At 70.9% G+C, this 115,343-nt stretch carries 83 protein-coding genes and 2 pseudogenes (2 of these 85 running past the window's edge); 37 read left to right on the forward strand and 48 right to left on the reverse strand.

Annotation, left to right across the window (positions count from 1 at the left end; all coding sequences use genetic code 11):
- The 6 genes and pseudogenes from ACFFJB_RS00695 to ACFFJB_RS00720 form a co-directional block, all read right to left on the reverse strand.
- Positions 1 to 216: pseudogene (locus tag ACFFJB_RS00695) on the reverse strand (integrase core domain-containing protein); its annotated part reaches 258 nt to the left of the window's first position; the annotation flags it as partial.
- A gap of 37 nt (positions 217 to 253) precedes the next feature.
- Complete coding sequence (gene tnpC / locus ACFFJB_RS00700) at positions 254 to 1,882, reverse strand: IS66 family transposase (RefSeq protein ID WP_376828577.1); 1,629 nt, start codon at positions 1,880 to 1,882, stop codon at positions 254 to 256.
- A gap of 78 nt (positions 1,883 to 1,960) precedes the next feature.
- Positions 1,961 to 2,302, reverse strand: coding sequence for an IS66 family insertion sequence element accessory protein TnpB (gene tnpB / locus ACFFJB_RS00705; RefSeq protein ID WP_376828492.1), 342 nt, complete (start codon positions 2,300 to 2,302; stop codon positions 1,961 to 1,963).
- Positions 2,299 to 2,685, reverse strand: coding sequence for an IS66-like element accessory protein TnpA (tnpA, locus tag ACFFJB_RS00710; RefSeq protein ID WP_376828579.1), 387 nt, complete (start codon positions 2,683 to 2,685; stop codon positions 2,299 to 2,301). Before tnpA ends, tnpB begins: the two co-directional genes overlap by 4 nt.
- A gap of 88 nt (positions 2,686 to 2,773) precedes the next feature.
- A pseudogene (locus ACFFJB_RS00715) lies at positions 2,774 to 3,510 on the reverse strand (IS3 family transposase); the annotation flags it as partial.
- Positions 3,511 to 4,214: 704 nt separating this feature from the next.
- Positions 4,215 to 5,516 (reverse strand): class I SAM-dependent methyltransferase, encoded by a 1,302-nt coding sequence (locus tag ACFFJB_RS00720; RefSeq protein WP_376828696.1) that lies wholly within the window; start codon positions 5,514 to 5,516, stop codon positions 4,215 to 4,217.
- Between the two features lie 377 nt (positions 5,517 to 5,893).
- On the opposite strand from ACFFJB_RS00720, the gene ACFFJB_RS00725 reads away from it, so the two are divergent.
- From ACFFJB_RS00725 to ACFFJB_RS00740, 4 genes are all read left to right on the forward strand, one after another.
- Positions 5,894 to 9,181: a LodA/GoxA family CTQ-dependent oxidase gene (locus ACFFJB_RS00725; RefSeq protein WP_376828698.1), complete on the forward strand. Its 3,288-nt coding sequence runs from the start codon at positions 5,894 to 5,896 to the stop codon at positions 9,179 to 9,181.
- A complete protein-coding gene (locus tag ACFFJB_RS00730) occupies positions 9,178 to 10,302 on the forward strand; it encodes an NAD(P)/FAD-dependent oxidoreductase (RefSeq protein WP_376828700.1) in 1,125 nt (374 codons plus the stop codon). The genes ACFFJB_RS00725 and ACFFJB_RS00730 overlap by 4 nt, the downstream gene beginning before the upstream one ends.
- Positions 10,232 to 11,443: a hypothetical protein gene (locus ACFFJB_RS00735; protein WP_376828702.1), complete on the forward strand. Its 1,212-nt coding sequence runs from the start codon at positions 10,232 to 10,234 to the stop codon at positions 11,441 to 11,443. The genes ACFFJB_RS00730 and ACFFJB_RS00735 overlap by 71 nt, the downstream gene beginning before the upstream one ends.
- Before the next feature lie 114 nt (positions 11,444 to 11,557).
- Complete coding sequence (locus ACFFJB_RS00740; RefSeq protein ID WP_376828704.1) at positions 11,558 to 13,069, forward strand: helicase HerA domain-containing protein; 1,512 nt, start codon at positions 11,558 to 11,560, stop codon at positions 13,067 to 13,069.
- A gap of 127 nt (positions 13,070 to 13,196) precedes the next feature.
- On the opposite strand, the gene ACFFJB_RS00745 is transcribed toward ACFFJB_RS00740, so the two are convergent.
- The 4 genes from ACFFJB_RS00745 to ACFFJB_RS00760 form a co-directional block, all read right to left on the reverse strand.
- Entirely contained in the window at positions 13,197 to 15,341 is a 2,145-nt protein-coding gene (locus tag ACFFJB_RS00745) for an autotransporter family protein (protein ID WP_376828706.1), read from the reverse strand.
- A gap of 51 nt (positions 15,342 to 15,392) precedes the next feature.
- Positions 15,393 to 16,820, reverse strand: a complete 1,428-nt coding sequence (locus ACFFJB_RS00750) for a hypothetical protein (protein WP_376828708.1) — start codon at positions 16,818 to 16,820, stop codon at positions 15,393 to 15,395.
- Between the two features lie 518 nt (positions 16,821 to 17,338).
- Positions 17,339 to 18,535: an IS256 family transposase gene (locus tag ACFFJB_RS00755; protein ID WP_376828581.1), complete on the reverse strand. Its 1,197-nt coding sequence runs from the start codon at positions 18,533 to 18,535 to the stop codon at positions 17,339 to 17,341.
- A 48-nt stretch (positions 18,536 to 18,583) separates the two neighbouring features.
- Positions 18,584 to 19,129: a glutathione S-transferase family protein gene (locus tag ACFFJB_RS00760; protein ID WP_376828710.1), complete on the reverse strand. Its 546-nt coding sequence runs from the start codon at positions 19,127 to 19,129 to the stop codon at positions 18,584 to 18,586.
- A gap of 138 nt (positions 19,130 to 19,267) precedes the next feature.
- Between ACFFJB_RS00760 and ACFFJB_RS00765 the strand changes: the two genes are divergently transcribed.
- Entirely contained in the window at positions 19,268 to 19,951 is a 684-nt protein-coding gene (locus ACFFJB_RS00765) for a TetR/AcrR family transcriptional regulator (RefSeq protein WP_376828712.1), read from the forward strand.
- A gap of 3 nt (positions 19,952 to 19,954) precedes the next feature.
- On the opposite strand, the gene ACFFJB_RS00770 is transcribed toward ACFFJB_RS00765, so the two are convergent.
- The gene (locus ACFFJB_RS00770) at positions 19,955 to 21,844 is read right to left on the reverse strand and encodes a DEAD/DEAH box helicase (protein WP_376828714.1); all 1,890 of its coding nucleotides are present in this window, start codon (positions 21,842 to 21,844) and stop codon (positions 19,955 to 19,957) included.
- Between the two features lie 333 nt (positions 21,845 to 22,177).
- Between ACFFJB_RS00770 and ACFFJB_RS00775 the strand changes: the two genes are divergently transcribed.
- Positions 22,178 to 22,723, forward strand: a complete 546-nt coding sequence (locus ACFFJB_RS00775; RefSeq protein WP_376828716.1) for a lipocalin family protein — start codon at positions 22,178 to 22,180, stop codon at positions 22,721 to 22,723.
- Between the two features lie 179 nt (positions 22,724 to 22,902).
- Here ACFFJB_RS00775 and ACFFJB_RS00780 read toward each other — a convergent pair whose 3' ends face one another.
- Both ACFFJB_RS00780 and ACFFJB_RS00785 read right to left on the reverse strand, forming a co-directional pair.
- Entirely contained in the window at positions 22,903 to 24,441 is a 1,539-nt protein-coding gene (locus ACFFJB_RS00780; protein WP_376828718.1) for a mannose-1-phosphate guanylyltransferase/mannose-6-phosphate isomerase, read from the reverse strand.
- A gap of 27 nt (positions 24,442 to 24,468) precedes the next feature.
- Positions 24,469 to 24,708, reverse strand: coding sequence for a hypothetical protein (locus ACFFJB_RS00785; RefSeq protein WP_376828720.1), 240 nt, complete (start codon positions 24,706 to 24,708; stop codon positions 24,469 to 24,471).
- Between the two features lie 44 nt (positions 24,709 to 24,752).
- On the opposite strand from ACFFJB_RS00785, the gene ACFFJB_RS00790 reads away from it, so the two are divergent.
- The gene (locus ACFFJB_RS00790) at positions 24,753 to 26,192 is read left to right on the forward strand and encodes a PAS domain-containing HWE histidine kinase family protein (RefSeq protein WP_376828722.1); all 1,440 of its coding nucleotides are present in this window, start codon (positions 24,753 to 24,755) and stop codon (positions 26,190 to 26,192) included.
- A 9-nt stretch (positions 26,193 to 26,201) separates the two neighbouring features.
- Here ACFFJB_RS00790 and ACFFJB_RS00795 read toward each other — a convergent pair whose 3' ends face one another.
- The gene (locus ACFFJB_RS00795) at positions 26,202 to 27,290 is read right to left on the reverse strand and encodes an HPP family protein (protein WP_376828724.1); all 1,089 of its coding nucleotides are present in this window, start codon (positions 27,288 to 27,290) and stop codon (positions 26,202 to 26,204) included.
- Positions 27,291 to 27,567: 277 nt separating this feature from the next.
- Between ACFFJB_RS00795 and ACFFJB_RS00800 the strand changes: the two genes are divergently transcribed.
- From ACFFJB_RS00800 to ACFFJB_RS00810, 3 genes are read left to right on the forward strand one after another with little or no spacing between them, the layout of a single operon-like run.
- A complete protein-coding gene (locus tag ACFFJB_RS00800) occupies positions 27,568 to 28,158 on the forward strand; it encodes a TetR family transcriptional regulator (RefSeq protein ID WP_376828726.1) in 591 nt (196 codons plus the stop codon).
- Positions 28,159 to 28,172: 14 nt separating this feature from the next.
- Complete coding sequence (locus ACFFJB_RS00805) at positions 28,173 to 29,429, forward strand: efflux RND transporter periplasmic adaptor subunit (RefSeq protein WP_376828728.1); 1,257 nt, start codon at positions 28,173 to 28,175, stop codon at positions 29,427 to 29,429.
- 9 nt (positions 29,430 to 29,438) lie between these two features.
- Positions 29,439 to 32,582 (forward strand): multidrug efflux RND transporter permease subunit, encoded by a 3,144-nt coding sequence (locus tag ACFFJB_RS00810; RefSeq protein WP_376828729.1) that lies wholly within the window; start codon positions 29,439 to 29,441, stop codon positions 32,580 to 32,582.
- A 437-nt stretch (positions 32,583 to 33,019) separates the two neighbouring features.
- On the opposite strand, the gene ACFFJB_RS00815 is transcribed toward ACFFJB_RS00810, so the two are convergent.
- Together ACFFJB_RS00815 and ACFFJB_RS00820 are read right to left on the reverse strand one after the other, a co-directional pair.
- Positions 33,020 to 34,258 (reverse strand): ABC transporter substrate-binding protein, encoded by a 1,239-nt coding sequence (locus ACFFJB_RS00815; protein ID WP_376828731.1) that lies wholly within the window; start codon positions 34,256 to 34,258, stop codon positions 33,020 to 33,022.
- 299 nt (positions 34,259 to 34,557) lie between these two features.
- Entirely contained in the window at positions 34,558 to 35,097 is a 540-nt protein-coding gene (locus ACFFJB_RS00820) for a hypothetical protein (RefSeq protein ID WP_376828733.1), read from the reverse strand.
- 294 nt (positions 35,098 to 35,391) lie between these two features.
- On the opposite strand from ACFFJB_RS00820, the gene ACFFJB_RS00825 reads away from it, so the two are divergent.
- Together ACFFJB_RS00825 and ACFFJB_RS00830 are read left to right on the forward strand one after the other, a co-directional pair.
- Positions 35,392 to 36,330: a tellurite resistance TerB family protein gene (locus tag ACFFJB_RS00825; RefSeq protein ID WP_376828735.1), complete on the forward strand. Its 939-nt coding sequence runs from the start codon at positions 35,392 to 35,394 to the stop codon at positions 36,328 to 36,330.
- Positions 36,331 to 36,564: 234 nt separating this feature from the next.
- Positions 36,565 to 38,160, forward strand: a complete 1,596-nt coding sequence (locus tag ACFFJB_RS00830) for an OpgD/OpgG family glucan biosynthesis protein (protein WP_376828737.1) — start codon at positions 36,565 to 36,567, stop codon at positions 38,158 to 38,160.
- Positions 38,161 to 38,370: 210 nt separating this feature from the next.
- Here ACFFJB_RS00830 and ACFFJB_RS00835 read toward each other — a convergent pair whose 3' ends face one another.
- Positions 38,371 to 38,502: a hypothetical protein gene (locus ACFFJB_RS00835; RefSeq protein WP_376828739.1), complete on the reverse strand. Its 132-nt coding sequence runs from the start codon at positions 38,500 to 38,502 to the stop codon at positions 38,371 to 38,373.
- A 36-nt stretch (positions 38,503 to 38,538) separates the two neighbouring features.
- Here ACFFJB_RS00835 and ACFFJB_RS00840 point away from each other — a divergent pair, with 36 nt between their 5' ends.
- The 10 genes from ACFFJB_RS00840 to ACFFJB_RS00885 all read left to right on the forward strand — a co-directional run bounded on the left by ACFFJB_RS00840 (position 38,539) and on the right by ACFFJB_RS00885 (position 48,137).
- Positions 38,539 to 38,697 (forward strand): hypothetical protein, encoded by a 159-nt coding sequence (locus tag ACFFJB_RS00840; protein ID WP_376828741.1) that lies wholly within the window; start codon positions 38,539 to 38,541, stop codon positions 38,695 to 38,697.
- On the forward strand, positions 38,694 to 39,446 hold the full coding sequence (gene aztA, locus ACFFJB_RS00845) for a zinc ABC transporter ATP-binding protein AztA (RefSeq protein WP_376828743.1): 753 nt from the start codon (positions 38,694 to 38,696) through the stop codon (positions 39,444 to 39,446). The genes ACFFJB_RS00840 and aztA overlap by 4 nt, the downstream gene beginning before the upstream one ends.
- A 37-nt stretch (positions 39,447 to 39,483) precedes the next feature.
- Positions 39,484 to 40,359 (forward strand): metal ABC transporter permease, encoded by an 876-nt coding sequence (locus ACFFJB_RS00850; protein WP_376828745.1) that lies wholly within the window; start codon positions 39,484 to 39,486, stop codon positions 40,357 to 40,359.
- 145 nt (positions 40,360 to 40,504) lie between these two features.
- Complete coding sequence (locus ACFFJB_RS00855; RefSeq protein ID WP_376828747.1) at positions 40,505 to 41,467, forward strand: CobW family GTP-binding protein; 963 nt, start codon at positions 40,505 to 40,507, stop codon at positions 41,465 to 41,467.
- A gap of 132 nt (positions 41,468 to 41,599) precedes the next feature.
- Positions 41,600 to 42,622, forward strand: a complete 1,023-nt coding sequence (locus ACFFJB_RS00860) for a WD40 repeat domain-containing protein (RefSeq protein ID WP_376828749.1) — start codon at positions 41,600 to 41,602, stop codon at positions 42,620 to 42,622.
- A complete protein-coding gene (locus ACFFJB_RS00865) occupies positions 42,619 to 42,891 on the forward strand; it encodes a hypothetical protein (protein ID WP_376828751.1) in 273 nt (90 codons plus the stop codon). The genes ACFFJB_RS00860 and ACFFJB_RS00865 overlap by 4 nt, the downstream gene beginning before the upstream one ends.
- 53 nt (positions 42,892 to 42,944) lie before the next feature.
- On the forward strand, positions 42,945 to 43,616 hold the full coding sequence (locus ACFFJB_RS00870) for a GNAT family N-acetyltransferase (RefSeq protein WP_376828753.1): 672 nt from the start codon (positions 42,945 to 42,947) through the stop codon (positions 43,614 to 43,616).
- Positions 43,617 to 43,758: 142 nt separating this feature from the next.
- Complete coding sequence (locus tag ACFFJB_RS00875; protein ID WP_376828755.1) at positions 43,759 to 45,105, forward strand: serine hydrolase domain-containing protein; 1,347 nt, start codon at positions 43,759 to 43,761, stop codon at positions 45,103 to 45,105.
- Between the two features lie 174 nt (positions 45,106 to 45,279).
- Positions 45,280 to 46,242, forward strand: a complete 963-nt coding sequence (locus tag ACFFJB_RS00880; protein WP_376828757.1) for an alpha/beta fold hydrolase — start codon at positions 45,280 to 45,282, stop codon at positions 46,240 to 46,242.
- A gap of 125 nt (positions 46,243 to 46,367) precedes the next feature.
- Positions 46,368 to 48,137, forward strand: coding sequence for a glycosyltransferase family 2 protein (locus ACFFJB_RS00885; RefSeq protein WP_376828759.1), 1,770 nt, complete (start codon positions 46,368 to 46,370; stop codon positions 48,135 to 48,137).
- A 27-nt stretch (positions 48,138 to 48,164) separates the two neighbouring features.
- On the opposite strand, the gene ACFFJB_RS00890 is transcribed toward ACFFJB_RS00885, so the two are convergent.
- The 17 genes from ACFFJB_RS00890 to ACFFJB_RS00970 all read right to left on the reverse strand — a co-directional run bounded on the left by ACFFJB_RS00890 (position 48,165) and on the right by ACFFJB_RS00970 (position 76,039).
- Complete coding sequence (locus tag ACFFJB_RS00890) at positions 48,165 to 49,625, reverse strand: MFS transporter (RefSeq protein ID WP_376828761.1); 1,461 nt, start codon at positions 49,623 to 49,625, stop codon at positions 48,165 to 48,167.
- Between the two features lie 491 nt (positions 49,626 to 50,116).
- Positions 50,117 to 51,337, reverse strand: a complete 1,221-nt coding sequence (locus ACFFJB_RS00895) for an autotransporter outer membrane beta-barrel domain-containing protein (RefSeq protein WP_376829106.1) — start codon at positions 51,335 to 51,337, stop codon at positions 50,117 to 50,119.
- A gap of 21 nt (positions 51,338 to 51,358) precedes the next feature.
- On the reverse strand, positions 51,359 to 54,826 hold the full coding sequence (locus tag ACFFJB_RS00900) for an autotransporter-associated beta strand repeat-containing protein (protein WP_376828763.1): 3,468 nt from the start codon (positions 54,824 to 54,826) through the stop codon (positions 51,359 to 51,361).
- A 533-nt stretch (positions 54,827 to 55,359) separates the two neighbouring features.
- Positions 55,360 to 59,937 (reverse strand): autotransporter domain-containing protein, encoded by a 4,578-nt coding sequence (locus tag ACFFJB_RS00905; RefSeq protein ID WP_376828765.1) that lies wholly within the window; start codon positions 59,935 to 59,937, stop codon positions 55,360 to 55,362.
- A complete protein-coding gene (locus ACFFJB_RS00910; RefSeq protein WP_376828767.1) occupies positions 59,820 to 60,380 on the reverse strand; it encodes a hypothetical protein in 561 nt (186 codons plus the stop codon). Before ACFFJB_RS00910 ends, ACFFJB_RS00905 begins: the two co-directional genes overlap by 118 nt.
- Positions 60,381 to 61,045: 665 nt before the next feature.
- Positions 61,046 to 61,864 (reverse strand): ATP-binding cassette domain-containing protein, encoded by an 819-nt coding sequence (locus ACFFJB_RS00915; protein WP_376828769.1) that lies wholly within the window; start codon positions 61,862 to 61,864, stop codon positions 61,046 to 61,048.
- The gene (locus tag ACFFJB_RS00920; protein WP_376828771.1) at positions 61,864 to 62,877 is read right to left on the reverse strand and encodes an ABC transporter ATP-binding protein; all 1,014 of its coding nucleotides are present in this window, start codon (positions 62,875 to 62,877) and stop codon (positions 61,864 to 61,866) included. Before ACFFJB_RS00920 ends, ACFFJB_RS00915 begins: the two co-directional genes overlap by 1 nt.
- Entirely contained in the window at positions 62,874 to 63,710 is an 837-nt protein-coding gene (locus ACFFJB_RS00925) for an ABC transporter permease (protein WP_376828772.1), read from the reverse strand. Before ACFFJB_RS00925 ends, ACFFJB_RS00920 begins: the two co-directional genes overlap by 4 nt.
- 3 nt (positions 63,711 to 63,713) lie before the next feature.
- A complete protein-coding gene (locus tag ACFFJB_RS00930; protein WP_376828774.1) occupies positions 63,714 to 64,736 on the reverse strand; it encodes an ABC transporter permease in 1,023 nt (340 codons plus the stop codon).
- Between the two features lie 159 nt (positions 64,737 to 64,895).
- Entirely contained in the window at positions 64,896 to 66,509 is a 1,614-nt protein-coding gene (locus ACFFJB_RS00935; protein ID WP_376828776.1) for an ABC transporter substrate-binding protein, read from the reverse strand.
- Positions 66,510 to 66,623: 114 nt separating this feature from the next.
- The gene (locus ACFFJB_RS00940) at positions 66,624 to 68,198 is read right to left on the reverse strand and encodes a hydantoinase B/oxoprolinase family protein (RefSeq protein WP_376828778.1); all 1,575 of its coding nucleotides are present in this window, start codon (positions 68,196 to 68,198) and stop codon (positions 66,624 to 66,626) included.
- Entirely contained in the window at positions 68,198 to 70,213 is a 2,016-nt protein-coding gene (locus tag ACFFJB_RS00945) for a hydantoinase/oxoprolinase family protein (RefSeq protein WP_376828780.1), read from the reverse strand. The genes ACFFJB_RS00940 and ACFFJB_RS00945 overlap by 1 nt, the downstream gene beginning before the upstream one ends.
- 338 nt (positions 70,214 to 70,551) lie before the next feature.
- On the reverse strand, positions 70,552 to 71,328 hold the full coding sequence (locus tag ACFFJB_RS00950; protein ID WP_376828782.1) for an IclR family transcriptional regulator: 777 nt from the start codon (positions 71,326 to 71,328) through the stop codon (positions 70,552 to 70,554).
- Between the two features lie 163 nt (positions 71,329 to 71,491).
- The gene (locus ACFFJB_RS00955; RefSeq protein WP_376828783.1) at positions 71,492 to 71,908 is read right to left on the reverse strand and encodes a nuclear transport factor 2 family protein; all 417 of its coding nucleotides are present in this window, start codon (positions 71,906 to 71,908) and stop codon (positions 71,492 to 71,494) included.
- A gap of 202 nt (positions 71,909 to 72,110) precedes the next feature.
- Positions 72,111 to 73,412: an aminotransferase class III-fold pyridoxal phosphate-dependent enzyme gene (locus ACFFJB_RS00960; protein ID WP_376828785.1), complete on the reverse strand. Its 1,302-nt coding sequence runs from the start codon at positions 73,410 to 73,412 to the stop codon at positions 72,111 to 72,113.
- 30 nt (positions 73,413 to 73,442) lie between these two features.
- On the reverse strand, positions 73,443 to 74,813 hold the full coding sequence (locus ACFFJB_RS00965; RefSeq protein ID WP_376828787.1) for an enoyl-CoA hydratase-related protein: 1,371 nt from the start codon (positions 74,811 to 74,813) through the stop codon (positions 73,443 to 73,445).
- A gap of 11 nt (positions 74,814 to 74,824) precedes the next feature.
- Positions 74,825 to 76,039 (reverse strand): acetyl-CoA C-acetyltransferase, encoded by a 1,215-nt coding sequence (locus tag ACFFJB_RS00970; protein WP_376828789.1) that lies wholly within the window; start codon positions 76,037 to 76,039, stop codon positions 74,825 to 74,827.
- A gap of 247 nt (positions 76,040 to 76,286) precedes the next feature.
- Between ACFFJB_RS00970 and ACFFJB_RS00975 the strand changes: the two genes are divergently transcribed.
- The gene (locus ACFFJB_RS00975; RefSeq protein ID WP_376828791.1) at positions 76,287 to 77,945 is read left to right on the forward strand and encodes an AMP-binding protein; all 1,659 of its coding nucleotides are present in this window, start codon (positions 76,287 to 76,289) and stop codon (positions 77,943 to 77,945) included.
- Positions 77,946 to 78,085: 140 nt separating this feature from the next.
- On the opposite strand, the gene ACFFJB_RS00980 is transcribed toward ACFFJB_RS00975, so the two are convergent.
- The 7 genes from ACFFJB_RS00980 to urtA all read right to left on the reverse strand — a co-directional run bounded on the left by ACFFJB_RS00980 (position 78,086) and on the right by urtA (position 85,275).
- Positions 78,086 to 78,448, reverse strand: a complete 363-nt coding sequence (locus ACFFJB_RS00980; RefSeq protein WP_376828793.1) for a zinc ribbon domain-containing protein — start codon at positions 78,446 to 78,448, stop codon at positions 78,086 to 78,088.
- Between the two features lie 257 nt (positions 78,449 to 78,705).
- Positions 78,706 to 79,938 carry a formamidase gene (gene fmdA / locus ACFFJB_RS00985; protein ID WP_376828795.1) on the reverse strand — a complete coding sequence of 411 codons (1,233 nt, stop codon included), beginning with the start codon at positions 79,936 to 79,938 and terminating at the stop codon, positions 78,706 to 78,708.
- Between the two features lie 36 nt (positions 79,939 to 79,974).
- Positions 79,975 to 80,664, reverse strand: coding sequence for an urea ABC transporter ATP-binding subunit UrtE (gene urtE / locus ACFFJB_RS00990; RefSeq protein WP_376828796.1), 690 nt, complete (start codon positions 80,662 to 80,664; stop codon positions 79,975 to 79,977).
- 117 nt (positions 80,665 to 80,781) lie between these two features.
- Positions 80,782 to 81,531, reverse strand: coding sequence for an urea ABC transporter ATP-binding protein UrtD (gene urtD, locus ACFFJB_RS00995; RefSeq protein ID WP_376828798.1), 750 nt, complete (start codon positions 81,529 to 81,531; stop codon positions 80,782 to 80,784).
- A 15-nt stretch (positions 81,532 to 81,546) separates the two neighbouring features.
- On the reverse strand, positions 81,547 to 82,797 hold the full coding sequence (gene urtC, locus ACFFJB_RS01000) for an urea ABC transporter permease subunit UrtC (RefSeq protein WP_376828800.1): 1,251 nt from the start codon (positions 82,795 to 82,797) through the stop codon (positions 81,547 to 81,549).
- An 87-nt stretch (positions 82,798 to 82,884) separates the two neighbouring features.
- The gene (gene urtB / locus ACFFJB_RS01005) at positions 82,885 to 83,811 is read right to left on the reverse strand and encodes an urea ABC transporter permease subunit UrtB (RefSeq protein WP_376828802.1); all 927 of its coding nucleotides are present in this window, start codon (positions 83,809 to 83,811) and stop codon (positions 82,885 to 82,887) included.
- A 198-nt stretch (positions 83,812 to 84,009) separates the two neighbouring features.
- A complete protein-coding gene (gene urtA / locus ACFFJB_RS01010; protein WP_376828804.1) occupies positions 84,010 to 85,275 on the reverse strand; it encodes an urea ABC transporter substrate-binding protein in 1,266 nt (421 codons plus the stop codon).
- Positions 85,276 to 85,730: 455 nt separating this feature from the next.
- Between urtA and ACFFJB_RS01015 the strand changes: the two genes are divergently transcribed.
- The 10 genes from ACFFJB_RS01015 to ACFFJB_RS01060 all read left to right on the forward strand — a co-directional run bounded on the left by ACFFJB_RS01015 (position 85,731) and on the right by ACFFJB_RS01060 (position 99,116).
- The gene (locus tag ACFFJB_RS01015) at positions 85,731 to 89,288 is read left to right on the forward strand and encodes a hybrid sensor histidine kinase/response regulator (RefSeq protein ID WP_376828806.1); all 3,558 of its coding nucleotides are present in this window, start codon (positions 85,731 to 85,733) and stop codon (positions 89,286 to 89,288) included.
- Positions 89,254 to 90,165 carry a response regulator gene (locus ACFFJB_RS01020; RefSeq protein WP_376828808.1) on the forward strand — a complete coding sequence of 304 codons (912 nt, stop codon included), beginning with the start codon at positions 89,254 to 89,256 and terminating at the stop codon, positions 90,163 to 90,165. The genes ACFFJB_RS01015 and ACFFJB_RS01020 overlap by 35 nt, the downstream gene beginning before the upstream one ends.
- Before the next feature lie 598 nt (positions 90,166 to 90,763).
- Positions 90,764 to 92,863, forward strand: a complete 2,100-nt coding sequence (locus ACFFJB_RS01025) for an autotransporter outer membrane beta-barrel domain-containing protein (protein ID WP_376828810.1) — start codon at positions 90,764 to 90,766, stop codon at positions 92,861 to 92,863.
- Positions 92,860 to 94,446 (forward strand): autotransporter family protein, encoded by a 1,587-nt coding sequence (locus ACFFJB_RS01030; protein ID WP_376828812.1) that lies wholly within the window; start codon positions 92,860 to 92,862, stop codon positions 94,444 to 94,446. Before ACFFJB_RS01025 ends, ACFFJB_RS01030 begins: the two co-directional genes overlap by 4 nt.
- 168 nt (positions 94,447 to 94,614) lie before the next feature.
- On the forward strand, positions 94,615 to 95,367 hold the full coding sequence (locus tag ACFFJB_RS01035) for a SapC family protein (protein ID WP_376828814.1): 753 nt from the start codon (positions 94,615 to 94,617) through the stop codon (positions 95,365 to 95,367).
- The gene (locus ACFFJB_RS01040; RefSeq protein ID WP_376828815.1) at positions 95,367 to 96,008 is read left to right on the forward strand and encodes a GNAT family N-acetyltransferase; all 642 of its coding nucleotides are present in this window, start codon (positions 95,367 to 95,369) and stop codon (positions 96,006 to 96,008) included. The genes ACFFJB_RS01035 and ACFFJB_RS01040 overlap by 1 nt, the downstream gene beginning before the upstream one ends.
- The gene (locus ACFFJB_RS01045; protein ID WP_376828817.1) at positions 96,005 to 97,606 is read left to right on the forward strand and encodes an AMP-binding protein; all 1,602 of its coding nucleotides are present in this window, start codon (positions 96,005 to 96,007) and stop codon (positions 97,604 to 97,606) included. The genes ACFFJB_RS01040 and ACFFJB_RS01045 overlap by 4 nt, the downstream gene beginning before the upstream one ends.
- The gene (locus ACFFJB_RS01050) at positions 97,603 to 97,860 is read left to right on the forward strand and encodes an acyl carrier protein (RefSeq protein ID WP_376828819.1); all 258 of its coding nucleotides are present in this window, start codon (positions 97,603 to 97,605) and stop codon (positions 97,858 to 97,860) included. The genes ACFFJB_RS01045 and ACFFJB_RS01050 overlap by 4 nt, the downstream gene beginning before the upstream one ends.
- Complete coding sequence (locus tag ACFFJB_RS01055; RefSeq protein WP_376828821.1) at positions 97,847 to 98,788, forward strand: cytochrome P450; 942 nt, start codon at positions 97,847 to 97,849, stop codon at positions 98,786 to 98,788. The genes ACFFJB_RS01050 and ACFFJB_RS01055 overlap by 14 nt, the downstream gene beginning before the upstream one ends.
- The gene (locus tag ACFFJB_RS01060; RefSeq protein WP_376828823.1) at positions 98,763 to 99,116 is read left to right on the forward strand and encodes a cytochrome P450; all 354 of its coding nucleotides are present in this window, start codon (positions 98,763 to 98,765) and stop codon (positions 99,114 to 99,116) included. The genes ACFFJB_RS01055 and ACFFJB_RS01060 overlap by 26 nt, the downstream gene beginning before the upstream one ends.
- Positions 99,117 to 99,133: 17 nt before the next feature.
- Here the strand turns inward: ACFFJB_RS01060 and ACFFJB_RS01065 are convergent, their stop codons facing one another.
- From ACFFJB_RS01065 to ACFFJB_RS01080, 4 genes are read right to left on the reverse strand one after another with little or no spacing between them, the layout of a single operon-like run.
- On the reverse strand, positions 99,134 to 101,524 hold the full coding sequence (locus ACFFJB_RS01065) for a phosphoketolase family protein (protein ID WP_376828825.1): 2,391 nt from the start codon (positions 101,522 to 101,524) through the stop codon (positions 99,134 to 99,136).
- Positions 101,525 to 101,567: 43 nt separating this feature from the next.
- Complete coding sequence (locus tag ACFFJB_RS01070; RefSeq protein ID WP_376828827.1) at positions 101,568 to 102,680, reverse strand: ABC transporter permease; 1,113 nt, start codon at positions 102,678 to 102,680, stop codon at positions 101,568 to 101,570.
- Between the two features lies 1 nt (position 102,681).
- Positions 102,682 to 105,456: a ribosome-associated ATPase/putative transporter RbbA gene (gene rbbA / locus ACFFJB_RS01075; RefSeq protein WP_376828829.1), complete on the reverse strand. Its 2,775-nt coding sequence runs from the start codon at positions 105,454 to 105,456 to the stop codon at positions 102,682 to 102,684.
- A 2-nt stretch (positions 105,457 to 105,458) separates the two neighbouring features.
- Complete coding sequence (locus ACFFJB_RS01080; RefSeq protein WP_376828831.1) at positions 105,459 to 106,526, reverse strand: HlyD family secretion protein; 1,068 nt, start codon at positions 106,524 to 106,526, stop codon at positions 105,459 to 105,461.
- Between the two features lie 449 nt (positions 106,527 to 106,975).
- Between ACFFJB_RS01080 and ACFFJB_RS01085 the strand changes: the two genes are divergently transcribed.
- Positions 106,976 to 108,163 (forward strand): acetate/propionate family kinase, encoded by a 1,188-nt coding sequence (locus ACFFJB_RS01085; protein ID WP_376828833.1) that lies wholly within the window; start codon positions 106,976 to 106,978, stop codon positions 108,161 to 108,163.
- Between the two features lie 34 nt (positions 108,164 to 108,197).
- On the opposite strand, the gene ACFFJB_RS01090 is transcribed toward ACFFJB_RS01085, so the two are convergent.
- Positions 108,198 to 109,004: a type IV toxin-antitoxin system AbiEi family antitoxin domain-containing protein gene (locus ACFFJB_RS01090; RefSeq protein WP_376828835.1), complete on the reverse strand. Its 807-nt coding sequence runs from the start codon at positions 109,002 to 109,004 to the stop codon at positions 108,198 to 108,200.
- Between the two features lie 119 nt (positions 109,005 to 109,123).
- Here ACFFJB_RS01090 and ACFFJB_RS01095 point away from each other — a divergent pair, with 119 nt between their 5' ends.
- Together ACFFJB_RS01095 and ACFFJB_RS01100 are read left to right on the forward strand one after the other, a co-directional pair.
- A complete protein-coding gene (locus ACFFJB_RS01095) occupies positions 109,124 to 110,773 on the forward strand; it encodes an acyl-CoA dehydrogenase family protein (RefSeq protein ID WP_376828837.1) in 1,650 nt (549 codons plus the stop codon).
- A gap of 106 nt (positions 110,774 to 110,879) precedes the next feature.
- On the forward strand, positions 110,880 to 112,553 hold the full coding sequence (locus tag ACFFJB_RS01100) for a Na/Pi cotransporter family protein (protein ID WP_376828839.1): 1,674 nt from the start codon (positions 110,880 to 110,882) through the stop codon (positions 112,551 to 112,553).
- A 467-nt stretch (positions 112,554 to 113,020) separates the two neighbouring features.
- Here ACFFJB_RS01100 and purU read toward each other — a convergent pair whose 3' ends face one another.
- Positions 113,021 to 113,887 (reverse strand): formyltetrahydrofolate deformylase, encoded by an 867-nt coding sequence (gene purU / locus ACFFJB_RS01105; RefSeq protein WP_376828841.1) that lies wholly within the window; start codon positions 113,885 to 113,887, stop codon positions 113,021 to 113,023.
- 382 nt (positions 113,888 to 114,269) lie between these two features.
- Here purU and ACFFJB_RS01110 point away from each other — a divergent pair, with 382 nt between their 5' ends.
- A complete protein-coding gene (locus tag ACFFJB_RS01110; RefSeq protein WP_376828843.1) occupies positions 114,270 to 114,545 on the forward strand; it encodes a hypothetical protein in 276 nt (91 codons plus the stop codon).
- A 75-nt stretch (positions 114,546 to 114,620) separates the two neighbouring features.
- Here ACFFJB_RS01110 and ACFFJB_RS01115 read toward each other — a convergent pair whose 3' ends face one another.
- A protein-coding gene (locus ACFFJB_RS01115) for an SDR family NAD(P)-dependent oxidoreductase (protein WP_376828845.1) crosses the window boundary here: on the reverse strand, positions 114,621 to 115,343 show its 3' portion. Its footprint extends 63 nt past the window's final position; only the last 723 of its 786 coding nucleotides appear in the window; its start codon lies off the right edge, out of view; its stop codon occupies positions 114,621 to 114,623.

Consider the following 115,343-nt stretch of genomic DNA (forward strand, 5'->3'; position numbering starts at 1 on the left):
CAGACGTCCATTGAAGCTCTCGATGAACGCATTCTGCATGGGCTTGCCAGGCGCGATATAGTGCCAGCGCACCCTGGACCTGTCTGCCCACGTCAAAATGGCGTTCGACGTGAATTCGCTGCCATTGTCGCTGACAATCATGGCTGGCTTGCCCCGGGCGACAATCAGGGCATCCAGTTCACGCGCGACCCTCGCCCCCGAGTAAGCATGCGGTGAGCACCACATCTGAGACGCCTCCGCCTCAGGCTATGCCTTACCCCGTGGTGGCTGCCTTCCAGTTCCACGGCAGCAGTTCATCGATACGCGCAGCCGGAATGCTATTGATCCTGGCGAGGACGTCGGCCAGCCACGCCTGAGGATCAACGTCGTTCATGCGGGCGGTGACAATCAGGCTGTACATCGCCGCAGCGCGCTGTCCGCCGCGATCCGATCCGCAGAACAGCCACGCCTTGCGGCCAAGGGCGACGCCGCGCAGCGCCCGTTCGGCGGCGTTGTTCGACAGGCAGATCCGCCCGTCATCGAGGAAGCGCGTGAACGATGGCCAGCGCTGGCTCAGATAGCCGATGGCCCTCACCAGGGGATGGCCACGACTGAACTGGTCCCGGGTCTGGCCAAGCCATGCCTCCAGCTGCGCAATCACCGGCGCGCTGCGCATCTGGCGCACGGCCCGGCGCCCGTCGGCGCTGGCTCCATTGATGTCGCGTTCGATCGCGAACAGGCTGTCGATCAGGCGAACAGCTTCCAGCGCCCGCGGATAGACGGACGGCGGCTTCAATCCCCTGGCCGTTTTGCGGGCGGCGCTTTCGATGTCCGCCAGCTCAAAGAACTTGCGTCTTGCGTGCGCCCAGCAACCCGCCTCCAGAATGGGGGCTGGCGCGCGCTCTGGCCTGTACAGCTCATTGTAACCGCCATAGGCGTCGGCCTGAAGAATGCCGCTCCATGCCCTGAGGTGCTCCTGCGGGTGAACGCCCCGACGGTCGCGTGAGTAATGGAAGACAGCCGCCGGTGGCGCGGGGCCGCCCCAGGGGGCGTCGTCACGCACATAGGTCCAGAGCCGGCCCGTATCGGTCTTGCCCTTCGCCAGCACCGGAACCGTGGTGTCGTCGCCATGCAGCCGTTTAGCCGCCAGCACATGCGCCTCGATCCGCGAGAACAGCGGGGCCAGCACCGAGGCAGCGCCGCCGACCTGATCCGCCAGCGTCGACAGGCCCAGCGGCACGCCCTCGCGGGCATAGCGCTCGCACTGGCGGTTGAGCGGCTGATGCTGGCCAAACTTCTCGAACACGATCTGGGCCAGAAGCCGGGGACCGGCCCAGCCGCGCGGCAGCACATGGAACGGCGCTGGAGCCTGGGCGATGGCCTCGCAGTCGCGGCACGAGAACTTCTCCCGCACCGTCTGGATCACCTTCCACTGGCGCGGGATCACCTCCAGCGTCTCGGTGATGTCCTCGCCCAGCTTCCTCAGCCGCGCGCCGCCGCAGCAGGCGCAGGCGCGCGGGGCTTCAACCACCACCCGCTCACGCGGCAGGTGCTCAGGGAAAGGCTGACGCGCGGGCTTCCTGCGGCGGAACGCGGCGACAGGCGTGGTCGCGCGGGCGGCGGCTTTCTCTGCGGCAAGCTCGTCCTCGGTCGCGCCAGTCTCAAGCTCCTCCAGCTGCAGCTCAAGCTGGTCGAGCAGGCGGGCGGTCCGCTCCGATGAGGCGCCAAAGCGCTCACGTTTGTACTTCGCAATGAGCAGCTTCAGATGGGCGATCTGCGCCTGGTCATCGGCGCGCCGGGCCCGGGCTGCGGCGGCTTCTGCCTCGGCCCGGTCAGCCCGCTCCACGGCGGCGACGAGCGCCGCTTTCAGCGCTGCGACATCGTCAGGAACGGGGCTGGCCATGGCTTTCATGACCGTAGTGAATCACAGATCAGGGCGTTTGTGGCGCCCCAAAATGCCGTCTGGCCAAACTATTTTTGCTCAGCCGGCGCTGCGCGGCCTCCAGCTGTGTTGCGGATGGCGCCAGTCAATTCCTTCGAGCAAATAGCCGAGCTGGGCTGCCGTTAAGGCAACCGCGCCGCCCCCTGTCGCAGGCCAGATGAACCGGCCGCGTTCCAGCCGCTTCGCATAGAGCGACATGCCGATCCCGTCGTGCCACAGGATCTTGCACAGTGCGCCGCCGCGGCCCCGGAAGACATACAGGTCGCCGCAATGGGGATCGCGCCGGAAATGCTCCTGCACCAGCAGCGCAAGGCCATTCATGCCCTTCCTCATGTCGGTGTGGCCAGAGCAGATCCACACCCGGGCGCCGGCGGGGATCATCGCAGCGCCTGCAGCACGGCGCTGACCAGCGCAGGCGGGGCTGAAAGGGGGATATCAATCCGCGCTGTGACAAGGGTGACGCTGATCACCGGGGCGCCTTCAGGCCCCGGGCTGCATTCATCGCCCGCCACAGCTTCCAGGCTTGAGCCCGCCGCCACCGGCGCAGACCCCTCATCCTCTGTCAGGACAACCGGCACGAACCTCCCCGCTGCCTGCCGGGCCTCGCGGCGCCACTTGTAGATCAGGCTGGTGGCCACACCGAACCGTCGCGCGACCTCCGCAATCACCGCGCTGGGCATGGTTGACGCCAGCACAATCTCTTCGCGCTCCGCCGCACTCCAGCGACGGCGACGTTCGGATCCGGAAATAACCGCCACTTGCATGAACCTGCGCTCTTAACTGCGTCCTTATGAGCACAGCTTCAGCACAAGGCACTGTCACGACAAGGCGGCCTTCGCCGGAGGCTCACGCCCCCGAGAGGGACGTATCCGCTACAAGCGCGAGGCACTCGCGGGTACAGTCGTCCACGACTGTCAGCACGCGGAACCGCCTGCCATCCGTCAGTTGGTCGGACACGAAGTCCAGCGACCACCGTTCGTTTGGCGACAGCGGCGGCTCAATTGGCGCCCGTGTTCCGATGGCCCGCTTGCGACCGCCCCGACGGCGCACCCCGAGCCGCTCTTCCCTGTATATCCGGAAGAGCCGCTTGTGGTTGACCTCAAAGCCTTCACGACGCAGCAGCACATGCAAACGCCGGTAGCCAAAGCGCCGGCGTTCATGGGCCAGTTCCTTCATCCGTGTGCGCAGGACGCCATCGTCCCGGCGCTGCGCCTGGTAACGCATGCTCATGCGGCTGAAGCCGGTGGCTTTACACGCCCGACGTTCGCTCATCCCGTGCTGCTGCATGAGATGGCGAACGGCCTGTCGCCTCGTGGCGGGCGTCACCACTTCTTTCCCAAAAGATCCTTCAGCGCCGCATTGTCGAGCATTGCGTCGGCCAGCATGCGCTTCAGGCGACTGTTCTCGTCCTCAAGGGCCCGCAGCCGTTTGGCCTCGGACACTTCCATGCCGCCAAACCGCGCCTTCCACTTGTAGATGCTGGCGTCACTGACGCCGTGCTTCCGGCAGAGCTCCGCCACCGGAATGCCCGCCTCGTGTTCCTTCAGGATGGCGATGATCTGTTCTTCTGAAAACCGCGTGCGCTTCATGTCTGGTCCTCTCAGCGGGGCCAGATCAAACTTCAAACCGGAATAGGCGCAGGGGGCAACGTCAAGCCGGACAGCCCAGAGCAGGACACGGCGCCGGGCAACAGGCGCCCAAAGCCCGATGCCGCCCTCAGGTTCTGTCCAGCCGCCAGTCCGACCTCGCGGGCATGTGTCGCCTCTGAACGGGTGGTCGAGGCGGGAACGGTCGTGGAAGCCGCAACCTGCCGAAACGGCGAAACCGCACGAATGACGTCCGCCGTCCATGCAGCCCGGAAAAAAGGCCGGAAAACGCCCGCAAGGAATACCCACCGTCGCCCCCGGGGCAGCCGCAACCCTACAACGCCGTAAATGCAAGGCCGCGCGCCACGTCCTTTCCCTCAACGCCGCCGTCAACGCCGTCGCCGCGCCGCAGACCGTACGGTCCGCCGCCATGCCTGCAAGCGCTACGTTACGCCCGCAGCCAGGCGACATTCCTGCATGACGGCGGGCAGGCCGCCGGCCTTCCGCTCGCCCCCGCCGGCCCAGCGGCAGACTTCATTTTCGCTGCTCCTGGTTCCGCATTCCCCTGACATGCGCCGCGTCCGGTCGCGTCAGGGCGCGCCGTATGCGCCGGGAATGCGCGAGAGCCTGACAGACGGCGCAGGGCGCATGCCGATCCGCCGCCCGGCGGCCTTCCGGAACTGGGCTCCGGAAGGCGCAGCGCGCCCTCACCACCCGGCGTAAAGATCTTCCCGCGTCGGCGGCAGGGTAGAGGGTACCTTCAGGCGTTTTTGCGCCAGGACCTGGTAGATGCCGACGTTGTTGCGTTCGAAGGCGATTGAGCAGGCGGCCAGGTAGATCAGCCACACCCGGAAGGTCGCTTCGCCGACCTCAGCGATCGCCGCCTCCCGGTTCGCCTTCAGCCGGTCGTGCCATTCCCGGCAGGTGCGCATGTAGTGCTCGCGCCAGCACTCCACGTCGCGGATCTCGAAGCCGCCGCGTTCCATCGCCGTGAGCGTGCCGCTCAGGCTGTCAAGTTCGCCGCCCGGGAAGATGTAACGGGTGAGGGCCGCGAAGTCGGCGCGCTTGCGCTTTTTCGTGGCGGTTTTGCCCGGGCGCGTGATGCCGTGGTTCAGCAGCAGCCCGCCCGGCTTCAGCAGCCGGCTGACCGTTCCGAAATAGGTCGGGTAGTTGGCGATGCCGACGTGCTCGATCATGCCCAGCGAGGCGATCTTGTCGAAGCGTTCGGCCCCGTCCAGCTGGCTGTAATCGCACAGCTCCACCGTGCAGCGGTCGGCGATGCCGAGCCGCCTGAAGCGTTCCTGCGCCAGCTCCGCCTGCCGCGTGGACAGCGTGACGCCGTGGGCGATGACGCCGAAGCGCGTCACCGCATGCGCCATCAGCGCGCCCCAGCCGCAGCCGATGTCCAGAAAATGCTCGCCCGGTTTCAGGCGCAGCCGCCGGCAGGTCATCTCCAGCTTGTCGAACTGCGCCTGCTCGAGAGTGGCGCCCGGGTTCCGGAAATAGGCGCAGGTGTAAACCATCTCCTCGTCGAGGAAGAGACGGTAGAACGCGTTGGAGACGTCGTAGTGGTAGCTGATGTTGCGGCGGTTCGCGTCGGGGTCGCCGTCAGACGGCGCCGACCGGTCCACTTTCTCCAGCGGCCAGGGGCCGCCGCGGGGCACGAACAGGAACTGCGCCAGCGTGCGCAGCGCCAGCCTGCGGTCCAGCATGCGCCGGAACGCCCGGGTGCGCACAGGCGGCTTCGCCGCCACGAGGTCGAACACGTCGCCATTGCGAATGTCGATGCGTCCCGCCGCCCAGAGATTGGCGAGGGTGGGGATGCGCGGCGAGCGGATCAGGGCGGCGACCGCTCCCTCGTCGGCGATGGCGATGGCGAGGCCGTCGTCGGGATAACCGGCGGGGATTCGTGACCCGTCCCACAGGATGAACCCTGGCGCGAACTGCAGCCGCTCCCGCACGTGGGCGAGCAGCCTGGACAGTAGCGCAAGCCGTTTTTCCGCCGACATGAACGTTTCTCCTCCCCGCGCCGAGCCGGCGCGTCCGTCATTTTCGCCGGCGCAGTTCAGCACGGCCGCGCGAGATTGGGAACTCTCTCTGGCCGGAACGGGCCGTTCGCGCAGGACGGATGTCCTTTCATTCGCCTGTCCAGCCCGGGACGGCGCATATAAATTTTCCATCCAGCGTTGCGATTTCAGGACGCGCCGTTCCGGGGCGGCAGTCGCGCCGGAGCCGGGCGGGCCAGCGCGGGCGCGAACGCGGACAGGGCGTGCCCGCATGCTCCGGATTGCAGGCGTTTATTCATTTAATAATTGCAGAGGGCGTCCATACGATGTTGCGATACACATATGATCCAACGACGCAGACGTACAAAGTCCAGGATGACATGCGGGACGATCTGCAGAATATCGTTGATTATTTTGTCTATAACAGACAAATCGTAAATTTTCACAAGGGGCAGAAACCGGGGCTTCGCGGCGCCTTCACCAAGACCCACGGCGGCGCTTACGGAAAATTCAGGATCATTTCTCCCACGACCGTCACGGGGGAAGCGGCGCCGTCGAGCGTTGAGGCCAAGCTTCGCAAGGGTATTTTCGCAACCAACGCGACATATGACGCCTGGGTGCGGTTCGGCAGCGACACGCCGGCGGGCTCGCCCGACCGGAACACGACGATTGGCGTCGGCCTGAAGCTGTTCAGGGTCCCGGGGCTGAACGTGCTGGACGCCGGTCCAACGGCGGATCCGTCCTCCCAGGCCGCAACGGTTGATTTTGTGTTCCAGAACTATCCGGTGTTCTTCGCCCGGGATTGCAGGCAGATGGCGGCGTACACCAAAGCGCGCCTTCAGGGCGGGCAGGCCGAGCAGGATTTCCTCAATGATCCGGACAACCAGAAGCTGGTCTACATTCAGGACCAGATGGGCGCGAAAGATCCGGACAGCGCGCTCAGCGAATCCTACTGGAGCTGCGTGCCGTTCTACCTTGGCGCGCCCGGCGCCACGCTCGCACATTACTGCAAGTACATCCTGGCGCCTGCTGACGGCCAGACGGTGGAGCCGGCGACGGACAAGGATGACAGGGACTACATTCGCAAGAATCTGACAGACAACCTGAAAAAATCGTCTTTCGTCTTCAATTTTTATATTCACTACAGGTCGGATCCGAGCCAGTCCATCGAGGATGCCTCCGATAACTGGACGGCGAGCGATGGTTCCGATGAAGATCCCAGATTCGCCACAAATGGTCTTGGAAATATATACAAGATCGGCGTGCTTACCTTGCCAAAGCAGGACATTTCACAGCGCGGACAGCCCGATTATATCGAGCAGCTGGTGTTTAACCCGTGGCGGACCCTGCCGGACAATGTGCCGGTCGGGGAGATCGCCCTCGCCCGTCGCATCGCCTACGAAGTCTCGGCCAAAAACCGGCTGGACCTGAACGGCCAGACCTACGGCGAACCCAAGCAGCCGCGTCCCGCCAAGTTCTACAAGGGCAAGTTCCAGATGACGCCGAACGGTCCTGACACCGGCGTGATCCCGGACACGGACCAGAACAAGGAGCCATGGAACGACGTCTTTCCCGGAGACGACGGGCCTGATGACCCGGGAGGAGACGGTGGCTCCGGCGGAGGATCAGGAGACGGTGGCTCCGGCGGCGGAGGATCGGGTGGAGGCGGCTCAGGCGGCGGAGGATCAGGAGGTGGCGGCTCCGGCGGCGGCTCGGGGAGCGGCGACATTGTTCGCTTCGCCATCCATCCCGGCATCGGCGTGGCCCGCGTCGGCGACAGCGTGCTGCCGGACGGCGTGGACTGGTGGTCCGGGAACGGCGAGGACGACGGCAGTTATGTGGACTGTTACGTTGGGCCTGAAGTCGACACGCCGCCTCCCGCCAACCAGGACAGGGTCCGGGACGCGTCGGGGGCCATCAAGCGTCAGGCCGCGCGTTTCCGGATTTACGCCTACGACGAAAACAACAACGTCGTCAGGGAAATCTTGCCGACCGACCCTGGCGTATCGGTGACGTGGAGCGTCACCCTGGCCAATCGCAAGGCGCAGTGGTTCAGGTTTGATCGCGCCTGGGACGAACCGACGTTCAGGAACAAGCCCGCGTCCGTGGCCCGGAATGGCGCGGTGCGGGACCGGGCGTCGCTTGCGATCACGCCGCCCGCCGCCACCATCACCGGCGCACGGTCCCGGTCCGGTCCAATGAACGGTTCGTTTCTTGGAGTTACGGTCAGTCTGGGCGAACTGCGGACCGATGCAAGCGGGCGGTTGCTGGTGCTCGGCGGTCAGGGCAAGTCGGCGAGCGTGGATGACGGCCCCAACAAGACGCTGCTCACCGAAAATTCCGGCAGCTTCAACAACGCCGACAGCTGGTATGACGACATTTCAGATGGACCCGTGCACGCGACGGTCGTGATGGACGGCAAGACCTGGACGGCGGATCCGGCGTGGGTGATCGTAGGGCCGCCGAACTATGCGCCGGACATGGTCGGATTCCGGACGCTGTATGATCTGCTGGAAGATGTCTATGAGGAAGCCGGCTGGCTGCAGCCGCCCGCCACGGTCTCCTTCAGAAGGGACATCCTGCCGGTCCTGCAGCGCCTGTCAATGCTTTCCTGGGTCAACAAAGGATTCTACCAGCAGTTTGGCTACAGGAAAGACTGGGATTTTACGGATCCGGACCTGATCGTCCGGCTGGGCGCGAAGCCGACGGCCAGCGGCGATCCGTACAGGGACCTGCGGCAGAAGGTGCTCGACAGCCTTCTGAAACCGGATGAACAGGGATGCCGCCCCGACGCCTGGCCAATGCTTTACGGCGACACCTTTGATGAAGATTACGTCGGCTCGGGCGACGGCATCAACGATCCGGTGCTCAATACGACCCAGCTGCATGACATGATTCCGCTGTCGCAGCGGCGGTACAGGCAGTTCAAGAGCTGGGCGAACGGCGACTTTGACGCCGACTATGATCCTGCGACCGCGCCGGCGCCCCCCCGCCGCATCGACGACGTGCCGGTGGCGGAGCAGCCGGCGATGCTGGACAAGGCCGCGCTGCATTTCTGCATCGCGGACGCTTTCCATCCCGGTTGCGAGGTCACCTGGCCCATACGCCATGTCTCGCTTTACCGCGCGCCGTGGCGCATCGCCGAGCTCGCCGCCGGTCAGGCCGTCTACGTGCCGGACGCTGACGCCACGATCAGCTACCAGACCGTGCAGGACGAGCTGGCGGCGGCCGCGGACGCCAGGAAGTTTCTGGGAGCCCAGCCGCCCGGCGGCCTCACGCGCTGGATGGCGCTGCCCTGGCAAACAGACACGGGCCGGTGCCGCGCAGGGTATGACGCAAACTACAAAAACGGCGCCTACGGCGTCTACGCTCCGGCGTACTGGCCGGCGCGGGTCCCCAATCAGGTTCTCGGCATGGCGGACTACCGCGACATCATGGACACGAGCCTGTCCACGGCGAACCGGACCGAAAAGTTCACCGTGCGCCAAAAGTGGTGGCGCCGGCTGTCGGAGAACGCCGACAGCACCGACGTGCGGGATCAGGAAACGCAGGCGCAGAACATGGTGGAGAGCTTCAGCGCGATGGGCACCGTGCTGCGCATGCAGGGACCGGCGGACCTGCCCTCCGTGCCGGAGACGGTCTACGTGGAATGGACGCCGTCGTCATGAGCGCCGCCCCATATGACGTTCTGGTCGCGGGGTGCGGCGTCGCGGGCGCGGCGGCGGCCCTCACGGCGGCCAGGGCGGGGGCCCGCGTGGTGGCGCTTGACGCCGCCACGCCGGGGCCCGTGATTGGTGAAAGCCTGTGCGGACAGGGCGTCACGCTGCTTCGTCGCATGGGCGTGCTGGACCACGCCCGGCGCAGCGCTCCCCTGGAAAATCCGGGCGACCTGAGTTGCTGGGACAGTGAAAGCCTGGTGGCCAAAGATTTTATCTTCAGCCGTCATGGCCGGGGCTGGCATCTGGACCGGGCGTCGTTTGACGCCGCCTTGAGGGAGGCCGCCCATGCGACGGGCGCCGTCATCCGCAGGGAGCGTTTTCGCGCCGTGCGCGCGTGCGGCGGCATGTGGGAGGTGGAGACGGACGCGGGCGTATGGCGCGCCCGGGGGCTGCTCGACGCCACAGGCCGGCGCAGCGCGGCGGCGCGAAGGCTTGGCGCGCGGCGAATGCGGGACGCCCCGCTGGCGGCGGTTTTCTGCTGGGGGCCCGACCAGACGGGGGATGCGCGCACCGTGGTGGAGGCTGTCGCTGACGGCTGGTGGTACTCCGCCCCGGTTCCCGGCGGACGCAGGGTGTGCGTGAAACACGTGGCGCCGGCCGCAGCCCGCGACCTGTTGCGTCGGCCGGGCGCCTTTCCGGCGGCGCTGCGGGAAACCCTGCATCTGCAACGCTACTGCCCGCCGGACGCGGCGTGGACGGCGCCGCGCGCCACGGACGCGAGCGGCTCCGCGCTGGACATGAACCATGGCGAGCGCTGGCTGGCGGTCGGCGACGCCGCGGCGACCTTCGATCCGCTGTCCGCGCACGGCATCCTGAACGCCCTGGCGCACGGACTTGCGGGCGCGGCGGCGCTGCTGGCGGAGCTGGATGGCGCCGTGGGACGATCTAGGGAGCTGGACGCGCAATTGCGGAAGAAGAGATCAGGTTATCTTCAGGATATTATCAGTCTTTATGCTGTCGCCGACAGGTGGGGCAGCCAGTTTTACAGGGATATGATATATGAAAACGTCAAAAATTTTCTCAGATCTGAAGCGGACCTCGTCCCAGCTGAACGCGACGCCCAACCCTGATCTCAAGGCGCCGGAGATTTTTCCGGCCGTTGTCGGCGCGAACCAGGCTGGCGTGCAGTTCATCATCCGGATTCCACCGTATCCGGGCATGGCGGAGAATGACAGGGTGACGCTCCTCATTGGCGGCGCCGAGACCACGCCCCACGTCGTCACGGCGGATGAAGCGGGCCAGGTCCTGCAGTTCGTGCTGCCGCTCGACGTGCTGACAGACGGCGACACGCTGGCTGACGGCAACGCCATATCCGTCAGCTACATCGTGACCAGCCCCGCATATGATGGAGGCGACAACGTGTCGATCGCGGCGTCCATCCGGGTCACGGGAGACGTCGACGCCACCCTGACGATCGCCGACACCGATATCCGCATCACCGACACCGGCGAGGTCTACTCGCTCGACGGACGCGCCAACTACGTGATCCTGAACCTGCTGGACGGCGTGACCACGCAGGATCGCGTCTACCTGATGATCACGGTGAACGACGGCGAATGGGTCGCCGCGACGCGCACCTCGGCGCCGAACCTGACGACGCTTGCCAGCGCCGCCGGCTCGGCCGCGCCGCAGCTGCGCTACGTCGTTCCAACGGATGAACTCGTGGCGAAAATCGGCGGTGCGCCAATCAGAAACATCAGCGTGTCGTTCAGCCTGAACACCGGCCCGGACGACGCGGCCCGGACGCCGATGTTCGCCACGCCTTACGTGGTGACGTCCACGGCGACGTCGCCGCTGCCGGCGCCGGCGATCGATGGGGTCGACCTGCTGCACCAGGCCTGGAAACACATTGTGGCGACCGGCGCGGCGGCGGTGCCGGCCCATCTGGGGACGCACTCCCGGCCCTACGCCGTCATTCCGCCCTACGCCGGCATGTCGGAGCAGGATCTCATCATCCTGAAAATGGAGCTCACGATCGCCACGGCGGTCAAGCCGCTCGGCTCGGTGGCCTTTCCGGTGACAAGCGCGCATCTTGGCAACCCCATCGTCGCGCCGCTCTATTATGTCTCCGACCTCGTGCAGCAGCTGACGGCGCTCCATGGCGGCGACACCAAGACGACGCTGCCAGTGCTCGTGGTTTCCTATTCTGTCTATGATTCCTCCGGAGCGCTCCTGCGGGCCAGCGACCGCGCCTACGTCCGCTTTTCCTGAGCGGGCGTCCGTCCTGGCGCGCTGTCCTGCGGCGCCCATGCTGTGGGAAACGCCCCGCGCGCGCTTCGCCGCGCGCGGGGCCGGGTGCTAGGGATGGGCCCGGAAGGGTGTGGGATGAAGGTCAACATCGACATGGGCGTCGCCCCGCGCGGCGCCGTGGCCGAACTCGATCTGGAGGAACTGCTCGCGACCCGCCTGCTGGTGCAGGGCAATTCCGGGTCCGGAAAGTCGCACCTGCTGCGCCGCCTGCTCGAGCAGAGCGCCGCCTGGGTGCAGCAGTGCGTCATCGATCCCGAAGGCGATTTTGTCACCCTCGCCGGCCGTTTCGGCCACCAGGTCATCGACGCCGCCCGCACCGAGGCGGAGCTGGCCCGCATCGCCGGCCGCGTGCGCCAGCATCGCGTCTCCGTCGTGCTCAACCTCGAAGGGCTGGACGTCGACCAGCAGATGCGCGCCGCCGCCGCTTTCCTCAACGGCCTGTTCGACGCCGACCGCGACTACTGGTACCCGGTGCTCGTCGTGGTGGACGAAGCGCAGCTGTTTGCGCCCGCCGCCGGCGGCGAAGTCTCCGACGAGGCGCGGCGCCTGTCGCTGGCCGCCATGACCAACCTGATGTGCCGGGGCCGCAAGCGCGGTCTCGCCGGCGTCATCGCCACCCAGCGCCTCGCCAAGCTGGCCAAGAACGTCGCGGCCGAAGCCTCCAACTTCCTGATGGGCCGCACCTTCCTCGACATCGACATGGCCCGCGCCGCCGACCTGCTCGGCATGGAGCGCCGTCAGGCGGAGATGTTCCGCGATCTGCAGCGCGGTCACTTCATCGCCCTCGGGCCGGCGCTGTCGCGGCGCCCGGTCCCCATCGCCATCGGCCCGGTGGAGACCGCCGCGCGCTCCTCCAGCCCGAAGCTGACGCCGCTGCCGGAGACAGTCGCGGACGCCCGCGAACTGATCTTTACCCCCGGTCCGGACGAGGTCACGCCGCCGCGCCGCCCGCCGCCGCCGCGCCCCACGCCCACCGCCGACATTCTCGCCCGTCTCGCCCAGACCCGGCCGCAGTCGCTGCCGCAGCCCGGGCCGCCGCCAGCCGAGCCGGTGTTCCCCGTGATCGACGAGGCCGAGCGCGACGCCGCCATCGACGCGGTGCTGCGCGAGATGCTTGACGATCCAGACGCCGCTTTCCGGCCGGACGCGGAGCTCTACCAGGATTTCCTCGTGCGCAGCCGCATCCGCCGCATCCGCGGCGAGCCGCTGCCGCTGCCGGCGTTCCGGCGCCGGCTGGCGGTGGCCCGGGCGGGCGTCGACAGCCACGCGGGCGGCGAAAAATGGGAGGCGGCGCTGCGCCTGTCGGAAAGCCTGCCGGACGACCTGCAGGGCATTTTCCTGCTGCTGGCGAAGGCGGCGGTGAGCGGCGAGCCCTGTCCCTCGGACGCCACGCTCGCGCGCGCCTACGGCAGCCATTCGCCGCGGCGCGCACGCCGCCTGCTCGCCTATTTCGAGGAGCGCGACCTGCTGGTGAGCCGCACCGATTTCCACGGCCGGCGGATCATCGCCTTTCCGGACCTTGGCTGCGAAACCGGCCCCGGCGACCCGGACGGGCCGGAAGACGTCCGCCGCGCCGCCGCGGAATAGGGCGGTCGCCGCCGTTCTGCGGCCCCGAACGCATCGCGCCGCCCCCGGGAGGGCGGCGCGTCCGTACTGGCAGACATGCGGGGGCGGACCGCCGTCCGGGAGACGTCTCCCCGACGGCGTCACGCCGTTACCAGACCAGGCGCAGGCCGACGCGGCCGCCCCAGGCATGGCCCTGCTCCGCCAGCGAGACGTTGTAGTCGCCGGAGGCGAAGGCGGTGAGGCCGTCGGCGACTTTCGCCGAGAGGCCGAGCTGCAGCTGGGCCCAGCTGCCGCCGAGGTCGGTTTTCAGCGTCACGGGGTTGAGGCCGTAGAGGTTGCTGAAGCGGGTGCTGGCCTGGGCGCCAAAGTCATGCCAGACGTTGACGCGCGCCCAGGTCAGGAAGCGTCCGCCGGCTTCCGTGGTCCAGTTGCGGGCGAGACGCAGCCCAAGCCGGCCGTACGCCGCGTCGCTGCCGCCGTAGTCGACGCGACCGAAGCGGTCGAAATCGCCGTTCAGCGAGATGTGCTGGTAGACCAGCTGGGCCTGGGGTTCGATCAGCCATCCATGGCCGAGCTGCAGCGGCGCGCCGGCCTCCAGCGAGGCGGCGAAGCCCCAGCCGCTGGTGGAGATGCCTTCGCCCAGCCAGGAATGGGCCCTGCTCTGGTAGTTCGTGCCCTGGATCACCGCGTCGACGTACCAGCCGCCGGCGCCGCGATGGGTCCAGTAGGCGCCGACGCTGTAGCCGTCCAGATTGGCGCGGCCCGCGCGGCCGCCGTAGACGGCGCTGACCGTGCTCCCGATGCGGCCGACGCCGACATAGAAGCCGGCCACGTTCCGGGAGCCGTCCTGGCTGGTGCGGCGGTACACGTCGAGACCGGCCTGGACGAGGCCCATGTCGAAGTCATACGACGGGCCGTGCTGGCGGAAGCGCCGGAACTGGCCGTACAGGCCGCCGCCACTGGAGCCGGCGGAGCCGGTGGCGCCGTAGACGCGCGCCCAGGCGGCCATGCCGCGGTCGCCGCCGATCGCCTCCAGCGGCGGCGTCAGCGGGGCGACGTAACGGGTGCAGCGGAAGTTCTTTTCCGGATTCTTGCACCAGAACGTCTCCACCTGCGGCTCGGCCGGCGCGGCGGCCGCCATGGCGGGGCCGTCCGGCCCGTCCTCGCCGCGGCGGTCATGATAGGCGCCGAGCATGGCGAGGCCGAGCCTGCCCGCGAGCGCCGGGGGCGTCATGTAGACCGGCGTTTCGGCGCGGTAGTGGGGCAGTTCGATAGCCGGCGGCGTCGGAGCCGGGGCAGGGGCGGGCCCTGGTCCGGGCGCCGGTTCCGGTTCGGGCGTGGGCGGAGCCGGGGGCGCCGGCGGAACGGGCGGCGTGATGGAGGCGCGCAGGTACCAGTTGCCGTCGGCGGCGTCAGGGCCGACGCCATTGTGGCGCAGCGTATACTCATAAGCGCCGCCGGCGACGCGGGCGCCCAGCACGAACACGCCTTCGCCGGAGAGCGCCTTGTTGCGCACCTCGACCACCTCGATGCCGTTGCCGGGGGTCGGGGCGCCCATGGCGGACGGGTCATAGCCGACCATGATGGCGGTCGGGGCCGAGCCGAGCCGCGCGCCGTCCACCACCAGCACGTCGGCGTAGCTGTTGCCGGCTCCGCCCGGCGGCACGCCGTCGTTCAGCACGACGTTGAGGTAAAGCTGGCCGCCATTGGCCACGAACATGCCCGTGCCGGGACCGTCGGCGACGCTGGCGTTGCTGGTCATCACCAGGGTGTTGCCGATGGCCGGACCGCGCAGGTCGATGACGCCGCTGTGACTGAACTCGGCGAGGCCAGTGAGCTGGCCCTGCACGACGCCCTCACGGTTCAGGTTGTAAAAGCCGGAATCGAGCGTGCGGCTGTCGGCGCCGGTGGTCGGGGCGTAATAGCCGGTGGCGTCGGTGACCGCCGCGCCGGTGACGGCGGCGAGGCGCACCAGACCCTGGTTGTCGAAGCGCGAGGCGGCGCCGTCGCCGAGGGTGGAGATGGCCACGCGCTTGGCGTCGCGGACGCCGTCGCCGTCCGTGTCGGCGAAATGGCGGATGTCGAACACGCCGCTGGCGGCGTTGACGAACTGGCTGACGCCGCTGCCGGCAAGGTTGACGAAGCCGGTGACGAGGCCGGCGTTGCGGATGTCGACGCCGGCGGAGGCGGCTGCGCTCCAGACCGCCATGTCGGCGATGGCGCGGTCTGAGGCGGCGGCGATAACGCCTGCGTTGATCACCGAGCCCTGGGCGCCGGCCGACCGGATCAGCACGCCGGCGGCGGGAGCTTCGGTCGTGGCGCCAGCGCCAGTCGGGTCGGCCTGTCAGCCGCCCGTGACCGAAGCGCCGGCGGCGACATCGACGGCCGCCATGGCGCCGGCGAACGCCGTGACGCCCACGCCGAATTCGCCGGACGAGGTCGCCGCGCCGGCGACGCTGACGGCGACGTCCTGGCTGGCGGAGAGACCGCGCACGGCGTGCGCCTCGGCGCCGGCGACGCTGACGGAGGCGTCTGGCCCGACGGCGAGCGTCACGGGGCCTCCCTCGCCGCGGCCCACGGCGCCATGAGCGAGAGCGCCGGCGGTCACGATGCGCGCGCGGTCCTGAAGGGAGATGACGGTCGGTCCGCCGCCGCTGTGGACGGCCTCCACGCCGGTCGACTGGTCGCCTCCGGTCGTCACCGTGGCGTCGCCCGCGAGGACGATGCTGTTGCTGGCCGTGTTGAGCGCGTTGGTGATGCTGGAATAAAGTCCCGGAGCTTGGTCGCCTTCGGTTCTGATGTCGCCTTCGCTGCTGATCGAGACTTCGCCGAGACCGCGCTGGAGCGCCCAGCCGCCGGACGCCATGAAACCACCTGTCAGGATGCTCGCCGTGCTGGCGTAGCGGATTGATGCGGCTGCGGCGCTCGCCGTGTTGTTCACGTACGCCAGCGTGGCGTCGCCATAACTGTTCGCGGTTCTGATGTGGCCCTCGACCAGGACGGAGGCCGCGCCCAGGCCCCCGTTGAGACTGTATGCGCCGACGCCCTCTTCGCCGGACGTAGATACGAAGCCGGTCTGCGTCACATGTGTGTGGGCGTGGCCAGCCGCATCGGGGTTGTCGCCCGTGACAAAGGCGACCAGGCCATAACCGCGCAGGCCGTTTGTGGTCGCCACGCCATCGTTGATGACGGTTACGGAGCCAAGGCCTTTGTGCAGGCCATAGAGGCCAGTCGCCTCGAAACCACTGGCGAGCGTCGAGCCGGTCTCGAGCTGGCGGACAGTGATGTCGCCGGTTCCCGTGGCGGAGTCCGCCCAAGCGAACAGTCCGCTGGTGCCGCGACCGGGGTTGAGCCCGCCGGGGGGCGGCACTGTGACGGAGATCTGGCCCGCGGACGAAATGTAGAGACTGTCGTTGGCGGTGGTGTAGGCCTCAACGCTGTCCGCCAGCGTGCCTTCCGTCCGGATGACGGCGCCGCTGGCGATGTTGATGGTGAGCAGATCGGCGCCGGCGCCGTGAAGCTGCACGCCGTCACTGTCGCTGCCTGGCGTACGGTTCACAAAGATGTCCGGGCCGATGTTCAGCGTCATGCCGCCCGCCGGCGCGTCGTAGGTGATGCCGCCGGCGTAGGGATTGAGGCCAGCGTCGGTGCAGGTGACCTCCGGCGCCGCGGCGCCGCATTCATTGTCTGCGTGGGCCGGAGTCGTAGCGATGAAGGGCAGGAAGGTCAGCGCGGCTGCGGAAGACAGAAAGGCGGCCTTGCGTGTCGCCATGCCGGGTCGCATGGCGACCGCTCGGGAAGAGGTGCTGGGATGCATCGGTTGGTCTCTGAGCCGAAACAGATGCAAATGAAATTATTTGTGATGTCACTGACTGAAAATCCGGATGACGTTGTGTAACTAAAATGTGATTGAACCAGCCAGGGGCATATGGCTGCGCTTGCGATTGCATTTTCCTTCCCGTATGCCGCCGACATATTGCCGAATCGCACGGCTCCATCGTCGTCAGCGCGCAGTCGCCATCTCGTAATATTTTGACGCCGTTACGTTATTAACGTCCAGCTTGCGTCGCGTTGAAAGGAAGCGGCGCCCCGCCCGGCCGCCGCGCCCGCGCGGGGGCGGCGCGTCATGTCATCGGCGCGTAGCCGGGGAGAGCCGCGATCCGCTCCCGCCAGGCCGCCACATGTGGAAAGCCGGCCGGATCAATCCGCGCCTCGTGCATCAACGGATGATGTCCCAGGACGTGGTGTAGCTTAGACGGCCACGGCTCATCCCAGAGGGTCGGATGAGTGTCAGCTTGTTGCTGGCAGGCTGATGAGTGGATCATCGCTCATCGTAGCGATTGTCTCAAGGGTCATATAGCGGGATCGCTGGACGGCCCATTCATCGTTCTGTTCGAGCAGCAGTGCACCGACCAGGCGCACGATAGCGTCGTCGTTGGGGAAGATGCCGACGACCTCTGTCCGCCGCTTGATCTCGCCGTTCAATCGCTCAATCGGGTTGGTCGAGTGAAGTTTGGCCCAATGCTGCTTGGGAAAGGTCATGTAGGCGAGCACGTCTTGCTCGGCGCTGTCCATGAGACTGGCGAGCTTCGGCACCTTTGGCCTGATCTGGTCGGCGACGTTGCGCCACTGGGTGCTTGCCGCCTCCGACGTGTCCTGAGCGAAGGCCGTGGCAATGAAGGCGGAGACGACACGCCGTCCGCTCTTTCCAGCATGGGCCAAAGCATTGCGCATGAAGTGCACCCGGCACCTCTGCCAGGTAGCGCAGAGCACCTTCGATACTGCGGCTTTGATGCCCTCATGCGCATCTGAGACGGCGAGCTTGACGCCACGCAGACCCCGCCTGGTCAGCTTTCGAAGAAACTCGGTCCAGATCGCCTCGGCCTCGGACGTGCCGATCTCCATGCCGAGCACTTCGCGTCGGCCGTCGGTGTTGACGCCGACGGCAATGATGACTGCAACAGAGACGATGCGCCCGCCACGCCGGACCTTCAAATAGGTCGCGTCAATCCAGAGGTAGGGCCATTCGCCTTCGATGGGCCGGTCGAGAAAAGCCTTCACCTTCTCGTCGATCTCCTCGCACAGCCGGGAGACCTGGCTCTTGGAAATGCCCGACATGCCCATGGCCTTAACGAGGTCGTCAACCGAGCGGGTCGAAACGCCCTGGATGTAGGCTTCCTGGATCACCGCGGTCAGGGCTTTCTCGGCCATGCGACGCGGCTCCAGGAAGCTCGGAAAGTAGCTGCCGGTGCGGAGTTTCGGAATGCGAAGTTCTACTGTTCCGGCCCGCGTCTCCCAGTCTCTGTCGCGGTAGCCGTTGCGCTGGGCCAGCCGAAAGGCATTCTTCTCGCCATAGGCCGCGCCTGTTTTCGCGCCGACCTCCAATTCCATCAGCTTCTCGGCGGCAAAGCCGATCATCTCGCGCAGCAAATCGGCGTCAGCACTCTTCTCAACGAGCGAGCGCAGGTTCATCATATCGTCGGTCATCGGTGGTGTCCTTCAGGTTGGTTCTAAGCAACCCGACCCTATCGGAAATCACCGATGGCTATGAAATCCAACTACACCACGGCACGGGACACGATCCATCAACGCCGCGAACGGGTAACAGGCCAGGTCCGCCAGCGTCGGATTCTCCCCGCACAGCCACGGCTGCGCCCGCAACGTACGCTCCATCGCGCCAAGCGCCCGCTCGCCGCGGGCCCGGGGGCCGTCGCCGTCCGCGCCGACGCCGAAAAGGTAATGGTTGCGGGCGAGGCCCACCCCGCCGTGCAGGTCGCTGGCGTCAAAGAACATCCATGCGGCGATGGCGCGCCGCAGCTGCGGATCGGCGGGCCAGTACGGCGCGCCGAACCGTTCGCCCAGGTACAGGCAGATGACGTGGCTGTCGCGGATCACCTCGCCGTCCGCGACCAGCGCCGGCGTCTGGCCCAGCGGATTGACCGCCCGGTATTCGCGCGACAGATGCGCGCCCCGGGTCAGGTCGACAGTCCGCCGCTCATACGCCGCTCCATAAACCGACAGGACCAGACGCACGCGCCAGCAATTGGCCGACAGCGGAAAATCGTAAAGAATCATGGACATGCAATGCCTCCGTGCATTTACGTATGATCGTACGTTAACGCGTGTCGCGCGCTTGTCCAGAGCATGCGCCCGGCCGGACGCGTCTGGCCCGTTGCGGCCGGCCAGGCCATGATGCGCCCGCAGGCATGAGGGGAGGCGATGATGCGGCGCAGGGAAGGGGGACAGGACGGCGGGGGACCGGCGCGGTCGCCGCGCCGGCGGCGCACGGCCGCCTCCGGTCACCGCGAGGCCGCGCTGGCGGCGGCGTTGCGCATCGCCTCGCTGGAAGGGCTCAACGCCCTCAGCTTCGGCCGGGTGGCGGAGGCCGCCGGCCTGCCCAAGAGCACCGTGCAGACGATGTTCGGCGAGCGCGCCGGGCTGCAGCGCGCCGTCTTCGAGGCGGGCGCGGACATGTTCCGGCGCATGCTGGAGGCGCGGCTGGCGCATGCGCGCCCGGCGGAGCGGCTGCGCTTCCTGACCGGGGCGTGGCTGGATTTCGTCGGGGCGCGGACGCTGCCGGGCGGCTGCCTGGTCACCGCTTCGGTCATCGAGCTGCGCGGCGCGACGGGGCCGCTGGCCGGGGCGGTGGCGGAGCAGTGGCGCGCCTGGCGCGGCCTGCTGGCGCAGGCGACGCGCGACGGCGTGGCTGCGGGCCGTTATGCGGCGGACGTGGATCCGGAACAGGCGGCGTTCGAGATCGCCGCCCTGCAGATGGCCGCCAATCAGGCCGTCGCCAGCGGCGACGCGGCCCTGTTCGCCCGCGCCCGGCGGGCGTTTGCGGCGCTGCTGCAGGAGCTGGAGACGGGCGGCCCGCGGTTCGCGCAGGACGCGCCGCAGGCCTGAGTCTCAGGCGTGGGCGCGCCCCGGGCGCCCGCCATGGGAGCCGCCCCGGGATCCACCCTGGGGCTTGCGCGGGCGCGCCGGTTCGCCGGCGCGGGCCGCCGCCCGGAGCCTGGGCTTGCGGCCGGCCGTGGCCTCGGCCGCGGCGGGGCGGGCCGTGCGGCCGCGCGCCCCGGTTTTCGCCTCGCCGCGGGCCTCGCCCGGAGGGAAGCCGCCGTCATGGCCATCACGCGGCGGGCGCGGGCGGGCCTTGACCGGCCGGCCCCTGTCGCGCGCGCCGGGCGCGGCGCCGGGCCCGTCCGCAAGGGGCGTAAAGCGGATGCCCTCCGCGTCAGGCCTGCGCACCGCCGCGCGGAAATGCTCCAGCGCCGGCGCCGCCACCTCAAACACGGTCTCATTGTCGGAGATGCGGATGGCGCCGATGTCGCGGCGGGTCACGTCGCCGCGGCGGCAGATCATCGGCAGCAGCCATTTCGGGTCGGCGTTCTGGCGCCGGCCGACATTGATGCGGAACCAGCCGCCGTCCGCGGAGGGGTCGGCGGGGCCGGCCGCGCCGCGCGCGCGGCCGCGCGCCGCCGGGGGCTCGCCCGGATCGGTCACCTCCTCTGGCGCCGGGCGTCCGGCGCGGTAGAGGCGCGCCAGCGCCGCCGCCAGATGCGCGGGTGAGAAGCGCTCCAGCAGCGCCGCGCCGGCCGCGAGATCGGCCTCGCCGGCCTCGCCGGCGATGGCCGGATCCTGCAGCATGCGTTCGTCGTCCCGCCGGCGGATCTCGTCGGCGGCCGGCGGCGCGGCCCATTCGGGCGTGACGCCAAGGGCGCGCAGCATGTCGGCGACGCGGCGGCGCCGGTGCGGCGGCGTCAGCAGCACGCTCAGGCCCTTGCGTCCGGCCCGGCCGGTGCGCCCGGACCGGTGCTGCAGGCTCTCCGGAGTGGACGGAAGCTCGGCGTGAATGACCAGGCCCAGGCCCGGCAGGTCGATGCCGCGCGCCGCCACGTCCGTGGCCACGCACACCCGGGCGCGGCCGTCACGCAGCGCCTGCAGCGCCTGGTTGCGCTCGTTCTGGGTCATTTCGCCGGAAAGGGCCACGGCGGCGAAGCCGCGCTCAGCCAGGCTGGCGTGCAGGCGGCGCACCGCCTCGCGGGTGTTGCAGAACACGATGGCCGAGGGCGCGTCATGGAAGCGCAGCACGTTGACCACGGCCTGCGCGGTCTCCGCCGGCCGCACGCGCAGCGCCTGATAGGCGATGTCGGCGTGGCCGCTCTCGCCGGCGTCGGCCTCGATGCGCAGCGCCCCGCGCTGGTAACGCCGCGCCAGGGCGACGATGCCGGGCGGCAGGGTGGCGGAGAACAGCAGGCTGCGCCGCTCCTCCGGGGTCGCGTCGAGGATCGTCTCAAGATCCTCGCGGAAGCCGAGGTCGAGCATCTCGTCGGCCTCGTCGAGCACCACCGCCTGCAGCTGGGACAGGTCAAGCCGGCCGCGCTCCAGATGGTCGCGCAGGCGACCGGGCGTGCCGACCACCACATGGGCGCCGAAAGCCAGCTGCCGCTGCTCCTGGCGCGGATCCATGCCGCCGACGCAGGAGACCACGCGCGCTCCGGTCTCGCCGTACAGCCAGCCGAATTCGCGCTGCACCTGCAGCGCCAGCTCGCGCGTGGGGGCGATCACCAGCGCCAGCGGCGCGCCGGCCGGCGCAAGCCGCTCCGCCTCGCCGAGCAGCGTTTCGGCGAGGGCGAGGCCGAAGGCCACCGTCTTGCCGGAGCCGGTGCGGGCGGAAACCAGCAGGTCGCGTCCCCGGGCCTGCGGCGCGATCACGGCGCGTTGCACCGGCGTGGGTTCGGTATACGCCCGTCCGGCGAGTGAACGGGCGAGCGCCGGGTGAACTGAAGAAAAGGGCAAGGGAGGTTTCCGCCTGTATCAAAAAATCCGTCCGGCGCCGCCATGGGGCCGCCGGAAACTGTCAGAAGGCGCCTTCCATACGCGGATAAGCGCCGCGGCGCCAGCGCCATCATGGCGCGCCTGCGGCGCGGCGGGGGCTGGACGGGAGCCGTCGCGCGCCGCCCGTCGGGAGGCGGCGCGCCGCGAAAGCGCGCAAAACGGCGTTCGCCGCATATGGGGGCGGCGCCAGCGCATGCAAGGGCGCGGCGGCCGCGGCGGAACCGCGCGGCGCTTCGCGGGTTAGCTCCCGGAGCGCGGACCTGCGCCGCGCGCCCTCTTCCAGGAGATGTCAGGATGACCTTGCTCACCGGCCCGCGCCTTGCGCTCGCCGCTTCACTCATGCTTGCGGCGGGTTGCGTCGCCGGCGACCCGGGGGCGCGCTCGCGGCCGGTCCCGGAGCCGGCGAAACCTGTGTCGCTGGAGCGCTACATGGGCCGCTGGCACGAGCTGGCCCGTTATGACAACAGCTTCCAGACGGGCTGCGACGGCGTCACCGCCGACTACGCCCTGCGCCCCGACGGCCGGGTGAGCGTGGTCAACGCCTGCCGCACGGGCGGACCGCAGGGACCGCGGCGCGTGGCGACCGCGACGGCGCGGCTGGTTCCGGGCGCGCCCGGCAACCGGCTGAAAGTCTCCTTCTTCCCTCCTTTCGAGGGCGACTACTGGGTGCTCGACCGGGCGGACGACTATTCCTGGGCGATCGTCGGCGAGCCGTCCGGGCGCTATCTCTGGATCCTCTCCCGCCGGGCGGACGTTCCGGAACGCGTCTACCGGCAGCTCGTCGGCCGCGCCGCCGGGCTGGGCTATGACGTGAGCCGCCTGCGCCGTACGCAGCCCTGACACGCGCATCGCCAAGGGCGCTCCGGCGCCTTCCCGGCCCCTTCCCGGCTCCGCGGGGCGCTGTTCCGCTGCGGAGCCGGCCCTCGCCACAACCGCTGCTCCCGCGCCCCTGCGCCTGGGCCGCTTCCCTTCCGCCTTCTCCCGGTCCCTTCCGCTTTCCCGGTGGCCGCCGGAGCAGGTCAGTCCGCGGGGGCGGTCTCATGGACGCGGCCGTAAACGTCGTCGAGCCGCACGATGTCGTCTTCGCTGCACCATGCCCCGACCTGCACTTCAACGAGCTCAAGCGGCTCCGCGCCGCGGTTGGCGAGCCGGTGCACCGCCCCGGCCGGGACGTGAAACCAGTCGTTTGCGCGCAGGATGAAGCGTTCGCCGTCGCGCCACGCCTCGCCGACGCCGCGCGTCACCACCCAGTGTTCGGCGCGGCGCAGGTGTTTCTGCAGGGACAGCACGCCGCCGGGACGGACGGACATGCGCTTCACCACATGCCCCGCGCCGGCGTCGAGCACCGTGAACGCGCCCCAGGGGCGCAGCGTGGTGCGGTGGCGGCGCGCCGCCGGCGCGCCCATGGCCTGCAGGCGGCGCACCAGCTCGCGCGTTTCGCCGGCCCGTTCATGCGGGGCCACCAGGGTGACGTCGCCGGCGGTCACCACCACCAGCCCCTCGACGCCGATGAGACACGCAAGCCCGCCCGGCTCCTCGCACCGGACCAGATTGTTCCGGCCGTCGAGCACGATGGCGTCGCCGTGAACGGCGTTGCCGGAGTCATCTTTCTCCGCCAGCTCCCACACCGCGCGCCATCCGCCGAGGTCGCGCCAGCCGTAGCGCGCCTCGACCACGGCGGCGCGCCGGGTGCGCTCCATCACCGCGACGTCGATGGAGCGCGCGGGCGCGGCGGCGAGGGCCTCGCCCAGCGCCAGTCCGGCCGGCTCCGCGCGCGCCGCGGCCACCGCCGCCTGCGCGGCGGCGAGAATGTCCGGGGCGAAACGCGCCAGCTCTTCGCGCATGACGTCGGCGCGGAAAATGAAATTGCCGGAATTCCACAGCCGGCCTTCTGCGACCAGGCGGGCGGCCAGATCCGGCCCCGGCTTTTCGGTGAAGGCCAGCGCGCGGCGCACGCCCGGCGCGATCTCCGCGCCAGGCAGTATGTAGCCATACGCGACGGAGGGCGCGGCGGGCGGAACGCCGAACGTCACGATCTGGCCGGCGGCCGCCGCCGGGGCCGCCAGGGCGCAGGCGGCGCGGAACGCCGCCGCGTCGCCGATGGCATGGTCGGAGGCGAACACGCCGAGCACCGGCGCCGGATGTTCGGCCATGGCCAGCTCCACCGCCACGGCGACCGCGGCGGCGGTGTCGCGCCGGACCGGTTCAAGCGCCAGCCGGGCGCGCACGCCCGCCGCCCGCAACTGCTCCTGCGCGAGGAAGGCGTGGGCGCGGCTGGTGAGGACAACGGCCGGGCCGAACATCGGATCGCCGGCGGTGAGCCGGGCGATGCGCTGGAACGTGGTTTCGCCGCCGAACAGCGGAATGAACTGTTTGGGCAGGCTCTCGCGCGAGGTGGGCCACAGCCGCGCGCCCGCCCCGCCGCTGAGAATCACGGGCGAGATCTGCCCCGGCGCCGCCAGGACGTCGCCCGCCAGGACGTCGCCCACCACGACGCCGCCCGCCCGGCGCCGGCGTCCGCCAGCCCCGTCGCGGCGCGCCGGCGCGGCGCTCGCCATGTTGTTTTCCGCAAATGGCATGGACGTTCACCAGACGCCGCCTGTTTTTCCCGCTTTCAGTTTACTGCCGGCGTCCTTCTCAGGGAAAGAATTATTGTGATGTTTTTTATCAATTTTCAGGCTATAAGGGTTGTAACTTGCGTTCGTGCGTCTCCCGGTCGCTTCTGCGTGACTTTCAGCGTAAGCCGGGGTGTTTTTCAGGACGTGTTGCAGGTCTGTCGCATCCGCGGCGCAGGTGATGACGGGCTCTGTTGCGTCTTGCCGCACGGCTGTTCAAGTATAGGCGGGTGAACCCGGCGGATCGGCGGTCAATGCCTCAGGATATTTTCGCGTCAGGCGGCGAATGCGGGGAGCTGCTCCGGTCTTTCGACTGGGACCGCCATCCCCTTGGGCCGCTCCAGGCGTGGCCCGTGGAGCTGCGCACGGTCACGCAGATGGTGCTCGGGGCGCAGTTTCCGATGTTCGTCGTCTGGGGGCCGGAGCAGTACGTGCTCTACAACGACGCCTGCGCCGGCGTGTACGGCCCCGCCCACCCCGCCGCCATGGGCCGGCGCTTTCGCGACACCCTGGGGCCGCTGTGGGAGCAGGTCGGGCCGCTGGTCGCGCGGGCTTACCAGGGGCAGGCCAGCAGCGGCGTCGACGCGCCGTTCACGATGTGGCGGGCCGGCTATCCGGAGCGCACCCACGTGTCGTTCTGCTGTTCGCCGGTGCGCATGGCAGGCGGCGACGTCGCCGGCATGTTCTGCGTCTTCCATGAAACCACCAGCCGCGTCGCCGTGGAGCGCGAGCGCGAGCGCGAGCAGGGGCTGCTGCGCAGCATCTTCGAGACGGCGCTCGGCGCCGTCGCCGTCACCTCCGGCCCGAACCATTACATCACCTATGTGAACGAGGAGTTTGAGGCCATCTCCGGCTACCGCAACGCCCTCGGCAAGACGGTGCGCGAGGCCTTTCCCGACGTCGCCGGCCAGGGCTATTTCGAAATGCTGGACCGGGTGTTCGCCGAAGGCGGGCCGCAGACCGGCCGGGCCATGCCCGCCATTCTGCAGGCCGATCCCGACTCACCGCCGCTGGAGCGCGTCGTCGACATCCTCTGCCACCCGGTGTTCGCCCGCGACGGCGCCACCGAAGGCGTGTTCGTCCAGATCCTCGACGTCACCGACAGCCACCTGCTCAACCGCGAGCTGGCCCACCGTCTCAAGAACCAGCTGGCGGTGGTGCAGGCCATCATCAACCAGTCGTTCCGCGGCGCCAGCGACCTGGCGGGGGCGCACGCGGCGCTCACCGAGCGCATCGCCGTGCTGGCCCGCGCCCATGAGGCGGCGTTCGCCGGCCAGGAAAACGGCGTCGGCCTGCGCAGCCTGATCCGCGCCGCGGTGGAGTGGCACGACGCCGCCCGCATCGGCATGACCGGGCCGGACGTGGCCATCGCCGCCAGGCCGGCGCTCTCCCTGGCGCTGATCCTGCACGAGCTGCTCACCAACGCCGTCAAGCACGGCGCGCTGTCGGCCGGCGAAGGGCGGGTCGACATCAGCTGGGAGGCGCGGGCCCCGGAGCCGGGCGCCATGCAGCGCCTGCGCCTGTTGTGGGAGGAGCGCGGCGGCCCGCCGGTGCGGGAGCCGCAGCGGCGCGGCTCCGGCCTGCGGCTGGTGCAGGCCGGGCTTTCCGGCGCGCCGCGGGTGCAGGTGCGGGTGGCGTTTCCGCCGGAAGGCCTGCGCTGCGTGCTGGAGGGCGAGCTGCCCCCGCCCGGCTGAGCGCCCGGCTCAGCGCGCCGCGGCGCGCGCCATGGCCCACAGCAGGTCGGTCTGGGTGACGAGGCCCGTCGCCCGGCCGTTGTCGTCCACGATGATCACCGCGTGGGCGCGCCCGTCGGTGAGCGCCGGCAGCAGCGCGTTCACCGGCGTGTCCTCGCGGGCGGTGGCGGCTCCCGTCATGGCGGCGCCGACGCTGCCGGCGTCGTCCGGGGCGGCGGCGATCTCGCGCAGGCCGATCACCCCGGCCACGCGCTGCGCCGGCTCCAGCACCGGCAGCGCCCGCACGTTGTGGGCCAGCAGCAGGCGCCTCGCTTCGGCGAGCGGCGTGTCGCGGCTGACGCTGATCAGGTCGCGGGACATGATGTCGGCGCAGCGCGCGCCGGCGTCATTGCGCGCCAGCGCCGTGGTCTGCGCCTGGCGGAAGATGCGCAGCAGGTCGTCGCGGTTGATGTCGAAGCTCTCGCCCAGGCTGGCGAGCGCCGCGTCGATGTCGGCCGGCTCCGGGGCGCCGCGCGCCGCCGCCGGCGCGTCGGCCGAGCCCACCGGATTGGGCGGCGCCGCCGCCGGACGGTGCGGATAGCTGCGCCCGCACAACCGGTGGAACGCCGCGGCGCAGGCGAGCAGCACCACGATGTTGAGCGCCGCCGGCGCAAGCGTCGTGAGCAGCGCCGCGCCGTCGCCGGCTCCCGGCGCCAGACCCATGGTGAGCGCCATGGCCCCGCCGGGCGGATGCAGGCAGCGCAGCAGGCTCATGGCGACGATGCCAGCCGGCACGGCGAGGGCGGCCACCAGCGGCGCCGACCACTCCAGCGGCGCCAGCGCCATGGCCAGCAGCAGCCCCGCGGCGCCGCCGACCAGATTGCCGCCGAACACCGGCCACGGCTGCGCCAGCGGACTGGACGGCACCGCAAAGGCGAGCACCGCCGAGGCCGCCACCGGCCCCGCCACCAGCGGTCGCAGCAGGTCGCCGCCAAAGACATGACGGGTGACCAGGCTGGCGAGGCCCATGGCGACGCAGGCGCCGAGACAGGCCAGCAGCCGCTCTCTCAGGGTGGCGCCGGCGATGATCGGCCGGAACAGGCGCAGTCGGGCGGGCATGGGCGGTCCGGGGGCTTTGGGCGTCAGGAACGTCAGGGGCGGGGACGGCGCGCCGCGGCGGCCGGGCCGCCCGGCGCGTCGCCGCGAGCATGGGCGCGTCCGGTCTCGGCGGCAACCGCCGGCGGCGCGCGTGATTTGTCGCAGCGGCCGCCCGCCCGGCCCGCCGCGCCGGCGGCTTCGCCCGTGGTCCGGGTTCCGGCGTCGCCGGGCGTACTCGCGCGATTGCGGTTGACCGGAGCGCGGAGGGTCTTTACTGACCGCACGGTCGGAAACCGGAATGCGGGCGATCATGGGGCGCAGGCGCATCATAGACCCGGAGGCGCTGCTGGACGCGGCCGAGCGGGTGGTGCGGCGCGAAGGCGCCGTCAATCTCACCATCAGCGCCGTCGCGGCCGAGGCTGGGGTCAGCAAGGCGACGGTGCTGTATGACTTCCGTACGAAGCAGGCGCTGATCGCCGCCGTGGTGGCGCGCCGCCTCGCCGCCGACGAGGCGCGGCTGCGCGCCTGCATCGCCGAGGCGGCGGCCGATCCGTCGGTGGCCAATCCCGAGCTGGCCGGCCGGCTGCGGTTCGCGGCGACCCAGCCGGAGGAACAGGATCTGGCCGCGGCCCTGACGCTGTGCGTGGCCATGGCCTCGGACGACGCGGTGCGCGGGCGGATCCGTGAATTCATACGGCGGGACCTTGCGGCGTTCGCGCCTGGCTGCGCCGGCGATCCGGCGCCGCTCATGGCTTTTCTGGCGCTTCACGGTTATCTGTCGCTCAAATATTTCGATCTCTACACCTTTCCCCCCGAGGTCCGGGACGTGATTTTCGCCTCTGTCGCGCAGATGGCCCGGACGCAACGCACAACCTGTGACGGACAGTGACGGACATGGCGGCTATGCGAAAAGTCCCTGCAATACATCGTGCCTGGCTGGCCATTCTGGTTGCGGTGCCGGCGTTCCTGTTCGCCGCGCCGGGCGGCGCGCCCGGCATGGCCGGCGTCGCCCACGCCCAGCCGGCGATGCCGCCAGCCCTCGTGCAGTTCATCACCGTGCAGCCGGCCGAAGTGCCCATCACCCGCGACCTGCCGGGGCGCATCGCCGCCGTGCGCACCGCCGAGGTGCGGCCGCGCGTCAGCGGCATCATCCAGGAGCGCGTCTTCCGCCAGGGCAGCATCGTGAAGGAAGGCGACGTGCTCTATCGCATCGACCCCACGCTGTTCCGCGTGGCGGTGGCGAGCGCCAGGGCCAATCTGGAGCGGGCGAAGGCGGCGCTGGTGCTGGCGCGGCAGAAGGCCGAGCGCCAGAAGGAGCTCCAGAAGCGCAACGTCTCCTCCGCCCAGGAATATGACGTGGCCATGGCCAACCTGGCCCAGGCGGAGGCCGAGGTCGCAGCCGCCCAGGCCGGCCTCGACCAGGCCCAGGTGAACCTGGACTACACGGAAGTGCGCGCCCCCATCACCGGCCGCATCGGCCGCGCCCTCGTCACCGAGGGCGCGCTGGTGAACGCCGGCAGCGGCCAGCCGCTGGCCATCATCCAGCAGCTTGATCCGGTCTACGCCGACTTCACCCAGTCCTCCACGGAAGTGCGCGCCCTGCGCAAGGAGCTGGAGTCGGGCGCCGTGGCCGGCGTGTCGAAGGACGAGGCCCAGGTGGAGCTGCTGTTCGACGACGGCGAGGTTTACGGCCACAAGGGCCGGCTGCTGTTCTCCGAGGCGTCGGTGGACCAGCTCACCGGCCAGATCACCCTGCGCGCCGAATTCCCCAATCCGCAGCACGAGCTGCTGCCGGGCCTTTACGTGCGCGTGCGCATCGAGCAGGCGCGGCTCGACAACGCCATCGCCATTCCCCAGCAGGCGGTGATGCGCGACGCCTCCGGCGCCGCCCAGGTCTATGTGATCGGCGAGGGCGACGTGGCCATGATCCGCCAGATCGAGCTCGGGCCGGCGGTGGGCGACCGCTGGATCGTGCGCAGCGGCCTGGCCGCCGGCGACCGCGTGGTCGTCGCCGGATTCCAGAAGATCGTCCCCGGCGGCAAGGTGGTTCCGCAGCCGTGGAACGCCGCCGCCGGCGCGGCCCCTGCGGCCCCAGCCGGGGCGGCTGCGGCCGCTCCCGCCGGCGCGGCCGCCGCGAAGCCTGCCGAAGCAAAGGAATGAGACCGGGCCATGGCGCAGTTTTTCATCGTGCGGCCCGTGTTCGCATGGGTCGTCGCCTTCTTCATCTCCATCGCCGGGCTCATCGCCCTGCCGTTCCTGCCGGTGGCGCAGTACCCGAAGGTGGCGCCGCCGCAGCTGAGCATCTCCACGGCATATCCGGGCGCCGCGCCCGCCGAGATCTACCAGGGCGTCACGCGCCAGATTGAGGACGAGCTCAACGGCGTGAAGGGCATGGCGTATTTCGAGTCCACCTCGGACGCCACCGGCCAGGTGGAGATCACCGCCACCTTCCGCACCGGCGTCAACATCGACATCGCCTCGGTGAACGCCCAGAACGCCATCCGCCGCGTGCAGCCGCGCCTGCCCGCCACGGTGGTGCAGCAGGGCATCAACACCGAGGAGAGCGGCGCCGGCTTCCTGATGATCGTCTCGCTGACCTCCACGGACGGCAAGTTCGACGACGTGGCGCTGGGCGACTACCTGAACCGCAACGTGCTGGGCGAGATCCGCCGCATTCCCGGCGTGGGCCGCGCCCAGCTGTTCGCCTCGCCCCGGTCGATGCGCATCTGGATCGACCCGGGCAAGATGCTCGGCCTCAACATCACCACCGACGACATCGCCGCGGCCATCCGCGCCCAGAACGCCCAGGTGGCGGCCGGCAAGATCGGCGCCGACCCCAATCCCATCACCCAGCAGATCACCGCCACGGTGCTGGTGAAAGGCCAGCTCACCACGCCGGAGGAGTTCGGCGACATCGTGCTGCGCGCCAATCCGGACGGCTCCACCGTGCGGCTGCGCGACGTGGCCCGGGTGGAGGTGGGCAGCGAGTCCTACAATTTCGCCACCCGCCTGAACGGCAAGCCGAGCGCCGCCATCGCCGTGCAGCTCTCCGAGAGCGGCAACGCCGTGGCCACCTCCACGGCCGTGCGCGAGCGGATGAAGGAGCTGTCGAAGTTCTTCCCGAAGGGCATCGAATATTCGGTGCCCTATGACACCAGCCCGTTCGTCGAGGCCTCCATCGAGAAGGTGGTGCACACCCTCGTCGAGGCGGTGATCCTCGTGTTCCTGGTGATGTTCCTGTTCCTGCAGAACTTCCGGTACACGGTGATCCCGGCGCTGGTGGTGCCGGTGGCGCTGCTGGGCACTCTGGCGGTGATGCTGGCCGCCGGCTTCTCCATCAACGTGCTCACCATGTTCGCCATGGTGCTGGCCATCGGCATCCTGGTGGACGACGCCATCGTGGTGGTGGAGAACGTCGAGCGCATCATGGCGGAGGAGGGGCTGCCGCCCCTGCGGGCCACGCAGAAGGCCATGGGCCAGATCTCCGGCGCCATCGTCGGCATCACCCTGGTGCTGGCGGCGGTGTTCGTGCCCATGGCGTTCTTCCCGGGCGCGACCGGCGTCATCTATCGCCAGTTCTCGCTGACGATGGTGGTGTCGATCCTGTTCTCGGCCTTCCTCGCCCTGTCCCTGACGCCGGCGCTGTGCGCCACCTTCCTGAAGCCGCCGGCGGATCACGCCCGGCAGGGCGGCTTCTTCGGCGCCTTCAACCGCTTCTTTGACCGCACCACGCGCCGCTATGCGGCCATGGTGACCGGCGCCACCTCGCGCGTCGGGCGGCTGATGGTGATCTTCCTCGCCATCGCCATCGGCTCCGGCTGGCTGTTCATGCGCCTGCCCACCGCGTTCATCCCGAACGAGGACCAGGGCTTCATCATCGTGGACATCCAGACCCCGCCGGAGGCCAGCTCCAACCGGACGCTGCAGGCCATCCGGCAGATCGAGGCGATCGCCCGGGCCGAGGCGGCGGTGAGCGACATCGTCGCCGTGCGCGGCTTCAGCTTCTCCGGCGCCGGCCAGAACGCGGCCATCATGTTCATCTCGCTGAAGGACTGGAGCAGGCGCGGCGCCGGCGAGGCCGCCCAGGACATCGCCAACCGCATGAACGTGAAGATGTTCGGCATCAGCGACGTCATGGCCTTCGCCCTGTCGCCGCCGCCGATCCAGGGCTTCGGCACCTCGGCGGGCTTCTCCTTCCGCCTGCAGGACCGCGCCGGCCTTGGCCAGCAGGCGCTCGCCGCCGCGGCGCAGCAGCTGATGGCCGAGGCGCGCAAGAGCCCGGTGCTCACCGGCATGCGCATGGAGGGCCTGCCGGACGCGGCCCAGCTGACCATCATCATCGACCGCGAGAAGGCCAACACCTTCGGCGTGAGCTTCGCGGCCATCAACAACACCATCACCACGGCGCTCGGGTCGTCCTACATCAACGACTTCCCGAACAACGGCCGGATGCAGCGGGTGATCATCCAGTCGGATGCCGCCGGCCGCATGCAGGCCGAGGACCTGATGAAGCTGAACGTGCGCAACGCCAGCGGCGGCATGGTGCCGCTCTCCGCCTTCGCGCGCGCCCAGTGGCAGAAGGGCCCGCAGCAGATCATCGGCTACAACGGCTATCCGTCGGTGCGCATCTCCGGCGCCGCGGCGCCGGGCTACTCCTCCGGCGACGCCATCGCCGAGATCGAGCGCATCGCCGCCACGCTGCAGCAGGGCATCGGCTATGAGTGGACCGGCCAGACGCTGGAGGAGATCGCCTCCGGCGCCCAGGCGCCGATCCTGTTCGCGCTGAGCATCCTGTTCGTGTTCCTGCTGCTGGCGGCGCTCTACGAGAGCTGGTCGATCCCGCTGTCGGTGATGCTGGTGGTGCCGCTCGGCGTCATTGGCTGCATCCTGGCGGTGATGCTGCGCGGGCTGCCCAACGATCTCTATTTCAAGGTGGGCCTGCTGGCGATCATCGGCCTTTCGGCCAAGAACGCCATCCTGATCATCGAGTTCGCCAAGGACCTGCACGCCCAGGGCATGGGGCTGCGCGAGGCGGCCACGGAGGCGGCGCGCCTGCGCTTCCGGCCGATCCTGATGACCTCGCTGGCCTTCACCCTCGGCGTGGTGCCGCTGGCCATCGCCACCGGCCCTTCGGCGGCGAGCCAGAACGCCATCGGCACCGGCGTGGTGGGCGGCATGATCTCGGCCACGGTGCTGGCGGTGATCTTCGTTCCGGTGTTCTTCGTGGCGGTGCTGGGCATATTCCGGCCGAAGCGGCCCGCGCCGGCCGGCGGCGCGTCTGGCGGAGACGTCGCGAAGCCCGGCCACGGCTAGCGCGAGGCCGGCCGGGCCCCGGCGCCGGCCGCTGGACGGCGCGCGACAGAAAAAGCCCCGGTCTTCCGGGGCTTTTGCTGTTCGCATGGGGGAGGCGAGGGCGCGCGGCCAGGCCAAGACTGCGCCCCGCCGGCGGCCCGGCCGGGGTTCGCGCGCCGCGCCGGACCGGGCGCCGGCCGCCCGCCCGGCCGCGCCAGCTCCGCCGCGGGTCGCCCCGGGCGGATCCGGCCGTCATCACCGGCCCCGGCGCCGCATGCGCGCGCCGGCGCACGGCCTGTTCCGCCCGGCGCCGGACCGGGCGCTCCGCCTGCTTCGGACAAAGGAAAAGCCGCCGGAGGGGCGGCGGCTTTTCCCTGTGACGCGTCACGCCCTGGTGGGGGGCAGGGCGCCTTTGCGACGCGTCAGTCCCTTGGACGCTGCGCGCGCCTGGCCGCCTGTCACTGCCCCGCAGCGGCGGCCTTCGGGTTGAGCAGCGGGCATTCGCTCTCCTCGGCCGGGATGAACACCTCCACGGCCGGATATTTCTTCACCAGCGTCAGCAGGTCGTCCGGGTGCTGCATTTCCTCGGGCTTCTTGACCACGGCGTAGTACATGTCGCGCATCAGCCGCCCGTCGGCCCGGATCGTCGCGTTCTTCGTGAAGAAGTCGTTGACCGGCGTCTCCTTCATCTGCCGGAGCACGGCCTTCGTTTCGGTCGTGCCGGCGGCCTTCACCGCCTTCAGGTAATGCAGCACGGCGCTGTAGACGTTGGCCTGCGGATCGGTGGGCATCTTGCCGAACCGCGCCTTGAAGCGGTCGGCGAACTTCTGCGTCTCCTCGTTCTCGCCCCAGTAGTAGCTGAGCACCGCCGGCATGTTGGCGGTGGCCTTGTTGCCGAGGCCGTACACGTCCACCGTGGTGAGCGAGAACGGCACGAACTGCTGGCCGCCGGCGGCGAGGCCGAATTCGTCCGCCTGCTTGATGCCGTTGATCAGGTCGGCGCCGCCGCCGATGTGGGCGATGTTCTTCGCCCCAGAGTTCTGCGCCTGCAGCAGGAAGGAGCTGAAATCCGCGGTGTTGAGCGGGAAGCGCACCGCCCCGAGGAACTTGCCGCCGTTCTTCTCGATCAGCCGTTTCGCGTCGGCCTCGATGGAATGGCCGGCGGCGTAATCCACGGTAAGCGAATACCAGGTGTTGCGCTCGGGCGTGGTGCTGCCCTTCACCGTCAGGTTGGCCACGGCGTAGCCGTCATTGGCCCACTGCATGCCGTTGGGCGAGCAGTTCTTGCCGGAAATGTCGCGGCTGGAGGCCATGGAGACCACGAGGATCCTGTCCTTCTCCTCGGCCAGTTTCTGCACCGCCAGCGCCACGCCCGACGAATAGATGTCGAAAATGGCGCCCACGCCGTCCACGTCGAACCAGCGCCGGGCGATGGCCGAGCCCACGTCCGGCTTGTGCATGTGGTCGGCCACCAGCACCTCGACCGGCTTGCCGAACAGCTCGCCGCCGAAGTCCTCGACCGCCATGCGGGCCGCCACCGCCGAGCCCTCGCCGGTGATGGTGGAGTAAACGGACGCACGGTCGTTGAGCACGCCGATTTTCACGGGCCCCTGGCCGGCCAGCGACGGTCCGGCCAGCGCCGCAAGCGCGCTTGCGGCCATAAGCCCGCGCAGCGCTCCGCGAATGACTGTTTTCATCTCGCCCCTCTCTGTTGGCGCGCACGCCTCGCGCATGCGTCGCCCTTGTGGCGTGACTGGCGGCGCCGGCATGTGGCCGCCGGTTTTCCCGCCGCGCGCGAACCTGCCTGCGGCCGCCTGCGGCTGGTCTCGCAATGGCGCATGAACCGCGCGCCGTCCCGGAAAAAGTTCCATTTGCGGCTAAAAATGTCAATATGTTGATGAAAAGCCGCAAGCTGTTCGCCGCGCGCATGATTTTGCGCCTGGTTTCGCCGGCGCGCCACAGGCATGCGGCGACGGCGCCTGCGGCGGACGCGGCGTCAGGCCCCGGGCGGGGGCTGGCCTGGAATGAGCACCGGCCGCGCGTCGTTCAACACTGCGTGACGGGCCTCCACGGCGGCGCGGCGCGCCAGGGCGTAGAGCAGGCAGGCGAGCATGAACGGCGCCATGGCGAACGCCGGCGGCTGCGCTCCGGCCAGCGTCCGCCACGCGATCCATGCAAGGTTGACGAGCGCCACGGCCAGACAGGCCGCCGCCGGCAGGCGCGGAAAGGCGAACACCGGCGCGCCGCGCGGCGGACGGAAGCCGTGCACCCCGCGAAAACCCGCCACGTCATGGAGATAAAACCGCCCGGCGGCGCCGACGGCGATGCGTCCGGCCACGGCCGGCTCCGCCCGCACGCCGCGCAGCGTGTGGGTGACGCCGTCAGGATCGATGACGTCGATGGCGTCATAATGGGCCGGCAGCCAGCGGGAGGCCGGCCGGCGCAGCGCGACGCCGTCGATGGTTCCGTCGAGAAAGGTCAGTTTCACCGCAGGGCCGTCGCAGTCAGGCGGGCGCCGGCTGGCGGCGCCCCGCAATCATCTCCGGCTCCGGTTTGGCGGCGCCGGCGGCCGCGGTCAACCGCTGGCGCGACTGGTTGCGCCTGCAATCAATCGCCGGCATGCTGTCCGCATGACTGCGGCGCGGCCGCCGCGTCGCCCCTCGGGGCCGCCGGTTTTCCCGTCGCCGTCATCCCCCGGCCTGACGCGGCCGGGAGGGCGGCAGGGCGGGCATGCGGCGCCGTTCCGCAGGTCCGCGCCTGCAGTTGTGGCGTTTCCGGTCGGCGCCGGCCCGGGCGGGCTTCCGGCGCCTGGAGAAAAGGGGCGATCCGCATGTTTGACGCGAGGCAGATTCTCGATGCGCTGGTCGGCGCGGCGGCGATCGATCCGCCGCAGCGCGTCCAGCAGGGCGCCGGGCAGCCGGCGCCGGAGGCTGGCGGCGCCTCTGGCGGCGTCGGCGCGGTTCTCGACCAGATCCTGAAAGGCGGCCAGGACGGAGCCGGCGCGGCGTCCGGCGGCGGGCTCGGCGAGTTGCTGGGCGGGCTGTTCGGCGGCGCGGGGCAGGGGGGCGCCGGGGCGTCCGCCGGCGACAGCGGCGGCGGCCTCGCCGACCAGCTGCAGCAGGCGGTGACCCGCATGGCCGGGCCCCAGGCCGGAGATCTGCTCCGCCAGGCGATGGATTTCGCCAGAACGCCGAAAGGCGCGGCGATCCTCGCCGGTCTCGCCGGGCTGATGCTCAACCGCGGCGGCCGCAGGATCGCCAGCCCGGCGGCGCGCCTTGGCGGCGCGGCGCTGATCGGCGGACTGGTCTACAAGGCGCTGGAAGGCTGGCGGCAGGGCGCGTCGCCGGCCGAAACCGCCGCCGCGCCGCCCGCGCCCGCCCCTGTGGGCGCCGCCGGCCTGACGGCCGACAGCCTCACCCATGACGAGGCCGCGGCGCTCGTGCAGGCGATGATCGCCGCCGCCTGCGCCGACGGCCAGGTGGACGACGACGAGCGCGCCCGCATCACCGGCGCCCTCGGCGGCGCGCTGCCGCCGGCCGCCGTTGCGTTCCTGGAGAACGCCTTCGCGAAGCCGCTCACGCCCTCCGGACTGGCGGCGCTGGCCTCGGGGCCCGAGCATGCGGCGGAGATCTATGAGGCCGCGCGCCTCGCCATCGATCCCGACACGCCGGCGGAGCAGGACTTCCTGAAACAGCTGGCCACGGCGCTGGGGCTCGATCCGGAGCTGGTGGCCCATCTCGACGCCGCGGCCGCCAGCGCGCGGGCCTGAAGCGGCTCCGCGGCCCCGCCGCCTCAGGGCCTTCGGCGCCTCATGTCGCCGGCCTGGCCTCCGCCGCCCGCGTCCCTGCGGCGGAGGGATTTTCTCCGCCGTTTTTCTTGTGGCGCGGTCGCTTTCCGGTTGCGCCGCCACGCTGATGACGCAATGGCGTAATCAATCGGGCGCCGGCCGGGCGGGCGTCTGCGTCCGCGAGGCCGGTTCCGCCGTCAGGAGCACACCCGCCCCATGCTGGATCGTCGATCATTTCTGACCGCCGCCGCCGCGACGGCGACGCTCGCCGCCGCAGGCTTTTCACCCCAGGCGCTGGCCGCGGCCGGCCTGAAGCTCGGCGCGCCTTCGCCGTTTTCCTTCGAGGCCCTGAAAGCGCGGGCCAGGGCCCTCGCCGCCCGGCCCCATGAGCCGCGTCCGTCGCCCGACCGCGCCATTCTCGAGGCCATCGATTACGACGCCCACGGCAAGATCCGCTTCCGCCCGCAGGACGCGCTGTTCGCTAACGGTCCGGGCGCCTATCCGGTGACGTTCTTCCACCTCGGCCGCTTCTTCCAGAAGCCGGTGCGCATGATGGTGGCGAAGGACGGCGAAGCGCGCGAGATCATCTACGAGACGCGCTATTTCGACATGCCGGCCGACTCGCCGGCGCAGAAACTGCGCCAGAACGCGGGCTTCGCCGGCTTCCGCTACCAGGAGAGCCGTTTCGGCGACCAGACGAAAAAGCCCTGGCAGACCAACGACTGGGTGGCCTTTCTCGGGGCCTCCTATTTCCGCGCCATCGGCGGGCTGTACCAGTACGGGCTTTCGGCCCGCGGCGTCGCCATCGACACCGCCGTGGCCGGAAAGGGCGAGGAATTTCCGGACTTCACCGAATTCTGTTTCGAGACCCCGACCAATGACGGGCCGACGGTCACCGTCTACGCCCTGCTGGAGGGGCCGTCCGTCACCGGCGCCTACCGCTTCGACATGACCCGCGGGTCGGACGACGTCACCATGGACATCACCGCGGCCCTGTACGTGCGCCAGGCGGTGGACCGGCTGGGCCTCGCGCCGCTCACCTCGATGTACTGGTTCTCGGAGCGGGCCAAGCCGACCATGGTGGACTGGCGCCCGGAGGTGCACGATTCCGACGGTCTCGCCATGTGGACCGGCGCCGGCGAGCGCATCTGGCGTCCGCTCAACAATCCGCCCTACATCACCGCCTCCGCCTTCCTGGACGACAATCCGCGCGGCTTCGGCCTGATGCAGCGCGACCGCAACTTCGACCACTATCAGGACGGCGTGCACTACGAGCGCCGCCCCAGCGCCTGGGTGGAGCCCGTGGGCCAGTGGGGCAAGGGCTCGGTGCAGCTGGTGGAGCTGCCCACCGACGACGAGATTCACGACAACATCGTCGCCATGTGGGTTCCGGCGCAGCCGGCCCGGCCGGGCCAGAGCCATGAGCTGCGCTACCGGCTGCTGTGGGTGAACGGCGATCCCTATTTCCCGGACAGCCTGGCGCGCTGCGTCGCCACGCGCATGGGCAACGGCGGCGTTCCCGGCCAGCCGCGGCCGAAGGGCGTGCGCAAGTTCATGGTGGAGTTCTCCGGCGGCCCGCTGAAAGACCTGAAGTTCGGCGAGAAGCCGGAGGTGGTGCTCAGCGCCAGCCGCGGCAGCTTCTCCTATGTGTTCGCCGAGCCGGTGCCGGACGACGTGCCCGGCCACTGGCGCGCCCAGTTCGATTTCACGGTGGAGGGCGCCGCGCCGGTGGACATGCGCTGCTACCTGCGCCTCGGCGACCGGGTGCTGACTGAAACCTGGCTGTACCAGTACTTCCCGCAGCAGGGATAGGCCCTGGCCGGCCGCCGCCGGCCGGCGAGGCGGGGCGCGGGCGCGCCCCGCGCCATCGCGGCGGCGGACAGCGCCGGCCCCCGCCCAAAATGTAATATTGGAACGTTACATTAAACCCGCTATGCTGCCGCCCCCTGCGGAAACGCGCCGGCCTGCGGCGCGCCGCGGGCGACGGGCGGAGCAACGGGCGTGAACGCAGTGGCGCAGACATCAGGGCGGATCGGGGGCGCGGGCGCCGCGCCGCCTGTCCGTGGCCATGACCACGATCATGACCACGGACGCGACGGCCACGGTCACCGTCATCACGCCGGGGAGCACGACGCCCACGACGGGCGCGTCCATGGCGGGCGCGCCGATGTCCGCGCGGGCCGGGAGCGCATGCCGCCGGCGCTGCGTCCGGCGCCGGCGCGGGCGTTGCCGCAGCCGCAGCCGCCCGGTTTTTCTCTGCTGCGCGCCTCGCTCGCCGGCCGGCTGCTGGTCGCCGCCCTGTTCTGCGCCCTCATCTGGGCCGCCATCGCCGGAGCGCTGTGGACATGACCAGCCGCGACGCCGATCCCGTTCTTGAGTTCCGCAACGTCACCCTGGGCTATGACCGTCACCCGGCGGTGCATCACCTGCATCTGGCGGTGCGGCGCGGAACGCTCACCGCCATCGTCGGCCCCAACGGCGCCGGCAAGTCCACGCTGCTGAAGGCGGCGGCGGGGCTGCTGCGGCCGCTGGAGGGCGTCATCCGCCGCAACGCGCCGGCGGCGGAGGTCGCCTGGCTGCCCCAGGCGGCGACGCTCGACCAGAGCTTCCCGCTCACCGTCTATGACCTCGTCTCCATGGGGCTGTGGGAGCGCTGCGGCCTGTTCGGCCGCATCGGCCGCCGCCATGAGGCGCGCATCGCCGGAGCGCTGGCCGCGGTGGGGCTCACCGGATTCGAGCGCCGGCCGGTCAGCGATCTTTCAGGCGGCCAGCTGCAGCGCGCCCTGTTCGCCCGGCTGCTGCTGCAGGACGCGCGGCTGATCCTGCTGGACGAGCCGTTCAACGCCCTTGACGCCGCCACCATCGCCGATCTCGTCGCCCTCGTGCGGCGCTGGCATGCGGAAGGCCGCACGGTGCTGGCCGCCCTGCACGACCTGGAGCTGGTGCGCGCCGTTTTTCCGGAGACGCTGGTGCTGGCGCGCGAGCTGGTCGCCCACGGGCCGACCGCGGCGGCGCTCACCGAACAGAACCTCGCCCGGTGCCGGCGCATGGTGGAGGCGGCCGATCCGCACGCCCACGCCTGTTCCCGCGCCGCCTGAGGCCGCCGCCCGCCGTCCCGCCCTGGACTGACCCCGCATGCACGCCCTGTATGACTGGCTGATCGCCCCTTTCGTTGAGTTTGACTTCCTGCGGCGGGCGCTGGCGGGGGCGCTGGCGCTGTCCTTTTCCGGCGCGCCGGTGGGGGTGTTCCTGATGCTGCGGCGCATGAGCCTCACAGGCGACGCCATGGCCCACGCCATCCTGCCCGGCGCGGCGGTGGGCTATCTCATCTACGGCCTCTCCCTGCCGGCCATGACCGTGGGCGGGCTCGCCGCCGGCTTCGTGGTGGCGCTGCTGGCCGGGCTGGTGGCGCGCTTCACCCAGCTGCGGGAAGACGCCTCCATGGCGGCCTTCTACCTGCTGTCGCTGGCGCTGGGCGTCACCATCGTGTCGGTGCGCGGCTCCAACGTGGACCTGCTGCACGTGCTGTTCGGCTCGGTGCTGGCGCTGGACGACGCCATGCTGCTGCTGCTGGGCTCCGTGGCAACCGTCACCCTGTTCGCCCTCGCCGTCCTGTGGCGGCCGCTGGTGATGGAGTGCGTCGATCCCGGCTTCCTGCGCTCGGTGAGCCGGGCGGGCGCGCCGACGCATCTGGCCTTTCTCGTGCTGCTGGTGCTGAACCTGGTGGCCGGCTTCCACGCCCTCGGCACCCTGCTGGCGGTCGGCATGGTGGTGACGCCGGCGGTCTCGGCCCGGTTCTGGGCGCGCGAGCTCACCGGAATGGCGCTGGGCGCGGTGGTCATCGCGGCGCTGTCCGGCTGGCTGGGGCTGGCGCTTTCCTATCATTTCGGCCTGCCGGCCGGGCCGGCCATCATCCTCGTCACCGGCGGCTTTTACGTGGCCTCGCTGCTGGCCGGGCCGGTGGGCGGGGTGATCTGGAAGGCGGCGCCCCGGCGCCATCTTGAGGCGTGAAACGCGCCGGCGGGGCTTCCCCTCGCCGGCGCGCTCCCAATATATGAACCAGTCATGCAAGGCGGGGAGGGCGCGCGCCCGTCTCCGCCGCTTCGCCGCCGGGAGCATCCCCGCCCCGCGGCCGCAGGAGAGTTCGGAGCCCCACATGTCCGGCAAGATTCCCGTCACCGTCCTCACCGGTTATCTCGGCGCCGGCAAGACCACCTTGCTGAACCGCATCCTCAGCGAGCCGCACGGCAAGAAATTCGCCGTCATCGTCAATGAGTTCGGCGAAGTCGGCATCGACAACGACCTGGTGGTCGGCGCCGACGAGGAAGTGTTCGAGATGAACAACGGCTGCGTCTGCTGCACGGTGCGCGGCGACCTCATCCGCATCATCGACGGGCTGATGAAGCGCAAGGGCGGCTTTGACGGCATCATCGTCGAGACCACCGGTCTGGCCGATCCGGCCCCGGTGGCGCAGACCTTCTTCATGGACCAGGACGTGCAGGAGCGCACCCGCCTCGACGCCGTGGTCACCGTGGTGGACGCCAGGTGGCTCGCCCTGCGCCTGCAGGACGCGCCCGAGGCCCGCAACCAGATCGCCTTCGCCGACGTGCTGGTGCTCAACAAGACCGACCTGGTGACGCCTGGGGAGCTGGAGGAGGTGGAGCGCCGCATCCGCGCCATCAATCCTTACGCGAAGCTGCACCGGGCGCAGAACGCCAACGTGCCGGTCGCCGAAGTGCTGGACCGCAACGCCTTCGACCTTGACCGCATCCTCGACATCGAGCCGGATTTCCTCGAGGAGGGCCACCATCACCACCACAATGACGACATCCAGTCGGTGGCGGTGACCATCGAGGGCGCCGTGAACCCGGACCGCTTCCTGCCCTGGCTCAATGATTTCGCCCAGCGCGCCGGCGCCGACCTGCTGCGCTCGAAGGGCATTCTCGCCTTCCCGGGCGAGCCGCGGCGCTTCGTCTTCCAGGGCGTGCACATGATGCTGGACGGCGACCTGCAGCGCGAATGGCGCGACGATGAAAAACGCGCCTCGAAGGTGGTGTTTATCGGTCGCGGTCTCGACCGCGACGCCATCGAGCGGGCGGTGAAGGCCTGCGCCGTCTGATCCGGCGCCCCCGCAGGCGCGCGACGGGCCGCAGCCCGCCGCCGCCCAGGCAGACAACGCCATCACGGGCGCTCCCGCAGGCGGCGGCCGCCGCCTGCGCAATACGCCCCACGCCACGACCCAGGTGAACCGATGTCTTCCGCTTCCTCCGCTTCGACTTCTTCCGCCGGCGGCGTTTCGCTTCTGGAGCACGTGCATCCGGTCGACGCCGGAGCCCATGTCAGCGGCGCCGCCTTCGCCGGCGAGGCGGCGGCGCTGGCGCTGGGCGACGGCTGCGTGCTGCTGCTGGACGCCGGCGGCGCGCGGCGGGTGGAGGCCCATCCCGGCGGCGCCGTGCTGGTGGCCGCGGGCGCCGGCGACCGCATCATCACGGGCGGCGACGACGGCCGGGTGGTCGCCACCCTGGCCTCGGGCGCGACGGAGCTGGTGAGCGACGAGAAGGGCCGCTGGATCGACGCAGTGGCCGCCAGCAACGGCGCCGTGGCGTGGAGCTGCGGCAAACAGGTGGCGGCGCGCGACGCCAGGGGCAACCTGCGGCGCATCGAGGCGCCTTCCAGCGTGCGGGGCATCGCCTTCGCGCCGAAGGGCTACCGCGTCGGCCTCGCCCACTATAACGGCGCCACCCTGTGGTTCCCCAACACCGGCGCCGCCCCGGAGCAGCTGCACTGGAAGGGCTCGCACCTCGACGCCACCTTCTCCCCGGACGGGCGCTTCTTCCTCACGTCCATGCAGGAGAACATGCTGCACGGCTGGCGCCTCGCTGACAGGAAAGACCTGCGCATGTCCGGCTATCCGGCCAAGCCGCGCTCCATCTCCTGGTCGCCGGACGGGCTGTGGATGGCCACCTCCGGCGCCGACGCCGCCATCATCTGGCCGTTCGAGGCCAAGGACGGCCCCATGGGCAAGGCGCCGAAGGAATGCGGCGTGCGCCCGGCGAAGGTCACCCAGGTGGCGTTCCATCCCAAGGCGCCGGTGCTGGCCATCGGCTATGACGACGGCGCCGTGCTGCTGGTCCGCATCACCGATGATTCCGAGCTGATGGCGCGCATGCCGGGCGAGGGCGGCCCCGTCACCGCCATGGCCTGGGACGCTCAGGGCCGCCGCCTCGTGTTCGGAACCCGGGACGGCGCCGCCGGCCTGCTCACCCTGCCGTGACGCCATTGTGGTTCGGCCGGAAATCCGCCCCGGGGCGTGAACTGCGCGAGCGCGTCAGCGCCTGGGCCAGCGCCGCCCACGGCGGCGAGGCGCGCTTCTCGGTGAACGAGATTTCATGCCGCGATCCCGCCTGTCCGGGCGTGGAGACCGTCATTCTCGTCATGGAGCCGGGCGTGGCGACGCGCGCGGTGAAAATCGCCAGACCCATGGCCGAGGTGACGGAAGACGACGTGCGCGCCGCCCTCGCGGCGCCGGACAGGGACAGCTGATCCCCTGGCGCGGGGCCGCGCGCCCTGGCGGCCAGCCATGACGGGCACGACCCATGACGAGCGACCTTTCCGGCTGGCGCGCGCCGGCCTTTCCGCCCCATTCCGTGCTGGAGGGCCGCTGGGCCCGCCTGGAGCCGCTGGACGCGCAGCGCCATGTGGCCGAGCTGGAGCAGGCCTTCGCCGGCGCCGACGAGGTCTGGACCTATCTCGGCCCCAGTCCGCCGCGCAGCCGCGACGACTGGCTGGCCGTCATCGCCGCGGCCCTGGCCTTTCCCAACTCCCGCGCCTGGGCCGTGCGCGACCTGCGGCGCGGCGTCGCCGCCGGTTTCCTGTGCCTGCTCGACATCCGACCCGCCCATGGCGTCGCCGAAATCGGCAACGTCAGCTATTCGCCGCTGCTGCAGCGCACGCCGGCTGCGACCGAGGCGGTCTATCTGCTGCTGAAACTGCTGTTTGACGCCGGCTACCGCCGCGTTGAGTGGAAGTGCGACGCGGCCAACGCCGCCTCCCGCCGCGCCGCCGTGCGTTACGGCTTCGTTCATGAGGGGCTGTTCCGCCAGCACATGGTGCGCAAGGGCCGCAATCGCGACACCGCCTGGTACGCCATGCTGGACGGCGAATGGCCGCGCCGGCGCGCCGCCATCGAGGCCTGGCTGGCGCCCGGAAATTTCGACGCCGAGGGCCGCCAGCGCGAGCGTCTCGCCCGCGCCGCGCCGCCTGGCTGAGTCGCCGGCGCCGGCGCCGGCCGGAATCAAGACAAATCAACATGTTGACGCGTTCCCGGGGCGATTTTTTTCTGGATCGTCCGTCGGGGCGGGGGCAGCATGGCCCCGGGGGGCGCATCACAAGGACGGGAGAGGAATACCCATGAGCAGCTCACGCTTTCATCGCCCGGAGCGCCAGCGGGGCCTTGCGCCTCTGGTTCTGGCGGCGGGCGCGGCCTTCGCCGTCATGAGCGGCGGCGCTGCGCTGGCGAAGGAGCAGGCCGCCGCCCCGGCGGCGACTGATCCGGTGAAAATGGGCTGGATGCAGGGATCGCCGCCGCCGAAGGACCGCATCATCCGCATGTCCGACGGCTCCATGCTCCGCTTCCCGCAGATCCGCTGGTCGTTCAGCCACATGCGCGAGCTGCTGCCCACCCGCAACGTGCCCCACGCCAGCACGCCGCGGGAGCTGCCCGTCGCCCTGCGCGACGATCTGGACAGCCTGGCCTTCCGCGCCATGGACGGGCGCGAAATGACCTGGAAGGACATGCTGGCCAACACCTACGCCGACAGCATCATCGTGCTGCACGACGGCAAGGTGGTCTATGAGAAATACTTTGGCGCGGCGAAGCCGGAGCTGCCGCACCAGGCCATGTCGGTCACCAAGTCGGTCATCGGCACGCTGGCGGCCGTGCTGGCCGCGGAGGGCAGGCTCGACCCGCAGGCGCCGGTGACGAAATACGTGCCGGAGCTGAAGGACTCCGCCTATGGCGACGCCACCGTGCGCGACGTCATGGACATGCGCGTTGGCGTCGACTACACGGAAAACTATCAGGATCCCCAGTCCAGCGTCTGGGATTACGCCCGCGCCGGCGGCCTCATTCCGCGCCCGCCAGGCTATACGGGGCCGGATGATTTCGCCGCGTTCCTGCAGCGGCTGAAGAAGCAGGGGCAGCACGGCGCCAGTTTCTCCTACAAGACCGCCAACGCCGAGGCGCTCACCTGGATCGTGCGCCGCGCCGCCGGCAAGAGCATCGCCGAGCTGGTGCGCGAGCGCATCTGGGAGCCCATCGGCGCCGGGAGCGACGCCTATTTCCTCATCGATCCGGCCGGCCAGGAGTCAGGCGGCGGCGGCTTCAACGCCACGCTGCGCGATCTCGCCCGCTTCGGCGAGCTGATGCGCAACGACGGCCGGGTGGGCGACCGCCAGGTGATCCCGGCGAGCGTCGTGGCGGACATCCGCAAGGGCGGCGACAGGGCCGCCTTCGCCGCCGCCGGCTACAAGACGCTGCCGGGCTGGTCCTACCGCGACATGTGGTGGGTCACCGGCAACGCCGACGGCGCCTTCATGGCCCGCGGCATCCACGGCCAGTCGCTCTACGTCGATCCGGCGGCGAAAATGGTGATCGTCCGTTTCGCCTCCCATCCGGTGGCGAGCAACACCTTCAACGATCCGCTGACGCTGCCGGCCTTCGCCGCCATGGCGGAGCGCCTGAAGAAGCAGCAGTGACGGGCCGCGGCGCGGTTGCCGGCGCCGCGTTTTCCGCCCTATGCTCGCGCCGGCCCGCGCCCTGCGGGCGGACATGACAAGCCATGCATGACTGGCGCGCAACAGACGGCCGCGCCGGCGCCCGCACGGGGCGCCGCGGCGCGAAGCCGCGCGGAAGGAAGCGTCGTGACGGACATGAAACGTACGACCATCGAAGCCAACGGCCTGAAGTTCTCCGCCCTCGTCGCTGGCGGGAGCGGGCCGCTGGTCATCATGTGCCACGGCTTTCCGGAGCTGGCGTGGTCGTGGCGCCGCCAGATTCCCGCGGTGGCCGCCGCGGGCTTCCGCGTGGTGGCGCCGGACATGCGCGGCTATGGCGACACCGGCGGGCCGGACGAACGGGAGGCCTATTCCATCTTCCACCTCACCGGCGACGTGGTCGCCCTGACGGAGGCGATGGGCGAGAAAGAGGCCATTCTTGTCGGCCATGACTGGGGCGCCAGCGTCGTCTGGCACGCCGCCCTGTTCCGGCCGGACATGTTCCGCGGCGTCTGCGCCATGAGCGTGCCGTTCCAGGTCCGGCGCCCGGGCAAGCGGCCGACCGAGGTTTACCGCGCCGTCAGCGCCTCAAAGGGCCTCGGCGACTTCTACTGGGTGGCGTTCACCGACGAAGGCCGCGCCGAGCGCGAGCTGGAGGCGGACGTGCGCCGCTCCATGCTGGCCATCTTCGGCGGCATCGCCGGCAAGGACGTAAAGGCCGACCGCTGGCAGCTGTTCGCCGACGAACAGGGCCGGCTGCTGCAGCTGCACAGTCCGCGTCCGCTGCCCGCCTGGATCAGCGAGGAGGAGTTCGCGCCTTTCGTCAGCGCCTTTGAAAAGAAGGGCTTCCGCCGCCCCATCCACTGGTACCGCAACATCGACGACAACTGGGAGCGCTGCGCCCCATGGCTCGGCGCCGGCGTCCGCATTCCGGCGCTGTTCATCACGGGCGAGAAGGATCCGGTGCGCGGTTTCGCCGGCTCCGGCGAGGAGAACCTGGAGAAATACGTGCCCGACCTGCGCGGCAAGGTGGTCATACCCGGCGCCGGCCACTGGGTGCAGCAGGAGAGGCCGCAGGAGGTGAACGACCATCTGCTCGCCTTCCTGAAAAGCCTGTGACGGCCGCGACCGCGGGGCAGGTTCCGCCACGGGCGGGGCTGTAGTAAGCCGGCTCTCGCCGGCGTCCGCATGCGTGCGCTGGCGCGCGCCGGCGCGGCCGGCGGGCCAACAGTCGGGGCGGCCGGATGGAACACAAGAGCCAGAGCCTGCGGCGCCTGCCGGGACTCGCCTCCCTGCGCGGCTGGCTGCGCGGCCGCATCGCGCCCGTGGCCATGCGCAGCGCCCTGGCGCGGCGTCTGCTCGGCCGCGCCGCCTGGCGCTACGTTTATGCGGCGCCCTCCATGCCCGCCGACCTGGGCGCGTCCGCCGGCGTCCGCATCTCGCTGGTCATGGCGGCGGGGGCGGCGACGCCGGAGCAGCTGCGGCGGACCTTGCGCTCCATCAGCCGGCAATGGCGCGCGCCGGCGGAAATCGTCGTCGGCCTCGGCCCCGACGCGCCGGCTGGAAGCCGGACGCTGCTGGCCCAGGAGCAGCAGCGCGCCGGTGGGACCCTGCGCCTGACCGGCGCGGCGCAGCCCGGGCGCGTCTGCGCCCTCAACGCGGCGCTCGCCGCCGCCTCCGGCGATTTCGTGGCGCTGGTCGCCCCGGGCGACGAACTGGCGGCGGACTGCGTCCATGCCCTGGGCGCCGCCATCGCCGCGCAGGACGCCGATTTCCTCTACAGCGACGAGGACGAGATCGCCGGCCCCGGCCGTTACCGCAATCCGTGGTTCAAGCCGGACTGGTCGCCGGACCTGCTGATGAGCCTGCCCTATGCGGCCCATGTGGCGTGCCTCCGCCGCGACCTGCTGGCGCAGACGGGCCTGCTGCGGCCGGAGCTGGAAGGCGCGGAGATCTGGGACCTGCTGCTGCGCGTCGCCGAACGGACGCGGCGCATCGTTCACCTGCCGCAGGCGCTGTATCACCGCCAGCCCGGGCCGCGCGAGGGCGCGGGCGACGCGCGCGCCGTGGCGGCCGGCCGGCAGGCGCGGCTGGACGCGCTGGCGCGCCGCGGCGAGCCCGGCGCGCTGGAGCCGGCGCCCTCCGCGCCCGGGCATCTGCGCCTGCGCCGCCATGTCAGCGGCGAGCCGCTGGTCTCCATAATCATTCCCAGCCGGAACAACGGCCGGGTGCTGCAGGCCTGCGCCGACTCCATCCGCGCAAGATCCACCTGGCGGCGCCATGAGCTGGTGCTGCTCGACAACGGCTCGACCGAACCGGAGACGCTGGCGGTTTTTGAGCGCCTCGCCGCCCGGGGGGCGACGGTGATCCGCCATGACGCGCCGTTCAACTATTCCGGGCTCAACAACATCGGCGCGCGCCGGGCCCGCGGCGAACTGCTGCTGTTTCTCAACGACGACACCGAGGTCATCACCCCCGACTGGCTGGAGCGGCTCGCCGGTTACGCCCAGGCCCCGCATGTGGGCGCGGTGGGCGCGCTGCTGCTGTATCCGGGCCGTCCAGCCATCCAGCATGTGGGCGTGGTCAACACGGCGCTGGGGCCCCTGCACGCTTTCCTGCACGGCGATCCCGGGCGGCCGGTCCCATTCCTGCGCCAGACGCTGGAGCGCAACTGGCTGGCGGTGACCGGAGCCTGCCTCATGGTGGCGCGCGACCGCTTCGCGCAGGTGGGCGGCTTCAACGAGGCGCTGCCGGTGGGCTACAACGACATCGACCTGTGCATGCGCCTGTATGAGGCCGGCTATTTCAACGTGTCGCTGCCGGCGGTGCGGCTGCTGCATCACGAGTCGGCCTCGCGCGGCCATGACGCCGCCGACGCCGCCCGCATGGCGCGCCTTGCCGGCGAGCGCGAGAAACTCTACACGCTCCATCCGCAGTTCCGCGGGCGCGATCCGTTTCTCAATCCCAATCTCAGCCAGACCAGCCCCTGGTTCGACCTGCGGCCGCGCCGCTGACGCGCGTCCGGCCGTCGCGCCCGCGACTCACGGGCAGCGGCGCGGAAACAGCGCCGGCAGCAGCAGGAGGCAGACCGTCATGGCGACCGCCGGCCACGCCGTGGCGTGGGAGAAGGCGTCGGCCGGGCCGCCCGGCTCGTCGCCGTGGCGCAGCAGCGCGCTGAAATAGAGCAGGCCGGCCAGCGCGACCCCGAAGGCGCCGCCCACCTGCTGCGCCGTGGAGATGACGCCCGAGGCCGAGCCAGCTTTCTCCGGCGGCACATGCGCCAGCACGGCGTTGAGCATCAGCGGCATGAACAGGCCCTGGCCGCCGCTGACGACGGCGAGGCCGAAGGTCAGCCGCCAGGCGGCGTCCGGCGGCGCGGTGCGGGCGATGGCGATGCAGGCCAGATAGCCGGTGATGGCGAAAACGGCCCCCGCGGCCATCACCGCCCTGGCGCCGTGGCGCGCCGCAAGGCGGTCGCACGCCATGGAGGCGCCGATGAACGCCAGCCCCGCCGGCGCGATGATCAGCGCCGCGCCGAGCGCCGGATAGCCAAGCCCCACCTGCAGGAACATGGCCTGGATGAAGGGCATGGAGACAATGGTGGAGTGGAGGAAAAACGCCACGGTGACGCCGCTGGCCACCGGCCCGCGGGAGAACAGGGCGAGATCGATGAGCGGCTCGACGCCCCGCCGCGCGCGCGCCAGCTGGTGGCGGGCGAACAGCCAGAACGCCGGAATGGCCAGCAGGGGCAGCGCCAGCAGCCACGCCGGCCAGCCCAGCGCCCGCCCTTCCACCAGCGGAAACAGCACCAGGGCGAAGGCGACCGCGCACAGCGCGACGCCGGCGAAATCCAGCTGCGGACGGCCAGGCGCGCGGCTTTCCGGAATGACCCGCGGTCCGAGCAGGCAGGCGACGAGGCCGATGGGCAGGCACAGGATGAACACCCAGCGCCACGCGAGGCCATGGATGTTGGCGGTGATCAGCAGGCCGCCGAGCAGCTGCGCCAGCGTGCCGGAGAGGCCGAGGGTGATGCCGAAGGCGGAGAGATTGCGCGCCCGCGCCGCGTCGTCCCCGGAGGAGACGCGGATGATCGACAGCACCTGCGGAAACAGCAGCGCCGCCGACAGGCCGGCCGCCACGCGTGCGAGGATGATCATGGTGAGCGAGCTGGCGAGGGCGCACGCCAGCGAGGCGGCGGTGAAGCCGGCCATGCCGGCGACGAAAACGCGCCGGCGGCCGAACAGGTCGCCGAGGCGCCCGCCTGTGACCAGCGCAAGGCCATAGGCGAGGCCGTAATAGGCGATGATGGAGGAAACGGTCGGAGTGGCCCCGAACTCCGCCTGGATGCTGGGGATGGCGATGGAGACGATGATGCCGCTCATCACCGACAGAAAGGCGCCGGAAAGCAGGGTGACGAGCCCGATTCCCGCGAGATGGCGTCCGCTTTCCCGCGACGTTCCCACGGCCACTGTTGCGACGCCCGATGCGCCTTCCTGCGACATGCGTTCCCCCCGGCTGTTTCGCGCCAAGCATCAGTATCATGGCCCCGCCGCGCAAGATGCGCCGGACGCATGGCGCCCCATCGTCTGGCGCACCCGCGCCCGGGCGCTGCGTTTCCTGCCGCGCCGCACCGGCGCGGAAGGCGGGAACCCACAACCGCCGCCCGGTGTTGCCCATGCGACAGGAGGCGGACGTCATGACGCGCGACAGACATGACCATGAAACCAGGCCGGCGACAGGAACCCATGCGACGCGCCGGCGGGCGCGGCCAGTGGATCCGGAAGTGGCTGACGAAACCGGCCGCGCCCCGCCCAGGGGCCGGCCCGACACGCAGGAATATCTGAAGGCGCGCCCGCGCGCGGAGCCGGAACAGCGCCGGCGCCGCCCCTGATGGGGGCGGCCGCCCAAGGGGATGAAAGGCTCCCTGCGCCTGCATCCGGTCAGGGGCGCCGGGCGGCGCCCCTCCGGGTTTGCAGGCAGGGCGGCCGCGGGCTCAGAAAAGGAGCTCCATCTGGCCCCGGAACTGCTGGTCCGCGTTGCGCGCGCCATACAGGCCGTTGTAGGCGACGCCGATCCGCGCGCCCGTCGCGATGGTCCAGTCCACGCCCGCCGCCACCGCCAGCGCGGAGCGGTCCAGCGGAACGCTCCGGACCGCCAGCGGCAGCGCCGCGGGATCGTCGCGGAAGGCGAGCAGCGTCGCCGGCCGCAGGTCGCCGCAGGCGCGGCGCCAGCCGATCATGCCGTTCAGCCGCGCGCCCCCGATCTCCGCGTCAACACGCGTCCCCACCGTCAGCACGCCGATGGCGCTGGAGCGGCCGCGTCCGGTGAGCGCCGCGGCGCCGCCGCGCTCCGTGAAGCCGTCGGCGTTCACGCGGACGCCCGCGAGGCTGACGAAGGGCGAGAACGTGCCCGCGCCGGCCATCGGCAGCCGGTACGCCGCCTCGCCGAACGCCTGGAACGTCCGCACGCCGTACGCCGCCGCGGCCATGCCGGAGTAGCCGGGGAGGATGACGACGCGCCGGGTCGACGCCTGCGTGACGGCATGGCTCACGCCGCCGGCCAGCGACAGCGCCCCCAGCTGCGCGCCGGCGTAGAGCGCGCCGCCGGTCGTCTGCGACAGCCCGCGGGAATGACGCGCATCAACGTCCAGGCAGCCGGTCACATGACCGCCGGCGACGCCGGCCGTCACCGGGCCAAAGGCCACGTCGGCGCCGAGGATGAAGCCGCCGCTGCGCCGCCCCGTCGCCGCCGCGCCATGGCCGCCCCTGCCGGCGCCCCAGCCGCCAAGGCCCTTGCCCCAGAACGTCGCGCCCGGGCCGGGGCGCGTCAGCGCCGTTCCGGCGGCGGCCGCCGCCTCATGCGCGCCGTGCAGCCGGTCGAGAATGACGTCGCGGGTCATGCCGGCCTCCGTGAACGCCGCGGCCGTCCATGCGGCGTGGATTTCGCCGGACATCATGTCGAAGCCGGCGCGGGCCTGGCTGGCGGAGGCCAGCAGCACCGCCTCATGCACCGGATGGCCGTCGCCAAGACGCTCCACCGCTTCCGCCGTCGCCGCCTGAACCTCCGTCAAGGCGGCCTGCGCGAGCGGCTGCCCGTTGCGCTCGAGGCGCAGCGTCACCGCGGCGTCGTCATATTCCAGCGTCGGGTCCAGATAGGCCAGGTCGGAGCTGACGCCGTCGAAGCGGCCGCTGACGCCGCCCGCGGCCGAGAGGATGACGTAGCGCGTGTCGCGGGCCTAGTTCCCCTGGCCGGCCCGCACCACCACCGCTCCGCCTTCGATGGTCGCCACGCCGCCAGCGACGATACCGCCGCTGGCGCCGTCCGGCGTGACCTCCACCTCAAACACCGAACCGCGCATGAATCGCACGTCGCCGTTCACGCGCAGCACGCCCGGGGAATTGCCCGGGGCGGCGACGCCGGCCACGGCAAGGGCGCCCACCACGCCCTCGCCGGCGACACGGCCGTCCGGCCGCACTTCCACCAGCGCCTGCGGCAGCGCGCCGTTGACCCGCAGCGTGGCGCCCGTCACCTCGGCGACGCCGCTGAACGCGCCGCTGTCGCCCGCGATCTCCACCTCGCCGCCGCCGGTGACCGCAAGACGGCCCGCGCCGGCGATCTCGCCCGTCCATACGGCGCGGTCCGCCTCGCGGAAGACGACGCCAGCTCCGGCGGCGACGGCAAGCCGCCCGCCCGCGCCGAACGCCGCCACCGGCCCCTCCAGCGCGCCGGCCGTAACGTTCACGGCGCCGGTGAAGGCGCTGTTGTCGCCGGCGAGCAGCGCCGTGTCAGGGCCTGTTTTCACCAGCGCGCCGGCGCCCGCCAGACGCGCCTCGATCACGCCGCCCGCCAGGGCGAGCGCGCCCGCCTCCAGAACGCCGTTGCTGATGCGGCCGCCGCGCAGCTCCACCTCCGCGCTTTTCTGCGTCCGGCCGCCAAGGTCCAGGGCGCCTCCGTCAACCAGCAGACGGCTGCTTTCGGCGAGGGCGCCGCCGTCCGCGAGCGCCAGCACGCCGCTGCCGATCACCGTCGGGCCGCCATAGGCCTGGGGCGCGGCCAGCGTCAGCCGGCCGGCTCCCGTCTTGAGCAGGCCGCCGTCGCCGGAGATGACGCCCGCATAGGTCGTGTCCGCGCCATTGGCGCCCACGGCCAGCATGGCGCCGCCGTCGAGCCGCGCCGCGCCGGCGCCCGCGAGGCCGCCGATGACCTGGTCATCGCTGGCGACAAGCCGGCCTTCCGCATGGAGCGACAGCGTCGCCTGCTCCGGCAGCTGGCCGGGCGCCGTGGTCGCCAGCGTCACCCCCGGCCCGACGCGGGTGTCCGCCCGCCAGACGATGGCGCTGTCCAGCGTGAGCGTGGCAGGCGCGCCGGCGGAGTTGATGAAGGAGACCTCGCCGCCCGGCGCGTCGCCTTCGCCGCCGGCGGACAGGGTGAGGTCCTGGCCGGCAAGGTCGATCGCGCCGCCGCGGGCGGCGATGATCCGGCCCGGCCGCGCGCCGGCGACGGCGAGCCTCAGCACGCCGCCGTCAAGCGTGACCGGTCCGGGGCCCGTCGCCTCGGGATGGGCGACCGCGACCACGCCCCCCGCGACCTCCACGCCGCCGACGTGCCGCGCCGGCGCCGCCAGCTCCAGCACGCCGTCGCCGGTCTTGCGCAGCGCGCCTTCGCCGTCGATGGCGCCGTCAAACATGGCCCGGGCGTGGTTGGCGCCCACCGTCAGCACGGCGCCGCGCGCCAGCGTTACGGTTCCGTCGCCCTCCAGGCCGCCGGCGGTCTGGTCGTGGATCACCGTGAGCTGGCTGCGCTTGTCCAGCTCAAGCGTCGACCGCTCCGACAGCTGGCCGGGTGCGGTGGTCCCGATCCTGATGCCCGCGCCGATCACGGTCCGGCCGGCCCACGTGACCGCGCTTTCCAGCGTCAGCGTGACCGGGTGGGCGCCGCTGTTGACGAACGAGACGCCGCCGGGGCCGTAGCCGCCGGCGGCCAGCGTCTGGTCGGCGCCGGCCAGGTCGATCGTTCCGTTCCGGATGGTCAGGACGAGCGGGCCCAGACGCGTTCCGGCCGCCGGCGTCACGAGGAGGCCGCCGTCGATGGAGACGGGGCCCGCGCCGGCCGCATCCGCACGCGCGAGCTCGACCACGCCGCCACGGACGGCGATTCCGCCGGCGTGGTCGTTGGTCCCCGCCAGCGTCAGCGTTCCGTCGCCGGTTTTGACCAGCGGGCCGTCGCCGGAGAGCGCGCCGCTCCACGTGACCGGATGGCCATTCGAGTTTATGACGCCGCCACTCCCCGTGACCACGGCGGGATGGGCGACGCTGAGGGGACCACAGGCGCGGATGGCGCCGCCAGCAAGGGTCAGCGCGCCGTCGCCGGCGATGGCGTCGCCTCCGGCCAGTTCGAGCTGGCCGCCGTTCAGGTCGAGCCGGCCCGCGCCTTGCCCGAAGCGAACCACGCCCCCGACGCGGACGGCGCCGCCGTTGATGGTGACGGCGGCGTCGGCCAGGCGCCCGGACGCGCCGGCGCCGACGGCAAGGTCGCCGTAAACCTGCGCCACGCCGCCATTGACGTTGAGCCGCGCGGTTGTGGGGCCGCCGGCCGGGTCCGCGCCAGAGCCGACATGGAGGGTGTCCGGGCTGTCCGGCCGGCCGATGATGAGCGAGCCGCCGTTCAGGTTATAGACGCCAGTGGCCCCGGGGCCGTCGCCAATCCGGATGGCGTCAAGTCCGGAGACGTCGACGCGGGAGCGGTCGCCGTTCTGGCTGACCTCGCCGGAGCCGCCGGCGTGGCCAATGAGGAACGCGCCCCGGTTCGGGCCGGCGGCGGGACCGGCGATGGTGACGGCTGAACTGTCGATATTGGCCACGGCGCGACCGCCGTTGCGCCCGCCCAGCAGGACATGGGCGGCGCCCGCCGCGCCGTCGATCAGCGCGCCGTTTTTCATGGTGAGGACGGCGGAGCCGCCGTCGCCGAGAATGACCGAGCCGCCCTGCGCAGGCAGACGGATGACTCCCCCGTCCATGACGACGTCCGCCTGGCCGCCGTCGTGGCCGGCGGCGAGGCGGGCCGTTCCGCCGGCCGGGTCGTCGCCATTGCCCAGGGTGAGCGCGCCGCCCAGGATGTTGAGCGCCCCCTGGGAGCCGGCCCCACGGCCAATCCAGAGCGTGTTGGCGTGGTTCTCCGATCGCCTGACGCCGAGAGCGCCGCCGTCGAGCGTGAGCACGCCTTGCACGTCATGGCCGCCGACGGATAGTTCGGCGCCGTCATGCTTCCTGGCGCTGCCCAGGTGGAAGGTGGCGTTCTTGCCAAGGACAAGCGTGGACTGGTCGAGGAAAAGCCGGCCCTGCTTGAGCTTGATGAGCAGCGAAGCGTTCGTTCCCGGCGCCGCGATCACCGAGTCGGCGATGTGGATGTCGTCGAACGGACCAGTGTAGCGCAGCGCGGCCCCACCCTTGCCGCCAGTGACGATCTCGTTGAGGCGCCGGGGAAAATCGGCGGGGTCTTCGACCCTGGTCTGGCGCCAGGGCGTCCATGCGGCGGCCGCTGGCGCGGGCGCGGCGGCGACGGCCGCAGCAAGCGTGCAGGCCGGCAGCAGCGCGACCACGGGCCGTGCGCCGCCATGCGTCCGGCGCGGACCAGCTCGCCCGGTCGCTTGTCCCGGACCGGCGGGATCGACGGACACCCCGGACAGCATTGTCTTGTCGCTCATACGTTCTCCAGTTCATGGGCTTTCTGACGCGGACGTCCGGCAGCCGTTCTGCGCACATGCTGGTAATTATCTCGAATATGTTTGGTCAATTCATAATGAAGCGCGCGTATTCACATTTGCGGCAGCGTAATGTTCTACATTTGGTGTCCTGGACACCAGTTATATTTTTCGATCTGTTCTTGAGGCGGATGGCGCAACGCCCCCGCGGCGCCCGGAAGCCGGGCGCCTGCAGCCGGGCCGCCTGCGCCTGGCGTGGGCCAGCCCGGCGCGGGGCGTGGGCCGTGGCGGTCACACGGACGGGGAGGGGGGTCTGCGGGGCTGGGCGAGGCTGGAAGGCGGGGCGAGGGCGGCGCCGCCATGGCGGGACGCGCCTGTCAGGGGCGCATGCGTCAGCGGGGATGCTTCGACGGTTGTCGCGGGAACGGCCGGAGGATGGGCTGCGGCTTTCCCGCGGCCACCGCGCGAGGATCAGAAAGAACAAGGGGGGCGCCGCCTGCGCGACGCCCCCCCTTGTGATGTCTGGTTCGCTCCGGTCAGAACCGGATTTCGGCGTGGGCGCGGAACTGCTGGTCGGCGTTATGCGCGCCGTACTGGCCGTTGTACGACACGCCAAGCTTCACGCCGGCGGCGACGGCCCAGTCAACGCCCGCAGCCACCGCCAGCGCCGACCGGTCGACCGGCGCGCTGCTGACCGCAAACGGCGCCGCCAGATTGCCGCGGAAGGCGTTCAGCGCCGTCGGCCGCACGTCGCCGAAGGCGCCGCGCCAGCCGATCATGCCGTTAAGCGTCGCCCCGCCCGCGCGCAGGTCGAAGCGCACGCCGGCCGTGGTCACGCCGATGCTGTCCGTGCGGCTGCGCCCGCCAAGCGCCGCGGCGCCGCCGTGCTCAAGGAAGCCGTCCGTGCTGACGCGCAGGCCCGCCACATTGACGAACGGCGAGGCGGCGGCCGTCTCCGACAGCGGCAGGCGGTAAGCGATCTCGCCGAACGCCTGGAAGACGCGCGCGTCATATTTCGCCGTGGCGTAGTCCGCGTATCCGGCGAAAGCGACGCCGCGCTGGGTGGACACCCGCGCGCCGGCGTAGCTTGCGCCCGCCGAGAGCTGCATCTGGCCAAGGCTTGCGCCGGCGTAGAGCGCGCCGAACACGGTCTGCGATGAGGCGCGGGAGAGGCGCGCGTCCATGTCGAAGCGGCCGTCCAGATAGCCGCCGGCGACGCCGGCGGTGACGCCGCCCAGATCCGCGTCGGCGCCAAGGATGAAGCCGCCGCTGCGACGGTCCACGGAGGCGAGGCCGTGGCTGGCGCGAGCCTCGCCCCAGCTGCCGACGCCCTGGCCCCAGAAGGTCGCGCCGGAGCCGGTCTTCCCGGCCGGAACGGTCGCCTGGCCGGCGGCGGCGGCGCCTTCGCCATGGGCCGCGCGCAGCCGCCCGAGCAGCGCGTCGCGCACCAGGCCCGCCTCGGTGAACGCCGTCGTCGTCCACGCCGCGTGGATCTCGCCGGACATCATGTCGAAGCCGGCGCGCGCCTGCCCGGCGGAGGTGAACAGGATGGCGTCATACAGCGGATTGCCGTAGCCCAGCCGCTCCACCGCCGTCGCCACGGCGAACTGGCTGGCCGTCCACGCGGTCTGGCCGAAGGCCAGGTCGTTGCGGTCGAGCTGCAGGGTGACGCTGGCGGAGTCGTACTGCAGCGACGGCGTGAGGAAGGCCATGTTGGACGTGACGCCGTCGAACTGGCCGGCGACGCCGCCGTCCGCCGAAAGGATGACGTAGCGGGTGCGGCGGGCGTAGTTCCCCTGGTCAGCGAGCACCGCCACCACGCCGCCCTCGATCGTGGCCACGCCCGAGACGGCGATGCGGTCGCTCACGCCGGCGGCGTTGACCTCGACCTCGTAAGCGGAGCCGGAGACGAAGCGCGCGTCGCCGCTCACGACCAGCGTTCCGGGCGAATTGCCCGGCGCCGCGACGCCGGCCACCACAAGGCCGCCCACCACGCCGCTGCCGGAGACGCGCCCGTCCGTCGCGACGATCACCGTCGCATTGGGCAGCGCGCCGTTAACGCGCAGCGTCGCGCCCTCCACCGTGGCGGAGCCGGTGAAGGTGTTGCCGGCGCCGGTGATTTCAATCTCGCCGCCCCCGGTGACCTTCAGGTCGCCGTCGCCGACGATCGCGCCGCTCCACACGCCCGCGCCCGGCTGGCTGAAGGTGACGGTGGCCCCGGCGTTGACGGTGATCAGGCCGCCCGCGCCGAAAGCGGCGACCGGGCCGGCGAGCTCGCCCGCGGCGACGGTGACCGTACCCGAGAAGGCGCTGTTGTCGCCGGTGAGCACGGTGAGGCCGGGTCCGGTCTTCACGAACGCGCCGTCGCCGACGAGGTCCACCGCGACCACGCCTTCCGACGCCTCAAACAGGCCGCTGTCCAGCGCGCCGTTGCGCAGCGCGCCGCCGGACAGCTGCACTGCCGAAGCCTTTTGCGTGCGGCCGCCCAGATCCAGCACGCCGCCGTTCAGCACGAACGCGGTTGCGTCGTCGAAGCCGCCGGCGCCCGCGAGCGCCAGCACGCCGCTGTCGACGACCGCGCTGCCCCTGAAGGTCTGGGCCGCGGTCAGGGTCAGCTGGCCGGCGCCCACCTTGCGCAGGCTGCCCGCGCCGGAAATGACGCCGCCGAACGTGGTGTCGGCGTTATTGGCGCCCACGGCGAGCTCGACGTCGCCGGCGCCTCCGAGGGTCACGTCGCCCGCGCCCGCCAGACCGCCCAGCGTCTGGCTGGCGTCAGCGCGCAGCGCGCCGCCGGCGTCGATGCTGACCGTGGAGGCCGCCGGCAGCTGGCCGGCGCCAGTGGCGTGCAGCGTCACGCCCGCGCCGACGCCGGTCGTTCCCTGCCAGCCGATCGCGCTGGCCAGCGTGACCGTGGCCGGCGCTGCGCCGCTGTTGACGAAGCTGACGGCGCCGGAGCCGGAGCCGCCGCCGGCGAGGGTGAGGTCGTAGCCGTTCAGGTCGATCCCGCCGGCGCCGGCGGCGACGATCTCGCCGGGCGTCACGTTCTCTGCGGCCAGCTGCAGCGTTCCGCGCTCCAGCCGCACCGGACCGGAGCCGAGCGCCGCCGCGTGCTGCGCCACAACCTGGCCGCCGCTGATGGTCGTGCCGCCGGCGTAGGCGTTGGCGCCGGAGAGAATGAGCGCGCCATCGCCCTGTTTCACCAGCCCGCCATCGCCGGAGATGGCGCCGGAAAGGGTGATCGCGCGGCCGTTGCTGTCAAAATGTCCGGCGCTGGCGATGGCGATGTCCTGGCCAAGGCTGATGTCGCCGGCGGCCCGGATGGCGCCGCCGTCGGCAAGGATGCCGGTAATGCTCGCGAAGGCCGCGCTCTGCTCCAGCTCCACGACGCCGCCGCGCAGCGCCAGCCGGCCAGCGCCCAGCCGCCCGTCGCCCGAAAGGGCCAGCACGCCGCTTTCGACAGTGGTGTCGCCGGCGTAGGTCTGGGCTGCGGTCAGGGTCACCTGGCCTTCGCCCGCCTTGCGCAGGCCGCCCGCGCCGGAGATGACGCCGTCGAACGTCAGGCTGGCCTCGCCGGCAGCCACGGAGAACACGGCGCCGGCGGCCAGCGCCACGGCGCCGGCGCCGGTCAGTCCGGCGACGGTCTGGTCATGCGCGATCTCAACCCGGCTGGCGGCGCCGACGTCCAGGACGGAGCGGGCAGAGAGCTGGTTGCTCGCCGTGGTTGCGAGCGTCAGGTCGCCGGACAGAGAGGTGACGCCAGACCATGACAGACTGCTCGCCAGCGTGACCGTGGCCGGCGTGGCGCCGTTGTTGACGAAGCTGACGGCGCCGGAGCCGGAACCGCCATTGGCGAGGGTGAGGTCGTAGCCGTTCAGGTCGATCCCGCCGGCGCCGGCGGCGACGATCTCGCCGGGCGCCACGTTCTCTGCGGCCAGCCGCAGCGTTCCGTTCTCCAGCCGCACCGGACCGGAACCGAGCGCCGTCGCGTGCTGCGCCACAACCTGTCCGCCGCTGATGGTCGTGCCGCCAGTGTAGGCGTTGGCGCCGGAGAGAATGAGCGCGCCCTCGCCCTGTTTCACCAGCCCGCCGTCGCCGGAGATGGCGCCGCTCCAGGTGATGGCGTGGCCGTTGCTGTCAAACGTCGCGCCCGTCCCGGCGAGCGTCGCAGCATGGGCGACGCCGAGGTCGCCGGTCGCGCGGATGACGCCGCCCGCCAGCGTCAGTTCGCCCGAGCCGGTAATGGCGTTGGAGCCCGCCAGCTCGAGGGCGCCGCCGTACAGGTTCAGCCGGCCGTTGTCCGGGCCGAAATTGACCCTGCCGCCGACCGTGACGCGGCCGCCATTAATATTTACGGTCGCATCCGGCATATAGCCGGCGACGCCGGCGCTGCCGATTTCCAGATTGCCATGGATGTGCGCCGCGCCGCCGTTGACGTTGAACACGGCGGTGGCGGCGTTCCGTTTTCCTTCGCCATAGACCGCGCCGATCCAGAACGAGTCCCGGGTCTCCTCCCGGCCGACTTCGAGCAGGCCGCCATTGAGATTGTAGACGCCGCTGGCGCCGTTGCCGTTGCCGATGCCGACGCGATGGATTCCGGAGACGTGCACGTAAGAGTTGTCGCCGGACTGGTTGAACTCGCCGGCGCCGCCGTCATAGCCGATGACGAACAGGCGCTCATCCTTTGCGGTGTTCGTGCCGCCGCCGCGGATGATGATGGCTGAATTGTCGACGTTGGCGACGGCTTTCCGGCCGGTCCATTCGCCCAGCCAGAAATGGCTGGCGCCCTGCGAACTGTCGATCACCGCGCCGTTGGACATGTTGAGGACCGCCCCGTTGCCGAGGCCGATGCGGATCGAGGCGCCGTGCGTCCCCAAATTGATGGAGCCGTTGTCGAGATTGATTTCAGAGCCGCCGCCGCCGTAACCGGCAAACAGCTGCGCATACTGGTTCGCGCCCGGCTCCAGGCCGAGGTTGATCCGGCCGCCGTTCCTGACGTTCAGGGTTCCCTGGCTCCCCCCCAGATAGCCAATGGCCAGGGCGTTGGGCGACTTGTCTGCGGTCGCGCCGGTTCCGAAACATTGAGGACGCCGCCGTCGACGGTCAGCACGCCCCACGACTTGCTGTCGCCGACAAGAATGTCGCCGACGCCGCCGCCCGGAGCGACGTTGACGACCGTATTCGGGCCAATGATGAATTCCGCCTGGTCGATGTAAATTTCGCTCGGGGCGAGATTGATGGTCAGCGAGGCGTTCTGCCCGGGGGTCGCCGTATCGGCGACGATCCGCAGTTCGCCGACGGGGCCGTCATAGGTCAGCGTGCTGTCGCCGTCGCCATTGACGACGATGTCCGTGAGACGGTCCTGGAACGCGGCGGGATCGCTGAAAACATCGTCCGCGGCGATGACCGGCTGCGTCGCGGCGATCGCCGCGCCCAGCGCGCACGCCGCCGCCAGCGCGCGCAGCGACGCCCCGTTCCTGAGCCCCGTGCGCCTGCGGTCTGGCGGGGGCGTCGTCCGCCCGCGCTGCGCTGCTTCGCTGGCCGTAACTGTATGTCGCATGATCCGCCCCCTTTGGCTCGCACGCCATGACCGGTGGCGCCGGCGTGCCCCTCCCGCACGTTACGGCATCCTGATTTTGTCAATAATGACGGGAATGTTGTTACGTCAATCCGTAGCGGAACAACGCATATAACCAGATGTGCCTGCAATGTGAGCACAACTGGGTCAGCTTAAATTTTCCCGCGCGATTCAGGACTGGCGACGCCGCCTGTTTCGCTGTCGCACAGGTCGCTGATACAGGACAGGACGATTCTTCTGGCTGTTTCACCTGCGTTTCGACAGAAAACAGGAACATGGCGCCGGACATTTCTGAAATTGCGCGCAGAACGCGCCGGCAGACGTGAGAACGCGCGCCCGAATATGGCGGAGGTGGCGGGCGATGCAAAAATGACGTTACGTAAGTCAATAACGGCCATGCGGACGGGACATGGGGGGTATGCGTCAGGATTCCGCTACGTTCTCCAGATTAAATCCCCGTTTCTGGATCACAGGGCGTTGCTATCTGTTATGACATCTGCGGAATCCGTAGCGTCTGGCGTCAATTTGTGGACCGTCATACCCACATACCCAGGCGGCGTCTCTCCGGGCGCAGGCGTCGCCGGGCAGACGCCGGGCCAGGGCGAAACGCGGCGGCGCCGCGCGCCGTCATGACCCGGCGCGCGGCCTCAGCCGCCGTGAGCGCCGGCCGGGGCGGACCCGGCGCGGCGGCCGCGCGGAATCGCGCCGATCAGCCGGCGGGTGTAGTCGTGCTGCGGCCGCGCGAAAATGTCGGCGGTGTGGCCTTCCTCCACCACCTTGCCGTGCAGCATCACCAGGATGCGGTCGCTGAGCAGCCGGATCAGGTTCAGGTCGTGCGTCACGAAAATGTAGGTGAGGTTCAGCGCCGCCCGCAGCTGCACCAGCGTCTGCACCACATGCGCCTGCAGCGAGGCGTCCAGCGCCGAGGTCGGCTCGTCCAGGATCAGCAGCTGCGGCTCCAGCACGATGGCGCGGGCGATGTCGACGCGGGCGCGCTGGCCGCCGGAAAGCTCATGCGGATAGCGGTCCAGCAGCTGCGGCGGCAGGCCGGCGCGGCTGGCCGCCAGCTCCACCAGCTCGCTGGCGCGCCGGCGCTCGTCCGGCGTTCCCAGCCGCCGCACCGGATCGGCGATGGAGGCGCGGGCGGTGAAGCGCGGGTTCAGACTGGCCAGCGGATCCTGAAACACCATCTGGATCATCCGCCGCTCCGGCGCCCTGCTGAAGCGCCCGCCGGCCAGACCGTTCAGGTTGCGGTTGCGGAAAATCACGTCGCCGTCGGTCTGCGGCAGCAGCCGCGCGATCATCCGCGACAGGGTGGACTTGCCGCTGCCGGACTCGCCGACCACGCCCAGGATTTCGCCCGGATAGACGTCGAAGGTGACGCCGTCGACCGCCCTGAGCACCGCGCCGCCGCCGAGATCGAAATGGCGCGACAGGGCGCAGACTTCCAGGATCTTCTCCGCCATTACGCCTCTCCCCTGGCTTGTGTGGCGAGGGTCTCGCCCGCCGCCAGCGCGTGGTGGCAGCGCACGACGTGGCCGGGGCCGACCACGCGGTCGGGCAGGGCCGAACGGACGCAGACGTCGCTCACGCGCGGACAGCGCCCGGCGAAGCGGCAGCGCGGCAGGTCGGCGCGCCGCAGGTTGGGCAGCGCGCCGCCCATGGGCCGCAGCTCCGTCACGCTCTCCTTGCCGTAGGGCAGGGAGTCCAGCAGCATGCGCGTGTAGGGATGGCGCGGCGCCTCCAGCACTCCGGCCACGGGGCCGGTCTCGAGAATCTGGCCGGCGTGCATGACGATGGCGCGGTCACACCATTCGCTGGCCAGCGCCAGGTCGTGGGTGATGAAAACGGTGGCCACGCCGCGCTCGCGGCAGAGCTTCATCAGCAGCTCCATCACCAGCTGCTGGGTGGTGACGTCGAGGGCGCTGGTCGGCTCGTCGGCGATGATCAGCTCCGGATTGCAGGCGAAGGCGGCGGCGATCATGATGCGCTGGCACATGCCGCCGGAGAGCTCCGAGGGATAGGCGCGCATGCGCTTCTCCGGCGCCGCGATGCCGATGGCGCCGAGCAGCTCCACGATGCGCCCGTGCGCCTCGCGCCGCGACAGGCCGGGCGTGTGGGTGCGCAGAAGGTCCACGAGAATGTCGCCGATGCTGCGGATCGGGTTCAGGCTGTTCTTGGCGTTCTGGAAGATCATGGCGATGCGCCGGCCGCGCGCCGCGCGCATCTCCCGCTCGCCCAGCCGCAGCAGGTCCTGGCCGCCGAACATGATGCGTCCGGAGCGGATCACCGCCCGCTTCGCCAGAAGCCGCATGACGGCGAGGCCGGTGACCGACTTGCCCGAGCCGCTTTCGCCCACCAGGGCCACGCATTCGCCCGGCGCGATGGCGAAGCTGACGTCGTCGAGGGCGTGGAGCGGGCCGGCGCTGGAGTCGAAGTCGAGGGTCAGGCCTTCCACCGAGAGCAGGGGGGTGGTCATGCGTTGCGCCTCCTCGGGTCAACCAGGTCACGCACGCCGTCGCCGAGCAGGCTGAAGGCGAACACCGAGATCACAAGGGCGAGGCCGGGGAAGGTCACCACCCACCACTCGCCGGACATCATCAGGCCGGCGCCCTCCTGGATCATGATGCCCCACTCCGGCGTGGGCGGCGCCACGCCAAGGCCGATGAAGGCGAGGCCGGCGGTGTTGAGAATGGCCCAGCCCAGGTTGAGCGACATCTGCACGATCACCGGCGGCAGCGAGTTGGGAATGAGGAAGCGGAACACCACTCCCGCCGGCCCGTTGCCGGTGATGGTCGCCGCCTCCACATAGCCGATCGACCGGCGGGCCATGATCTCGGCGCGGATCAGGCGGAAATAGAAGGGAAAGTTGATGATGGCGGTGGCGAGCACGATGCTCTTCACCGAATTGCCCAGCACCGCCACCAGCGCCATGGCCGCCACGAACAGCGGAAAGGCCATCAGCACGTCGATGAAACGGCAGCAGACGTTGTCGATCCACCCGCCGGCGTAACCGCTGGCGGCACCGGCGGCGACGCCCGCCGCCGCCGACAGCGCCACCGCCGACAGCGCGATGGCGATGTCGAGGCGCGTGGCCACGATCACCCGGCTGAAGATGTCGCGCCCGAGGCTGTCGGTGCCGAACCAGTGCTTCGCCGAGGGCGGCTCCAGCACGGCGAGCACGTCCGTGGCCAGCGGGTCATAGGGCGCGAGCCAGGGCGCGAACGCCGCCAGGAAGGCCAGCAGCAGCACCAGCACGAAGGCGATGAACGTCACGACGTTGCGGCGCAGGAGCCAGGTAAACGCCTGCATGGCTCACCCCCTGCCGTAGCGCGGGTCAATGGCGGCCGACGCCAGGTCGATGACCAGCGTCAGCAGCACGAACATCACCGCGACGATGAGAACGAAGGCCTGCACCGGCGCGTAATCGAGGCCGATGAGCGCGTTGATGGCGTAGGCGCCGATGCCGGGCCAGGCGAACAGCTTCTCGATCATGATGTTCGCGCCCAGCATGGTGGAGAGCACCATGCCCATGGTGGCCAGCACCGGCAGCATGGCGTTGGGCAGCGCGTAGACCAGCAGCATGCGCGCCCGCGACATGCCGAAGGCGCGCGCAGCCATCATCCAGTCGCTGTCCAGGGCGTCGATCATGCCGCTGCGCATCATGCGCATCAGCGGGGCGACGGCGAAAATGGCCATGGAGGCGGCCGGCAGCATCATCTGCCGCAGCGCGATCCAGAACAGCTCGCAGTCCCCGGCCAGCAGGCTGTCGATGGTCATGAAACCGGTGACCCGCGGCGGCGGAACCGCCCAGCCGGGCAGCCGGCCGATGGGCTCCGGCGCGACGCCGGCCAGGAAGTAGAGCCAGTAAATCAGCAGCAGCCCGAAGAAGAAGCCCGGCATGGCCGCGGCCACCGACGAAATCACCCGGCAGGCCTGGTCGATGAACCCGCCCCGGTAGACGGCGGCCAGCACGCCCAACGGCAGCGACACGCCCACGCCGAGAATGAAGGCGAAGACGGCCAGCTCCACCGTCGCCGGCACCCGCTCGGCGAAGTCCGTCAGCACCGGCTGGCCGGTGAGCATCGAGACGCCGAAATTGCCGGCCGCGATCTGGCGCAGGTAGCGCCAGAACTGCTCCGGCAGGCTGCGGTCCAGTCCGAGCTGTTCGCGGACGGCGGCGATTTCCTCCGGGCCCGCGCCGGGGCCGCTGGCGTAATAGGCGGCCGGGTCCCCGGGCAGGGCGCGGACGAGGAAAAAGGTCGTCACGATCACGCCGAACAGGATCAGCGCGGTCGCGGTGAGGCGGGAAAGAATGGTGCGCCCCTTGAGCCGCATTGGATCATCCACTCGCTTGGATCGGATCCCGGGCCGGCCTGCGGGGCCGGAGCCCGGGCCAGACCCGAGGCCTGACCTGGGTCGGACGGAGCCGTGGCGCGCCTGCGGCGCGTCACGGCGGTGGCGGGGGCCGGCGCGCGCCGCCCCGGCCCGGCCGCGTTACTCCTTGCGCAGGTGGCGCATTTCCGTCGCGTTATGGAACATGTAGGTGTAGCCGGTGAGCTTTGGCCCCAGCACGCTGTCCTGGAACGGCGACCACAGCGGGATCATCGGCGCCTCGGCCTTGGCGATCTCGATCATCCGCTTCACCCTGGCCTCATAGGCCGCCCGGTCGGTCTCGAAGCGGGTCTCGGCGGCGAGCCGCTCCATTTCCGGATTCATGAAGTTGCCGTAGTTCCAGCGCGACGGACCCTGGTAGAAGGTGCGGAAGTAGTAGTCCGGATCGCCCAGCCAGGCGTTGCCGAGGCCGATGAACATGGCCAGCTTCTTGTTGGCCTGCAGCGAGCCCATCTGGCCGGCCGGCACCTTGTCGATGCGCACGCGCACGCCGATCTTGCCCAGCGACTCCTGCATCAGGATGGCGATGGGCTCGGACAGGGTGGCGTCGCCGCTGTCCACCGAGAACACCGTCTCGAAGCCGTCAGGATAGCCGGCCTCCGCCAGCAGGGCCTTCGCCTTCCCGAGGTCAGTGTCGTAGGGGAAGGGCGTCGGCCACTCGATGGAGTCGGTTTCGGCCTTGCCGCCGAACAGCGGCCGGCCGCGCTTGTAGAGCACCGCCTCGAACAGCGCCCTGTAAGGCGTGGCCCAGGCGATGGCCTGGCGCACCTTCGGATTGTCGAAGGGAGCGACCTGGCTGTTCATGGCGATGAAGGTGACGCCGTTGGGGTTCGGCACGCCGAGCACGCGGGTCTTGCCGCCGGCGAGGAGGCTCTCGATGTCGCGCCCTGAGAGCGAGCGCACGATGTCGGCCTCGCCGCGCTGCGCCGAGGCGCGGCGGCTGGAGGCCACCGGCACGACCTGCAGCATAACTGGCGACTCGCTGACGATCTCGCCGTTCTTCCAGTCCATGTTGCGCTCCAGCACGTACTGCTGGCCGGACTGGTAGCGGGCGAGGCGGAAGGGGCCGCCGCCGGCGGTGTTGGTCTTCAGCCATTCCTGGGCCCAGGGGTCGCTGTCGGTGGCGTGCTGCTTCGCCAGCTTCGAGTTGATGATCGCCGGGAACACGATGGCGAGGTTGGGCAGGGTGAAGCGGTCCAGCCGGGGCGTGTCGACGCGGATGGTCATGTCGTCGATCACCACGAACTGGTCGGGGCTGCGCAGCGAGCCGGAGGCGAGCTGGGCGCGGGCGGTGGGCACGTTTACGGCGCGGTCCAGCGACCACTTCACGTCATGGGCGGTCACCGGCGAGCCGTCGTGGAAGGTCGCGCCCTTGCGCATGTAGAAGGTGATGGACCGGCCGTCCGGCGACACTTCATAGCGCTCGGCCGCCTGGCCGGTGATGTTGTGGTAGTCATAGATGAAGGCGCCGGGCTCGCCCGGAATGGGCTTGCGGCCGAAGGTCACCAGCCGGTCATAGACGTTCCAGGTGATGTTGACCGCGGCGGTGTTGTAGCCGGTTCCGGCCGGGTCAAAGGTGTTCGGGGTGTCCTCGGACAGAATGCGGATCACGCTGGCGCGCCCCTTCTGGGCGCGCGCGTCGCCGGTCAGGAAAGGCGCGGCCGCAAGGCCGGCGCCGATGGCGAGTCCGCCGCAAAGAAAGTCACGCCTCTTCATCGTCCGCTCCTGGTTCCGGGGGCTGGGGCCGGCTGCGGCCGGCGCTGGCCGGAGGTCTGTTCGTTTCCCTCGGGTTGGCGATCCTGCGGACGGCGTCCGCCCGCAGGCGGTGGATCAGGGCGCGCCGTAGCCGCCGCCGCCGCAGGTCTCCGCCAGCACCACGTCGCCGGCGTTGATGCGGATGTTCTGCTTGCCGCCGAGCACGGCGGTCGTTCCGTCGGCGCGGATGTGGGTGACGCGGAACGGCGCGCCCGGCTCGCCGCCGGCGAGGCCATAGGGCGGCACCACGGCGCGCTCGAACATGGTGGTGAGCGACACGTCGTCGACGCGCATGCGATAGGCGCGGCGCACGCCGTCGCCCCCGCGGTGGGCCCCGGCGCCGCCAGAGCCGCGCCGGATCTGCTGGAACTCCACCGTGATGGGGTACTCCATCTCGATGACCTCCGCCGGCGTGTTCATGACGTTGGCCAGATGCACGCGGGTGGCGGCCATGCCGTCGCGATCGATGCGCGCGCCTTCGCCGCCAGAGTGCACCTCATAGAAGGTGCTCCATGCGCCGTCCTCGCGCCGGGCGGCGAAGATCAGCAGGCCGGCGGTGGTGGGGCCGCCGGCGCTCATCCTGTCCAGCGCCACCGGAATGAGCGCCTGGAACACCGCGTCGGCGACCCGCTGGCAGGTTTCATGGTTGCCGCCGACCACCGGGGCGGTTCCGCCGGCGTCGAGGATGGAGCCCGGCCGGGTGATGACCTTCAGCGGCCGGTAGCAGCCGGCGCTGGGCTGGATGTCCTGGCCGTAGAGGGCGCGCATCACGTAGAACACGGCGGCGCCGGCGATGAACGGCGTGGTGTTGAGCGGGCCGGGCACGGCGTCGGCGCTTTCGGTGAAGTCGAACGTCGCCTCGTCGCCGCTGATGGTCACCCTGACGCGGACCGGCGCGGGCGGGCCGCCGGCGCAGTCGTCGTCCATATGGTCCACGCCTTCGTAGACGCCGTCGGGAATGGCGCGGATGGCCTCGCGCATCTGCCGCTCGGCGCGGTCATGGATGGCCTCGAAGGCGGCGAGCAGGAAGTCCACGCCATACTGGCGGTTCAGCTCCTCCAGGCGCCGGGCGGCGACGCGCGTGGCGGCGGCCTGGGCGAGAATGTCGCCGCGCCGTTCGTCCGGCCCGCGCACGTTGGCGAGAATGAAGCCCAGCTTCTCCTCGTCCGGCTCGTCATTGACGAACAGGCGCACCGGCGGAATGCGCAGGCCCTCCTGCCAGGCGTCGCGGGCGTCGGCGAAATAGCTGCCCGGCATGGCGCCGCCCACATCCGCCCAGTGGGCGAGGGAGATGGAGAAGGCGTAGAGCACGTCGCCGGCGAACACCGGGCGGATCAGCTTCACGTCCGGCAGGTGGTTGCCGCCCACTTCCGGCGTGTTGACGATCCACACGTCGCCGGGGCGCAGCTTCTCCGCCGGCGTCACCTTCAGGAACTCGCGCACCGTGAAGCTCAGCACGCCGAGGTGCACCGGCACGTCCTGGCCCTGGGCGACGAGGAAGCCGTTGCGGTCGGTGACGGCCGAGGAATGGTCGCCGGCCTCGCGCAGCAGCGGCGAACGCGCCGCGCGCATCACCACCATGGACATTTCTTCCGCGATCGCCGTCAGCGCATTGCGGATGACTTCAAGGGAGACGGGATCGATCTGCATCACGATACGCTCACGTTCAGGATGATGTCGCCGCGACGGTCGAGAACGGCATGGTCGCGGGGCGGCACGACGATGGTCGACCACTCGTCCTCGATGACGAGCGGGCCCTGCATGACCACGCCGACAGGAAGGCGGGCGCGGTCGAGCACCGGGGTCATGGCGCTTTCGCCGTTTTCGAAGGTGAGGAGACGCGCGCCGGCGCGGGCGCCGGAGAGGTCGGCGGCGAAGTCGCCGCCGTGCTCCGGCGCGGCCTGATCCGGCTCCGGGGCCGCGACCTCGGTGCGCACCGACACCAGCTCCCAGGGCTCGCCGGTGGCGTAGCCGTAGAGGGCGCGGTGGGCGGCGTCGAACTGGCGGCCCAGCTCCTGCGGATCATCGAGGGCGGGGGCGCTCACGGGCGTTTCATAGCTCTGGCCGCTGTAGCGCACGCCGGCCACATGGGCGACGCGCAGCGTCTGCGGGTCGGCCCCGGCCTCGACGAGGGCGGCGGTGAGGTCGGCGGTCTGGCGGGCGAGCATGGCGTCCAGCCGCGCCTGGTCCCAGGCCAGCGACTTCATGTTGACCGTCATCTGCCGCGAATAGCTCATGGGCGCGTCGACGCAGCCCAGCGCCGAAAAGCCGCTGGAGAAATGCGGGATGACCACCCGCCTCACGCCGCACAGCCGCGCCACCTCGGCGGCGTGCATGGGCCCGGCGCCGCCGAAGGCGATCATGTCGAAGGCGCGCACGTCGAGGCCGCGCTCCACCGTGGCCCGGCGGATGGCGCGGGCCATGTTGGCGCTGACGATGCGGGCCACGCCCACCGCCGCCTCCATGACGGTGAAGCCCATGCCGTCGGCGAGGGGCTTCAGCGCCGCTTCGGCCAGCTGCGGCGACAGGCGCACGGACTTGCCCAATGTCCGTGCAGGATTGAGGTAGCCGAGCAGGATGGCGGCGTCCGAGACCGTGGGGGCGGTTCCGCCCTTGTCGTAGCAGGCCGGGCCGGGGCTGGCGCCGGCGCTCTGCGGGCCGACCACCAGGGAGCCGCTGACGAGGCGGGCGATGGAGCCGCCGCCGGCGCCGATGGAGTCCACCGCCACCATGGGCAGGCGGATGCGCTGGCCCCCGAGGTCCCTGTTGGAGCTGATCTCCGCCTTGCCGTTGATGATCAGGCAAATGTCCGTCGTCGTGCCGCCCATGTCGAAGGTGACAGCATATTCCATGCCAAGTTCGCGGGCGGTCCGGCAGCTCGCCGTTACGCCAGCGGCCGGTCCGGACATGGCCAGCATCAGCGGCCGCTCGGAAATGACCGACGGCGCGGCCATGCCGCTGGCGGAATGCATCAAGTGAAGCCGGGTGGCGGCCGGCTTCGTTGCGTCAATCCGCGCCAGGTGCGCCTTGATCTTCGCCATCATCATGGCGTTGAGCACCGTGGTGCTCATGCGCTCGAACTCGCGGAACTCCGGGCTCAGCTCGTGCGACAGGCTCACGTTCGGGAAAACCGCGCGCAGGCGGGCCCCCAGACGCGCCTCATGCTCCGGATTGGTGAAGGAATGCAGCAGGCACACCGCCACCGTGTCGAGGCCGGCCGCCTGGATTTCGGCGATCACCCGGTCGATTTCCCCGTCGGTCAGCGGCGTGACCACGCAGCCGTCGTGGCGCAGGCGTTCGTTCACCTCGAAGCGGTGTTCGGGCGGCACCAGCGGGGCCGGGCGCGGCGGCAGGTCCAGCCGGTACAGGTGGCGGCGCGCGCCGCGGCCGATCTCGATGGTGTCGCTGAAGCCGCGGGTGGCGATGAGGGCGCAGGGCCGGAACCGCTGCTCCACGATGTCATTGGTGACGATCGTGGTGCCGTGGACGATCTCGGCGACGTCGTCCCAGGCGAGCCCGACGGCGGCGATGCCGTCCACGATGGCGCGGACCGGTTCCTGCGGATTGCTCGGCGCCTTGGCCGAGCGGCGGGTTCCGTCGGGCGCCACGGCGATCACGTCGGTGAACGTCCCGCCGATATCAATCCCCAAACGCCAGCCTGCCACGGTGATCTCCGTTTTCTGTAAAACGAAAAAAGTTTTCTTAAATTCGAATATTTCGGCTGGCGCAGTCCCTGTCAACGCACGGAAGGGGGCAATGGCGGCCAGGCGACAGGCAGGCTGGTCAAATTTTTGGCAGACGCCGGCCGCAGCCGGCGGGCCGGATCCCCCGCAGGCGGCGGACCACTGCGGAATGGCCGGCCTTTTCCTGCGGCGGGTGCCGGCGCGGGCCTGGCGAAGGTCCAGGCGCCGCGCCGCCAGCAGGACGGCGCCGACGTCACGGCCGGCCGCGCCGGTTGGCGGACGGGGATGATGGAGAAGGGAAACGGGGAGCGTCGCCGCGCTCAGCCGCGGGCGGGGCTGGGGCGGCGGTCGCGCAGGCTGCGCGCCAGACGGTCGCCCGCCGCCAGCAGCACTGTTTCAACCGTTTCGGCGGGGATCTGGGAGAAGCGGTCGGCGAGTCCGAACACGGTCAGCGCGTAGCACAGTCCGGTGCGCGGGTCCTGCACCGCGGTGGCGTAGCTGAGGATGCCGGGATCGAATTCATTGTCGCAGATGGCGATCTTCCGCGCCCGGGCGCTGGCGATGTCCCTGCGGATGTCGTCCTCGGCGATGCGGGTGTTGGGCGTATAGGCCTGGCGCGGCAGCTGCAGGTAGCGGCTGACGAACTCGTCGCTCTGCATGGAGAGCAGGATCTTGCCGGAGGCCGCGGCGTGCAGCGGCATGCCGTTGCCGGGCTGGACGTAGGACTGGCCGCGCCCTTCCGGCGTGCGTGTGGCCAGGATCTCGACCTGCGCGTTGACGAGACGGGCGAGGAAGGCGGTTTCGCCGAAGGCGTCCACCAGCTCCTTCAGCACCGGGGCGGCCGTGGTGGCCACGTCGGCGTCGCCGGTCATCAGCGCCGCGATTCGCCACATGCGCTCGCCAAGGGTGAAGACGCGGGCGTTCAGCTTCTGCACCGCGCCCACCCCCACCAGCGTGCCGAGCTGGCGGTGGACGGTGGCGGCAACAAGGCCGGTCGCGGCGGCGATTTCGGAGAGGCTGAGGCCATCCGGAGCGCCGGCCAGCAGCTCGAGAATCCGGAAGGACCGGCCGAGCGGGGAGTCATCGGTCTCGCTCATGCAGCGTCTCCGGGAGTTCGCGCCCGTTCGCCCGGCCGGCGGCCGGCGGCTGTCGTGCGACATAACAGATTCGGGACTCCGGCGGCCAGGCGGTCCGCGCGGGCCGGCCTGTGAAAGGGGAACGGGCGGGACGGCGCGCCCCGCCGCGGCGCCGTCCCCGGCTTCAGGCCGGATCGAAGGCGTGCCAGATCTTGGAGGCGATGCGCCAGCGCCCGCCCGTGAACACGAAGCCCAGCTCGTTGATGAAGTGACGCGGCAGGTAGCAGTCGCGCACCGTGGCGCTGGCCGTGGTGGGACTGGAGACGCGCACGCTGATGATGGCGTCGGCGCGGGCGTCGCCGCGCGAGGCGGAGGAAGGCCGCCCGGCCACGCGCGCCATGTAGGGCTCGTAGTCGAAGGTCTGCGCCTCGCCGTCGACAACGGTGAACAGCCGGCAGGAGGGGTGGAACACCTCGCGGAAGGCGGCGACGTCGCCGTGATAGAGGGCGTCGAAATACTGCTGGATGACGGCGCGCACGGCGCTTTCCGCGGCTTCGGCCGCGACGTCGCCGCTGGCGTCGGCGCCCGTGACGTTGCTCATGGCGTTGCTCCTGTCGTGACTCCCGGGTGGCTTCCGGATCCGGGGGGCGGGGCGCCGGGCCGCCCTGGCGCGGCGCCGTTTCGCGTGGGGGAAGGGGCGGAGCGCCCCCCTGCGCGCCGTGGGGGGAGGATTCACGCAGGGAGGCGCTCCGGGGGGCCGCCGCGTCGCGCGGGAGGGGGGAGCGGCGCGGCGAAACGGGGGATCAGGCCGGCTGCAGCCCTTCGGCGTCGGCGACGGCCAGGGCGTCATCCAGCACGTCGAGCAGCAGCTTCAGCTCGTCCTCGCTCATCAGCAGCGAGGGGGCGAGGAACAGCGAGGTTTCCTCGCCGCTGGTGCCGATCACCACATTGTTGGCGAGGGCGCGGGCCGCCACCCGGCTGGCCACCGGCGCGGCGTCGCCGTCGGCCTTCCAGTCCTTCCAGTGCGGGCCGTGCAGCTCCACTGTCCAGTGGAAGCCGCGCCCGTCCACGCGCGCCACCGATGGGTGCTTCCGCGCGATCTCCACGAGTCGCTGGCCGATGACCCTGCCGAGGCGGTCGACGCGCTCCAGCACCCGGTCCCGGACGATGACGCGCAGGTAGGCGCTGACGCAGGCCATGGCCACCGGATGGCCGCGGAAGGTGCTGTAGGCCTGCCAGCTGCTGTCGTTGAGGCGCTCCACCAGCTCCTTCGAGAGAATGACGGCGCCGATGGGCGCGCCGCCGCCCGCCAGCGACTTGCCCATGGTGACCATGTCAGGCCTGCTTTGTCCGCCCTGGAAGGCGAACCAGCGGCCGCTGCGGCCGGCGCCGGTGATGACCTCGTCGGCGATCCACAGCGCCCCGGCGGCGCGGGCGGCGGCGGCCACCTGGTCCTGGTAGGCGCCGTCGTGATACATGCCGCCCTGGCTGTAATCGATGATGACCGAGGAGACGCCGGCGAGCTTGCGGGTCATGGCCTCCAGGTCGTCCGGCGGCATGGAGGCGACGCGCTCGCCGTAGAGCGAGCCGGGCGGACCGGAAAGGATGCGCACCTCGGCGCCGCGCGGCGCCATGGCCACGCCCCCGGCGCGGTGCGACAGGCCGCCGTGCCAGTGCGGCTGCACGGTGACGTCGCGCGACAGGCCGGTGAGGCCGTGATAGGCCCGCTCGCGGGTGGCGACGGGCGTGCGGCCGGTGAGCGCCTGGCCGAGCGACAGGGCCAGGTCGTTCACCTCGCTGCCGCTGAGGGCGAAGCGCACCGCGCCCACCCAGTCGTGCTCGCCGGCGAAGGCGATGTTGATGAGATCCTCCGCCGCCTGCTCGCGCCGTGCGTAATGCCAGCCTTCGCTGACGGCGGGCTCCCCGGCGGCCCTGCGCACCGCCTCCACGATGTCCGGATGGCCGTGGCCGAGGGCGCCGGCGGAGTTGCTGCCGTCCAGCACCCGGCGGCCGTCGGCCAGCTCGAACCACGATCCCTTGCCGCCGGTCACGCTGACGGCGCTGTCCTTGCCGGCGTTGAGGCCGGTGCTGAGTAGACGCTTCATGTTGGCTCCCCGTCAGTTGCGCCGCCGCGCTCACGCCGCGGCGATTGCGGCCAGGGTTTCGGCGGTCGCCGCGCCGTCGCCCACGCCAAGGTCCCGGAAACTGCGCGCGACCGCCTCCGCGCCGCGCCATTGCAGCAGGCGCAGCGGCCCGCCGGTCCACGCCGGAAAGCCGCCCTCCGTCACCGCCGCCAGGGCGAGGGCGGCGCGGGCGCCGCCGGCGGCGCCCGGCAGCCACGGCAGCGCGGCGGCCAGCTGCGCCAGCAGCAGGCGTTCGCCGGTCGTGGCGAGGTCCGGCGCGTCCGGCGCCGAGGGCGTCACGTCCGCTTCCGGCGCGGCGAGGCCGACGGCCTCCGGATCGTAACCGGCGTGACGGGCGCCGTTGCGGATGCGGGCGGCGGAAGCGCCTTCCGCCGCAAGGCGCGCCGCCTCCGCCTGCAGCGCCGCGCGCAGGGCGGGCGCGAAGCCTGCCGGCGCCGTCGCCGGTTCGCGGCGCAGGGCCCGCCGGTCGTGCATGCGCAGGCCGGTGAGGGCGGCCGCCTCCTGGCTGGTCGCCTGCCTGGCGAAGGCCGCGCTCTCCAGCTTCTCGCCGTCGGCGAAGCTGCTGGCGGAGATGGCGGCGATGCAGCCCAGCGCCGTGACGCGCGCCTGCAGGCGCCCCGCGCCGTCCTGCACCGCCGAGACGGTGAGCGGCTGCCAGGCGACGTAACGCGACGGCTGGCTGAACCAGGATCCGCCGGGAATGGCGTGACCCTTGCGGTCCCAGGGCTGCGCCGGTTCCGGATTGGCGGCGATCCACGCGCAGGCCGCCTGCAGCAGCGCCTCCGGCGTGGCGGCGAGCCCGGTGAGCAGGCCCAGCCGTTGCGCCTCCCGCGGCGCGATGAGCTCCCCGCCGGCCAGCAGCGGGATGGCCGCGGCGACGCCCAGCATGTGCACCGCGCGCACCATGCCGCCGGCGCCGGGAATGAGGCCCAGCGTGACCTCCGGAAAGCCGAGGCGGATCGCCGGATCGTCGAGGCAGAAGCGGGCGTGGCAGGCCAGCGCCAGCTCCAGCCCGCCGCCCGCGGCCGTGCCGGCGATGCAGGCCACGGAGGGAACCGGCAGGCGCTCGATGCGGCGGAACAGCGCCTTGATGGCGGCCGAGTCCGCGGCGCTGTGGCGCGCCCCGGCCGCGGCCAGCGCCGCGATCTCGTCCACGTCGCCGCCGACGCAGAAACTGTTTTTGGCCGCGAGGAACACCAGGCCCTTCGGCAGCTCCGCCCCCGGCGCCTCAAGGGCGGCGAGCAGGGCGTCCAGCTCCTGCTTGAACTGCGCCGTGGTGCGGTTGACGGCGGCGAAGGGGTCGTTGAGGGTGATGGCCAGGCAGCCGTCCGGCAGCCGGCGGGTGGAGAGATACTGCGTCATCGGCCCGCGCCTCACAGCCGTTCGATGATGGTGGCGACGCCCATGCCGGCGCCGATGCACATGGCGGCGAGGCCGTAGCGGCCGCCGGTGCGTTCGAGTTCGTCGAGCAGGGTTCCGACCAGCATGGCGCCGGTGGCGCCCAGCGGGTGACCCATGGCGATGGCTCCGCCGTTGACGTTGATGCGCTCCATGGGAACGCCGGTGTCGGCGGCGAAGCGCAGCGGCACGGCGGCGAAGGCCTCGTTGATCTCGAAAAGGTCGATGTCGTCGAAGCCGAGCCCGGCCAGGGCGAGCGCCTTGCGCGCCGCCGGGGCGGGGCCGGTGAGCATGATGGTGGGCTCGGAGCCGCACACGGCGGCGGCGACGATGCGCGCGCGCGGCCGCAGCCCGAGCCGCGCCGCCATGGCCGGCGAGGCCACCAGCACCAGGGCGGCGCCGTCAATGATGGCGGAGGAATTGCCCGCCGTGTGGTCGTGGCGGATGCGCGCCACGTCCGGATAGCGCCCTTGGGCGACGAAGTCATAGCCCGCCGCGCCGATGCCGGCGAACGCCGGGGCGAGCCTCGCGAGGGTCGCCACGGTCGTGTCCGGCCGGATGTTCTCGTCCTCGGCCAGCAGCAGCGCGCCGTGGGCGTCGTGAACCGGGATCACCGAATTGCTGAACCGCCCCTCGCGCCAGGCCCGGGCCGCCAGCCGGTGCGAGCGCGCCGCCAGCGCGTCGAGATCGGCGCGCGTCCAGCCGCCGAGGGTGGCGATGAGATCGGCGCTGACGCCCTGGGGCACGTAATCGGAAGGGACGCTCACCGCGGGATCGAACTGCCAGGCGCCGCCGTCCGAGAACATGGGCGTGCGCGACATGGACTCAACGCCGCCCGCCACCACCAGCTGCTCCCAGCCGCAGCGGATCTTCTGCGCCGCGAGGTTCACCGCCTCCAGGCCCGAGGCGCAGAAACGGTTGGTCTGCTGGCCGGCGGCGTTCTCGCTCCAGCCGGCGAGCAGCGCCGCCACGCGGCCGACGGGCCCGCCCTGCTCCCCCACCGGCGAGACGCAGCCAAGCACGATGTCGTCCACCAGCGCCGTGTCGAGGCCGGCGCGGCGCTGCAGCGCCTGCATCAGCCCGGCGACCAGCGCCACGGGCGTGACCGTGGCGAGGGCGCCGCCGGGACGGCCGCGTCCGCGCGGCGTCCGGATTGCGTCACAGATGAGGGCGTCCTGGTTCGCTGTCACAGCGCTGATCCCTGGATGTGTCCGGCGCGGCGGCGGACTGGCGCCAGTCTTGCGTCCGGTCTTTGGCCTTGGTCGTGGGTCTGGTCTGGCGCGCCTGGTTGCGGCGCGGCTGCATCCAGAAAAATCACGTGCTTCCGTTTTTTGCAATCTTTTTTCGAAAAACGCTACACGCCGCCGCAGGGCATGGCTAACCTGCAGGTGTCGGTGCCAGGCGGCTCACGCCGGCGCTTCAACCCGGAACGCGCCCATGTTGTCTTTCAGCCCGGAACACACGCCGCCCTCCCGCCCCCTGCAGGAGAACCTGCGTTTCCACGCCTTGCGCGACCCTGAACGCACGGCGATCATTTATTACGGAAAGACAGTCACTTACGGTGAGCTGTGGCGTGACGCGGAGCGCCTCGCCGCGACGCTGGCCGGCCGGCTCGGCGTGCGCCCGGGCGATCGCGTGGCGCTGGACATGCAGAACTGCCCGCAGTTCATCGCCGCCTATTACGCCATCCTCGTCGCCGGGGGGGTGGTCGTGCCGCTCAACCCCATGTACCGCCCGGCGGAAGTGGCGCGCATGATGAAGGACGCCGGCGCGCGCGTCGCCATTCTCGCCAGCGAGCTGCTCGACCGATTCACCGGCTGGGAGGGAGCGGAGGAGCTGGCGCTGGTCGTCGCCCGTTACGCCGACGCGCTGCCGGACGCCCCGGTGGGGCCGCCGCCGGCGGTGGCGCTGGAACCGGCGCCGGTGGAGGCGGATGCGCGGGTTCTGCCGTGGGACGCGGCGCTGGCCGCTGGCGCCGGGCTGCCGGCGCCCGCGCCGCCGGCGGACTTCGACCCCGCCGCCGCCCTGTGCGTGATGCCCTACACCTCCGGCAGCACCGGAACGCCCAAGGGCTGCCCGCACACCCATGCGGCGGCCATGCACACGGCGGCGCTGCAGGTGGAGTGGTACCGCATGACGCAGGCCAGCGTGATCACGGCGGTGCAGCCGCTGTTCCATGTGGCCGGCATGCAGGGTTCGATGAACGCCGGCATCCTCGCCGGAGGCGCGCTGCTGGTGATGACGCGCTGGGACGCGGCGGCGGCCGCGCGGCTGTTCGCGGACTACGGGCCCACCTTCTTCAACGGCCCGCCGACCATGATCATCGACCTGCTCTCCCACGCCGATTTCACCGACGCGGCCTTCCGGCGGCTGGAGGTGATCACCGGCGGCGGCTCGGCCATGCCGGTGGCGGTGGCGGAGCGTCTGCGCCAGCGCTTCGGCCTCACCTATGTGGAGGGCTACGGCATGAGCGAGACCATGTCGCCCACCCATCTCAATCCGCTTGCGGCGCCGGTTCCCGGCAGCATCGGCGTGCCGGTGCAGGAGACGCTGGCGCTCATCGTCGATCCGGAGACGCTGGCGCCGCTGCCGGACGGGGAGACCGGCGAAATACTGGTGGCCGGGCCGCAGGTCATCGCCCGTTACTGGGGCGACCGCAGCGCCGGCAGTTTCGTGGAGATCGACGGCGTGCGCATGCTGCGCACCGGCGATCTCGGCTACCGGGACGCGCGCGGCTACTATTACGTCGTGGACCGCCTGAAGCGCATGATCAACGCCAGCGGCTTCAAGGTGTGGCCGGCGGAGGTGGAGGAGGTTCTCTTCGCCCATCCGGACGTGGAGCAGTGCTGCGTCGTGGCGGCGCCGGATCCCTATCGCGGCGAGACGGTGGCGGCGGCGGTGATCCTGCATCCGCATGCGCGCGGGCGCACGACGGCGGCGGATCTGGTCGCCTGGTGCCGCGAGCGGCTGGCGGCGTTCAAGGTTCCGCGGCGGGTGACGTTCGTGGAGACGCTGCCGCGCACGGCCTCGCACAAGATTGACTGGCGGCAGGTGCAGGAGCAGCTCGCGGCCGGAGGCGCCGCGGCGGCGGAGTGAGCCGTCGCGGCCTGCTGGCGCGGTAAGCCGGCGCCGCGACGGACCGGCCGGGATTTCTCGCCCGGCCGGCCGCCGTTTCAGGGACAGCGCTGCGACGCTTTATACATGTGCGCGATACGTGCGCGCGATGCGTGCGCGCGTCAGTGCGAGATCATCCAGGGTCGCGCCGTTGGGAAGCTCTTCGTGCCGTCCGGCCGGTAGAGCGTCTTGCGCGGCGCCTTCAGGCTCCTGCCCGAGCAGCAGGAGCAGTTGGCGCCGTGCCGTCCGCCGGCCTGGGGCGGACCGTCCTTCGACAGCCGGCGCGGGGCGTTGGCGCTGCGCTCGTTGGTCTCGCAGGCGAAACGCCGCCCGGCGCTCATGGACGACAGCATGGGCGTATGGATGAACGCCCGCGGGCTCTCGGCTCCGCATTCCGGACACGGACAGGGATCGGCGTAACGGGCCATGCTGGCGAAGGCGACGAACGGGCCGCACCCGGCGCATTCATAATCATAGGTCGGCATGGCGGGCTCCTTCCCGGCTGGTTCTGTGTGACGTGACGGCGTGTGGGCGCGTGGCGTGACTGCCGGCAGGCCGGATCACGGCCGGCGGTGAAACGGGTTCTGCCGCTCCCCCGGGCGCCGCGCGTTGCGGCGCCCGGGACAGGGCGTGTTTCCGGTCGCCTCCCTGGCTGTTGCGGGCCGGCAGGTCCGTCCGCCACGGCCAGGGGCTGACATTGGGGGCGCCGGTCGCGGCCCTGGCCGCGACCGGGAGGCGCGGCTTACAGGTCAGGCGCGACCGGCACGTCCACCGAGCCGTCCACCAGCCTGGTCGGGCCGTCCGGACCGGGCGTCAGGTCGCCCTCGAAAATGTCCGTGGGCAGCCACAGCGTGGCGCAGGCGTTGGGCACGTCGACCACGCCGGAGATGTGGCCCTGGACCGGCGCGGTGCCGAGAATGGCGTAAGCCTGGGCGCCCGAGTAGCCGAACTTCTTCAGGTATTCGATGGCGTTGAGGCAGGCCTGGCGGTAGGCCACGGTGACGTCGAGGTAATACTGCCTGCCGGCGTCATCCACCGAAATGCCCTCAAAGATCAGGAAGTCGTCGTACTTCGGCGTGATCGGCGAGGGGCGGAAGACCGGATTGCGGATGCCGTACCTGCTCATGCCCTCCTTGATGAGCGACACGCGGATGTGCAGCCAGCCGGCCATTTCAATGGCGCCGCAGAAGGTGATCTCGCCGTCGCCCTGGGAGAAGTGCAGGTCGCCCATGGAGAGGCCGGCGCCCGGCACATAGACCGGGAAGTAGATCTTCGAGCCGCGCGACAGGTCCTTGATGTCGCAGTTGCCGCCATGCTCGCGCGGCGGCACGGTGCGCGCCGCCTCGGCCGCGGCCTTGTCGCGCGCCTCGCCCTTCAGCGCGCCCATGTGGGCGGTGGGGCCGCCGTCCGGCAGGTTGACCAGCCCCGGCACGCGGTCCGGGTCGGTGTCATGGAGCGCCTTCTCGCGGGCGTTCCACGCCTCCAGCATCTTGCGGTCGGGCAGACAGCCGATCAGCCCGGGGTGGATGAGCCCGGCGTAGTGCACCCCCGGCACGTGGCGGGACTTCGTGAACAGGCCCTCGAAGTCCCAGATCGACTTCTGCGCCTCAGGGAAGTAGTCGGTGAGGAAGCCGCCGCCGTTCTTCTTCGAGAAGAAGCCGTTGAAGCCCCACATCATCTCTTCCTTGGCGCCGATGTCGAGAATCTCGACCACCAGCAGGTCGCCCGGCTCGGCGCCCTTCACGCCGATGGGGCCGGAGAGATAGTGAACCTGCGGCAGCTCCACGTCGCGCACGTCGGAGGCGTCGTCATTGTTCCTGATCTGGCCGCCGGTCCAGTCATAGCACTCGACCTTGAAGTCGGCGCCGGGCTCGACCCAGACGTTGATCGGAATGTCCGGGTGCCAGCGGTTGTGCACGTTCTCGTTGGTGTGCGGGCTGGCCGAGAGATCTACGGAGATGAGGGTGTCGACCATGGCGTCCTCTCAAGTTTGCGGTCGAAAACAGGGGGGTCACACCGACAGGAAGCGTTCGACCGCCGCGGCGTCGACGCTTGCGCGCGGCGCCTCGTGCACGAAGCGGCCGTTGTCGATCACGACGATGCGGTCAGCCACGTCGAGCGCGAACGACAGCACCTGTTCGGAAACCAGGATGGAGAGCCCGCGCGCGTCGCGCAGCTGCTTCAGCGTGCGGGCCATGTCCTTGATGATGGAGGGCTGGATGCCCTCGGTGGGCTCGTCCAGCAGCAGCGTCTTCGGGTTGGACGCGAGCGCCCGCGCGATGGCGAGCTGCTGCTGCTGGCCGCCGGAGAGGTTGCCGCCGCGCCGGCCGCGCATCTCCCACAGCACCGGAAACATGCTGTAGAGATCCTGCGGCGCCTCGCGCTGGCCGGTGACGGTGAGGCCGGTCTCAATGTTTTCCTGCACCGTGAGGGCGGAGAAGATCATGCGCCCCTGGGGCACGTAGGCGACGCCCGCCGCCACCCGCTGGTGCGACTTCAGGCCGTTGAGCCTGGTCTCCCCCACCATCATCTCGCCCGACATGGCCGGGATGATGCCCATCAGGGTCTTCATCAGCGTGGACTTGCCCATGCCGTTGCGGCCCATCACGGCGACGATTTCGCCGGGCGCCAGCTCCAGGTCGAGGCCGTGCAACACCTCCGAGGCGCCGTAGCCGGATCTGAGTTGCGAGATCTTCAGCATCGCGAAGGCTCCTTTCTGGCGGGCGCCGTCCCTGCGGCGCCCGACCGGCCTGCAGACGCAATTCCGGCGTCGATGCGAGGCGAATCCTGAAAAACCAGACAGTTGGCCGGGGCGGGATCAGTGCCCGAGATAGACCTCCGCCACCTTTGGATCGGCCTTGACGTGGGCCAGAGAGCCCTCCGACAGGAGCTTGCCCTGGTGCAGGACGGTGACGCGGGTGGCGATGTCCTCCACGAAGCTCATGTCGTGCTCGATGACGATGACGCTGCGGTCCTGGATGATGCGGTTGAGCAGCTCCGCCGTCTTGCGCCGCTCGGCCACGGACATTCCGGCCACCGGCTCGTCCAGCATCAGCAGCTGCGGGTCCTGGATCAGCAGCATGCCGATCTCGAGCCACTGCTTCTGGCCGTGGGAGAGCAGGCCCGCCTTCTTCTCCAGGTCGTTCTCCAGGAAGATCTGCTCCGCGATCTCGTGGATGCGGTCCTTCACCTTCTGGTCGCGGCGGAAGGCGAGGGCGCCGAACACGCCATGCCCTTTCGGATAGCTGATCTCCAGGTTCTCGAAGACGGTGAGGTCCTCGTACACGCTCGGCGTCTGGAACTTGCGCCCCACGCCGGCGTGGACGATCTGGTCCTCCCGCATCCGCCGCAGCTCCATGCCGCGGAACATGATGGAGCCGCCGGTGGCCCTGGTGCGGCCGCAGATCAGGTCCAGCACCGTGGTCTTGCCGGCGCCGTTGGGGCCGATGATCACCCGGCACTCATTGGGCTCGATGTACAGGTTCAGCCCGTCCACCGCCCTGAAGCCGTCGAATGAGACCGTGAGGTTCTCGACCGTCAGGATGAAGTGCCCGTTGGCTTCGGACATGGCGCGCTCCTCCGGTTAGCGGGCTGGGGTGGCGATCGCCGGCATGCCGGCGGCGACGTTTTCGGCGCTGTCCGGAGCGGCGGGCGCGGCTCCGCGCGGCACCGGGGCGGGCGCGCCGCCGGAGGGCGGGGCGCCGGCTTCAGGGGTCGCGGGCTTCGCCCTGCGGCGGAACAGCGGCTCCACGCGCTCCACCCACAGGCCGGCCAGGCCGGACGGGAAGGCCATGACCACGGCGATGAACAGCGCGCCGAGGCCGAACAGCCACAGCTCCGGGAAGCTCTCCGAGAACGTGGTCTTGGCGAGGTTCACCAGCAGAGCGCCATAGACCGCGCCGATCACCGACAGGCGCCCGCCCACGGCGCAGAAGATCACCATCTCGATGGAGGGCACGATGCCCACCATGCTCGGCGACATGAAGCCCACCTGCAGGGTGAACAGCGCGCCGCCGACGCCGGCGAAAGCGGCGGCGAGGCAGAAGACGAAGGTCTTGAAGGCGGCGACGTCGTAACCGGAGAAGCGCACCCGGTCTTCCTGGTCGCGCATGGCGATGAGGATGCGGCCGAGCTTGCTGTGCTGCACCAGCAGGGCGGCGACCACGCACAGCAGCAGCAGGCCGGCGCAGACGAAGTAGAGAATGGTCCTGGCGCTGTCCGGACGGATGTCCCAGCCGGCGAGGGTGCGCAGGTCGGTGATGCCGTTGACGCCGCCGGTGTAGCCCTGCTGGCCGATGATCAGGATGGTGGCGATGGCGGCGATGGCCTGGGTGATGATGGCGAAATACACGCCGCCCACGCGCCGCCGGAACATGGCCGTGCCGATGACGAAGGCGAACAGCGCCGGCAGCGCCACGATGGCGACGAGGGTGAAGGCGAGCGAGTGGAACGGCTCCCACCAGAAGGGCAGGGCGGTGACCTGGTTCCAGTCCATGAAGTCCGGAATGCCGGGGGTGGACTGGATCTTCGTCGCCTCGGGCGTGGAGGCCTCCAGCTTCAGGAACATGGCCATGGCGTAGCCGCCAAGGCCGAAGAACACGCCCTGGCCGAGCGAGAGAATGCCGCCCATGCCCCAGCACAGCACGAGGCCCACGGCGACGAAGGCGAAGGAGAGATACTTGCCGAACAGGTTGAGACGGAAGGTGTCGAGGCCCAGCGGCAGCACGACGAGCAGCAGCGCCGCGAGAATGGCGAAGCCCCAGACCTGGCGCCTGACGGCGGCGTCAGGAGAAGCGGCGCCAGCTGCGACGGCGGTGGAGATGGGCGGGCTCATGACGGTCTCCTGCAAATTTCCGGGCGACGGGCGTTGCGTCAGCTTCTGGGGCGCGGGGCGGGCGCCGGGCCCGCCCCGCGGCCGGGATCACTTGCGCAGCCTGAGGGAGAACAGGCCCTGCGGGCGCATCATCAGGATCGCGACCACCGCCAGCAGGGTGATCACCTTGGCCATCGAGCCGGAGAGGAAGAACTCGAGGATCGACTGCGCCTGGCTGATGGTGAAGGCGCTGGCGATGGCGCCGAGCAGGCTGGCCGCGCCGCCGAACACCACCACGAGGAAGGTGTCGACGATGTAGAGCTGGCCCGAGCTCGGCCCGGTCGAGCCGATCATGGTGAAGGCCGACCCGGCGACGCCGGCGATGCCGCAGCCCAGCGCGAAGGTGAGGCGGTCGGTGCGTTCGGTGTCGATGCCGACGGCGCCGGCCATGACGCGGTTCTGCACCACGGCGCGCACCTGCCGGCCCCAGGAGGAGCGGAACATCATCACGCCCACCAGGATGGAGATGGCCACGGCGATGCCCATCACCAGCAGGCCGTTGAGCGGCGCCTCGATGCTGTCGGACAGGCGCACCGAGCCCATCATCCACTCGGGCATGGTGACGCCGACCTCGCGCGCGCCGAACACCGAGCGGTAAACCTGCTGCAGGATCAGCGACAGGCCCCAGGTGGCCAGCAGCGTGTCCAGCGGCCGCCGGTACAGGTGGCGTATCAGCGCCCATTCAACCGCGGCCCCCAGCGCCCCGGTGACGGCGAAGGCGCAGACCATGGCGATGGGGAAGTAAAGGTTGAACAGCGTCGGCGAGGCGTTCGCGGCCCAGTTCGAGACAAGATAGGTGACATAGGCGCCGAGAATCATGAATTCGCCGTGCGCCATGTTGATGACGCCCATCTGGCCGTAAATGATGGCCAGTCCCAGAGCCATCAGCACGAACACCGAGAACAGGATCAGGCCAGAAATACCCTGCATGGCGAAAATCGACGCCAGTTCGGTAATGCTGTATTCGCCAAACATTGTCCGTCTCCAGTACGGGCTCTGGCGGCGCGTCCCGCGAACGGCCCCGGCCGGCGGCCGGGACGACGCGCTGCGTGAAACGGATGAAAGCGGTCCGGCGCCGCCGGGCCAGGCGGGCCGCGCCGCGCCGGCGGGGCGCGGCGGGCGTCGCGTTCCGCAGCCCCGGCGTCCGGCCTGCGCCGGAGCGCGGGCGGCGTCTTACTGGTAGCCTTCCGGGAAGGGGTTGGGCTCGATCAGGTCGGGCGTCTCGTACACGACCTCGTACTGGCCGTTGTCGAGGGCGCGGCCGACGCGGGTGCGCGACCACAGGTGATGGTTCTTGTGCACCCGGATGACGCCCTCGGGCGCGTTGGTCATCTCCAGGCCCGGCGAGGCGGCCCGCACCTTGTCGACGTCGAAGGAGCCGGCCTTCTCCACCGCCATTTTCCACAGCCACGGACCGAGATAGGCCGCCTGGGTGACGTCGCCGATCACCATGTCGTCGCCCCACATCTTCTTGAAGGCGGCGACGAACTTCTTGTTGGCCGGGTTGTCCAGGCTCTGGAAATACTTCATGCAGGCGTAGACGCCCCTGACGTTCTCGCCGCCGATGCCGCGGATCTCGTCCTCCGTCACGGAAATGGTCAGGATGACGGGCTTCTCCTTCGACGGGTCGATGCCGGCGGCGATCAGCTGCTTGTAGAAGGAGACGTTGGAGCCGCCGACGACCACCGCGTAGATGACGTCCGGCTTGCGCAGCTTGATCTTGTTGATCACGCTGTTGAACTGGGTGTGTCCGAGCGGATAGTACTCCTCGCCCACCACCTTCAGGCCGAGCTTGTCCTCAATGTGCTTGCGGGCGATCTTGTTGGACGTGCGCGGCCAGATGTAGTCCGAGCCGAGCAGGTAGAAGGTCTTGGCGCCCTTGGTCTTCGTCACCCAGTCGATGCCGGCGATGATCTGCTGCGTCGCCTCCTGGCCGGTGTAGATGACGTTGGGAGACTGTTCGAGACCTTCATAGAAGGTGGGGTAGTAGAGCATGCCGTTGTTCTGCTCGAACACCGGCAGCACCGCCTTGCGCGAGGCGGAGGTCCAGCAGCCCATCACCGCCGGCACCTTGTCGTTGACCAGCAGCTTGCGTGCCTTCTCGGCGAAGGTCGGCCAGTCCGACGCGCCGTCTTCCTGTATGTACCTGATCTTGCGGCCGAGCACGCCGCCCTGGGCGTTGATCTGCTCGATCGCCAGCTTCTCGGCCTGCACCGAGCCGATCTCGGAGATCGCCATGGTGCCGGTGACCGAGTGAAGGATGCCGATGGTGACGTCCCTGTCGGTGACGTTGAGGCCGGTGGTGTTGACCTTCGCGGTGGGATAGTCCTCCGCCCTGAGGTTCTTCGGCATGAACAGCGAGGCGCCGACAGCTGCGCCGCCGAGCATGAGCGCGCGGCGCGACAGGCTGAAGCGGCTGTACCTGGTTTCGTCGGACATGGTGGCTCCTGCTACGCTGGTTCAGGAGACGCCGGCATAGGCCGCCGCGCTCCGGGGAAAGGCTGCTCCCCGCCACGGGCCGCATGGCCCTTCGGCTGGAATGTCCCGATGCTGCAGAAGTCCGCGGCGCGGCGGCATACGTGAAATTGCGTAGCAGGCCGGGCCAGCTCGGCCGGCCTGGTCGCCGGCGCCTGAAATGCAGGCGGCCGTGGCTGCGCTGAACGCGTTACAGAAACTGGCGCGGCGGCCGGCGCCGGGGGCCGCATCGCGCCGGCGCGCGCCATCCTTGCGGCGCCGTGCGCAAATGTTCGGCGCTGGCGTGCCATGCGCAACAGTTACCCTCGGAACGGAATCGGGCCCGCCGGCCGCGGCCCCGGGCCGCGCGTGCGGAAAAGCGCGCGCCGGCGCGCGCGCGCCTGCGCGGCGGCGCCACGACCGGAAAGACACAACACGACATGCTTCAGGACGGTGGCGGCGCGGGGGCCGCCCGGGCGACGCAGATTGCGGACATGACGGGCCTGTCGCCGGCGGGCGCGGCGGCCGGGTCCGCCGTTTCCGCGCCGGGGCGCCATGTCGCCGGCCCCTCCGCCGGCCGCCAGGCCCGGCTGCGCTATTCCAGCGCCACCCGCGAGCGGCGCCGCTACAACCGCTGGGTCGCCGACGAAACCATGGAGGATTTCGCGCTGCGCTTCACGGCGCGGCGGGCGCGGCGCTGGAGCGCGCGGCGCGTGGCGGTGACGGCCTTCGGCTCGGTGAGCTTCCTGGCGCTGGAGGCGATCGGCGCGGCGCTCACCCTGGCCTGCGGCGCGATGGTGGCGGTGAGCGCCATCCTGACGGTGAGCGTCATCCTGTTCGTGCTCGGCCTGCCGGTGTGCCGCGCCGCGGCGCGCGCCGGCGTCGACGTGGACCTGCTCACCCGCGGGGCCGGCTGCGGCTATCTCGGCTCCACGATGACCTCGCTGGTCTACGCCGGCTTCACCTTCATTTTCTTCATGCTTGAGTCGGCGATCCTGGCGGAGGCGCTGCGGCTGTTCTTCGGCGTGCCGGTCTGGGCCGGCTTTCTCGCCGGGGTGCTGGTCATTTTCCCCATCGTCGCCGGCGGCGTCAGCCGCATCTCCGCCTTCCAGGCCAGAACGCTGTGGCCGTGGCTCATCCTGCATCTGGCGCCGTTCGCGGCCGTGCTGTGGGCCGGGCTGCAGCCGGACAGGGCCGAATGGCTGGGCTGGCCGGCGCGCGACCAGGGGGCGTCGCCCGTCGCCCTGTTCGGCGCCGCCTGCGGCGTGCTGTTCGCCCTCGTCGGGCAGATCGGCGAGCAGGTGGACTATCTGCGCTTCCTGCCGGAACCGCGGAACGCCTGCGAGCGGCGCCGCTGGTGGGCGGCGCTGCTGGGCGCCGGGCCCGGCTGGATCATTCCCGGCGCGGTCAAGCTGCTGCTGGGCTCGCTGCTGGCGGTGATGACCGTGCGCATGACCGGCGTGGCCACCGCCGACCCCTCGGCGCTGTATCACGTGGCGTTCATGGCGCTGCCGGCGCCGGCGGGGGCGGTGGCGCTGCTCACCGTCAGTTTCGTGGCGCTGTCCCAGATCCGCATCAACGTCACCAACGCCTACGCCGGCTCCATCACCTGGTCCAATTTCTTCGCCCGGCTCACGCGCAGCCATCCGGGGCGGGTGGTGTGGCTGGTGTTCAACGTGGCCATCGCCTTCATCCTGATGTGGGCCGGGGTGCAGGAGACGCTGGAGCGGGCGCTGCTCATCTACGCCCATTTCGCCCTCGCCTGGATCGGGGCGGTGTTCGCGGACCTGGCCGTCAACCGGCCGCTGAAGCTGGCGCCGCCCGGCATCGAGTTCCGGCGCGGCTATCTCTATGACGTCAATCCGGTGGGCGTCGGGGCCATGGCGGCGGCCGGGGTCGCGGCGCTGGTCGCCGCCAGCGGCCTTGCGGGCGAAATGGCCCGGGCGTTTTCGTCATTCATCACGCTCGGCGCCGCCATCATCGCCGCGCCGCTGATCGCCTGGGCGACGCGCGGGCGCTTCTATCTGGTGCGCCGGCCTGAGCCGGAGTCCGCGGCGGAAGCCGCCTGCTTCGTCTGCGACTATGTCTTTGACCGCGAAGACCTGGTGCACTGCCCGTTCTATCGCGGGCCGGTGTGCAGCCTGTGCTGCTCGCTGGACGCCGCCTGCCATGACAGCTGCCGTCGCGGGGCCCGCGTCGGCGCCCAGACCGAGCGGCTGCTGCGCCGCCTGCTGCCGGCGCCGGCGTTCCAGATGGCGCGCTCGCTGGTCGGGCGCTTCCTCATCTTCACGGCCATCGCCGCGGCGGTGATGGCGGCGCTCACCGCGGCGCTGGTGGAGGCGGCCGGCTCGCCCGACTTCAGCCGCGTGGCGGTGATGGCCTTCTGCCTGGCGCTGATCTGCGCCGGCGTCGGCATCTGGCTGCTGCTGCTCACCAACGACAACCACATGAAGGCGGTGGCGGAGATGCGCAGCCAGAGCGCGCGGCTGCTGCGCGAGATCCGCGCCCACCGCCGCACCGACGCGGCGCTGCGCGAGGCCAGGGAGCGCGCCGAGGCCGCCAGCCAGGCCAAGTCGCGTTACATGGCCGGCATGTCGCACGAGCTGCGCACGCCGCTCAACGCCATCTACGGCTTCGCCCAGGTGCTGGAGCGCAGCAGCCAGCTGCCGCCGGACAGCCAGGCGGCGGTGCGCGCCATCCGCTCCTCCTCCGAGCATCTGGCCGGGCTGATCGAGGGCCTGCTGGACATCTCCAAGATCGAGGCCGGCAAGCTGACGCTGAACGTCGATCTGGTGGACATCAACGCCTTCCTTGACCAGATCCGCCGCATCTTCACCGCCAGCGCCGCGGAGAAGGGCATCCGCTTCGCCGTCGTGACGGAGACGCCGCTGCCGCAGCTGGCGCGCACTGACGAAAAGCGCCTGCGCCAGATCCTCATCAACCTGTGCTCCAACGCCGTGGCCTACACCAGCGAGGGCTCGGTGACGCTCTCCGTGCGCTACCGCAATGAGGTGGCGCGCTTTGAGGTGGCGGACACCGGCCCGGGCATTCCGCTGGCGGAGCAGGCGAAGATCTGGGACCCGTTCCACCGCGGCGTCGCCGCGCGGGCGCGCCATCCCGGCTCCGGCCTTGGCCTCACCATCACCCGCCTGCTCGTCGACGTGATGGGCGGCGAAATCACCCTGGACAGCGCGCCGGGCAGGGGATCGCGCTTCGTCGTGCGGCTGATGCTGCCGGCGGAGGCGAGCGCCGCCCGCGACGAGACCACGGTCGCGGCCGCCGCCGTCCAGCCGGGCGCGCCGGCGGAGGGCGCGCCGGTGGAGGTGCTGGCGGTGGACGACGATCCCGCCCAGCTCGCCCTGATGCGCTCGCATCTGGAGCCGCTCGGCTTTCGCGTGCTCACCGCCGGCAGCGCCGAGGAGGGGCTGGCGCTGCTGGCCGGGGCGCAGCCGCGACTGTTCCTGCTCGACATCGACCTGCCCGGCATGGACGGCTTCGAAATGGCCCGGCGCCTGCGCGGCCTCGGCTACGCCGGCGCGCCGGTGCTGTTCATCACCGGCCACGCGCGCGAGGCTGATCCGGACCGCGAGGGCGACGGCCACGCGCCGGAGGGGTTCCTGGTGAAGCCGTTCCGCCTCGACGACCTCACCGCCCGCATCGCCCGCCTGCTCTCGCCGGAAGAGACGGGCGAGCGTCACGATGCGCACGCCACGCCGGCGCCCGCCCCGGGGCCGGAAGCCGCCGGCCAGGACCGGACGGGCGCGCGCCGTGGCGCAGGGCGGGGCGGCGCCGCCTCCGTCCGGGAGCTGCTGCGGCTCGCCGAAGAAGGGCGGGCCACGGCGCTGCGCCGGGCGCTCGCCCATCCGCCGGCCTGGCTGGACCGGGCGAGCCTCGACCGCATCCATGCGGCGCTGGACGTGTTCGACCTGCCCGCAATCGCGCGCCTTCTCAGGGAACGCCGACATGAATCCGCAGGACCTGACCGTTCTCGTCGTTGACGACGATCCGGGGGCGCTGGCGGCCATCTGCGCCACGCTCGAGCAGGCCGGCTGCTCGACGGTAGTCGCGCGTGACGGCTACGGCGCCCTCGACATCGCCGCGCGGGTGACGCCGGACATCATCCTGCTGGACGCGGTGATGCCCGGCATCGACGGATTCGAAACATGCCGGCGCCTGCGCGAGCGGCAGGCCGGCGCCGACGCGCCGGTGATCTTCATGACGGGTCTCGGCGATCCGGCCGACGTGGTGCGGGGCCTCGCCGCCGGCGGGGTCGACTATGTGGTCAAGCCGGTCAATCACGACGTGCTGCTGGCGCGCATCACCATTCATGCGCTGAACGCGCGGCGCATGCGGCTGGCCGCCGGCGCGTTGGACCGGGCCGGCCGGCCGGTGTTCGCCGCCCGCGCGGACGGGGAGGTGGTGTGGGCCACCCATGAGGCGGCGCGGCTGCTGGCGGACGACGCCTGCGGCCAGGGCGAGCGGCGGCGCCTGCAGGGGGCGCCGCTGGCCTGGCTGGCCACGGTGGCCGGGCGGCCGGTGTCGGAAGCGCCGGCGCTGCGCCACCGCGACCGGCGCTTCACCTGCCTTGGCCGCGGCGGCGGCGGCGAGATCATCGTGCAGGTGGAGGTCGAGCATGAAGGCGACGCGGTTGCGCGGCTGCAGTCGCGGTTCGGCCTCACCGTCCGGGAGGCGGAGACGCTGCTGTGGCTCACCGCCGGCAAGACCAACCAGGAGATCGCCGAGATTCTTGGCATGTCCCGCCGCACCGTGGACAAGCATCTGGAGCAGGTGCTGGTGAAGCTCGGCGTCGACAACCGCACCGCCGCCGCCCTGACCGCAGACCGGTTCCTCGACCACGCCCGCCAGCCGGCGTGACGCCGGCGCCACGCGGGCGCCCCCTGCGCCGCCCATCCTGCGCCCTGCCACGGCCGCGCGCGCCGCATCATCCGTCCAGAGCGCCGCGCGCCGTCACGGCCGCAACCGTCCGCGCGGCCTGGCCGCCCACGGCGCTGGCCGGCGGTCGCGGCCGCGCGCCGAACGTCCTGCGACACGCAACGTTTCCATAACGCCTCCGCGCCGCCAGGCCCCTTGGCCCGTACCGGGGACGGCGTGACCGCCGGTCCGCGCCGGCGGGGACCGCTGGCCCGCCGCCCAGGTCGTTGGCGCAACATGACTTTTCTGTATTTTACCTCTAAGGAGATGCCAGATTTTCGCAGCCAAACAACCGAAAAAATACGTAAAAATTTCGGTTCATATTGGCATATTCCGCGAAAAATACCGGTCATGACAGAAACGTGATGATCGTTTTTCAGGTGTTTCCGCCTAGGTTGACGGACGTCTTGCGACAATCATGTCGATGACATTTGCGGCGGAGCGAATGCGGGAGCCGGGTGGAAACGGGCTCCGCGTCACGCATGGCCGCGCACCAGGGGGCAAGAGAATGTTGCGTCACTTATGGACGGCGAGCGCCCCCATGAAACGGGTCCTGCTCGCATCCTCCGCATTGTGCGGCCTTGCCGGCGTCGCCGGAGCGCAGGAGGTGCGCTGGACCGGAAACGGTCTCGACAGCGAGTGGGAAAATGCGGCGAACTGGAATCCCGCCCAGGTCCCCGGATACGACGACACCGCCATTATCGGAGCCGGCGACGCCAGCTTTCCGGCGCTGAACTTCGGGCCGGGCGCGGCGTCTGTACCGGAGGCGTCGCAGATCATTGTTGGCCCTTCCGGCGCCGGCGGCCGGATCGACGTTACGTTGACGGCGCAGAGCGGCGATGGCGTCTGGAGCAGTCTGGGCAACGACAGGGTAGTCGTCGGCCAGGACGGCGGCGCCGGCGTCATGAACATATACCTGCCGACACAGCAGGAGGACATGTACGCCGTTCTCTTCCTCACCACGACCGGCGACGAAAACAGCCGCGTGTCCGTCGGACATGGCGCCGGCTCCACCGGTGTCGTCAATATCTTTCAGGCGGGCAAAAATCCCGGGCTCCTGACGTTTCCGGGGACCGGCGTCTTCACCTCCCGGCTGACCGTCGGCGGCGAGGGCGGCGACGGCGAGATCAATGTCGACGGCGCGTTTGTCGCGGCGGCTTACGGCGTCCCGGGCGTCGACGGTTACGCCGTCGCCGTCGGCGACGGTCCTGGCTCCCGCGGCGTGGTGAACGTGCTGTCCGGCGGAAAGGTTGCGTCCGGCGTCGGCGTCTCGCTTGCGGATCCTTTCCTGCCGCCTGTGCCCGCAACGACGGTCATTGGCGCCGACGGCGGCGACGGAACGGTGCGCGTGACGGATGGGAGCGGCGTGTCCTTCGCTGGCGGGCTCGTGGCTGGCGCCGGCGCTGGCAGCGCCGGGCGGCTCAACATCCTTTCGGGCGGCAAGGGGCTTTCCTATTCGCTGCTGCTCGGCAGCGACGTTCCGCGCGAGACGGTGGTCGGCTATGACGGCGGCTCCGGCGAGATCACCATTTCCGGCCAGGACTCCCGCCTGCTGGTCGGCGGCGTGAGCGCGCCATACGCTGTCGAGCCTGATGAACGGGCGGACGGCTCGACCGGAGATCTCCATGTCGGACGCGGCGGCGACGGCCTCGTCGTCGTCAGCGACGGGGGCTCCCTGGAGGTCGGCCAGGTGTCGGTTGATTTCGACTTCTCGCAACCCGGCATGGCGAGCGCGTCGGTGACCCCCAGCGGCATGATTTTCATCGCCGACGGCATCGGCGCCTCCGGCGCGGTGGTCATCGGCGCGCGCGCCGGCGAAACGCCCGCGGCGCCGGGCGTCATTAAGGCGGCGGGCGTCGCCTTTGGCGCCGGCGACGGACGCGTCGTGTTCAGTCACACCGATACCGGTCTGGATTTCGACCTGCGCCTCAGCGGCGAAGGCGCCATCGAGGTTTATGCCGGCGAAACCTGGATCAATGTCGACAACCGCCTGCCGTTCACCCGGACGAAGCGGGTTTTCGATCGCGACACATTTAGCTTTGACGACGAGGCCGACGGTCCCTATCCGGGCTTCAGCGGCCAGGCGCGGCTGTTTGGCGGCGCGCTGGGCCTTGGCCACGATGGCGCGATCGGCGCCGCGTCCGTCGAAGCCCTGGGCGACAGCGCCCTGCTCTATGGCGCGGGCGTGCGCATCGTCAATGAGGTCGCCGTGGCGGAGGGCGTCACGCTTGGCCTTGGCGTGGCCGCCGGGGCCAGCGCCACGCAGGCGGGCGCCGTCAGCGGCGCCGGCGCGATCGAGAAGCGCGGCGCCGGCGCGCTGACCCTGACCGGTCCGAACGGGCTCACCGGCGAGGCGCGCATCGCGGAAGGCGTGCTGGCGCTCGCCAGCGACGGCGCGCTGGCCAGCGCGGCGCGCGTCGTCGCCAGCGCCGGTTTCGACATCTCGGCGACGGCCGCGGGCGCGGCGATCCGCAGTCTCGCGGGCGGCCCTTCGGCCTGGTCACCCTTGGCGACCAGCGCCTTGAGATCACCGCGGCGGCCGACCGTTTCGACGGCGAAATCCGCGGCGCGGGCGGCGTCAGCGTCACCGGCGGCGTCCAGACCTTCGGAGGCGCCAACAGCTACGCCGGCGACACGGTGACAGGCCCGGGCGCGACGCTGCGGGCGGCGGCCGCCGGCGCCTTCAGCCCCGCCTCGCATCATCAGGTCGCCAGCGGCGGCGCGCTCGACCTCGCCGGCTTTGACCAGACCGTCGGCGCCCTCTCCAACGCCGGCTCCGTCCTCTTTGGCGGCGCGCCGGGGGCGACGCTCACCGTGGCGGGCGATTACGCCGGCCTTGGCGGCGCGCTCCACATCAACACCGTGCTGGGCGACTCCAGCTCGGCGACCGACCGGATGGTGGTTGAAGGCGCCACCAGCGGCTTCTCGCTTCTCTCCGTCACCAATGTCGGCGGGTCAGGCGCGCTGACCACCGGCGACGGCATCCAGGTGATCGAGGTCAGGGGCGCCTCGGCCGGTACGTTCGCCCTGGCGCAGAGGCTCGCCGCAGGCGCCTATGAATATGCGCTTTACCAGGGCGGGACGACCACGGACGACGGATCCTGGTACCTGCGCTCCGTCTATGAGGGCGGTGGCGGCGGTGGCGGCGGCGGTGGTGGTGACGGTGGTGGTGGCGGCGGCGGTGGTGACGGTGGCGGCGGCGGAGACGACCCTGCGCCTGTTCCGCTGCCGAACTATCGCGCCGAAGCGGCGCTGGCCATGGCCGCGCCAGTCCTCGCCAGCCAGTTCGCCACCAGCATGCTGGGCTCCTATCACGACCGGGCTGGCGGCCGGCTGGTCACGCCGTCCGGCGCCGACGGCGGCGCCTGGGCGCGCGTGTTCGGCTTCTCCGGCGACAAGGGCGACCGCGCCGGGACGCCCGGCCGGAGTCTGGCGCGCTTCCTCAGCCATGGTCCGGCCGTGGGCGTCGATCTGGGCGGCGTCCAGGCGGGCGTGGACCTTCTGAGGATCGCGGCCCCGCACGGCGCGACGGCGCGTTTCGGCACCTTCATCGGCGCCGGCCGCGTGCGCGGCGACGTCGGCGGCGTCTATCTGCCGCGCGCCGGCCGCAGTGACAGCGACTTCTACGCCGTCGGCGCTTATGGAACGCTCATCGGCGCCAGCGGCTGGTATGTGGACGCGGTCGCCCAGGTCTCCTGGTCCGCGAACGAAAGGGCGGTCTCCGTGTACGGCGTCAGCTACGGGGCCGGCAGCCGGACGCTGAGCGCCTCGCTGGAGGGCGGCTATCCCTTCGCCCTTGGCGGCGGCTGGAGCATCGAGCCGCAGGCGCAGCTGATCTATCACAACATCCAGGTCGACGACGTGGCGGACCGCTACGGCTGGGCGCATTACGCCAGCGTCAACGTCGGCATCGGCCGCATCGGCGCGCGCCTCGCCAATGAATGGACGGACGGGTGGGGGCGGCGCACGCAGCTGTGGGCGCGCGCCAGTCTCTTGCGGCAGTTTGGCGATGGCGGCGACGTGGAGTTCCGCGCCTATGACCAGGCGGCCGGCGTGCGGCTCTCGCCCGGGGCCGGCGCCACATGGGGCCAGGTCTCGGTTGGCTTCAATACCGTCATCACCGCCAACGCCGCTGTCTTCGCCTCGCTCGACTATGAGAAGTCTTTCGACGGACGCAGGTCGCAGCGTTACGGCGGTCGCGCCGGGCTGCGCGTCAGCTGGTGAGGCGCCGCCGGCGCGGCGCGGAACGCGGGGCCCCGCCGCGCGTTTCGCCGGCGCAGGGCCGTGTCGCCACGGGCCATCTCGCCCGGGTCAATGTCGCCAGGGAGCGGCGGCGGACGGTCCGCCGCCGCAAAACCGCTTCCGGCGGTCAGAAAGGACACGGGGAAGATCATGTCGCCGCCGCTCTATCACCAGCTGACACCGCTGTGCGCCGACCAGCACCGGCAACTCGGGCTGCTGCCCGCCAGCGACGTCGCGTTCGCGCGCGAGGCGACGGCGATTCCCGTCGGCGTCAGCGAGTTCGCCGCCATCGGCCGGCATCTGCCGATTGTCTTCGCCGGCTCCGGCGTCCTGAGCCCGGTGGTCATCACCGGCCTGCGTCCGGGAGAGAACCTTCTGGTGGATGGAGCCGGGCGCTGGCTGGGCGGCGTTCACGTTCCCGGCTGGCTGCGGCGCTATCCGTTCCTGCTGGCCTGGCCGGACGGCGCCGGCGCCGATCCGGTGCTGGCCGTCGACATGGCCTGCAGCCGCATCAGCGACAGCGCGCCCGCCCGCCAGCGCCTGTTTGACGACAGCGGCGAGGCCGCCGCGCTGGCGCGCGAGGCGGCGGCGATGTGCGCCGGCGCGCATGACGAGGAGCAGCGCACGCTGGCCTTCGTCCAGGCGCTGCAGGAGGAGAAGCTGCTGGTTCCCGGCCGCAGGGAATACGCGTTCCCCGGCGGCGCGACGCGCACGGTGGACGGATTTCTCACCATCGACGCCGCCGCCCTGCGCCGGCTGCCGGACGCCGTGGCGACGCGCTGGTTCCGTAGCGGCCTGCTGGACGCCGCGCTCATGCAGACCCTGTCGCAGCAGTGCTGGCCGCTGCTGGGGGAGCTGCTGCTCGCCCGCGTCGGGCGGGCGGCGCAGGGGGAGGCCGCCTGATGACCCGCCGTCCGGTCGTCGTTCCCGTCAGCGCCCGCCCCGCGCCCCCCGCGGCCGCTCCGCCGCCGGCGCCGCGCGGTTTCACCGGCGGCCCCGTGTCGCTCGTCTCCGGGCCGTTTGACCTGCGCAGCCTCACCCCCGCCGACGTGACGGACGACATGGTCTCCTGGTTCAACGACGACGTCATGACGCGCGGGCTCAACCTGGGGGGGCTCGCCTTCACCGTCGACAGCCTGCGCCAGATGGTCGCCCGTTTCGACAACTGGCGCCATTTCATCACCGGCATTTTTGAACGCGCGTCAGGCCAGCTGATCGGCTTTTACACCATCGACGTCGATCCCGCGCACAATGTCGGCCAGATCACCACGGGCATCGGTCGCGACGAATACCGGGGTCGCGGCGTGCTGTGGGCGACGATCGACGTGCTGCTCGACGATTTCTTTGACCGGCGCGGGCTCGACAAGATGTCGGCGCGGATCGTGGCGCGCAATTTCCGCATGCTGTTCAACTTCAAGGACACGCCGCGCTTCATTCTCGAGGCGCGCCTGCGCCAGGAATGCCGCGCGCCGGATGGCCGGCGGGTCGACATTCTCGTTTTCTCCGCCTTCCGCGGCGTGCCTCCGGGAGCATTTCCGCCATGACCGCCATGCCCGCCACGCTCGTGGAAGCGCTTGAACAGGCGGCGCGCTCGTCTGAAGGCCTGCGTTTTTTTGACGCCCGCGGCCAGGAGGCCGCCCTCCTGTCTTACCGGGAGCTGCGGGAGGCGGCGCTGCGTCTTGCGCCGCGTTTCGCCGCCGCAGGGCTGCAGCGGGGAGATTTCGTCGGTCTGGTCGCAGAAACCTCGCCGGATTTCATCCGCTTCTTTTATGCCTGCCAGTATGCGGGTCTGGTTCCGTGTCCGCTGCCTTACAGCATGTTTCCGGGGGGGCGCGCCGCCTGCGCCGCGCGCATCGACGCCCTGGCCAGGGCGGCGTCGGCGCGCGCGGTGATCATGCCCGCCGCCCTCAGGGCGGCCGGTATCGGCGACCACTCAGGGCAGGCCGCCGCCTGGCGCGCATTCTCCTGGGACGAGATCGACGCCCTGCCGGCCGCCGGCGCGCCGCAGCCGGCCGGGCCCGACGACCTGGCCTACGTGCAGTTTTCCTCCGGCTCCACGGCGGAGCCGAAGGGGGTGCTGAACCTGCAGTCCGCCGTCTGCGCCAACGCCGCCGCCATCGTCCGCCACGGCCTGCGCCTGCAGCCCGGCGACCGCGCCTTCTCGTGGCTGCCGCTGTATCACGACATGGGCATGGTCGGCTTTTCCATCGCGCCCATGTTCGCGCCGTGCAGCGTCGACTGTCTGGCGCCGGCGGCCTTCGCCCGCCGGCCCGAGTTGTGGCCGGCGCTGATGGGGGCATGCGGCTCCACCATCACTTACGGGCCGCCTTTCGCCTGGGGGCTCGCCGCCGGCCGCCTGCGTGACCGCGCCGGGGAGCTGCGCCTTGACCGGCTGCGGGTGGCCGGCGTGGGCGGCGACATGGTGCGGATCGACCTGCTGGACGCCTTCGCCGCGGCCCTGGCGCCGGCCGGCTTCCGCCGCAGCGCCTTCGTGCCCAGCTACGGCCTCGCCGAGAGCGTGCTCGCCGTGACCTTCGCGCCGCTGGACGCCGGTCCGCTGACCGGCGACGGGCAGGCCGTGAGCTGCGGCTTTCCGCTGCCGGGGCACGAACTGCGCGTCGCGGACGCCGCCGGCCGGCCGGTGGGCGCGGGAGCGGAGGGGCGGATCCTGGTCCGCGGGCCGAGCGTCGCCCGCCATGTTCTGGCCGGTCCGGGCCAGGCGCTGGCGTTGCAGGACGCGGAGGGCTTTCTCGACACCGGCGACATCGGCCGCATGGACGCCGACGGGCTGCGCGTCACCGGCCGCGCCCGCGAGGTGATCATCCAGCGCGGCCGCAACCTGTGGCCGCGGGACATCGAACTGCTGGCCGAGCGCGCCGCCGGCGTCCGCCCGGGCGACGTGGCGGCGTTCGGCGCGCCCAACGGCGTGGACGACGACGTGGTGACGGTGATCGAAACCGGCGTCCGCGACCCGGCGCAGCGCGACGCCATCCGCGTCGCCGTAGCGGCGGCGCTGGCGTCCGCCCTGGGGATCGCCGCGCGGGTGGCGCTGGCGCCGCCGCGCGGCCTGCCGGTCACCTCATCGGGAAAAGTGGCGCGCGCGCAGGCGCGGCGCGTCTGGCTGGAAGGAGTTTATGAATGACGCCGGAGGTTTCGCCCCAAACCCTGGAGACGCTCCGGGACATTGTCGCCGGCGCGCTGTTCCTGCCGCGCGAGCATGTGGACCTGGACGCCCGTTTCAGCTCCATCGGCGCGCTGGACAGCCTGACCTTTGAGCTGATCACCCTCGAGATCGAGCGGCATTCCGGCCGCGAGATCGATCCGGTGCGCGTCATGGAGGTGGAGACCCTGCGCGACCTCGCGGCCCTGCTGGAGCGCGCGGATGCAGGACAGTGAACAGGTCTGCGGCCTGCTTTACGATCTGGCGCGCGCGCGCAACGGCCAGAACTGCTTCATAACGCTGAACGGCGTGGAGGTGTTTCTGGTCCAGTCGCCGGCCGGCGCCGACCACGTGTTGCGGCGCAACGCCCGCAATTACGTGAAGAACATGGCCTGGTTCCGCCGCACCCTGGGCGCCTCGCGCTTTTCCGAGGACGGCGAGGCGTGGGAGGCGCGGCGGGCGCTGACCCAGCCGGCGTTCAACCGCTTTGACCGGGAGCACGCGTTCGCCGTGGCGACCGGGCGGGCGCTGGTCACGCTGCGGGCGCTGGCGGAGGCGGGCGCGCGCGGCGCGCAGCGGCTCAGCGACGACGCCCTGCGCGACCTCACCGCCGACATCCTGCTGCGCAGTTTTTTCGGCCGCTCCCTCGCGGAGAGCGGCGTCGACATGCGCCTGCTGGCCGAGGCCATGACCTTCGCCTCGGAATATTCCTTCATCCCCGAGGGCGAAACCGGCCGCCAGTTCCGCGACCGGCTGCCGGAGCTGCTGCGCAGCCGCCGCCAGGTGCTGGAGATGATGCGGTTTTTCCGCAGCCCGGCGCTGGACGGCCAGCCGCTGGCGGAGCGCCTGCGCGAGGCGGACCGGGAGCGCCGCGCCGGCATGGTGCTCGAGCATGAGATGATCACCTTTCTCGCCGCCGGCTCCGAGGCTTCCGCCGCGACCATCGGCTGGGCGACATGGCTGCTGGCGCGCTATCCGCAGCTGCAGGAGTCGCTGCGGGAGGAGGCGCCGCCTTCTGGCGCGCGGCTGTCCGGCCGGGGGCGGCGCTGCGGCGGGCGCATTGGCGAAGCTGGCGCAATGGCCCCGCTTCGGGCGGTTCATCAGCGAAACGCTGCGGCTTTTCCCGGTGACGCCGATCTTGGCGCGGCTGCCGCTGGCCGATGACGTCATCGGCGGACAGCCGGTCGCCGCCGGCCAGAACGTGCTGGTCTCGCTCATCGGCGTCAGTCACGCCGGGCGGTCGCCCGCCGATCCCTGGGCGCCGGATCTGGAGGCCGCTGGCGGACGGCCGGTCCAGGGCGACGTCGCCTTTGGCCTCGGGCCCCGGGTGTGCGGCGGCAAACAGTTCGCCATGCTGGAGCTGACGGCGGTGCTGGTCGCCTTCCTGGCCAGCGCCCGCTTTACCCTGACCTCGGACGAAGCGCCGCGCTTTCGCTGGAAAACCCAGATGCTGCGCGCCGGCGGCCAGCCGGTGCGCGTCGAACTGACGTGAGGCCCCGCGCCCGCCCGTCAGCGGCGGGCCGGGCTCCAGCGCCACTCGCGGATCTCCGGCATGTCCTCGCCATGCTCGCGCACGTAGGCGTGATGGGCGGCGAGCTTCGCCTCAAACGCCGCGATCGCCTTCGCGCCCGCGTCGCCGCGCAGCGGCAGCCGCCGGATGGCGTTGATGGCGAGATGGTAGCGGTCGATGCGGTTCATCACCGCCATGTCGAACGGCGTGGTCGTCGTGCCTTCCTCAATGAAGCCGTGCACGTGGAAGTTGTCGTGATTGGCCCGCCGGTACACCAGCCGGTGAATGAGGGTCGGATAGCCGTGGAAGGCGAAAATCACCGGCCGGTCGCGGGTGAACAGGGCGTCGAAGGTCCCGTGCGGCGCGCCGTGCGGATGCTGCTCCGGCGACTGCAGCGCCATCAGGTCCACCACATTGACCACGCGGATGCGCAGCTGCGGCAGCGCCTCGCGCAGCAGCGTCACCGCCGCCAGCGTCTCCATGGTCGGCACGTCGCCGGCGCAGGCCATCACCAGGTCCGGCTCCAGCCCGTCCTCCGTGCCGGCCCAGTCCCACGCCCCCATGCCGGCCTCGCAGTGGGCGATGGCCGCGTCCATGTCCAGCCACTGGGGCTCCGGCTGCTTGCCGGCGACGATCACGTTCACCCGGTTCACGGTGTGCAGGCAGTGACGGGCCACCCACAGCAGGGTGTTGGCGTCCGGCGGGAAGTAGATGCGCACGATGTCGGCGCCCTTGTTGGCCGCCAGATCGACGAAGCCCGGATCCTGGTGCGAGAAGCCGTTGTGATCCTGCCGCCAGACATGGGAGGTGAGCAGGTAGTTGAGCGAGGACACCGGCCTGCGCCACGGCAGCCCGCGCGACGTCTTCAGCCACTTGGCGTGCTGGTTGAACATCGAGTCGACGATGTGGATGAACGCCTCATAGCAGGAGAAGAAGCCGTGGCGGCCGGTGAGCAGGTAGCCCTCCAGCCAGCCCTGGCACAGGTGCTCGCTCAGCACCTCCATCACCCGGCCGTCGGCGGCGAGATGGTCGTCGCCGGGCAGGGTCCGCGCCATCCAGACCCGGTCCGTCGCCTCAAACACGGCCGAAAGGCGGTTTGAGGCGGTCTCGTCCGGACCGAAAACGCGGAAGCTGGCGGCGTCGGCGTTCATCCGCACCACGTCGCGCAGCCATGTTCCGAGCACGCGGGTGGCTTCGGCGTCGCCAGCTCCCGGCGCCGCCACGGCGACGGCGTATGCGCGGATGTCCGGCGTCTTCAGCTCCTGGCGCAGGAGGCCGCCGTTGGCGTGGGGATTGGCGCCCATGCGCCGCGCGCCCTGCGGCGCCAGCGCCCGCAGCTCCGGTTTCGGCGCGCCGCTGGCGTCGAACAGGTCGTCGGGGTCATAGCTGCGCAGCCACGCCTCCAGGATCTGGCGGTGGGCGGGGTCGGCGCGGCAGTTGGCCACCGGCACCTGGTGCGAGCGCCAGGTGTTCTCCACCGGCAGGCCGTCCACCTCCCTGGGGCCGGTCCAGCCCTTGGGGCTGCGCAGGATGATCATCGGCCAGCGCGGCCGCTCCGGCGAGGTCAGCGCCGCCGCCGCCTTGATGGCGGCGATCCGGTCGAAACACAGGTCCAGCGCCGCGGCCATCTGCTGGTGCATGTCCGCCGGCACGTCGCCCTCCACGAACACCGGCTCGTAGCCATAGCCGCGGAACAGGCTGTCCAGCTCGCCGTCGGTCAGGCGCGCCAGCACCGTGGGATTGGCGATCTTGTAGCCGTTGAGATGCAGGACCGGCAGCACCGCCCCGTCGCGGACCGGATTGAGGAACTTGTTGGAGTGCCAGGCGGCGGCCAGCGGCCCGGTCTCGGCCTCGCCGTCGCCCACCACGCAGGCGACCACCAGGTCCGGATTGTCGAAGGCGGCGCCAAAGGCGTGCGCCAGGGCGTAGCCCAGCTCGCCGCCTTCATGGATGGAGCCGGGCGTCTCCGGCGCCGCGTGGCTGGGCACGCCGCCGGGAAAAGAGAACTGGCGGAACAGCCGGCGCATGCCGGCCTCGTTGAGCGGAACCTCCGGATAGATTTCGGAATAGGTTCCCTCCAGCCAGGTGTTGGCCACCATGCCCGGACCGCCGTGGCCGGGACCGCAGATGTAGATGACGTTGGCGTCGCGGGCGCGGATCACGCGGTTGAGATGGACATAGATGAAGTTGAGCCCCGGCGTGGTGCCCCAGTGGCCGAGCAGCCGCGGCTTGATGTGCTCCGGCTTCAGCGGCTCGCGCAGCAGCGGGTTGTCCATCAGGTAAATCTGCCCGACGGAGAGATAGTTGGCCGCCCGCCAGTAGCGGTCGACCAGCGAAAGCTCGTCCGCCGTAAGGGGTTTTGCGCTGACGCGAAGCGGTTCGCTGCTCATGACGGACTCCGTTGCTCGTGCGGTTCAGGGACGCGCCGCCCGTTCATTTCAGGAAGCGGCGAAACTGCCGCAGCGCCAGCCAGAACAGGGCGAGGCCGACGCCCAGCAGCGCCAGCGCCTGCGGCCAGATGACCGAAAGCCCGGCCCCCCGGAACAGGATGGCCTGGGACATGATGATAAAGTGCGTGTTCGGCGCCGCCAGCATGATCGTCTGCACGATCTCCGGCATGCTCTCGCGCGGGGTCATGCCGCCGGAGAGCACCTGCAGCGGGATCAGGACGAGAATGAGCAGCATGCCGAACTGCGGCATGGAGCCGGCGATGGTGGCGAGGAATATGCCAAGGCTGGTGGTTGCGAACAGCATCAGCGCCACGCAGGCCATGAACAGCGCCAGCGACCCCTGGGTCGGCACGCCCAGCGCCCCGCGCACCACCGCCAGCAGGGCGAACAGCGTCGCCAGCCACACCACCAGCCCCATCGACCAGATCTTGCTGATCATGATCTCCACCGGCCGCACAGGCATCACCAGCAGGTGCTCGATGGTGCCGTGCTCGCGCTCCCGGATCAGCGCCGCGCCGGTGAGGATGATCGACAGCATGGTCACCGAGGAGATCATGTTGGTGATGGAGCCGAACCACGCCTTGTCCAGCGCCGGGTTGAAGCGGGCGCGCAGGGTGAGCTCCACCGGCGGCGGCGCCGTCCCGCCGGCGCGGCTGAGAAAGGCGCTGATCTCCCTGTTCAGGATCGACTGGATGTAGCCCGCCCCGGCGAACGCCTGGGAGATGCGCGTGGCGTCGACGTTGAGCTGGATGGTGGGCGCGCGCCCGGCCAGCAGGTCGCGCTGGAAATTGGGCGGGACGCCGATGGCGAAGGTGTCGAGGCCGGCGTCCATGCGCGCGTCCATCTCGCGGGCGGAGATGTGTCGCGGCGGCAGGAAATAGGGTGGGTAGAAGGCGCCGCCGATGCGCGCCGACACCGGCGAGACGTCCTCGTCGACGATGGCGATGGGCGCCTTGTTCAGCGTCTCCGGCAGCGCGCGCGAGGCCGTGTAGATCGACGCCGAGAACGCCCAGACGATCAGCAGCAGCAGCATGGGGTCGCGCAGCAGGCCGCGCAGCTCCTTGACGCCGAGACTTGCGATGTTGGCGACGTTCATCTCAGCTCTCCTGCTTGCGCAGCAGCAGCACGCCGGCGGCCAGCAGCGCTGGCGCCATCGCCGCCATCGGCAGGATCAGCGGCGCCAGCTCGCTGAAGCCGAGCGCCTTGGAGAAGGCGCCGCGGGCGATGGTGACGAAGTACGTGGACGGGTATATCTCGCCGATCACCCGCCCCGCCCCCTGCAGGGACGACACCGGATCGATGATGCCCGAGAACTGCACCGCCGGGACCAGCGTCAGCAGCGCCGTGGCGAAGATGGCGGCGATCTGGCTGCGGATGAAGCTGGAGATCACCAGGCCCAGCGCCGTCGTCACCGTCACATAGACCAGCGCCGCCAGGGCGAAGGCCGGGAAGCTGCCGGTGAACGGCGTCCGGAACACGAACACCGCGAAGGCCGTGAGCATCAGGAAGTTGAGGAAGGCGAGAGCGACGTATGGCAACTGCTTGCCGACGAGGAACTCCAGCCGGCTCACCGGCGTCACGTAGAAATTGATGATCGAGCCCAGCTCCTTCTCGCGCACCACCGACAGCGCCGCCAGCATGGCCGGGATCATCAGCAACAGCAGCGGGATCACCGCCGGGGCCATGGCGGTGAGGCTCTCCACCGCCGGATTGTAACGGTAGCGGATGGCGACGTCGAAGGCGCCCTTCGTGGCGGCGTCGCCCGCCAGCTCGCGGGTTTTCTGCTGCAGCCAGCCGGCGTGCACGCCCTGCACGTAGCCCTGCGCCGTCTCCGCCCGGGTGGGCATGGCGCCGTCGATCCAGGCGCCGATCTCAACCGGCCGGCCGCGCGCCAGGTCGCGGGCGAAGCCGGGCGGGATCTCGATGGCCAGCGAGATCTCGCCGGCGCGCATGCGCCGGTCCATGTCGGCGTGGCTGGTCAGGGGCGGACGCTCGTCAAAATAGCGTGAGCCGGCGATCTGCTGCGCATATTCGCGGCTGAGGGTGGTGTCGTCCTGGTCCAGCACCGCGAAGGTCAGGTTCTCGACGTCGAGATTGATGCCGTAGCCGATGACGAACATCAGCAGCACACTGCCTATGATGGCGAGGGTGGCGCGGATGGGGTCGCGGCGCAGCTCCAGCGCCTCGCGCGCCGTATAGGCCAGCATGCGCCGCAGGTTGAACAGCCGCCGGCGCGGCGACGGCGCCGCCGTTTCTGGCGGCTGGGCCTTCCCGGCGCCGGTTTTCTCCGGCGCGGGCGCGCCCTGGCCGTCGCCGCCGGTCCGGATGGCCTCCTCAAGGCAGGCGACGAAGGCGTCCTCCAGGGTGGCGCCGTTCCAGCGCCGGGTGATGGCCGCGGGCGTGTCCGTCACCAGCACCTTGCCGGCGTGCATCAGTGAAATGCGGTCGCACAGCCCGGCCTCGTTCATGAAATGGGTGGAGACGAAAATGGTGACGTTGTCCCTGCGCGACAGGTCCGACAGCAGCTGCCAGAACACGTCGCGCGCCACCGGATCGACGCCTGACGTCGGCTCGTCGAGAATGAGGATTTCCGGCCGGTGGATCACCGCCACCGCCAGCGACAGGCGCTGGCGGACGCCCAGCGGCAGGGCGTCCGGCAGGGCGTCCATCACCCCGGTGAGGTTGAAGCGGCGGGATAGCTCGTCGATGCGCCCGTCGATCTCCGCCGCCGGCATGGCGAACAGACGGGCGTGCAGCTGGAGGTTCTGCCGCACCGTCAGCTCGGCGTAGAGCGAAAACGACTGGCTCATGTAGCCGACGCGCCGGCGCACCCCGATGTCATCGGGGGCCACCTCGGCGCCGAACAGGCGGGCCACGCCCTCGCTGGCCGGCAGCAGGCCGGTGAGCACCTTCATGGTGGTGGACTTGCCGCAGCCGTTGGAGCCGAGGAAGCCGAAAATCTCGCCGCGCGGGATGCGGAAGCTGACGTTGTCGACGGCGGTGAAACTGCCGAAACGCACCGAGACGTTCTCGGCCTCGATGGCGATCTCCTCCGCGCCGGCGCCAGGCTGGCGCGGCGGGATGACCACCGTCTGGTGGCCCTGGCGCTTCTCCGGCGGCAGCAGGGCGATGAAGGCGGCGTCGAGGGAGGGGGCGCCGGCGCGCGCCAGCAGCTCCTGCGGCGTTCCGGCGGCCAGCACGGTTCCGTCGTTCATGGCCACCAGCCAGTCGAAGCGCTCCGCCTCCTCCATATAGGCGGTGGAGACGATGACGCTCATGCTCGGGCGCTCGGCGCGGATGTCGTCGATCAGCTCCCAGAACTGGCGGCGCGACAGCGGATCGACGCCGGTGGTCGGCTCGTCGAGGATCAGCAGCGCCGGGTCATGGATCAGCGAACAGCACAGCGACGTCTTCTGCTTCATGCCGCCGGAGAGCTTTCCCGCCGGCCGGCCGGCGAAGCGGCTCATGCCGGTGCGGGCCAGCAGCCGGGCGATGCGCCGCTCGCGCTCGGCCCGGTCGTGGCCGAACAGCCGGCCGAAGAAGTCGATGTTCTCGAACACCGACAGGGTGGGATAGAGATTCCTGCCCAGCCCCTGGGGCATGAAGGCGATGTCCGGGCAGACCCGTTCGCGATGCGCTTTCTGCGCCATGTCGCCGCCCAGCGTCTCGATGGTTCCGGCCTGGATGGCGCGGGCGCCGGCGATGAGCGACAGCAGGCTCGACTTGCCGACGCCGTCAGGACCGATGACGCCGGCCATGCAGCCGGCGGGAATGTCGAGGTCAATCCCCTTCAGGGCGCGCACCGCGCCGTAGCTGAGACTGACCCCCCTGAGGCGCGCCACGGGCGCCCCCGCTGCGGGCGTCGCCGTCATGGTCAGTTCACCGTATGCGCCAGATGCCCAGGCCAGCTGGCTCCGGGGTCAATGCGCACATAGGCCACGCCGGGCACGCCGGTTTTCACGTGGCGAACGTATTTCTGCAGCAGCTCCGGCGAGATGCGCGCCTTGACGCGGAACATCAGCTTCTCGCGCTCGTCGGCGGTCTCCACGGTCTTGGGCGTGAACTGGGCCACGTCCGAAACGAAGCTCACCTTCGCCGGGATCACATAATCGGGCGCGGCGTCGAGCACGATGCGCGCGTCGGCGCCCACGGCCAGCTTTCCGGCCTTGGCGGTGGGCAGGAAGAAGGTCATGTAAACGTCGCCCACGTCCACCAGGTTGAGCACGCGGCCGCCGGCGGCCACCACCTCGCCTGGCTGGGCGACGCGGTACTGGATGCGGCCGGCGCGTGGCGAACGCAGGGTGCTGTCGTTGATTTCGGTGGTGATGACGGCGATGGCCGCCTTCGCCGCCTCCACCGCCGCCTCGGCGTCGACGATCTGCGCCTTCGCCGCGCCGATGCCGGCCTCCACCGCGGCGAGCTGGGCCTTCGCCGCGCCCAGGGCCGCGCGGGCGCCGCGCTCGGCCGCCCGGTCGTCGTCCACGGTCTGCTGGCTGGTGGCGTTGGTGCGGATCAGACGCTCGGAGCGCTCCAGCTTGCGGGCGGCCACGTCGAGCTGGGCCTCGCGCTGGGCCACCACCGCCTGGGCCGCCTCGCGCTCGGCCTCGCGCTGCTTCAGCACGTTGCGTGCGGTCTCCACGGCGATGACGGCGCGCTGCAGCCCGGCCTCGGCCTGCCTGCGCCGCGCCTCCAGCTCGTCGGTGTCCATACGCGCCAGCACCTGGCCGGCTTCGACGAAATCGCCCTCATCGACGAGGATCTCGCGAATGCGTCCCGGCGACCTGGCGGAGATGTCGATCTCCACCGCCTCAATGCGCCCGTTGCCGCTGGCGAAGCCATCCGGCAGGCCGTCAGCGTTGAGGCGCCTGTACAGCGCGACGCCGCCCACGATGACGAGCGCCGCCAGCGCCGCCACAATCCAGCGTCCTGATGACTGAGACATAAATCTTCCCCGGACCGGCAGGAGCCGGCGCCGCGCCGCCCTGGCCGGGCCGTCTCCCGGGCGCCCTTACGTCAGGCGCCAAATGTTGCCCCAAACGCGATCCTGCAGCGCAAGCCCCGGCCTGTCCATGGTCCCGCGCGCCGGCGCGCGCGAACCGCGCCCTGAGACCGTGTTGACCCCCGCGTCCGGCGCGGAACGTTGCGCCGCCCCCCAAAGTGATCACGACACGACGCCATCAGGCCTGATCTGGATCATATTCGCCATGACAGTCCACATAAACTTTCCGGGAAATGCGCGCAGGCGCCCCGCCGCGCCGGCCCGCGACGCGGGCATGGCCATTTCGCGCGGCGCAAGGCGCGGTTGCGCCGGCCCGCCGGGCCGGTGATTGTGTGTGCGTCGCCGCAGGCTGCGGAACGGCCGGCGGAACGCAGGACCAGGGGAGGGCGGACATGGAGCCGGAACGTCTGCTTGTGACCTTCAACGCCGGGTCGTCTACGGTGAAGATCGGCCTGTTCGCGCGCGAGGGAGGAACGGCGCGGCGCATCGGCAAGGGCATGATCGACTTCCGCGACCGGCCGCTGCGCCTTGAGCTGACGGAAGGGCCGGACCATTTCGACATCGCTCTGGCGGCGGAGCCGGGCGAGGCGCTGGACGACGTGCTGGCCGAGGCTTTCGGCCGCCTTTCCTGGCATTTCGACCTTGAGGCCGTCGCCGCCGTCGGCCACCGGGTGGTGCATGGCGGCGACCTGTTCGACGGGCCGGCGGTCATCAATGATGACACCCTGGGGAAGATGCGCGCCCTTGCGGCGCTGGCGCCGCTGCACCAGCCCCAGGCGCTGCGGCTGGTGGAGGCCATCGCCCGCATGCGGCCGCAGCTGCCGCAGACCGCATCCTTCGACACCGCCTTCCACCGCTCCAATGCGGATCTGGTCCGGCGCTTCGCCCTGCCGCGGGCGCTGCATGACGCGGGCGTCAAGCGTTACGGCTTCCATGGCCTGTCCTGCGCCTCCATCGCCTCGGAGCTGGCGCGGCGGGCGCCGCGGCTGGCGGCCGGACGGGTGATCGTGGCGCACATGGGCTCGGGCGTGAGCCTGTGCGGCATGGAGGGCGGGCTGAGCCGCGACGTCAGCATGGGTTTCTCCACGCTGGACGGCGCGCCCATGGCCACCCGCTGCGGCGCGCTCGACCCGGGCGTTCTGCTGCACCTGCTCCAGCAGAAAGGCATGTCCGCGGACACGCTGGCGGACCTGCTCTACCACCGCTCCGGCCTGCTCGGCGTCTCCGGCCTCAGCGGCGACACGCGCGAGCTGCTGCGCAGCGACCGGCCGGAAGCGCGCGAGGCGCTGGAGCTGTACGCGCTGCGCATCGCCGGGGAGGCGGCGCGCATCGCCGCCACCCTCGGCGGGCTGGACGGCTTCGTGTTCACCGCCGGCGTCGGCGAGCACCAGCCCCAGGTGCGCGCCATGATCGCCGCCCGGCTGGAATGGCTGGGGCTGAAGCTGGACGCCGCCGCCAACGCCGCCAACGCGCCGGTGATCAGCTCCCCCGGCAGCGCCGTGACCGCCATGGTCATTCCCACGGACGAGGAGCAGGTCATCGCCGACGACATCATGGGGGCGCTGGGCTGGCGCGGCTGAGCGCCGGACGGCCGCCGGCGGGCGGACGCCCCGTTCAGGCCAGCTCCGCCAGAAAGCGTCGCCAGATCGCCTTGCCGCAGGCGTCATAGGCGGCCATTTCCCGGGCCAGGGCGTCAGGCGTCGCAGGGCCCGCCAGCTCCAGCGGCAGCAGCGGATCGCGCAGGATCTCGCGGATGGCCCGGCGCCCGGTCAGCAGCGTCTCCACCGCCGCCGGCGCGCCTTCCCCCAGCTGCGCCCGCGAGCGGCGCAGGGCCGCGGTCATGGCCGCATGGCCCGCCGCCAGCGCCTGCACGTCCCACAGCGTCGCGAAGCGCGCCGCATGGGCCGGCGCCACGTGATCCATCCGGAACACCGCCATGGACGGCGCCGCGCCGAACGCCGCCAGCTCCGCCGCCACGGCCGGCGCGCCGCCGTCCAGGTTGTCCGGCCGCAGCCACAGGCCGGTCTCGTCCTGGCGGAAGCCCAGAAACTCCAGCGCCCACTGCGTGCGCCGCCAGCGCGTGCGCGCCACCCGCGTCGGGCGGATCGCAGCCCCGATCCAGCCGCCGTCCCAGGCCACGCGGCGCTCCACATGGCGGCGCCACACCGCGGCGCGGGCGCGGATCGGGTCGCCCTGCGCGCCGGCGGCGTAAACGCCGCGCGCCACCGCCCGCAGCCGCCCCTCGGCGCGCAGACGGGCGAGGGCGGTGCGCATCGCCTCCCTGCTCAGGCCGAAGGCGGCGCCCACCGCGTTAAGCTGCCGCGAGGTCAGCGTGTCATGCTCGCCCGTGGTGAACAGGTCCAGCAACAGCACGCGCGCGGAGATGGCCGCCTTGTTGCCATAATTGACAATATCGGACAATTCCAGCAACTTTCCCATGTTCCGGTCGCGGCGCCGCCGCGACCAAGCAATGACGCCGGCGGACGCGGGCGGCGCCTGCGGCGCCGCGACCACGCTGGCGCAGGTTCAGGGAGGATTACATGCCCGCCTTCGCTCCCCGCAACGTGCTGGCCACCCATGAGGTGACGAACCAGCCCGGCGAATTCGTCGACGTCAATCTCTACGCCATCGACACGCCGCTGCGCGAGGCCGTGGCGCGCGAGGCGGGCGACTGGCTGCACGAACCGCTGATGCGGCTCGGCGCCGACGCCGGTTCCGAGCGGGTGCTGGAGCTGGGCGCCCAGGCCAACCGCTATCCGCCGGAGCTGGTCCAGTTCGACCGGTTCGGCCGCCGCATCGACGAGGCGCGCTTTCATCCCGCCTATCACGAGCTGATGGCGCTGGCCATGGATCACGGCGTGCACGACCTGGCGTGGCGGGCGGACGGGCGCGGCCGGCACGTGGCCCACGCCGCCATGCTGGCGCTGTTCACCCAGGCGGAGGCCGGGGTGATGTGCCCCATGAACATGACCTACGCCGTGGTGCCGGCGCTGCGCCGCGACGAGGCGCTGACCCGGCCCTGGCTCGAGCGCATCATCGGCGGAACCTATGACCCGAAGCTGCGTCCGGTCCGCGACAAGCGCGGCGTCACCATGGGCATGGCCATGACCGAAAAGCAGGGCGGCTCGGACGTGCGCGCCAACGCCACCCGCGCCTTTCCGCTGGACGGCGGGCGCCGCTCCTTCCGCCTCGTCGGCCACAAGTGGTTCTGCTCGGCGCCGATGTGCGACGGCTTCCTCACCCTCGCCTATACGGACCGTGGCCTCTCCTGTTTCCTGGTTCCGCGCATCACCGAGAACGGCGAGCGCAACGCCATCCATGTGATGCGGCTGAAAGACAAGCTGGGCAACAGGTCCAACGCCTCCAGCGAGATCGAGTATCACGACGCCTTCGCCTGGCTGCTCGGCGAGGAGGGGCGCGGCGTCAACGTCATCATCGACATGGTGCACCACACCCGCCTCGGCACCATCGCCGGCACCACCGGCATGATGCACATGGCGCTGGCCCATGCCCTGCACCACACCCGCAACCGCCGCGCCTTCCAGAAAAACCTGGCCGACCAGCCGGTGATGGCCACGGTGCTGGCCGATCTCGCCCTGGAGTATGAGGCGGCCGTGGCGCTGACCATGCGCGTGGCCCGCGCCTTTGACGCAACGGAAGGGGAGGAGAGGGCCTTCGCGCGCCTCGCCGTGGCGGTGGCCAAATACTGGCTGACCAAGCGGAACTCCAATTTCGTCTATGAGTGCATGGAGTGTCACGGCGGCGCCGGCTATGTGGAGGAGAGCATCATGCCGCGCCTGTTCCGCGAGGCGCCGCTCAACGCCATCTGGGAGGGCTCGGGCAACGTCATCGCCCTGGACATCATGCGCACACTGGCGCGCGAACCGCTCGCGCTGGACGCCTTCGCCAGCGAGCTGGCCCGGGCGCGCGGCGCCGACGGCGCCTTCGACGCCGCCGCCGACGCCCTGCTGGCCGACCTGCGCGCCGGCTATCCGGAGCGCGACGCCCGCATCATGGCCGAGCGCATGGCGCTGCTGCTGCAGGCGGCGCTGCTGATGACCGGCGCTCCGAACGCCGTGGCGGACGCCTTCGTCGTAACGCGCGTGCGCGACCAGGCCGGGCGCACTTTCGGCACGTTGCCGAAGGGCGTGGACGAGAAGGCCATTCTCGCCCGCCACCCCACGGCGTGACGGCGGCGGGCCGCCGTTCCGGCGATGCGTCCGTGGTCGCGTCCCCCTGCGGGGACGGGGGCGATGCAGGCAAGGCGCCGCTCCGGCGGCGTGTCGCAGGGGGAACATGACTGACGCACTGGGCGCGCTGGCGCCGCTGCTGGGCGGCGTGGGGCTGTTTCTGCTTGGCATGGGGCAGATGACGGACGGGCTGCGGTTCGCGGGCGGCGAAACGCTGCGCGTGATCCTCGAGCGCTGGACGCGCTCCGCGCCGCGTGCTTTCGCCGCCGGCTTCCTGGTCACCGGCGTCGTGCAGTCGTCGACCGCCACCACGGTGGCCACGGTCGGCATCGTCAACGCCGGCCTGCTCACCCTGCGCCAGGCGGTGTGGGTGGTGGCCGGCGCCAATCTCGGCACGACGCTGACCGGCTGGATCGTGGCGCTGGTCGGCCTGCGCGTCAGCGTCACGGCGGCCGCGCTGCCCGTGGTGGGCGTGGGCGCGCTGGCGCAGCTGCTGGCGCGGGAACGTTATCCGCGCCTCGCCGGCCTCGCCCGGGCGCTCGCCGGCTTCGGCCTGTTTTTCATGGGGCTGGACGTGTTGCAGGAGGCGTTCCGCGACGCGGCGCCAGGCGCGGCGACCTTCGGCCCCGTCGACGCCTCATGGCCTGCGCTTGGCCTGCTGGCGCTGGGCGGGCTGGCGCTGACGCTGCTCACCCAGTCGTCGGCGGCGTCGATCGCCATCGTGCTGTCGGCGGCCTCAACGGGGAGCATTGGCCTCGTTCCGGCGGCGGCGGTGATCATCGGCGTCAACGTCGGCACCACCTCCACCGCGGCGATGGCGGCCATCGGCGCCACGCCGCCGGCGCGCCGGGTGGCCGCCTCCCACGTCATCTTCAACGTCGTGGCCGCCGTCGTCGCTTTCGTCTTTCTGGAACCGTACCTGTGGGTGAGCGGCCGCATCGCCAGCCTGATCGCCAGCCTGGCCGGCGAGGGCGATCCGGCGCCGCTCGCCCTCGCCGCGTTCCACACGCTGTTCAGCGCCGCCGGCGTGGCGCTGCTGGTGATTTATGGAAACTTTCTCGTCCGCTGGCTGGAGGGCCGCTTCCGCTCGGCGGGCGAGTCGGTCGGCTCCCCGCAATATCTCGACGACACGCTGCTGCCGGTGCCGGCGCTGGCGGCGCGCGGCCTGCTGCTGGAGGTGCGCCGCTATCTGGCGGAGGCGCTGGCGCACGCGCGCCGCGCCCTGTGCGAGGGGCGTTTTGACCGCGACGCAAGCCAGGGGTTGCGCCAGCTCGGCGGGCATATCCGCCAGTTCATCGGCGACCTGAGCGAAACCCCGATGCCGCAGGAGGTGAGCGCGGCGCTGCCGGACCTGATCCGCGCCACGCAGAACCTCGACGATTTCGTCGGCCTGGGCGCGCGCCTGCACGCCCGCGGCGCCCTGCCGGTGCGCCACGCCGGCCCCGGCTGGACGGCGCTGGGGGCGGCGGTGCTGGACTGCCTGTCCACGGACGTTGGGCCGGCGACGGACGCGGCCGGGCGCCTCGCAGTGGCGCGGCTGCGGCTGGACGACGCTTTCGACCGGCTGAAACAGACGCTGCTGGCCGAAGCGGCGGGCGGCCGCACGCCGATTTTCATGATGGAGGAGAAACTTTCTTCAGCCGAGGCCCTGCGCGACATGGGCTATCTCGCCCTGCGCGCCCGGCGCCGGGTGATGTCCTGCCACGCTGGCGACGGTGATGTCGGCGGGCAGGGGGAGGCGCATCCGGCGGAGCCGGCCCCTGCCGCCGCCGCCGGCTGAACGGACCGTCACTGTCGGCTCCGGCGCCCGCAGGCGGCCGGCGCCCCTTCGGCGAAGGTCACGGGAACTGTCGAATATGCCTACGATGGCAAGCTGATCGTCACGGGCGCGAACCTGTGCTGGTGTTCTGGCGGGTTTGAGCTCACCTGCCGGACCGGGGAGACTGTCCGCGTCGCATTCATTGTCTGCGCCGCCGACAGGCAGGCGATTGCCTGGCGGGCGGTAACCAGGGCGCCAGCGGCTTCGACATCCGTGACATCACGCTCGCCGCCATCAAGCGACGCTTTGCTGCGAGGGGGCCCGCGCGCCGGATGACCCGAGCTGGCGCCCGTTTGGGGCGACATGCGGCCGGGGACGGGTTTCTCACGCGCAAGGCGGAGCCTCCGTGGAAGGCGCGCAGGAGCATTGACGCCGGCGCGGGCAGGCGCGCGCCTCCCGGGCCGGGGCCCCGGCGCCGGACGCGCCTGTCAGTCGCGGAACACCACCGTCTTGCGGCCGTTGAGGAACACCCGGTCGTCCAGGTGCCAGGAGATCGCCCGCGCCAGCACCCGGCGCTCGATGTCGCGGCCCTTGCGGATCAGGTCCTCCGGGCGGTCCTGATGCGTGATGTGCTCCACGTCCTGGGCGATGATCGGCCCCTCGTCGAGATCGCGCGTCACGTAATGGGCCGTGGCGCCGATGATCTTCACGCCGCGGGCGTGCGCCTGGTGATAGGGCCGCGCGCCCTTGAAGCCGGGCAGGAACGAATGGTGGATGTTGATGCAGCGGCCCGCCAGCTCGTCCGCCAGCTCCGGCGACAGGATCTGCATGTACCGCGCCAGCACCACCAGCTCGGCCCCGGTGTCGGCGATGATCTGGCGGATGGCGTCCTCCTGCGCCGCCTTGGTCTCGGGCGTCACCGGCAGGTGGTGGAACGGGATCTCGCCGAAATCGGCGATGGCGTAGGTCTCGCGCGGGTGGTTGGAGATCACCCCGACCACATCCATGGGAATCTCGCCGATGCGCCAGCGGTACAGGAGGTCGGTGAGGCAGTGGTCGAATTTCGAGGCCAGCAGCAGCACCTTGCGGCGCACGCCGCGGTCGCGCACCGACCATTTCATGCCGAAGCGCGCCGCCGGCCCGGCGAAGGCGCTGCGCACTTCCTCGAGCCCGGCCTCGCCCACCACCACGTTGAAGGTCACGCGCATGAAAAAGACGCCGGTTTCGGTGTCGTCGAACTGGTTGGCGTCGAGAATGTTGCCGCCAAGCGCAAACAGCGTGTTGGCGACGGCCGCGACAATGCCCGGCTGGTTCGGGCAGGAGAGGGACAGGACGTACTGACGCGACGGCGACATGGACTCAACTCACGGCTGGGCGCATGTCCCGGCGCAAGGCGGCCCGGGGCCGCGCGCCGGAAAATGCGGAACATGACTGGCGCGACGGGCGGATCCCCACTGCGCAGGAGCGCGCGCCGGCCGGGGCCGGCGCCGGAACGTGACCGTGGTCCTAGCATCAACCGGCCGCCGCGCAAAACCGCGCGACGCCCGTGAGGCGCCGCCGCCAGGAGCCGGCGCGGTCACAAGCCGGCGCGGCGCCGGGGCGGCGCCGCGCCCGGTTGTAATCCCCCGCCCGCGCCCTCCATATAGGAGAATCATCCGGCGACGGCGCGGCCTTTTCTGGAGCGCCCGTCCGCCGCAGGCGGACAGCTGTCCGCCCGGAAACGTCACGGAGGCAGCCATGGGCATGCGAAAATTCACGCCGGCGATGCTGGTCGCCGCAGTTGCAGCCGGCCTGATGTCAGGCGGGGCCGCGTTCGCCGGTCCGGCCGGGGCAGGCTGGAGCGAGCCGCCCCCGCCGCGTTTCCGGCCTGATGACGTCCGCACTGGCCCGGTGCGCATGCCGGACGGCCGCATCTGCGAGCGCCTGTGCCCGCAGGACAACCTTCCGTGCGATCCCATCAACTTCAAGATCGCCGACGGCCGCTGCAACGGCCGCATGTGGTCGCCGCGCTGACCGGGCGGGCCGCGCCGGCGACGCCGCCCTGGAGGGAAAAGGCTCCCCCCGCGGGGCGCCTCTCCTGTTCCGGCCTCAGCGGCTGTGCTGGCCGTCGTCCACGCGGATGCACGTGCCGGTGACGCACTCGGAGGCCGGCGACACCAGATAGAGCAGGGTGCTGTCCAGCTGGGCCGGATCGCCGAGCCGCTTGCGCGGATAGTGCTGCGAGATGTCGCCGACGCGCTGCAGCATGCCCTCCAGCATCTCCGAGCGGAAGGCGCCGGGGGCGATGGCGTTGACGTTGATGTTGAACTTCGCCCACTCCACCGCCAGCGTCTCGGTGATGCGCACCACCGCAGCCTTGGACACCGAATACAGGGCGGCGCCGTTGCCGTTGTATTCATAGGCGGCGGCCGAGGCGATATTGACGATGCGGCCTGGCTTGCCGGCGGCGATCAGCCGGCGGGCGAACTCGCAGGAGAGGATGAACGGCGCCCGCACGTTGGTGTCGAGCACGTCGTCGATCAGCTGCACCGGCATCTTCACGGCGCGCTGGGCGTCCGGAATGCCCGCGTTGTTGACCAGGATGGTGACGAGGCCCAGGGCCTCCTCGGCCTTCTTCACCACCTCGAGCAGCTGGTCGGCGTCGCGCACGTCCAGCTGCAGCGGCAGCGCCTCGCCGCCGGCCGCGCGGATCTCCTCCGCCACCTTCTCCAGACGCTCGATGCGGCGGCCGGTGATGGCGACCCTGGCGCCGCAGGCGGCCAGCACCTTCGCAAACCGCAGGCCAAGACCCGAGGACGCGCCCGTCACCAG

Origin of the sequence: Camelimonas abortus (assembly GCF_042432745.1) — a bacterium.
In the GTDB taxonomy this organism is placed as follows: Bacteria; Pseudomonadota; Alphaproteobacteria; order Rhizobiales; family Beijerinckiaceae; genus Camelimonas; species Camelimonas abortus.

Coding starts and splice junctions, on each gene's coding strand:
- ACFFJB_RS00815 (WP_376828731.1), bottom strand. CDS start 34,258: ATGAAAACAGTCATTCGCGGAGCGCTGCGCGGGCTTATGGCCGCAAGC.
- urtE (WP_376828796.1), bottom strand. CDS start 80,664: ATGCTGAAGATCTCGCAACTCAGATCCGGCTACGGCGCCTCGGAGGTG.
- ACFFJB_RS01065 (WP_376828825.1), bottom strand. CDS start 101,524: ATGAGCAGCGAACCGCTTCGCGTCAGCGCAAAACCCCTTACGGCGGAC.
- ACFFJB_RS00800 (WP_376828726.1), top strand. CDS start 27,568: ATGCGGGCGATCATGGGGCGCAGGCGCATCATAGACCCGGAGGCGCTG.
- ACFFJB_RS00950 (WP_376828782.1), bottom strand. CDS start 71,328: ATGAGCGAGACCGATGACTCCCCGCTCGGCCGGTCCTTCCGGATTCTC.
- ACFFJB_RS00830 (WP_376828737.1), top strand. CDS start 36,565: ATGCTGGATCGTCGATCATTTCTGACCGCCGCCGCCGCGACGGCGACG.
- tnpB (WP_376828492.1), bottom strand. CDS start 2,302: ATGATCCCCGCCGGCGCCCGGGTGTGGATCTGCTCTGGCCACACCGAC.
- ACFFJB_RS00880 (WP_376828757.1), top strand. CDS start 45,280: ATGAAACGTACGACCATCGAAGCCAACGGCCTGAAGTTCTCCGCCCTC.
- ACFFJB_RS00855 (WP_376828747.1), top strand. CDS start 40,505: ATGTCCGGCAAGATTCCCGTCACCGTCCTCACCGGTTATCTCGGCGCC.
- ACFFJB_RS00805 (WP_376828728.1), top strand. CDS start 28,173: ATGCGAAAAGTCCCTGCAATACATCGTGCCTGGCTGGCCATTCTGGTT.
- ACFFJB_RS01035 (WP_376828814.1), top strand. CDS start 94,615: ATGTCGCCGCCGCTCTATCACCAGCTGACACCGCTGTGCGCCGACCAG.
- ACFFJB_RS00965 (WP_376828787.1), bottom strand. CDS start 74,813: ATGACGCAGTATCTCTCCACCCGCCGGCTGCCGGACGGCTGCCTGGCC.
- ACFFJB_RS00875 (WP_376828755.1), top strand. CDS start 43,759: ATGAGCAGCTCACGCTTTCATCGCCCGGAGCGCCAGCGGGGCCTTGCG.
- ACFFJB_RS00960 (WP_376828785.1), bottom strand. CDS start 73,412: ATGAAGCGTCTACTCAGCACCGGCCTCAACGCCGGCAAGGACAGCGCC.
- ACFFJB_RS00850 (WP_376828745.1), top strand. CDS start 39,484: ATGCACGCCCTGTATGACTGGCTGATCGCCCCTTTCGTTGAGTTTGAC.
- ACFFJB_RS00735 (WP_376828702.1), top strand. CDS start 10,232: ATGAAAACGTCAAAAATTTTCTCAGATCTGAAGCGGACCTCGTCCCAG.
- ACFFJB_RS01085 (WP_376828833.1), top strand. CDS start 106,976: ATGGAGCCGGAACGTCTGCTTGTGACCTTCAACGCCGGGTCGTCTACG.
- ACFFJB_RS00900 (WP_376828763.1), bottom strand. CDS start 54,826: ATGAGCGACAAGACAATGCTGTCCGGGGTGTCCGTCGATCCCGCCGGT.
- ACFFJB_RS00775 (WP_376828716.1), top strand. CDS start 22,178: ATGACCTTGCTCACCGGCCCGCGCCTTGCGCTCGCCGCTTCACTCATG.
- tnpA (WP_376828579.1), bottom strand. CDS start 2,685: ATGCAAGTGGCGGTTATTTCCGGATCCGAACGTCGCCGTCGCTGGAGT.
- ACFFJB_RS01080 (WP_376828831.1), bottom strand. CDS start 106,526: ATGTCTCAGTCATCAGGACGCTGGATTGTGGCGGCGCTGGCGGCGCTC.
- ACFFJB_RS00810 (WP_376828729.1), top strand. CDS start 29,439: ATGGCGCAGTTTTTCATCGTGCGGCCCGTGTTCGCATGGGTCGTCGCC.
- ACFFJB_RS00825 (WP_376828735.1), top strand. CDS start 35,392: ATGTTTGACGCGAGGCAGATTCTCGATGCGCTGGTCGGCGCGGCGGCG.
- ACFFJB_RS00955 (WP_376828783.1), bottom strand. CDS start 71,908: ATGAGCAACGTCACGGGCGCCGACGCCAGCGGCGACGTCGCGGCCGAA.
- aztA (WP_376828743.1), top strand. CDS start 38,694: ATGACCAGCCGCGACGCCGATCCCGTTCTTGAGTTCCGCAACGTCACC.
- ACFFJB_RS00870 (WP_376828753.1), top strand. CDS start 42,945: ATGACGAGCGACCTTTCCGGCTGGCGCGCGCCGGCCTTTCCGCCCCAT.
- ACFFJB_RS01100 (WP_376828839.1), top strand. CDS start 110,880: ATGACTGACGCACTGGGCGCGCTGGCGCCGCTGCTGGGCGGCGTGGGG.
- ACFFJB_RS00910 (WP_376828767.1), bottom strand. CDS start 60,380: ATGCGACATACAGTTACGGCCAGCGAAGCAGCGCAGCGCGGGCGGACG.
- ACFFJB_RS00730 (WP_376828700.1), top strand. CDS start 9,178: ATGAGCGCCGCCCCATATGACGTTCTGGTCGCGGGGTGCGGCGTCGCG.
- purU (WP_376828841.1), bottom strand. CDS start 113,887: ATGTCGCCGTCGCGTCAGTACGTCCTGTCCCTCTCCTGCCCGAACCAG.
- ACFFJB_RS00725 (WP_376828698.1), top strand. CDS start 5,894: ATGCGGGACGATCTGCAGAATATCGTTGATTATTTTGTCTATAACAGA.
- ACFFJB_RS01045 (WP_376828817.1), top strand. CDS start 96,005: ATGACCGCCATGCCCGCCACGCTCGTGGAAGCGCTTGAACAGGCGGCG.
- ACFFJB_RS00780 (WP_376828718.1), bottom strand. CDS start 24,441: ATGGCGAGCGCCGCGCCGGCGCGCCGCGACGGGGCTGGCGGACGCCGG.
- ACFFJB_RS01095 (WP_376828837.1), top strand. CDS start 109,124: ATGCCCGCCTTCGCTCCCCGCAACGTGCTGGCCACCCATGAGGTGACG.
- ACFFJB_RS00750 (WP_376828708.1), bottom strand. CDS start 16,820: ATGGCGACACGCAAGGCCGCCTTTCTGTCTTCCGCAGCCGCGCTGACC.
- ACFFJB_RS01110 (WP_376828843.1), top strand. CDS start 114,270: ATGGGCATGCGAAAATTCACGCCGGCGATGCTGGTCGCCGCAGTTGCA.
- ACFFJB_RS01055 (WP_376828821.1), top strand. CDS start 97,847: ATGCAGGACAGTGAACAGGTCTGCGGCCTGCTTTACGATCTGGCGCGC.
- ACFFJB_RS00890 (WP_376828761.1), bottom strand. CDS start 49,625: ATGTCGCAGGAAGGCGCATCGGGCGTCGCAACAGTGGCCGTGGGAACG.
- urtC (WP_376828800.1), bottom strand. CDS start 82,797: ATGAGCCCGCCCATCTCCACCGCCGTCGCAGCTGGCGCCGCTTCTCCT.
- urtA (WP_376828804.1), bottom strand. CDS start 85,275: ATGTCCGACGAAACCAGGTACAGCCGCTTCAGCCTGTCGCGCCGCGCG.
- ACFFJB_RS00835 (WP_376828739.1), bottom strand. CDS start 38,502: ATGGACGCGCCCGTCGTGGGCGTCGTGCTCCCCGGCGTGATGACGGTG.
- urtB (WP_376828802.1), bottom strand. CDS start 83,811: ATGTTTGGCGAATACAGCATTACCGAACTGGCGTCGATTTTCGCCATG.
- ACFFJB_RS00765 (WP_376828712.1), top strand. CDS start 19,268: ATGATGCGGCGCAGGGAAGGGGGACAGGACGGCGGGGGACCGGCGCGG.
- fmdA (WP_376828795.1), bottom strand. CDS start 79,938: ATGGTCGACACCCTCATCTCCGTAGATCTCTCGGCCAGCCCGCACACC.
- ACFFJB_RS00755 (WP_376828581.1), bottom strand. CDS start 18,535: ATGACCGACGATATGATGAACCTGCGCTCGCTCGTTGAGAAGAGTGCT.
- rbbA (WP_376828829.1), bottom strand. CDS start 105,456: ATGACGGCGACGCCCGCAGCGGGGGCGCCCGTGGCGCGCCTCAGGGGG.
- ACFFJB_RS00925 (WP_376828772.1), bottom strand. CDS start 63,710: ATGCAGGCGTTTACCTGGCTCCTGCGCCGCAACGTCGTGACGTTCATC.
- ACFFJB_RS01070 (WP_376828827.1), bottom strand. CDS start 102,680: ATGAACGTCGCCAACATCGCAAGTCTCGGCGTCAAGGAGCTGCGCGGC.
- ACFFJB_RS00940 (WP_376828778.1), bottom strand. CDS start 68,198: ATGCAGATCGATCCCGTCTCCCTTGAAGTCATCCGCAATGCGCTGACG.
- ACFFJB_RS00760 (WP_376828710.1), bottom strand. CDS start 19,129: ATGTCCATGATTCTTTACGATTTTCCGCTGTCGGCCAATTGCTGGCGC.
- ACFFJB_RS00975 (WP_376828791.1), top strand. CDS start 76,287: ATGTTGTCTTTCAGCCCGGAACACACGCCGCCCTCCCGCCCCCTGCAG.
- ACFFJB_RS01025 (WP_376828810.1), top strand. CDS start 90,764: ATGAAACGGGTCCTGCTCGCATCCTCCGCATTGTGCGGCCTTGCCGGC.
- ACFFJB_RS00720 (WP_376828696.1), bottom strand. CDS start 5,516: ATGTCGGCGGAAAAACGGCTTGCGCTACTGTCCAGGCTGCTCGCCCAC.
- ACFFJB_RS00885 (WP_376828759.1), top strand. CDS start 46,368: ATGGAACACAAGAGCCAGAGCCTGCGGCGCCTGCCGGGACTCGCCTCC.
- urtD (WP_376828798.1), bottom strand. CDS start 81,531: ATGTCCGAAGCCAACGGGCACTTCATCCTGACGGTCGAGAACCTCACG.
- ACFFJB_RS00915 (WP_376828769.1), bottom strand. CDS start 61,864: ATGGCGGAGAAGATCCTGGAAGTCTGCGCCCTGTCGCGCCATTTCGAT.
- ACFFJB_RS00930 (WP_376828774.1), bottom strand. CDS start 64,736: ATGCGGCTCAAGGGGCGCACCATTCTTTCCCGCCTCACCGCGACCGCG.
- ACFFJB_RS01020 (WP_376828808.1), top strand. CDS start 89,254: ATGAATCCGCAGGACCTGACCGTTCTCGTCGTTGACGACGATCCGGGG.
- ACFFJB_RS00935 (WP_376828776.1), bottom strand. CDS start 66,509: ATGAAGAGGCGTGACTTTCTTTGCGGCGGACTCGCCATCGGCGCCGGC.
- ACFFJB_RS00795 (WP_376828724.1), bottom strand. CDS start 27,290: ATGCCCGCCCGACTGCGCCTGTTCCGGCCGATCATCGCCGGCGCCACC.
- ACFFJB_RS00860 (WP_376828749.1), top strand. CDS start 41,600: ATGTCTTCCGCTTCCTCCGCTTCGACTTCTTCCGCCGGCGGCGTTTCG.
- ACFFJB_RS01015 (WP_376828806.1), top strand. CDS start 85,731: ATGCTTCAGGACGGTGGCGGCGCGGGGGCCGCCCGGGCGACGCAGATT.
- ACFFJB_RS00790 (WP_376828722.1), top strand. CDS start 24,753: ATGCCTCAGGATATTTTCGCGTCAGGCGGCGAATGCGGGGAGCTGCTC.
- ACFFJB_RS00920 (WP_376828771.1), bottom strand. CDS start 62,877: ATGACCACCCCCCTGCTCTCGGTGGAAGGCCTGACCCTCGACTTCGAC.
- ACFFJB_RS01050 (WP_376828819.1), top strand. CDS start 97,603: ATGACGCCGGAGGTTTCGCCCCAAACCCTGGAGACGCTCCGGGACATT.
- ACFFJB_RS00840 (WP_376828741.1), top strand. CDS start 38,539: ATGCCGCCGGCGCTGCGTCCGGCGCCGGCGCGGGCGTTGCCGCAGCCG.
- tnpC (WP_376828577.1), bottom strand. CDS start 1,882: ATGGCCAGCCCCGTTCCTGACGATGTCGCAGCGCTGAAAGCGGCGCTC.
- ACFFJB_RS00980 (WP_376828793.1), bottom strand. CDS start 78,448: ATGCCGACCTATGATTATGAATGCGCCGGGTGCGGCCCGTTCGTCGCC.
- ACFFJB_RS01040 (WP_376828815.1), top strand. CDS start 95,367: ATGACCCGCCGTCCGGTCGTCGTTCCCGTCAGCGCCCGCCCCGCGCCC.
- ACFFJB_RS00740 (WP_376828704.1), top strand. CDS start 11,558: ATGAAGGTCAACATCGACATGGGCGTCGCCCCGCGCGGCGCCGTGGCC.